This is a genomic window from Mycobacteriales bacterium, assembly GCA_035995165.1.
Classification (GTDB): domain Bacteria; phylum Actinomycetota; class Actinomycetes; order Mycobacteriales; family CADCTP01; genus CADCTP01.
The window spans coordinates 1-111,176 of the sequence record DASYKU010000048.1; the positions used below are offsets into that span (position 1 = coordinate 1).

Genomic DNA, 111,176 nt, shown 5'->3' on the forward strand with positions numbered 1-111,176 from the left:
CTCGGCCACCTCGGCCCGGCCGCGCCCCGCGTACCGCAGCGCCTTCACCGGGCCGCCGCCACGAGCACCTTGACCTGGTCACCGCTCGGCGAGAGCAGCACCTCGAAGCCGCGCTCGACGATGTCGACCATCGGCACCTGCGCGGTGACCACCTTCTCCACCGGCAGCCGGCCGCGCGCGATCAGGTCGACGATCCGGGGCCAGTCGGTGACCGGGTAGCACCAGGTGCCGACCAGCGCGATGTCGCGTTCGGACAGTTTCATCGGCTCGATCGATGCGGCCTTGGTGTGCAGCCCGGTCTGCGAGATCCGGCCGGCCGAGCGGACCGCGTCCAGCGCCGTCTGCAGGGCCCGCTCGTTGCCCGAGCACTCGATGACCGCGTCCGCGCCGACGCCCTCGGTCCGCTCCCGCAGCCAGGCCACCACGTCGACCTGGGTCGGGTCGAGCACGTCGCCGACGTCGAGGCTGCGGGCCAGGGCGCCCCGGACCGGGTTGAGCTCGGAGACGACCACCCGGGCGCCCAGCGACGCCGCGTAGAGCGCGGCCAGCGCGCCGATCGGCCCGGCCCCGGTGACGAGCACGGTGTCGCCGGCGCGGACCCGGGCCACGTCCACCCCGTACGCGGCCACCGCGGCCGGCTCGACCAGCGCGCCCTGCAGGTCGCTCACGCCGTCCGGCAGCGGGGTCACGTGGGTGGCCGGGACGATCGCGCGCTCGGCGATGCCGCCCCAGTCGTAGCTCAGGCCGATGCAGGCCATCGAGAGGCAGAGGTGGTTGAGCCCGCGCCGGCAGTACCAGCAGGTGCCGCAGAACAGCAGTGGCATGACCGAGACCCGCTGTCCGGGCGAGACGGCGCCGACGTCCGGGCCGACCTCCAGCACCTCGGCCGAGAACTCGTGCCCGAGCACCTGCGGCAGCTGGGATCCGTTGAGGCGGTGCGGCTTGTCCGGGATGACGATCGGGCCCATCGCGTACTCGTGCAGGTCGGTGCCGCAGATCCCGCACCAGAGCGGCCGCAGCAGCACCTGGCCGGCGCCGGGCGGACCCGGGTCGGTCACCTCCTCGACGCGGACGTCGTGCTCGCCGTGAAAGACCGCTGCCTTCATCTCATCCCTCCAGGGTCGGGTCGAAGAGAACCTTGCCTTCCAGCTGCCCGCCGGCGAGCCGGTCCAGCTGGCCGGCCAGCGCGCCGAGCGGGTGCACGCCCTCCAGCAGCTCGGCCGCCAGCGGCGTGCGGGTCAGCAGGTCGAGCGCGGGGGCGAGGTCATCGCCGCAGACGTGGGCCAGGGTGGTCCGGATGCCGATCTCCCGGAACACCAGCGTGTGTACGTCGATCGGCTGCGGCGCGGCCGGGATGCCCACCTGCAGCACGGTCCCGCCGGGCCGGGCCAGCCCGATCGCGGCGTCCAGCTGCCCGTCGGCCCCGCTGGCCTCGATCACGATGTCGGCGCCGGATACCCCGTCCGCACCGACCGGGACCACCCGGGTGGCGCCCAGCCGCAGCGCCCGCTCCAGCCGCGATCCCGGGAAGTCGACGACGGTCAGGTCCACGTCGGCCAGGTGCGTCAGGCCGGCCAGCACGAACGTGCCGATCGCGCCGGCGCCGATCAGCACGACCTTGTCGCCGTCGGCGGCGCCGGAGCGCCGGGCCGCGTGCAGGCCGACCGCGAGCGGCTGGGCCAGCCCGGCGGCGTCGAGGCTCAGCCCGGCCGGGACCGGGACGAGCGTGGACTCCGGCACCGCGACGTACTCGGCCATGCCGCCGGCGGTGTTCAGGCCGAGCGTGTAGTACGACCGGCAGAGATTGGTCCGGTGCTGCCGGCAGCGGTCGCACCGTCCACAGGAGACACCGGCCCCGCTGGCGGCGACCGCACCCAGCTCGGTCGTCGCGGCTGCCCCGCGCTCGACGACCTCGCCGACGAACTCGTGGCCGAGGACCATCGGCCCCTGGTGCCCGGTGACCGGGTGCCTGTGCGCCACCGGGAACGTCCGCGGGCCGGCCTTCCACTCGGTCGCGTCGGTGCCGCACATGCCCGAGCGCAGCACCCGCAGCAGCACCTCGCCCGCGCCCGGCCGGGGTCGGGACAGCTCCTCGAGCCGGACGTCCTTCGCGCCGTGGTACACCGCTGCCCGCATCAGCTCAGTGCTCACCACGGCCCGCCGCGGTGTTCAGGTGGGACTGCGCCTCCCGCAGCGTGGACAGCTGGCCGCCGACGCCGTAGTAGCGCTGCCCGGCCACGAGCAGGTCCTCGGCCGGGAACTTGGTCACCACCTCGCAGCCGGTCGCGGTCACCACCAGTTCCTCCTCGATCCGCGCGGCCCCGACCCCGTCGGCCGAGGGCCAGTACGTCTCCAGCGCGAAGAACATGCCCTCCTCCAGCACCTCGGGGTGTTCCAGCGAGACCAGCCGGGAGAAGATCGGCTTCTCCCAGATGGACAGTCCCACGCCGTGGCCGTACTGGAGGCCGAAGGCCGCCTCCTCGTCCGGGAAGCCGAACTCCTGCGCCCGCGGCCACTCCGCCACGATGTCCGCGGTCGTCGCGCCCGGCCGGACCTTCGCGATGGCCCGGTCCATGTACTCCCGGGACCGGACGTACGCGTCGTTCTGGGCCCGGGACGCCGACCCGATCGCGAACGTGCGGTAGTAGCAGGTCCGGTAGCCGTTGTAGCTGTGCAGGATGTCGAAGAAGGCCGGGTCGCCGGGGCGGATGACCCGGTCCGAGTAGACGTGCGGGTGCGGCGAGCAGCGCTCGCCGGAGATCGCGTTGACGCCCTCGACGTACTCGGAGCCGAGGTCGTAGAGGGTCTTGGCGACCAGGCCGACGGCCTCGTTCTCGCGGACGCCCGGGCGCAGGAACTGGTACAGCTCGTCGTACGCGGCGTCGACCATCGAGGCGGCCTGGGTCAGCAGTGAGATCTCGTCCTGGGTCTTCACCCGCCGCGCCTCCATGAAGACCTGCTGACCGTCGGCGACGGTGATCCCGGCCTTCTGCAGTGCGAACAGGATCGGCAGCTCGACCACGTCGACGCCGAGCGGCTCGTCGGCGACGCCGAACTTCTCCAGCTCGCGCTTGATCTTCTGCGCCAGCTCCTCGGCGATCCCGGCGTCGGGATGGAAGGCGCCGCGCAGGGTGGAGATCCCGGCCCGGGCGCCGCTCTCCCGCCGCGGCCGGGTGCCGTTGTGGTGCGGCGCCTCCAGGTCGGCGTCGGCCAGGCTCCCGGTCGTCGAGAGCCACGGGTCGTACAGCTGGTGGTGCTTGGCCGCGGAGCCGAAGTCCCAGACGATCGGGTCGGTCGTCCGGGTCAGCAGCGCGAACCGGATCAGCTTGTCCATCGCCCAGGTGCCGATGTGGGTGGCGGACATGTAGCGGATGTTGGCGAAGTCGAAGGCCAGCACGGCGCCCAGCTCGGAGCGCTCCAGCTGTGCGCGCAGCCGGGCGAGCCGCTCCGCGCGCAGCCGGGCGAACTGGATGCGGTCCTCCCAGTCGACGGCGTTCGTGCCGAACGTGGCTGTGCTGCTGGGCATGGCGGGCCTCTCTCGAGAACGGGTGGGGGCGCTCAGACGTCCAGCGCGGCGTCCGCGGCACGTTGGCGGCGGCGGACCTTGCCCACCGTGTAGAGAATGGCGGCGGCCAGGATGAGGACCCCCTGGAAGTAGTACTGGTAGACGGTCCCGAGGTCGAGGAAGACCGTCGCGTTCAGCGCCTGCTGGAGCAGGACGGCGCCGAGCAGCGGGCCGAGGAAGGTGCCGCGGCCGCCGAGCAGGCTGGTGCCGCCGAGCACGACCGCGGTGATGCTGGACAGCGTGTACGTGGAGCCCTGGGCCGGGTCACCGATGCCGTACTGGCCCATGAGCATGATCGCGCCGAGGAAGACGAACAGGCCGGTCGCGACGTAGCCGCCGATCACCGTACGGCTGACGTTGATGCCGATGCTGCGCGCGGCCGCCTCGTTGGAGCCGACCGCCCGCAGCCGCCAGCCCCAGGCCGTCCGGCGCAGCAGGAACTCCAGCACCAGCGTCACGACGACCAGCACGACGAAGGCCAGCGGCAGCGGCCCGGCGGCCCGGTTGACGAAGTCCTGGAAGCCCTGGGTGATGAAGCCACCCTGCTCCGGGCGCAGCAGCAACGCCAGCCCGCCGAAGCCGATGTAGAGCACCAGCGTCGCGGCGATCGGCGTGAACCGCGCGAACCGGATCAGCGACCCGTTGACCAGCCCGGACAGGGCCGCGACCACGGCCATCAGCACCAGCCCCGCGATCACGATGCCGGCCGACCTGCCGTCGTTGACGAAGAACGAGGCGACCACGACCAGGAACCCGGCCAGTGGGCCGACGGACAGGTCGATCCCGCCGGTGAGCAGCGCGATGTTCTGCCCCAGCGCGATGAAGCCGAGCGCGGTCGCCGCGGTGAGCAGGGTGGCGACGTTGAAGTTGAACAGGTACCTCTCGTTGCGGGCGGCCAGGATCGCCGCCAGCACCACGATCACCAGCGCCACCAGCGCGGAGGGCGCGTAGTCGCCCTGCAGGAACCGGCGGACGCCCTGAGCCTTGGACTGCCGCAGCTCCTTCGGGACGCTCGCGACCTCGGTCCGGGAGCTGACCGCGGCGCCGACGATGCGTTCCTCGGTGACCTCGTCGCCGCGCAGGGTCACCACGACCTGGCCGCGCGACATCACCAGCACCTCGTCACAGAGGCCCTCCAGCTCCTTGGCGTCCGAGGACGCCACCACGACCGGGACGCCGCGGGCCGAGGCGTCCCGCAGGATCCCGTAGATCTCGGCCCGGGCGCCGACGTCGACGCCCTGGGTCGGCTCGTCCGCGAGCAGGACCGCCGGCTCGGACAGCAGCGCCCGGGAGATCACGACCTTCTGCTGGTTGCCGCCGGACAGCGTCGAGATCGGCGCCTCCAGCGACGGGGCCCGGACCGACAGCGCCGACAGCGAGGCGCTGACGTCCTCGCGCTCGCGGTCCCGGCTCACCAGCGCGCCGCGGGTGAACCGCTGCAGCGCCGAGATCGCCGCGTTCTCCCGTACGGACAGGCTCATCATGAGGCCCTCGCCGTGCCGGTCCGAGGGCATGAACGCGGCCCGGTGCCGCAGGTCCCGCGCGGTCAGCTCGCGGCCGCCGACGGTCACGGTGCCGGTGAACGGGTCGAGCCCGGCCAGCGCGCGCAGCAGGCTGCTCTGGCCGTTGCCGACCACGCCGGCCAGGCCGACGATCTGCCCCCGCTGCGCCGACGCGGAGACGCCGGTGAAGCCGGGACCGGCCAGGTCCGCGATCCGCAGGCTGGTCTCCCCGTCGCCGTCGTACTTGGGCGGGAACGTCGAGTCGAGCTGCCGGCCGAGGATCAGCGCCAGGAGCTCCTGGTCCGAGACCTCGCTGACCCGGGCGGTGCCGCGGACCCGGCCGTCGCGCAGCACGGTGACCCGGTCGGCGAGCTCGCGGACCTCGGCCATCCGGTGGGTGATGTAGATGACCGACGTGCCCGCGGCGACCTGCTCACGCAGCAGGCGGAAGAACAGCTCGACCGCCGCACCGGAGAGCGGTGCGGTCGGCTCGTCCAGGATCAGCAGCGTCGGCGAGACCGCGAACGCCTTCGCGATCTCCAGCATGTGCCGCTGGGCCACGGTCAGCGTGTCGACCCGGTCGTGCGGGTCGACGGTCAGCTCGACCCGCTTCAGCAGCCGGTCGACGACCTCCGCGCGGGAGCCGGACCGGAACACCGCGGCCGGCAGGGCGACCTCCAGGTTCTCCCGGACCGTCATGTCCGGCAGCACGGCCGGGTGCTGGTGCACGATCGCGATCCCGCGGGCGGTGGCCTCGCTCGGCGTCAGCGAGGTGACCGTCTCGCCGCCGACGGAGATCGTGCCGGCGTCGGGCACCAGCGTGCCGGAGGCGATGTTCATCAGCGTGGACTTGCCCGCGCCGTTCTCGCCGAGGACGGCGTGCACCTCGCCGGACAGCACGCTGACCGAGACGTCGGTCAGCGCGGCGACACCCGCGAAGTGCTTGGAGATCCCGGTCATCTCCAGGGTGGCCGGCCGCGTCGCCGTCATCGTCGATCCGCTCATCGCGTGCTCCGTTCATTGGTTCGCTCCCGGCCCGGCGCCTCCGGCGGCGTCTTCCCTCCGCACCCACCTGCGGACGCCGGCGGGCGCTCCGGTCCAGACGCCGCCGCGCCGGCCCGTCCGCTCACCGTGTTCAGGGTTCGCAGCCGGCCCGGCGCCGTCGGCGGCGCCGGGCCGTTCGCTCACTTGCCGAGCTGCGCCTGCTGGTCGCCGGGCATCTGCGCGGACAGGTACACGTCACCGGGCAGGTCCGAGCGGCAGGTCACCGGGTGCGGCTGGCCGCTGACGGAGTCCTCGAAGACGGGACCCTGGAAGCTCGTCGCGGTCGGCAGCTTTCCGCCGGTCGCCTTGGCCACCGCGTAGTCCACCGCCAGCCGGACGTTGTCGTTGCCGGTGGTGACCGTGACCATCTTGAACGGGTGGGTCTTCTGCTGCGCCTGCCAGAAGCAGCTCAGCGAGTTGCCGTCGGAGGTGGCCAGCGCCGGGATCGGCCGGCCGCTGTCCGGGAACAGGTGCAGCGAGCTCACCAGCGTCGGCCCGAAGTCGGAGACGATGATGTCGATCTTCCGGTACTTCGCGATGGCCGCCGACAGCAGCGTCTGGGTCTTGGTGGGGTCCCAGTCCGTCGGCACGAACGGCGTCTGCCCGATGAACGTGTACGAGGAGTCCAGGTTCTCCTTCAGCGCGTTGTACTCGGCGATGCTCTGGCTGTTGCCGGCCGGGCCGCCCATGAACAGGATGTTGCCGCCGCCGGGGACGTTCTTCTTGATCCAGGTCGCCCAGTTCACGCCGTCGTGCGCGAAGTCGTCGCCGATCCAGGCGTCGTAGTTCTCGTCGGCCTTGCCGCCCGGGTCGACCCGGTAGGGCACGGTCACCACGCCGGCCTTGTACGCGGCGGTCAGCGCCGGCAGCACGGCCTTGCCGGCGTCGGGGAACACGACCATCGCGTCCACGCCGCTGGAGGCCAGGCCCTTGATGTCGGAGCTGGCCTTCTGGGTGTTGCCCTGGCCGTCGGCGTACTTGAAGTCGGTGACGCTGGGGCACTTGGCCGCCTCGTCCTTGCCGGACGCCGTGGTGACCAGCCGCCAGCTGTTGCCGCCGAAGCCGTCGAGCAACGCGAAGGTGATCTTCTTCGTGCCGCACCAGTCGGGCGCTCCGGCGACGTGCGTGACCGCGCCGTCGCTGCTGCCACCACCGCCACCGGTGCCCGAGCCGTTGCCGCACGCGGACACCGTCAGCACGACGACGCCGGCCGCGGCCAGGCCGGGGAGAACTCTGCGGAGCTTCATCGGGGAACGTTCCTTCCTGTGAGCACGACAGAGCTGTCGCGCCGTCGGGGACAGCGGGAGTGCGGGCGGACCGGTCAGGCGGGGGCGGGCGTGCCTCGCAGGCCGGGCCGCCGGGACCGCAGGGCCTTCCAGTTGACGGTGTAGAGGGAGACGCCGATGGCGAGGGCGACCGCCTGGACGATGGTCTGGACGGCCGTGGAGACGCCCAGCGCGACGACGAACTGCACGAGCTGCTCGAGGAAGATCGCGGCCACGACCGTCGCGAGTGGATAGCCGCGGCCGCCGAGCAGTGAGGTCCCGCCGAGCACGACGACGGCGACCGAGATGAGCAGGAAGCTGTCGCCCTCGAAGGCGCTCGGCTGGGCCGTGATGCCGGCCAGCATGACGCCGGCCAGGCAGTAGAGAACCTGTGCGTACAGGTACGCCGAGGCCTGGTGGCCGCGCACCCGCAGGCCGGCGACCCGGGCCGCACGGGGGTTGGCCCCGATCGCCTCGAACCGCCGCCCGGCCACCGTCCTGCGGACCAGCACGGAGACCACGACCAGGGCGCCGAGGGCGAACCAGACCGCGTGCGGGATCCCCGCGCTGGTGCCGCCGGTGACCGAGGCGAGCAGCTTCGTGGTGATCCGCGGCCGGCCGCCGGAGATGCTCAGATCCGCCCCGTACAGCAGGGCGTTGGTGCCGAGCGTGGCGATGATCGCGTTCAGCTGCAGGACGCCGACGAGGAACCCGTTGAGCACGCCCGCGCCGAGTGCGAACAGCAGCGCGACCAGGACCGCCGGCACCAGCTTGCCGTTGTTCCCGTCCGGGATGTGGGTGACCACGACGACCGCCATCGACATGGCGCCGGCCACCGACAGGTCGATGCCGCCCTGCTGGATGACCAGCATCTGGCCGAGCCCGGCGACCGCGAGCACCGCGGCGATCTGCAGCATGCTGCGCAACGAGGTCGGCGAGACGCTGGAGTGCGCCGCCAGCGCGCTGACGACGAACAGCAGGACCGTCGCGCTCCCGATCGTCATCAGACCCTTGGAGACCGCCAGCCGCGGTCCTGGGGAGAGAGCCGGGCGGGCCGTGTCCGTGTCGGACATCGTCACCTCACATGTGCCGTCGCCACATCCGTGTGGCCGGGGTCACTGTTGAGCGTGACTGTACAAGGCGTCGTGAACAGCTGACAAGGCGCTGAACAGCATTGCCGTAACGAATCGGCAACGCGCTCCGGCCGGGCGGTCAGTGCGACGCGTGTCCGCTGCCGTGCACGAACCAGAGGCCCTGGAAGTCGGTGTCGCCGATGTTGCGCAGGATGTGCGGGATCGTCGAGTCGAACCCGAGCGACTCCCCCTCGTGCAGCACGAAGACCTCGTTGCCGACGGTGACCTCGACCATGCCCGCGAGCACGTAGCCGTATTCGTAGCCGTCGTGGGCGATCAGCGTGCCGTCGGCGTTGCCGGCGGCGCCCGGCGCGTACGTGATCTTCATGAAGTTCACGTCCCGCTCCGGGGTGGCGGCCAGCCGCTCCCAGTCCACGCCCTCGGCCATCCGCAGGTGGGCCCGGTGGGAGGGGTGCACGACCGAGATGCGGGTCGCGTACTCCGAGGGGTGCCAGGCGTTCGCGGGATCGTGCACGCCGCTCGGGGCCTCGGCCGCCGGGACCTTGGCCGCCGCCTCGTCGGTGTCGAACAGCTCGTCCACGCTGACGTTGAGCAGCTGGGCGAAGCTGTAGAGGGTCGAGACCGACGGGCGGGACTTGCCGTTCTCGATCTGGGAGACCAGCGACGGCGACACCTCGGCCTGGCGCGCGAGCTCCCGCAGGCTGAGGCCGGCGTTCTTGCGGAGGCCCTTGAGGCGCTCGCCGAGATGGTCCATGGGTACCAGTGTGGCGACGGAGCCGGACACCGTGGCACGAGGGGCCGCAACGGGTACGGCGCCCGTGCCGTCGTCCGCGATCGCCTGGCTCATGGCTCCCCCTCGCTCGTCCGGGGACGCGTCCCCGGACACCCGGCGGTCCGGGCCTCCCGGCGCCGTCGGATCGGGCGACGGACGCGGAACCCGCCACCGGCTGTTCAGCTTTACTGTACAGAGAGATGACGGAGGCGGACAAGCTACGGTCAGCGGGCCGGGTAGCCGCCGTCCACGCCGAGGACGGTGCCGGTGATCGCGGCGGAGTCCGGCGCGGCCAGGAAGACGATCGCGCGGGCGATCTCGTCCGCGGTCGAGATCCGGCCGATCGGGTGGTTGGCCAGCGACCGGGCCCGGCTGGCCTCCGGGTCGGGGTCCGCGGCCCGCACTCGACATTGTCCGATGCCCGATTGTACGACGAGCTTACGGGGAGAGGACAACGTCCGCCGGCCTGCCGCCCGACCGCCGGGTCGTCGGACAATGTCTGTTTCCGTACGCCGTGTTCCTTCCCGGTTTCGCCGTGTTCCCAGGCGAATTCCGGATCGGCGCGGCGAGTGCGAACGCCGCGCGCTGGGTACATCCTGGCAGGCAAGAGCGTTGCCCACGCCGGCGGTGGAGCCCCCCGCAGCCGGTGTCGGGGTTCGCACGGGTCACCTGAAGGGGGCATCGAGGACATGCTGGAGCATCGCGTCCCGCACCGGTCGGCGGCGCCAGATCCCGGTATGACAGGGACATCGGGGAGCACCGTGCGGCTGCTGATCGTGGACGACCACGTGGTCATCCGGCAGGGTCTGGTGCAGCTGTTCGACACCATCCCCGATGTCGAGGTGATCGGCACGGCCGAGGACGGCGAGCAGGCGGTCGAGCTGGCCCTCGCGCTGGCGCCGGACGTCGTGCTGATGGACATCGGCATGCCCAAGCTCGACGGCATCGCCGCGACCCGGCACCTGATGGCCCTGCATCCCGGTCTCAAGATCGTCATTCTCACGGCGTACGGCAGCGGGCACCGGGTCCAGCTCGCCCTGGACGCCGGCGCGCTCGGCTACGTGCCCAAGCACAGTCCGCCCGAGGCCGTCGTCCGGGCCGTGCACGCCGCCCACGCCGGCGGCCCCCTCACCTGATCCGGCTCAGACCGGGGACCGAGTGCGGATGCGGCCGCAGAGGTCGATGGTCTCGGGCGCCGGGGTCAGGTCGAGCTCGCGGTGCAGGTCTTCCCGGCAGAAGTCGAGGGCGAGCGCCCGGTCTTGCCGGAGCCGGGGACACGGTCGCGGTCATGTCCCGACCGTAACCGCGTCGATTTCCGGTGAAAGCACTTCCTGACGACCAGAAACCCGGCCCCGGCGGCGACGGGTACGCCCCCTGTCAGCGAGCTTCCGGCGCCGCGACGGTGGGACCGCGGCCCCGCCGGGGTCGTCCTCGGCCGGTGCCGGGGTGCAGGCCCGACCAGGGGGTCCCATGTCCTCGTTCCTCCCACCCACCGCGAGGCGGGTCGTCGTCGCCGTGCTGGCGGCCGGGCTCGGCGCCGCCGTGCTCGCCCCGGCCGCCGCCGAGGCGGCGCCCACCCAGCGGATCGCCTGGGCGCCCTGCGGCGAGCGAGTGGAGTGCGCGTCCGTACCGGTCCCGCTGGACTGGGCCCGTCCGCACGGCGCCACCATCCGGCTGGCCGTCGCCCGGCACCTGGCCGGCGACCCCGCACACCGGATCGGCTCGCTGCTGGTGAACCCGGGCGGGCCCGGCGACTCCGGCGTGGACGAGGTGACCAACCGCGGTGCCGAGCTCGACGCCCGGACCGAGGGCCGGTTCGACATCGTCGGCTGGGACCCGCGCGGCAGCGGCCGCAGCGCGCCGGTGAGCTGCTTCGCCGGCCCGGCCGAGCGGGCCGCCTTCTGGGGCGACCTGGTCGTGCCGACGACCCGCGCCGACGAGCGCCGCTACCTGGCCCGGACGGTCGCGCTGGCGGCCCGCTGCGGGCAGCGCAACGGCGCCCTGCTCGAGCACATCTCGATGGCCGACCAGGTCCGCGACCTCGACCACCTGCGGGCGCTCGTCGGCGACCGCCGGCTGACGTTCTTCGGCGAGTCCAACGGCACGCTGATGGGCCAGACGTACGCGAACATCTTCCCGGACCGGGTCCGGGCGATGCTGCTGGACGGCGTCGTCGACCCGATCCCGTACAACCGGGGGACGGCGGCGGCGCTGGCCAACGGGCTCACCGACACCGACCTGGTCTGGGACACGTTCGTGGCTGCCTGCGAGGCGGCCGGTCCGCAGCGGTGCGCGATGGCCGGGCAGGGCCCGGTGGGGCCGCGCATCGACGCGTTCCTGGCCCGGCTGAAGCGCGCGCCGATGGCCACCACGGCCGGCCCGCTGACGTACGGCGAGGCGATCACGCTGGCGAAGTTCGTCATCCCGGCGTTCCCGCGGGACTGGCCGGACGCGAGCGTGCCGCTGGAGCTGGCGATCGAGGGTGACGGGTCGGTGCTCAAGCAGCTCGGCGCCGACATCACCTCCGACGCCTTCCGGCTCGCGTTCGAGCAGAACGTGGCGTTGACCTGCGCCGACGCGCCGTCCCGGCAGACCGCCGCGCAGTGGCCGGGCGTGGTGCGGCGGCTCACCGCGATCAGCCGGATCGGCGGCACCGCGTTCGGCTGGGTCAACGGCGCGCCCTGTGCGTCCTGGCCGGCCCGCAGCGCCGTCCGCTACTCCGGGCCCTGGGGCGCGGTCACCCGCACTCCGATCCTGCTGGTCAGCCTGCGGTTCGAGCCGAACACGCCGCTGGTGAGCGCACAGATCGCGCAGCGCCGGCTGGGCAACGCCGTGCTGCTGGTCCAGGACGGGCCCGGGCACCTGACCGCGAACAACCCGAGCGCCTGCGTGAACGCGGCGATGACCGACTACCTGGTCCGGCTCCGTACGCCGGCCCGCGGCACGGTCTGCGCGTCGGACCACGTGCCCTTCGACCCGGCGTTCGGGACGTGACGCCCTAGCGCGACGCGAGGCGGGTGAGCAGCGGGGCGATGTCGTCGACCGGCAGCACGTGGTCGACGGCGTCGTCCCGCCCGATCGTCTCCCCCGGCATCCCGAAATGGGCCGAGCTGGCCTCGTCCGCGGCGATCACGGTCCCGCCGAACCGGTGCACCGCGCTCGCCCCGGTCGCGCCGTCCCGCCCGGTGCCGGACAGCACGACCGCGACCGCTCGCGGCCCGACGGCCAGCGCGAGCGTGGTCAGCAGCAGGTCGCCGGACGGACGCGGCGGCGGCACCGGCCCGGCCGGGATCAGCACGATCCGCTCGTCCCGGTCGATCAGCGCGTGCCGGCCGGGCGGGACGACCAGGACCATGCCCCGCCGGAGCGGCGCACCGTCGATGGCGACCTCGACCGGCAGCCGCGTACGCCGCCGCAGCAGCGACGCGAGCAGGTCGCGGTCCGCGTGCGGCGGCTGGTGCTGCACGATCACGACGCAGCCGGTGAAGTCGGCCGGCAGCGGCGCGAGCGCCCGCCGCAACGCCTCCAGCCCACCGGCCGAGCACACCAGAGCCACCACGAGCACGCCGATCACCCGGACGCGGAGCCGAAATGAGCGAGCGCGGCGCGGGCCACGACCTCGCCTTGCTCCTGGATGAAGTGGCCGGCCTCCGGTAGCACCAGCACGTCCGGCGCGCCCCGTACGGTCCGGCGCAGCGTCCGCATCGCCGGCACGCCGAGGGTCGGGTCCTGGGCGCCGGCGGCGAGGAGGCTCGGTCCGTCCCAGCCGGCCCAGAATCCCTCGGCCGCCCGGGAGACCTCGACCCCGGGCATGTCCGGCGCGGTCATCACCAGCTTCGGGAACGCCCGCACCCCGGCCTTGTACGTGACGTCCGGGAACGGCGCGTCGTACGCCGCCACCTCGCCGTCGGACAGCTCCGGGACGGCTCGCCGGAGCAGGCCGCCGACCGGGAGGTCCGGGTGGGTCGCGGCGTAGTTCCGCCACTCCTGGAAGCCCGGGCCCGGCGACGTCCCCACGGCGAGGCCGGTGTTCATCGCCAGCAGCCGCCGCAGCCGCGGGGCGAACCCGGCGTCCATCGGCAGCGTCAGCCCGAGCAGCCCGCCCCAGTCCTGCACGACCAGCGTGATGCCGGTCAGGTCGAGGCGTTCGACGAACCGGAGCAGGAAGTCGCGGTGGAAGTCGAACGTGTAGACGGACTCCTCGACCGGCTTGTCCGACCGGCCGAAGCCGAGGAAGTCCGGCGCGACCACCCGCCCGCCGGCGTCGAGGAAGATCGGGATCATCTTGCGGTAGAGGTACGCCCAGGTCGGCTCGCCGTGCAGGAGCAGGTAGGTGTGCTCGGCGTCGCGCGGCCCGAGATCGACGTAGTGGGCCCGCAGACCCTCGTAGCCCGGCAGGTCCTCCGCGTACGAGGGCGGGTGGTCCCAGCCGGCGAGGTCACGGAAGCGGTCCTCCGGGGTGCGCAGCGCGTCGATCACAGCGGCGAGCATCCCAGGTTCAGGCCGTGGTCGCTCATCCCCGTCGCTGCTGTCGTCGCGCTGGCGACCGCCGTACCGCTCACCGTCGCCGCGTCCGCGGCGTCCGCCTCCGGCGGCGGGTCGACGGTCTGCATCCGCAGTGCCGTGGAGCACCGCGACGTTCCCGCTGCGGCGCGGGACCAGCCCCGGCCGCACCGTTTACTACATCCAGCTGGACAGCTCCGGGGCCACCTGGTCCCGGGCGCCCTCGCACCCAGGAGAGCCCGATGCCGGACTACCCCCGGATGATCGCGTCGACCGACCAGATCGAGCCGGCCCCCCGGCGGGTACGGGCGACCCTGGCCAACCGCACGGTCCTGGACACACCCGCGCGCTCTACGTCTGGGAGTGGCCGAACTACCCGCAGTACTACGTCCCGCTGGCCGACGTCGACGCCTCGGTCCTCGTCGACGAGCAGCATCCCCAGCGGCTCAGGCGCGGCACCGCGCACCTGTACGGGCTCCGGGTCGGCGATCTCACCCGACCCGGAGCCGCCCGCGTCTACCGGGACGACGCCCTCGCCGGTCTCGCCGGCACGGTCCGGTTCGACTGGGCCGCGCTCGACGCCTGGTACGAGGAGGACGAGCAAGTCTTCGTCCACCCCCGCAACCCGTACGTCCGGGTGGACGCGATCCGCTCCAGCCGGCTCGTCCGCGTCGAGCTCGACGGCGTCGTGCTCGCCGAGACGGCCTCGCCGGTGTTCGTGTTCGAGACCGGGTTGCCCACCCGCTACTACGTCCCGCGCACCGACGTCCGCTTCGAGCACCTGCTGCCCAGCGACACCGTCACCGAATGTCCCTACAAGGGAAGGACGACCGGCTACTGGTCCGTCCACATCGGAGGGACCGCGCACGCCGACCTGGCCTGGACGTACGACTTCCCGACCCGGCAGCTGCTGCCCGTCGCCGGCATGATCGCCTTCTACAACGAGAGGATCGACCACGTCCTCGACGGCGAGCGGCTCGAACGCCCGACGACCCACTTCTTCCGCTGAGGGCGCAGCGACCCGCAGCTCCCGGCTATCCGGCCGCGGGTATCCGGTCCGAACCGCGGAGCAGCCCCAGCTGGCGGGCCTTGACCACAGCCTCGAGCTGGGAGTGGCTGTCGAGCTTGGCGAGCGCGTTCTTCACGTAGCCGCGGCACGTGTTCAGGCTGATCGAGAGCTCGCGGGCGATCGTGCGGGCGTCCTTCCCGCGACCGAGGAGTTCCACGACGTCGAGCTCGCGAGGGGTCAGCATCGGCCCGGGCGGCGACCCGTCCGCCGGCCGCCGGTCGGGCCGGCCGAGCATCGCCAGGAAGACCGGATCCACGATCATGGAGCCCGTCCGGGCCGACCGGATCGTGTTCAGGACCTGCACCAGCGAACCGGACTTCATCACGAAGCCGGCGGCACCGACGGCGGCGGCCCGGGTGATCAGGTCGGCGTCCTGGGCGGCGGTCAGCATCACCACCCGGGTGCCCGGGTGGTCGCGGGCGAGAACGGCGGCGACCGCCAGGCCGTCCCGGTCCGGCAGGACGAAGTCGAGCAGGACCACATCGGGACGGGTGCGCTCGACCAGCCGCTGCCCCTCCGCCGCGGTCGTCGCCGTCCCGACGACCGCGAGGTCGTCCTCCGCCTCGATCGCGAAACTCAGCAGATCAAGGAGCGTCTGATGATCGTCGATCAAGGCGACCGACGTCGTCTTCCCCATCTGATCCCCCAGATTGAGATGCTCTCCCACCGCCGGACCGACGCCCCGGCCCGGCTCCCCTGCACCAGTAAGTCACTGTCGGCTGTCCCCGATAAGCCCCGATTGGGTGAATATTTGCATCGGACACCTATCGGTGCCTGTCCGGACAGTTCCACGCCCTTCCAGGACGCCCGGAGCGCCGCGCGATCGACCGGGCCGGGCGCGATGATGGGCGCATGCCCGGACGTCCGGCACCGGCGACCGGACCGGAGTCGCAGCCCGCGAGGGTGCTCCCGGCGAGCGTCACGACCCGGGCGGCGGCGTACGCCATGATGACCTCATGTCCGAACGTCCGGCACCGGCGCCGGCGGCCATCACCCCACGCGACGACGTCGTCGACGCGCTGCTGTCGGCCAGCCGGGTCATGGTCAGCCTCGCCGCCCGCTCGCTCGCCGACCTGGACTCGGACGTGACACTGCCGCAGTACCGGGCGCTGGTCGTGCTGGCCTCCCGCGGGCCGCAGCGGGTCGTCGACATCTCGGCCGAGCTGAACGTCAACCCCTCCACCGGCACCCGGATGTGCGACCGCCTCGTCCGCAAGGGGCTCATCCGCCGCAGCCGCTCCGACTCCGACCGGCGCGAGGTCACGCTGACGCTGACGTCGTCCGGCGAGCATCTGGTCGACGAGATCACCCGCCGCCGGCGGACCGAGCTCGCCCGCATCGTCGACACGATGCCGGTGGTCTGGCACGCGCCGGTCACCGCGGCCCTGCGCTCCCTGGCGCACACCGCGGGCGAGCCACCCGACAGCGAATGGTGGCTCGGCTGGCACCAGGGCGACGGCAGCAAGCCGGGCGACTGACACCGGCGGGGCCGAGGCGTGGTCCTCGTGCGCGAGGTTGTGGCAGTGGGCCACCTGCGGGCCGACGAGGTCGCGGAAGCCTTCCTACCTCGCCGAGCCGGGGTCAGCGGGTGAACTTCTGCTTGGCGTCGGGGTGATCGGGGTGAAGAGGTTGACGAGGTTGCCGTCCGGGTCGCGGATCAGGAGCGACCGGTTGCCCCAGGGCATCGTGGTCGGCGCCATGACAGGCCGTCGAGCTGTCCGGTCAGGTCGGCGTACAGCCGGTCGACGTCGTCGACCACGAACTCGATGATCACGCTGCGGCCGGCTCGGCCGCGCCCGGGCCGAACGCCGAGATGGTCGCCGCGGGCGAGGACCCGGACCAGCGCTTCCCCGGCAGCGCCGTGCACCTGCACGCCTGCTCGCCCTGCGGCGAGGACTACGCCGGCCTGCTCGCCCTCGTCCGGGGCGACGGGCCGCTGTAACGCCGCGCGGGTTCGCGACACTGAGCCGGCATGATGACCGACCTCGATCTCTACCGCCGCGGGACCGACACGATGCTCGCCGCCTGGGGGGAGTACGCCCGGGCCGCGAAGTCGGCCGCGCTGGAACGGCTCCCCGGCGTCGCCGTGGCGGTCTTCCCGTCCGGGCCGGAGCGCGAGTTCTACAACAACGCGCTGCTCTCCCCCGGCGCGCCGGCCGCGGCCGTGGACGCGATGGAAGCCGTCTACGCGGAGGCCGGCGTGACCGCCTTCGCCGCCTGGACGCACGAGAGCGACCCGGTCGTCCGGGCCGAGCTGGAGCGCCGCGGGTACGTCCTGGACACCACGACCCGGGCCATGGGCCTCGCGCTCGACGAGATCCGGGTGCCCCGGCCGGAGCTCCCGTTCGGACCGGCGTCCTGGGCGGACTACCTGGCGTACGAGGGGCTGGACCCGGATTTCCTCCGCGACGGCGACCACGCGGCGCTGCACGTCCTGGCTGCCCGGGAGCAGGGCGCGATCCTGTCGGCCGCGCTGGCCTACGACGCCGCGGGCGACTGCGGGATCTACAACGTCGGGACCGTCGAGGCGGCCCGGCGGCGCGGTCTCGGCACCGCGATCACGGCCGCGCAGGTCCACCAGGCCCGCGACCGCGGCTGCACGACAGCGAGCCTGCAGTCGACCCCGATGGCCGAGCGGGTCTACGCCGCGGTCGGCTTCCGCGACCTCGGCCGCATCCTCGAGTACGTCCGGCGCTAGGGCGTGTCTCTCAACTGCCTGGCAGCGCCGGTGGCGTCATCCACCGCCACCGGCGCCGGTGGCGTCATCCACCGCCAGTTGAGAGACACACACCCTAGATGTTGGAGGCGTCGGCCGGGAGTCCGGGCGGCGGGGCGCAGGTGCCGTCAGGGGCGCCCGGGGCCGGGCAGGTCAGGCCGAGCGTGTAGGCCGTCATCGACAGCGACCCGTACTGGTAGCCGTCGATGAGGACGTCGGTGTCCGGCGCCGCCGTCGTCCCGGCCAGCCCGGCCAGGTAGAGCGCGGGGATGAAGTGGTCCGGGGTCGGGACCGCGTGCCGGAAGTCGCGGTGCGCGTCCAGCGTCGCGAACTCGGTCGGATCGGTGAGCATCCGGGCCTTGGCGTCCTCGTCGAAGCGGCGGGCCCAGTCGTACCCGTCCTCGGCGAGGTCCCAGTCCATCCCGCGCAGGTTGTGCACGACGTTGCCGCTGGCGATCACGAGCACGCCGCGCTCCCGCAGCGGCGCCAGCGTCGCCCCGAGCTCCAGGTGGTAGTCCAGCGGCTTGTCGGCGTTGATGCTCAGCTGCACGACCGGGATCGACGCGTCCGGGAACGCGTGCACCAGGACCGACCAGGTGCCGTGGTCGATCCCCCAGCTGTCGACGTCCGCGCCGACCCAGGTCGGGTGCACGACGTCGCTGATCTCGGCGGCCAGGTCCGGCAGGCCGGGCGCCGGGTACTGCACGTCGAACAGCTCCGGCGGGAAGCCGTAGAAGTCGTGGATGGTGCGCGGACGCGGCATCGCGGTCACCGCGGTGGCGTTGATGTACCAGTGGGCGCTGATCACGAGGATCGCCCGCGGTCGCGGCACGGCCTGGCCGAACGCCTTCCAGGCCGAGGTGTAGCGGTTGACCTCCAGCGCGTTCATCGGGTTGCCGTGCCCGAGGAAGGCCGCCGGCATCGTCCCCGCGGGGCTCGCCGTCATCGTGCGCCCTTCGCCGTCGATCCCTGACGCGGTCGGTCCTACCCGGGTCGCGACCGGCTCAGCTCTCCCCGCCGAACCCGGCTCGGTCTCCCCGCCGAACCCGGCTCAGTCTCCCCGCCGAGCCCGGCTCAGGCGATCCGCGCCGGGTCGAGCAGCCCCAGCTGCCGGGCCCGGTCGACCGCGTCCGGCCCGGTGCTCACGCCGAGCTTGCCGCGGATGGAACGGAGGTGGCTGAGGGCGGTGACCGGCGAGATGGTCAGGATCCGGGCGATCTCCGCGGCGCCGGCGCCGCGGCTCAGCAGCTCCAGGACGTGCGACTCGCGGGCGGTGAGCCGGCCCGGGTACCAGTCCGTCACCCCCGCGCGGGCGGCCGGCAGCAGGGACGGCGCGATCGACATCGCCCCCGGGCGGGCCGAGCGCAGCACCGACAGCAGCTCCTCGGTCGCGCCCTTCTTCGGCGCGAACCCGTTGGCGCCGGCGACCGTCGCGGCCATCAGCTTGCCCAGGTCGGGCGAGGTCGAGGTGACGACCAGCGCGAGGTGCCCGTGTTCGGTCCGCAGCCGCCGGATCAGCGCCAGCCCGGTGCGCCCGCGCAGCATCATGTCGATCACGACGACGTCCGGGGCGGTCCGCTCCACCACCGGGTACGCCTGGGCCGCGGTGCACGCGGCGCCGACGCACTCCAGGTCGGCCACGCCGGTCAGGGCGAGCCGGAGCCGGCTGGCGAACGCGGCATTGTGGTCGACGATCAGCACACGTCGCGGGCGGTGGCCGGCACCGTCTGCGTTGATCATGTGCCCCTCCACCCAAGCGGTGGCAAGGATGCTCCGGGACGGGCCGGGCGGCCGTCTACTGTCCATTCGGACATGTACGAACATCACCCGGGCAGAGGTACCGACCCGCCCGGCGATCTGCTTGCGCGGGCGCTGGGCGAGTTCCGGGCCGCCCTCTCCGGTGCGGAGTCCCCCGGCGGCTCCGGCGCCGGTGTCCGGTCCGTCCGGACGGCGGCCGGGGATCCGGCCTACCTGAAGACCACCACGGCCGGGCCCGGGCTCGCGGCGGGCCGCCGGGAGCTGCGGTTCTACCGGGAGCTCGCGCCGACCACGCCGGTACGGACGCCGCCGCTGCTCGGGTTCCTCGACGACGCGGAAGGCGTCGCGATCCTGCTCGGCGCGGCCGGCCGGCCGGTCGAGGCCGGCTCGTGGTCACCGGGCCTGTGGGCGCGGCTCGGCCGGGACCTGGCCGCCCTGCACGACGCCCCGCTCCCGGCCGACCCGTACTGGGCCGCCCGGGACCCGGCCGCTCTGCGCCGCGGCTCAGGGGACCCGGCCGTCGCCCGCCGCTGGTCGGGGGACCCGGGTGGGACCCGGAGGGACTCGGCCGCTCCGCGCCGTGGGTCGGGGGGCGGGGGGCCATCCACGGCGGACACCGGGTTCTGGGCCGGGCGGCTTCCGGGGTTGGACGATCTCGTCGCGGACGGGGCGCGGCTGCGGGCGGCGACGACCGCGCTGCCGCCGGTCCGCACCCACGGCGACTGCCACGCGGCCAACCTGCTGCACGACGGCGGGTCGCTGACCTTCTGCGACTGGCAGTCGACCGGCGTCGGCCGGCCCTCGGCCGACCTCGCCTTCCTCAGCGTCCGGGCCACGCCCTCCGGGTCGGTCGTCCCGCCGGACCTGCTCGACGCGTACGCGACCGCGCGCGGGTGCGATCGGGCCGTGCTCGGGCGGGCGGTCCTGGCCGAGGAGCTCACGGTGTTCCTCGCCGAGTGGCCCGCGTACGCCCGGTTCCAGCATCCGGACGGTCTCGACCGAGTGGTCCGGCGGACCCGCCTGCTCGCCCGGCGCTGGCTCGCCGGCTGACCCGCGACCGGTCAGTCGAGGCGGTGGAGGAGGGCCTTGGGGGCCCGCTGCCGGTAGCTGTCCAGGAGCAGCTCGGCGACCTCGTCCCAGTCCGGGTGCAGGTCGAGGCGGATGCCCACGTCCCCGCGGTTCCAGAGCGGGCCGAAGGACGCCGGCCCGGCCAGCACGGCCGCGAGCTCGGCCGGGTCCGGCCGCAGCGTCACGAGGGTGGCCGGTCCGCGGGTGCCCGCGGCCGCCGAGAACGCCGCCGGGTATCCGTCGACGATCTCGACCAGGTGCGCGAACGTGCGCCGGCGCACCATCCACCGCGTCCCGGCCCAGGCCTCCTCCTCGTACGCGTCGGGCAGCGCCAGACAGACCTGCCGGGCCCAGACCAGCCCGGTCGCGAAGACGTCCACGGCCCGGATCCTGCCCGCCCCCTCCGACAGTTCCGGCCGTCAGAGCGGGCGGCCGAGCAGGGATCCGAGTCGGCGTCGGTCGGCCGCGCCGAGGCGGGCGGTCAGCGGGGCGACGAGGCGGCCCGCCTGGAAGGACACCGGCAGCGACCAGCGGATCGTCCTCACCCCCTGATCCAGACGTCGTACGGGTGGCGCCCGGCCCGGAAGCCCTGCGCCTCGACCATCGCGGCCGCGTCCGCGAGCCCGTCGGCGAGGGCGAGCGGCTCGTGGGCGTCGCTGCCGAAGGCGACCGCGTCGCCGCCCTCCTCCCGCCACCACCGCACGATCTGCGGGTGCAGCGGCACCCGGGTGTTGACCTCGAGCGCCCGGCCGGTGCCGGCCAGGACCGACAGCGCGTACCGGAACTCGTCCTCGAACGCGGCCGGCTCGAACGGCCCGGCCGTCGCCGGCCAGTACCGGACCGGGTAGTCGATGTGGGCCAGCACCGCGAACACGTCGGAGCCGGTGATCAGCCGGACGATCTCGGCCAGGTAGTCGCGCATCGCCTCGGCCGCGGGCTGGTGCCGGAACATCTCCGGCGGCTCGGCGTACCGCTCGCCGATCGCCAGGCAGTGCAGCGAGCCGAGCACCCGGTCGAACCGCCCGGCGGCGAGCAGGCTCGCGACCGCCGCACCGTGCCAGTGCGGCTCGCCCACCTCCATGCCGCTCAGCACGACCAGGTCCGGGAACCGGTCCCGGCAGCGTTGCACGCACTCCAGGTAGCCGGCGGCGTCCAGCCGCGGCGGCGTCAGCTCGCCGGAAGGTCCGACCCACCGCAGCAGGTGCTCGTGCCCGCCGACGTCCTCCGGCCGGACCGTCCAGGCGGTGTGGTCGGCGTGCTCGGTGAACGCGACCGCGGGCAGCCCCAGCTCGACGGCGCGCGCGCAGGTCCGCTCCATCGAGCCGAGCGGCGCGTCCCAGGACCACTCGCTGTGCACATGGCCGTCCGCGGGCATCGCCATGCCCGACCCCTACCCGGAGCGGGACGCGCGGCACCCCCGGCGCCAGCGCGCCGGGGGTGCGGGTGGCGAAGGTCAGCGGCGGGCGAAGACCGGCCGCAGCAGGGCGTACAGGCCGAAGGCGAGGGCGATGCCGACCTCGAAGGTGAGGTCGCCGAGGCCCGGGTGGGAGCGGGCCAGCAGGCCGACGTACGCGGTCTGGTTGCAGAACAGCGCGATCGAGACGACCCCGGCGACGACCATCGAGATCGGGCCGGCCCAGTTGCGGTGACCGCGGTCGGTCAGCGTGGCCAGCACGTCGCCCTGCGGCTTGTTCAGCAGCCGGTCGGCGAGCACGACGCCCAGCCACGGCCCGATCCAGTACGCGGTGACCAGCAGGAAGTCCCCGAACGACGAGGTGTCCTTCAGCACCGCCAGCGCCAGGGCCAGCGCCACGAACCCGATGACCAGCGCGATGATCGCCCGGGCGAACCGGGTCGGCAGGCTGATGCCCATCGCGGCGAAGGACAGCGCGCTGGAGTAGAGGTTCAGCGAGTTCGCCGACAGGGCGCCGAGGAAGACCGCGGCCAGGGTCAGCTGCCCGAGCCAGCCCGGCAGCAGCGAGGCGTACGAGGAGACCGGGTCGGAGCTGTCGAAGCTGCTCACGCCGACCGCGGTGACGGCCGCGGCGCCGGCGATCTGCAGGACCGTGGAGGAGGTGAAGTTGCCCAGCCCGGCGAAGAACCCGGCCTTGCGGGCCTGGTCGGGACGCAGGTAGCGGGCGTAGTCCGCGGCATTGACCATCCAGCCGCCGGTGTAGCCGAAGGACGCGCCGAACACGATCCAGAAGGCGCCCGGCGTCGCGTGGTGCGCGGCCGACGGGTTCGTCTTCAGCATCACCAGCACGACGCCGACCGCGAAGACCACGGTGAGCACCGGGAACGCGAACCGCTCCAGCGCCTGCACCGCGTCGTGACCGAAGAACGCGATCGTCAGCGTGATCGACATCGCGATGACCAGGCACAGGTACGGGTTCCAGTGGGCCAATGTGGACAGTGCCAGCGCGCCGCTGACGCTGTTGACCGCGAGCCACCCCATCCCGCCGAGGATCGAGTTGAACCCGGCCGGCAGCAGGTTGCCCCAGAAGCCGAACGCCTTGCGCCCCAGCGCCATCTGCCCGAGCCCGGTCTGCGGGCCCCAGGTCGCGAGCAGGCCGTGGAACAGTGCGCCGAGGGCGTTGCCGAGCACGATCGCGGCGACCGCGGTCCAGAAGCTCAGCCCGAACACCAGCACCCCGAGGGCGCCGACGAACACGGTCGCGAACTCCATGTTCGGGGAGGTCCACATGAGGGCCTGCTGGAACGGCCGGCCGTGCCGCGCCGACAGCGCGATCGGCTCGGCGCCGCCGGCCTCGACGCTGACGGCCTTGCGGCCCCGGCGACGGCCCGGGGTGGCGGACCCGGCGGTGGTGGGCCCTGCGGTGGTGGGCCCGGCGGTGGTGGGCCCGGCGGTGGTGGGTACGGGGGTATGGGGGTCGGCCGTCCCGGCCGGGGTGTGGTCCGGGACTGCGGTGACGGTGGTCATGCGGCGCTCCTGGGTGGGATGTCCGGTGTCGATGGACGCAGCGTCCGTCGACCCGCTTCAATCCCGGTTCAACGCCGGTTGAGCGGATCCGAGGGTCCGCTCAGGCGGGGTCGAGCTGCAGGACCGTGTCCAGGCCGGTGATCCTCAGCAGGGACCGCACCCGCTCGGACGGGTTGCACAGGCACAGCGTGCTCCCCTGGGCCCGGGCCCGCTGGTGCGCCGAGACGAGGACCGACAACCCGGACGAGTCCAGGTACGTCACCGCCGCGAGGTCGATCACGACCGAGGCGGCGCCCGTCCCGACCGCGGCGGCGAGCGCGCTGCGCAGCTGCGGGGCCGTCTCGATGTCGACCTCGCCCGCGACGACGACGTACTCGCCGTCGGGCGCTGATGTCCGTCCGACCGTCAGTCCCATGGCGGCCTCACAGGTTCGATCCCGGCCTACCTAGCTGCCCAGAGCTACCACAGGTCACCGTTCATGCGCCAGAGATCGCGCCGACGACCGCGTCCGGCCACCCCGTCAGCGGCGGCGCAGAGACTTCTCGAGCATCGCGGGCGGATCGGCCCGGTACATGTCGATCGGGTTGAGCTCGGTGCCCGGCGCCACGATCTCGTCGATCCGGTCGAGCACGTCCCCAGTGAGCCGGACGTCGGCGCCCGCGAGCGTGTCCTCCAGGTGCGCCATCGTGCGCGGCCCGATGATCACCGAGGTCACCGCCGGGTGCGCGACCGGGAACGCGGTGGCCAGGTGGGCGAGGCTCAGCCCGGCCTCGCCGGCCACCTTCTCCAGCGCCCGTACGGCCTCCAGCTTGGCCCGGTTGGCCGGATCGGCCTGATCGAAGACGTGCGGAGCGGACCCGGTCCGGAACCCCGAGGTCGGGTCGGCCCGCCCGGACAGCCAGCCGCTGTTGAGCGGGCCGTAGGTGAGCACGCCCATCCCGTACTTCTGGGTGGTGGGCAGGACGGCCCGCTCGATGGTCCGGTTGAAGACCGAGTACCGCGGCTGCTCGGTGCGGAACCGGTGGTGCCCGCGCTCGGCCGCCACCCACTGGGCCTCGACGATCCGCTCCGCCGGGTACGTCGAGTGGCCGATCGCGCGGACCTTGCCCTGGGCGAGGAGGTCGCTCAGGGCGGCCAGGGTCTCGTCCAGATCGGTGTCGTAGTCGGGCCGGTGCATCTGGTAGAGGTCGACGTGGTCGGTGCCGAGCCGGCGCAGCGAGTCCTCCAGCGCGCGCACGATGTGCCGCCGGGAGCCGCCCGCGTCGTTGGCGTCCGCGCCCACCGGCATCGCGAACTTCGTGGCCAGCACGACCTCGTCCCGCCGGCCGGCGAGGGCCTTGCCGACGATCTCCTCCGACTCCCCGCCGGAGTAGAGGTTCGCGGTGTCCACGAGATTGATCCCGCCGTCCAGCGCCCGCCGGATGATCCGGATCGAGTCGTCGTGGTCGGGGTTGCCGAAGGACCCGAACATCATCGTGCCGAGCGCGAACGTGCTCACCGAGATGCCGGTCGCGCCGAGCGTACGTCGTTCCATGCCGCCTTCTTCCGTGGTCGCTCTGGTGCCGGCCTAAACGGAGGATCGTCCGGTTGGCATTCCGGATGGGCCGAATTTGGTCCGGGTGGTTGCAGGGAGACACCGCCGTTCGGCCAGACGGGTGGGGCCGGTTGCCCCATGGTCTGAAGGTCTGTTAGTACGAGGTTGGGTTACCGCTCACTTCTGTCGAACCGGTGCTGTCTGCGCGGTTCGACCGATCCGTCCTGCCCGTGATCCGGGCGATGAGGAGGAGCAGTGCGCAGAGCTGGGGGGTGGGCGACGCGAACACGCGTCGGCTCCGCCGTGATCGGGGTGGCGGTGGTCGTGCTCGGCGCGGCCACCGGGAACGGGGTCGCGTCCGCGGCGCCGGCCGGGACGGCGGCGGCGGGCGACCCGCTCGTCGCGACGAACCTGGCCGGGCCGGGCGACGTCGACCACCGGACCGGGTCGATGGCACCGACCACCGGACAGGCGGCCGCGGCCGCCCGGATGGCGGCGAAGGTCAGCTGGAACCGGTTCGGCACCCCGGCCGCACTCGGCCCGGGCACGCTCGCGACCGGCCTGTCGACCGACGCCGTGACCGCGGCGAAGCAATATCTCACCCGCAACACCGCCCTGTTCGGCCTGGACGCCAAGGCCGTCGACGGCCTGACCACGCTGGCGGTCAGCCCGCTCGGCGCCGGCTCGGTCGTGCTGCTGCAGCAGAGGTTCGGCACCCTGCCGGCCGGACGGGACGGCCTCGTCGCCATCGCCGTGACCGGCGGCAAGGTCGTCCGGGTGACCAGCACGCTGTCCCGCTCGACCGCGGCGCCCGCACCGGCCACGCTGACCGCGGCCCAGGCGAGGACGGCCGCGCTGGCCGACGTCAAGATCCCGGCCGGCAAGGCCACCAGCACCGTGCGCGCAGTCGCCGTGCCGACCCCGCAGGGCCCGCGGGCCGCGTACGAGGTGGACCTCGTCGCGCCCGACCCGGACCGGCCGCAGGCGTACCAGACGTACGTGGACGGGGTCACCGGCGCGGTGCTCGTCCGGGAGGATCAGGTCGACTTCGACTCCGACAACCCGAAGTGGGCGGTGTTCCCGGCCAGCCCGCCGCCGGCGAACACGGCGTCCGGTGTGGACAGTCGGGTGACCTGGTGCCTGACGCCGACCGCCGGCTGCGCGAAGGCGGTCAGCGACCCGGTGACGGGCGGGGCCTGGGACCTCAACGTGGCCACCGGCCAGCCGACTTTCACCACCCAGGGCAACTCGTCCAACGACGTGCTCAGCCTGGGCAACGGCACCCCGCAGACCAACGCGACGCCGCGGCCGGACCGCAACTACAACCAGTACCCGTTCACCGACCAGTGGCACGTGGCCCGCTGCAACCCGGCCACGTTCACCTCGCCGCAGCGCAACGACGCCGACGCCGCGACCGCGAACCTGTTCGCGATGCACAACCGGATGCACGACTTCGCCGCGCAGCTCGGCTTCACCGAGGCGGCCTGGAACCTGCAGCAGGTCAACGTGAGCGGCGACGGTCTCGGCGTGGACGCCGAGCAGGGCCGGGCCCAGTCCAACGCGCTGGGCGGCAGCCGCAACAACGCCAACCAGGGCACCCCGCGCGACGGGCTGCCGCCGACCACGAACATGTTCCTCTGGCAGCCGCAGGCCGGGGCGGCGTACCCGCCCTGCGTCGACGGCGACTACGACATGACCGTGATCGGGCACGAGTACACGCACGCGATCACCAACCGGATGATCGCCGGCCCGGACGCCGGCATCTCCGGCTTCCAGGGCGGCTCGATGGGCGAGTCCTGGGGCGACCTGGACGCGACCGAGTACCTGTTGGAGAACGGGTTCCGGGCGCCGGGCAACACCGCCTTCGTCGAGGGCGGGTACGTCACCGGCAACCTCGACCGCGGCATCCGCGACTACGACATCTCCAAGAACCCGCTGAACTACTCGGACCTCGGCTTCGACCTCGTCGGCCCCGAGGTGCACGCGGACGGCGAGATCTGGTCGGCCACGAACTTCAAGGTCCGCCAGGCGTTCGTGAACCGGTACGGCAGCGGCACCCCGTCGCTGCAGCTGTCCTGCGCCGAGGGCCGTACGAACGTCGCGTCCTGCCCGGGCAACCGGCGCTGGATCCAGCTGATGTTCGACTCGTTCCTGCTCCAGTCGGCCAGCTCGGTGTCCATGTTGGACATGCGCGACAACATGCTCGCGGCCGACCTGGTCCGCTTCGGCGGCGCCAACCAGGACATCATCTGGAACGCGTTCTCCGCGGCCGGCATGGGCCAGGACGCCAGCACGAACACGGCCAACGACACCGACGCGACGCCGAGCTTCGCCTCGCCGTTCGCGAACAACGCGACCGTGACGCTGCTGCCGACCGGCGACTCGGCCGGCGCGGCGATCCGGCTCTACGTCGGCGACTACGAGGCCCGCTCGGTCCCGATCGCCGACACCGACCCGGAGACCGCGATCCCGGACACGTTCCAGATCGTGCCGGGGCAGCAGTTCACGTTCGTGGCGGCCGGGCCGGGCTTCGGCGCCCGCCGGTTCACCACGCAGTTCATCGGCGGCCGGACGTCGACGCTGCCGCTGAACCTGCCGCGCAACCTCGCCTCCACGGCGTCGGGCGCGACGGTCACCGGTGACGGCGTGAACCTCAGCGCGATCGCCGACGACACCGAGGCGACCGACTGGGCGTCCCTGGACGGGGTCGCCGGCAAGCAGGTCACGATCGACCTGGCCGGCACCGCGGCGCAGACGGTCAGCTCGCTCAACGTGTCCGCGCTGCTCCGGCCGGACATCGGCGACGCGGCCGACCCGGGCACGCAGAACAGGTTCAGCGCGCTGCGCTCGTTCCAGATCCTGGCCTGCAACGCGGCCGTGGCGGACTGCTCGACGGACGCCGGCTTCACCCCGGTGTTCACCAGCCCGGCCAACGCGTTCCCGGCCGAGGCGTTCCGCCCGGTGGCGCCGGACCTGAACCTGCGCCAGTTCAGCATCCCGCCGACCAAGGCCACCGCGCTGCGGCTGCGGGTGTTGAACAGCCAGTGCACCGGCAACCCGCTGTACGCCGGTGAGCAGGACGCCGACCCGGCGGCGGCCACGGACTGCTCCGCCAACAGCACGTTCCGGACCCAGGTCCGGGTGGCGGAGTTCCAGGCCTTCAGCCGGTAGTCAGCCGGCGGCGGCTCGGCCGGGCCGCCGCCACAGCCCGTCGCGCACCGGCGGCGGCCCTCCAGGGGGTCGCCGCCGGTGCGCGTCAGACGGCGGCCCTCAGGGGTCGCCGCCGGTGCGCGTCAGACGACTCGGTGCCGACGATCGTCGCGCCGGCGGCGGCGAGCTCGGCCGCCTTCGCGCGGATCAGCGTCTCCCGCTCGGCCAGGTCCCACGGCGGTTCCCCGGCGACCCGGATGTCGATGTGCATCCGGGTTCTTCGCCGTCTTGCCCTCGGGGACCCGCAGGAAGCTGATCGCGGGCCCGGTGCCGTCCGGGTCGACGAGCGAGGCACCGTCCGGTTCGTCGTACCCGGGCTCGGGCACGTAGCCGAGGGCCTCGGCCCAGAAGGCCGCGATCCGGTGCGGGTCGTCGGCATCGCGGCCGAGCGTCCAGAGCGTCGCCATGCGGGTGTCCCTACCACGGCCGTCGGGTTGAATGCGGTGGTGACCGAGCTCGCTGAGGATTTCCTGGACCTGGACGGACTGCTTTCCGCCGACGAGCGGGCCTGGCGGGCGCGGGTGCGCGGGTTCGTCGACGAGCGGGTCCGCCCGCACATCGCCGGCTGGTACGAGGCCGCGTACTTCCCGCGCGAGCTCACCACCGAGCTCGGCGCGCTCGGCCTGCTCGGCATGCAGCTGACCGGCTACGGCTGCGCCGGCCGCAGCGCCGTCGACTACGGCCTGGCCGCGCTGGAGCTGGAGGCCGGCGACTCCGGGCTGCGCACGTTCGTCAGCGTCCAGGGCTCGCTGACCATGACCGCGATCCACGCATTCGGCTCGGAGGAGCAGAAGCAGCGCTGGCTGCCGGGGATGGCGGCCGGGGAGCTGATCGGCTGCTTCGGGCTGACCGAGCCCGACTCCGGCAGCGACCCCGGCTCGATGACGACCCGGGCCCGCCGGGACGGGGCGGACTGGGTGCTCGACGGGGCCAAGCGCTGGATCGGGCTCGCGTCCATCGCAGACATCGCGGTGATCTGGGCCCGGACCGAGGACGGCATCCGCGGGTTCGTGGTGCCGGCCGACTCCCCCGGCTTCGCCGCCACCCCGATCGAGCCCAAGCTCGGGATGCGCGCGTCCATCCAGTGCGACGTGACGCTGACCGGCGTCCGGCTGCCCGCCGACGCGGTGCTGCCCGGCGTCACCGGCCTGCGCGGCCCCTTCACCTGCCTCAACGAGGCCCGGTACGGGATCATGTGGGGCGCGCTGGGAGCGGCCCGGGACGCGTACCGGACCGCGCTGGCGTACGCGCTGGAGCGGCGGCAGTTCGACGTCCCGATCGCGGCGTTCCAGCTGACCCAGCAGAAGCTGGTCGAGATGGTGCTGGAGATCCAGCGCGGGCAGCTGGTCGCCCTGCACACCGGGCGGCTGAAGGACGCCGGCACCCTGCGGCCGGAGCAGATCAGCTTCGGCAAGCTCGCCAACGTCCGGGCCGCGATCGAGGTCTGCCGGCAGGCCCGGACGGTCCTCGGCGGCAACGGGATCACCCTCGACCACTCGCCGCTGCGGCACGCGAACAACCTCGAGGCGGTCCGCACGTACGAGGGGACCGACGAGATCCACACGCTCATCATGGGCCGGGCGATCACCGGCATCCCGGCCTTCGGCTGAGGACCGGCGTATCGCCGGCTCACGTTCGGCACGGAGGTGCGACATGGTGTTCTTCGGAATCCTGGGTGTGCTCGCCGCCCCGCTGGTCTGCATGGCCGTGATCGACCTGCGGGCCAAGCGCCGCGGGACGCGCTACTCCGGCGTCGACACGACCAACGCGCGCGCCGACCGGCGGCGCAGCGAGACCGAGCTGCGCACCCGGACGATCGGCATCGAGCGGATCCAGGGCCCGGGCAGCCAGTGCTGACCGTTCGCCGGCTAGGCCGGGCTGGTCGGCCGGGCGAGGCGGAGACCGACCGCGACCAGCAGGGCCAGCCAGGCGCCGGCGAGCAACCAGCTGCCGAGCACGTCGCTGACCCAGTGCACGCCGAGGTACACCCGGCTCAGCCCGACCAGGACGGCCCAGCTCCCGAGCGCGGCCGCGATCACGACCCGGGCCGGGCGACCCGGGAGCAGCAGGCTCAGCAGCCAGGCCAGCGTGCCGGCCACGAGCGCGCTGGTCGCCGCGTGCCCGGACGGGAAGCTGAACCCGCTGACGGCGACCAGCCGGTCCGCCGACGGCGGCCGGGCGTCGCCGACCAGCGTGGCCAGTCCGAGCCGGCTGAGCACGCCGACCACCACGACCGCCAGCGCCGCCAGCCCCGGCGCCCACCGCTCGGTCCGCAGGTAGACCAGCACGCCCGCGGCCGCGACGAGCGGGAACAGCACCGGGCTGGTCCCGCTGTCGGTGACCGCGACCGCCAGCGACGTCAGCCCGCCGCTGCGGTGCGCCAGCATCCAGTTCAGCACGACGGAGTCGGGGCCGCGCATGACGACATCGGCCGCCTCCAGCCCGATCAGCACGACCAGCGCCGCGACCAGTCCGATCCCGGCCGCGGCCGGCCGGGACGGCCGCCACCGCGCTGTCGGCAGCCCCGCGGTAGTCGCCATGCCCGGGTCAACGCGCGCGGCCACCGGTGAGTGCCGTCAGCCCGCCAGCACGGCCCAGCCGCCGGGACGCACCCGGGCGCCCGCGTCCGGCGTGCCCGGTGCGGTGACCTCCGCGTCGCCCGCGAGGACCGCCGCCCCGCCCGGGACCGGCACCGTGGCCGCCTCGGCGGCCGTGGACAGGACAACGACCAGCCGCCGCCCGGCCCCGCTCGACGCGTACGAGATGGTCTCGTTGGCCAGGTCGAGCACCTCGGTCCGGGCCGCGTGCAGCCAGGCGTGGTCCCGGCGCAGCCCGAGCAGCTGCTGGTGCAGGTGGAACGTCGGCAGCCCGGCCGGCGACAGCTCCTGCGGAGTGGCCGGGAACCGCGGCCGGACCGCGTCGTCGCCGCCCTCTCGTTCCTCCTTGACGCCGCGGAAGGCGTGCTCGTCGCCGGCGTAGATCGACGGCGTGCCGCCGACGGTGGTGAGCACGACCAGCGCGTGCTCCAGGTACGCCGGCTCGGTCAGCCGGCTCGCGATCCGGGTCACGTCGTGGTTGCCCAGGAACGTGTACGGCACGAAGTGCGCCAGGTAGCCGTCGTGCCGCCGCAGCGCGTGTGCCAGCTCCCAGAAGTTGCGGTCGTTCAGCGAGCTCCAGACCGCCTTCCAGAGCTCGTACTGGGTGACCGAGTCCAGCCCGCTCGCGGCCACGAAGGCGGGGTAGTCACCCTGGATGACCTCCCCCATCAGGTACGCCCCGGGGTGCCGGGCCCGGACCCGGCCGGTCACCTCGGCCCAGAAGGCGGGCGGCACCGCGTACGCGGCGTCCAGCCGCCAGCCGGACACGCCCCGGTCCAGCCAGTGCGTCATCACGTCGGTGACGTAGCCGGCGACCGCGGGGCTGGAGTGGTCCAGCGCGACCAGGTCGTGATGCCCCTCGAAGTCGTCGTAGTCCGGCTCGGCGCCCGGCTCCGGCCAGCGCAGCCGGAACCAGCCCGCCGTCGGCGCGGACGGGCCCTGCTCCAGCACCGCCCGGAACGCCGGATGGTCGCGTCCGACGTGGTTGAACACCCCGTCCAGCAGCACTCGCAGCCCGCGCTCGGCCGCCGCGGCCAGGAACGCGTCGAAGTCGGCGTCGTCGCCGAGCCGCGGGTCGATCCGGTAGTGGTCCTCGGTGTCGTAACCGTGGGTGCCGGACGCGAACACCGGCCCGAGCGCGATCCCGGACGCGCCCAGCCGCAGCACGTGGTCCAGCCAGGCTTGCAGGTGCCCGAGCCGGTGCGCGACCGGCGCGGCCGGGTCCCGCCGCGGCTCGGCGCCGGTGAAGCCGAGCGGGTAGACGTGCCACCAGATCGCGTGCGCGACCCAGCCGGTCGGTCCGGTCATCGTGCCGTTCTACCGGATCGGCGCGCTCAGGCGGAGATGCGCGCCGCGGCCGGCGCGCTCAGGCGGAGATGCGCGTCGCGGCCGGCGCGCTCAGGCGGCGACCGGCGTCGGGGCCGGCGCGGCGGCCACGGGTTCGGTCGCCGTGGTGAGGCGGGCGGCGAGGTCGTTCGGGAGCGAGAGGCGGATGACCTTCCACCAGGCCGAGGCGACCTGCTTGGGCAGCGGGCCGGTCGTGTAGCGCAGGCCGTACCGGTCGAAGAGGTCGCGGATCTGCGGGGCGATCTCCTGGTACCGGTTGCTGGGCAGGTCCGGGAACAGGTGGTGCTCGATCTGGAAGGACAGGTTGCCCGTCATCAGGTGCAGGAACGGGCTGCCGGTGATGTTGGCCGCGCCGAGCATCTGGCGCAGGTACCAGTCGCCGCGGGTCTCGCCGTCGATCGAGGACTTCGTGAACGTCTCGACGCCGGAGGGGAAGTGCCCGCACATGATGACGGAGTGCGTCCAGAGGTTGCGGACGACGTTCGCGGTGACGTTCGCGCCGAGGGTCGCCAGCGCCGACGGACCGGACAGCAGCGGGTGCACGACGTAGTCCCGGGCGACGTGCTTGCCGATCTTGCGCAGTGCCATCTTCGCGTGCTTGCGGAAGACGGTCTTGTCCGACCGTCCTTTGAGGACCTTCCCGATCTCCAGGTCGTACGCCGCGATGCCGTACTCGAAGACGAGCGCGTTCACGGCGTTGAAGACCGGCTGCAGCAGCAGGACCGGGCTCCAGCGCTGGTCCTCGTCCACGCGCATGATGCCGTAGCCGAGGTCGTTGTCCTTGCCCAGCACGTTCGTGTACGTGTGGTGCAGCTCGTTGTGGCTGTGCTTCCAGAGCGCGGCCGGCGAGACGTTGTCCCACTCCCAGGTGGTCGAGTGGATCTTCGGGTCCCGCATCCAGTCCCACTGACCGTGCATGACGTTGTGGCCGATCTCCATGTTCTCCAGGATCTTCGACACCGACAGCCCGATCGTCCCGGCCAGCCAGGCCGGCGGGAACAGCGATGCCAGCAGCACGATCCGGCTGGACATCTCCAGCGACCGCTGGACCTGGATGATCCGCCGGATGTACGCGGCGTCCGTCTCCCCGCGGCTGCCGAGCACCTGCTGCCGGATCGCGTCCAGCTCCCGGCCGAGGGTCTCGATGTCGGCGCGGCTCAGGTGCGCCGTCGGGTTGTCGGCCTTGTGCTGCAGGGCGGTCAACGAATCTCCTTGGATCTGTACGGACAGGTTCGGCGGTCGAGGGCTCAGCGGTCGAGGGCGCAGTCGCCGGCCGCGGCGGACACGCAGGTCTGGACCATCACGTCGTCGCCGGGCGCGGCCGTGGTGAGCTCACCGGTACGCAGGTCGCGGACGGCACCGGCCCGCAGCGGCGTCACGCAGCCGAAGCAGATCCCCATCCGGCAGCCGGACGGCATCAGCACGCCGGCGTCCTCCCCCACGTCCAGCAGCGGCACGTCGCCGGCCGCGGCGGCCGTGGCCCCGGTGGTGGTGAAGGTGACCGTGCCGCCGTCGCCGGCGACCACGACCGCGGGCCGGAACCGCTCGGTGTGCAGCCGGTCGCCGACGCCGAGGTCGGCCCACTGCTTCTCGACGGCGTCGAGCAGGCCGGTCGGCCCGCAGGCCCAGGTCTCCCGCTCGGCCAGGTCCGGTACGGCGGCGGCCAGCGCGGCCGCGGTGAGGAACCCGGCCGAGGCGCTGTGCCACTCGACCAGCCGCAGCCGACCGTCGCGGGCCAGCGCGCGCAGCTCGGCGCCGAAGATCATGTCGGCCGCGCTCGGCGCGCTGTGGACGAGCACCACGTCGGCGAGGTCGGCCGCGTGCCGCAGCATGCTCATCACCGGGGTGATCCCGCTGCCGGCGGTGACGAACAGGACCTTGGCCGGCCGTACGGCGGGCAGCACGAAGTCGCCGGTCGCCTGGTCCAGCTGCAGGACCAGGCCCGGCCGGGCCCGGCGCAGCAGGTGGTTGCTCACCAGTCCGTCCGGCATCGCCTTGACCGTGATCGCGATCTGCCCGTCCGGGTGCGGCGGCGAGGTCACCGAGTACGCCCGCCAGCGCCGGACGCCGTCCACGTCGACGCCGATCCGGACGTACTGGCCGGGGACGTGGCCCGTCCAGCCGCGGCCCGGCCGCAGCACCAGCGTGACCGCGTCCCGGGTCTCCGGCCGGACCTCGACCACCCGGGCCCGCAGCTGCACCGACGAGCGCAGCGGGGCGACCAGGTCGACGTAGTCGGCCGGCAGCAGCGGGGTGACGACCAGGCCGGCGATCCGCGCCGCGGTGCGGCGGGCCGCGTCCCGGCGCTGTGCGGCGCCCCGGCGCGCGGCGTCCCGGCGCCGTGCGGCGCCCCGGCGCCTGCTCGCGGTGTCGACCATGCGCTCCAGCATGCTGTCCCGAACGACCAAATGCTTACCTGCGTAGAGTGGACTTACGGCATCGCGTTGTTCGGAGGGAACAGTGGAGCGTCTGGCGCTGGACCCGGTCGTCGCGACCGCGCTGCGGGACCGGCTGACCGACGTCTCGGACCGGACCGTCGCGACGGTCACCGCGGAGGTCGGCGACTACGCCGACCCGCTGTCCGGCGAGCTCGGGATCACGATCACCCGCGCGGTCGAGCTGGCGCTGGCCACGTTCCTGCGGCTGGCCGAGGAGCCGGCCGACTCCGAGAGCCGGCTGCAGCCCGCCCTGGAGGCCGCGTACGGGCTGGGCCGGGGCGAGGCCCGCAACGGGCGCACGATGGACCCGCTGCTGGCGGCGTACCGGGTCGGGGCCCGGGTGGCGTGGGAGGAGTGGGGCGCGGCCGCGCTGGCGGCCGGACTGCCGCCGCCGGATCTGGTGCCGTTCGCGGCGCTGGTCTTCGCGTACATCGACCAGCTGTCGGCGGCAAGCGTGAGCGGGCACACCGACGAGCTCGCCACCAGTGGCCGGGTCCGCGAGCAGTACCTGGAGCGGCTCGCGCTGGCGCTGCTGTCCGGCGCGCCGGCCGAGGAGCTGGAGCGGCGGGCCGAGCGGGCAGACTGGCCGCCGCCGCGGACGCTCACCTGCGTGCTCGGGCGCCCCGGCAGCCCGACGCTGTGGGAGCGGGCCACGCTCGTCGTCGCCGGGGATGCCGTGGATCCCAGCCTGCCCGGGGACCTGACGGTGAGCCTGGTCCCGGACGTCGGCGCCCGCCGGCCGGCGTTGCTGCGCACGCCGGGCGCCCGGGTGGTCGGGCCGGAGCGGCCGTGGGCGGAGGCGGCCGCGTCGTACCGGCGGGCCCGGCGGGCGCTGGACCGGCAGACCGGGCCGGTGCTCGACACGGAGGAGCACCTGGCCGACCTGGTGCTGACCGCCGACCCGGAGGCGCTGGCCGACCTGCGGGCCCAGGTGCTGGCTCCGCTCGCCGGCCTCAAGCCGGACGTGGCCGCCCGGCTGGCCGAGACGCTGCGGTCCTGGCTGCTGCACCAGGGCCGGCGCGACGACGTCGCCGCCGACCTGCACGTGCACGCGCAGACCGTGCGCTACCGGATGACCCAGGTCCGGGCGTCGTACGGCGACCGCCTGCAGGACCCCGCCGTCGTCCGGGACCTGATCCTCGCCCTCACCGCAAGTCCGGCGGCTGCTTCCTAGGCGAGCAGGGCGGCGGAGCCGAGGACGCGGGTGACGGTGATCTCCAGCGCGACCCGGGCCGGGTTCACCCGCGGCTGCCGGTAGCGCTCGGCGTACCGGCGGACGGCGTCGGCGACCGCAGCCGCGTCGTCCGCCACCGCCGCGGTCCCCTCCAGCGTCAGCCAGCGGGCGCCATCGAGCTGGCACAGCACGACCCGGCCGTCCCGGCGGACGTTGCGGACCTTCTGCGACGCCCCGGACGTGATCACCCGGGCCAGCCCGGCGGCCGGGTCCCAGCTGAAGCCGACCGGCACCACGTGCGCGTCCCCGCCGGCCCGGAACGAGGTCAGCGTCGCGAGGTGCCGCTCGGCCAGGAAGCCCAGCGCTGCCGCGGTCAGCTCGCCGGGTCCGGTCGCCACCGCGGCAGTCTGCCGTACGCGGCGCCTCAGCCGGACGCGAACGAGCCGAGGCCGACCTCGCCGGCCGGCTCGTACGTGCCGATCAGCACGCCGGTGGTCGAGATCCGGCTGTCGGCCAGCCGCAGCCCGGCCGGCCCGGTGCCCTCGGCGAACAGCCGCTTGCCGGAACCGAGCACGACCGGGAACACCCAGACCCGCAGCCGGTCGACCAGGTCGTGCCGCAGCAGCGTCTGGATCAGGTCGCCGCTGCCGTGCACCTGCAGCTCCGGCCCGTCGGTCTGCTTGAGCGCGGCGATCGCGTCGGCGTCCGGGACGTGCACCGAGGTGGCCCAGTCGAGCGTCGGCCGGCCGCGGGAGACGACGTACTTGGTCGCCTTGTTCAGCGGCTCCGCTCCCGGGTCGGTCGAGTGCGGCCAGAAGCCGCGGAAGATGTCGTACGTCCGGCGGCCCAGCAGGAGGTCGAACGGCCGGCTCATCGCCTCACCCATGACCTCGCCCATCATGTCGTCCCAGTAGTTCACCGACCACCCGCCGTAGGCGAAGTCGTCGCTCGGGTCCTCCTCCGGTCCGCCCGGCGCCTGCATGACCCCGTCGAGGGTCAGGAACGTCGTCACCAGCAGCGATCGCATCGCGGTCTCCTCCCGCCCGGGGGCGCCCTGCGCGGCCCCGCACCCAGACCACGAACGGCCCCGTCCCCGATCGACACATCCGCGGTGGGATCGTGCGCGGATGACCGAGCCGGCCTGGGTGACCGCGACCCGCACCTCGTACGACGCGATGGCGGCCTACGACCCCACGATCAGCACCACCGACCACTTCGACGGCCGCGCGCTGGACCGGGCGCTGCTGGCCACGTTCGCCGCCTGCGTCGTCGAGGCCGGCGGCGGGCCGGTGCTCGACGTCGGTTGCGGACCGGGGAACGTCACCCGGGTGCTGGCCGGACTCGGCCTGGACGCCGCCGGGGTCGACCTCTGCCCCGTCCGGAACCCGGGCGGTCCGACCCCCCGGCTGACGTAGATGACCTTGTTGCGCTCGGTGACACCGCGCAGGATCGGCCCGAAGTCGGCCGGCCCGCCGAACATGAACCTGTCCTTGTTGTCCAGGACGAGCCTGTTGGCGCACCCGGTGGTCTGGGTCTGGTCGAAGTGGTCGTTGCAGGTGTCGACCGTGAACGTGTACTTCTTGCCGCCGACCGTGATCCCGCCGGCCTTGTTGACCTCGTCGGCCGCGACCTGGATGCCGTGCACGAAGGACAGGCTGAGGTTGTTGAACCCGCCGCCGCCCTGGTAGACGAAGCCGAGCGGGATCTCGGAGCCGCTGCTCCCGCCTCCGCCACTGTCGCCGTTGGCACAGGCGGTCACGGTCAGGGCGAACGAGAAGGCCAGCGCCAGGCCGAGGTTGCGACGCATGTGCGCGCCTCCCAAGATACGAATCGAGTCGCGAGCTGCGGTCGGGCTGTCATACGAACAGTCAGTCCGACAGGCGCACGCCATCGACCGGCGCGCCGTAGGTCAACCGCACGCGAACCGCGTATGCCCTCGTCCTACATCTGGTCCGGTCGGTCCGGTACGCCGTTCCCGCAGGTCACGGCGCGACGAGCTCGACCTCGAATCCGTCGCCGTCGGCGAGGTAACCGGCGTAGTGCTCGGGCCCTCCCGCGTACGGGTGGCGATCGGCGAACAGCAGGGTCCAGCCGTGCTGTGGGGCGGCCGCGACGAGCGCGTCGACCTGGTCCCGGCCGGCGGCGTGGAAGGCCAGGTGGTTGAGGCCGGGACGGGTGCGTTCGTGCGTCCCGGCGACCAGGTCCGGGGACCGCTCGAAGACCAGGTACGTCGGCCCGAGCCGGTAGCTCACCCCGCCCGGCCAGTCCTGGAACCGGCGGTAGCCGAACTTGCCCAGCAGCCAGCCCCAGGAGGCCACGGCCCGGTCGAGGTCCGGGACCCAGAGCTCGACGTGGTGGAGTGTCCCGGCGGGCGGAGTCGCGGTCATCCGGGGCATTCTCTCCCGTCCACTGTGGACGGCTCCGGTGCGGTCGCGGGGGTCAGCGGCGGGGTCAGCGGCGGCCGAAGAGCCAGTAGAGCAGGGAGTTGCCGGGGTTGAGGGCGATCAGCACCCGCCAGAACCGCTTGCTGCCGCGGACCTGCTCGGGCGTACGCCGATTGAGGTCACGCCAGGCGAGGGTTCCGGCGACGGTGCCGGCCAGGGCGATGGGCACGGCGACCTTCGTCGGCGGTCTACGCTTCATGGGCTACGTCATACACCCCTCTGATCGGCGTAGTGTCACTAGCTGAACCCGGCGCCTCCTCCGGAGGTCTCCGGTCGGCGAAGGGCCATCATGACCGCTACGCGACCGGACGCCGTGGACCTGCCCGCGCTGCTGGTGGACCTGCTCGCGGCCCGGGCCGCGGTCGCCCACGACCTGACCCCGACGAGCAACCGGCGTCCGATCGAGGAGCGCAAGCGGCTGCTCGCCTGCATGGAGGCGTACGTCGCCGGGCTGACGTCGCGGCAGCTGCCGATCCCGCCGCGGTTGCGCGACGAGCTCCGCCTGCACCGCGCACTCCTCGTCCCCGACGACCACCGCCGCTAGAACCCCACACCGACCCGCTGCCCCGGCCGCCCGGCCCGCCCCGCGCCGCCCGCATCGGGCGGCGGGCTCACGCCGCAGGGCGGGCCGACCCAGCACTTCTCCTGGCCGGCGGGCTTCATCGGGGTGGACAGCCCGGCTGACCCGGGAGTTGACGGGCTGGGAGCCGACGGGCGGGCTGCCATCATGGCGGTCATGGGCTCCCCGCTCGACGCCGTGAGCTGGCCGGTCCGGACGGAGCGGCTCGCGCTGCGGCCGGCGACCGCCTCGGACGTGGGGCCGACCTGGTCCTACCGCCGGCTGGAGGACGTCAGCCGCTGGCTGACCAGCGCACCGGCGACGGTGGCGGAGTTCCGCGCGCGGTTCGCGGACCCGGCGACGCTGGCCAAGACGCTCGTGATCGAGCGGGACGGGAAGATCGTCGGCGACCTCATGCTCACCCTCGAGGACGGCTGGGCCCAGGCCGAGGTGACCGACCAGGCCCGCGGCGTGCACGCCGAGCTGGGCTGGGTGCTGGACCCGGCCGCAGCCGGCCGCGGGTACGCGACCGAGGCCGTCCGGGAGCTGATCCGGATCTGCTTCGAGGACCTCGGCCTGCGCCGGGTCGCCGCCAACTGCTTCGCCGACAACGAACCCTCCTGGCGGCTGATGGAGCGGGTCGGGATGCGCCGCGAGACCTACTCGCTCCGCGACTCCCTGCACCGCTCCGGCCACTGGCTCGACGGCATGTCGTACGCCCTGCTCGCCGACGAATGGAAACCTTCATGACGGCAGTCGAGAGCAGCAGCGGGACCCGGCGTACGCGGCGGGGCCGGCTCGCCGACGCGGTGGTGGACCGGCTGGTCCGACCCGGACTGGGCGTCCCGCCGGGATCCCGGCGACCCGTTCTGGAGCCGGATGCAGCTCGGCGCCGCCCTGGACCGGGCCACGGTGCCGATCCACGTCATCGGGGGCTGGCAGGACCTGTTCCTCCCCCAGACGCTGGACCAGTACGCCCGGCTGCACGGGCGCGGGCAGGACGTCGCCCTGACCGTGGGGCCGCGGACCCACGTCGGGACCCTCCGCGACGGTGCCGGGCTGATCGCCCGGGAGACCCTCGACTGGCTGGCCGAGCACCTGGCCGGCACCGGCACCCGCCGCCGTCCCGAGCCGGGGTGTTCGTGACCGGGGCCGAGGAGTGGCGCGACCTGCCGACCTGGCCGCCTGCCGACCACGCCCGGAGCCGTCACAGGGCCGCCGGCACCCGCGGCGGTGCGGTGAGGCGGTAGCCCGCCAGCAGCCAGGACACGCCGAACGCCCACACCGCGACGACCTCGCCCACGTAGAGCGGGGTCAGCGGCCCCAGGTCGGCGTGCAGCGCGCCACCGACGACGGCCCACGCTCCCGCGGCCAGGATGACGGCGGCGCAGCTCCGGTGGATCCAGAACAGCCTGGTGCTGCGCAGGACGAGCCCGCGGGCGCTGAGGCTGCGGGCCGATCCGGCCTGCACCTCGCTGGCGGCGAACAGGAAGCTCATCGCCGCCATGCCGAGGATGAACACGGCCGCGCACACGGCGTGGATCACCGCCGTGTGCGACTCGCCGAGCTCGTACTCGACGAACGAGCACCCGGGCAGTGACCGCGCCTCCTCGCAGTGCAGCGCGTTCGGAGCGAGACCCGAGCGCGAGGTCGGGAAGAACACGACCCCGAGGACGGCCAGGCCGGCCAGGAGACTGGCCCAGAAGTCCCACGTACGCCGCTCTCCGGCGAGGTAGGTGGCGAGCAGGAACCCGATGACGCAGAGGCCGCCGACGAAGATGTCCTGCATCGACGTGTGGTAGTACGCGCTCAGCGATCCCCGGACGTGGACTCCCCCGCGGAGATAACGCGCCTCGCCGACGATGAACACGAGCGGCAGCGCGATCCCGAGGAATCCGACGACGAGCCGGATGGTCCGGTACGACTCCGTGTACGCCGTGTTCCGCTCGCTCTCCGGATAACGGCTGTGCGTCGCCATGCCGGTCTTCCCACTGCTGACCCGACTCACCGTGGCCATCGCAGTCCCTCCCCCGCCGACGGGCCGTACGCCGGCGGCGAGAGGTCCCCGTCACCCGTCGGCCCACCCTCAGGAGGCACGACCGCCCGGAACGGATACCAGCGTCGTCGCAGTGGGGACGGGCGGTCAGTGCGGGGTGAGGAGGCAGCCCTGGGGGGACCCGCCGCCGGCGGGGAAGGCGGCGGTCAGGGCTTGGGCGGTGCGGCGGGCCCGCTGCCGGTAGCCGGCGCTGGTGAAGTGGATGCCGTCGGAGCCGAACCAGGAGTCCTGCACCTGCGCGGCCCAGTCGTACACGCGCATGTTCGGGTACGTCCGGCAGGCCGCGAGGAGCGCGGCGTTCCACTTGCTCATCTGCGTCTCCGACCACGGGCCGGACGGTCGCAGCGTGCGCACGGTCAGCCAGAGCGCGGGCCGCCCGCCGATCTCCTTCATGAGCCGGTCGATCCGCTCGGCGGACCCGACGTTGCTGCCGGCGTACTGGTTGGCCGTGTCGTTGGTGCCCATCGCGAAGACCCAGCAGCCGGCGTACCCGGCGTCGACGCGCTTCGCGGTCGCCTCCTGGGCGTTGGGCTGGCCCTTGTAGCGCTCGACGATCGAGCGGGCCCCGAGGATGTCGGTCTGCACGGACCGGACGCCGACGGCCCGGTACCGGGCGTCGATCCGGTCGCTCGGGTTCGGCAGGTACGCCGGGTCCATCAGCCCGAGGGACGTGGAGTCGCCGACGTGCACGACGGACGTGCACGAGGTGCGGCCGCGGGTCTTCGCGGCGGGTGCGGAGGCGCTGGCCCGGGCCGGGGTCGGGACGGCCGCCGCGCTCGTCGCCGGAAGCGGCGGGGGGGCCGCGACCGAGGAGACCAGCTGCCGGTCCCGCCCGGAGACGAGCGTGACCGGCGAGAGCGTCGTCACCGCGACGGCCACGACCATCGCGGCCCCGATGGCGACCGGGGCCCGCGTACGGAAACCGGGCGACGGATGCAGCACGGTCCGCCGCGCGATGCTGACGAACCCGTGCCGCCGTACCGGGTCCTCGATGAGGAACCACGACAGCGCCGCCAGCATCAGCGTCAGCGCGACCTGCACGGCGGTGAGCCAGAACCACGGCTCGCCGGCGCGGCGTTCCGGCGTCCAGACCGCGACGGGCATGTGCCAGAGGTAGATCCCGTACGAGCGTTCGCCGATCCAGCGCAGCGGCGCGATCCCGAGCGCCCGGCCGAGCAGGCTGCCGGGGTAGGAGACGGCGACCAGGACCAGCGCGGTCAGCAGCGACATCAGCAGCAGCCCGCCGCGGTAGAGCGAGAGCGAGTACGCCGTGGTGGTCAGGATCAGCACCGCCACCCCGCCCAGCGCGGCGATGCCGACGGCGTCGACGGCCATCCGCGCCTCGCGCGGCGGCCGGTCCCGGATCCGCCCCGGCCGGTAGACCAGCGCCAGCGCCGCCCCGGCCAGCAGCTCCCCGGCCCGGGTGTCGGTCCCCTCGTACGCGCGGGTGTGGTCGAAGCCGGGATGGGCCAGGACGGCGAGCAGGACGAACGACACCACGGCGAGGGCGGCCGCGATCCCGGCCGCGCGGTGCCGCCGCCGGCCGGTCACCCGCAGCAGGACCAGCAGCAGGATCGGCCAGAGCAGGTAGAACTGCTCCTCGACGGCCAGCGACCAGAGGTGCTCCAGCGGCGCCGGCCCGGCGACGGCGTCGAAGTAGGAGGAGCCGCGGGCGATGTCGGCCCAGTTGCTCACGTACAGGGCGGCGGCGACGGTCTCGCCCCAGCGCGCCGGGAGCGAACCGCGGTCCACGACCGCCGTGATCGACAGGACCGCGACGAGCACGACGGCCAGCGCCGGCAGCAGCCGCCGGGAGCGCGCCAGCCAGAATGCGCGGAGGTCGATCCGGCCGGTCCGGTCCCAGCCGGAGAGCAGGACGCCGGTGATGAGGAACCCGCTCAGCGTGAAGAACATGCTCACGCCGAGCAGCCCGCCGCCCAGGCCCGGCACGTCGAAGTGGTAGCCCAGCACCGCGACGACGGCGACCGCGCGGAGTCCGTCCAGACCCGGCAGGTAGGTCGTACTGGCACCGACGGGACGAGGCACACCATCCCCTCTCGGGCGGGTGGACTCGGGCGGGTGGACTCGGGCGAAAGTAACACCGCAGTGCCATCGCGGGACGTCACCGCCCCTCCGGGCGTGTCCCGGCCCATTCCGGGAGCGGCGGCCGCTGGACCTCCGGCGGGCGCCGTACGGAACCCAGGGTCAGGAGATGGCCTGGATCCCGGTCGTCACGCAGGTGGCGTCGATGTCACCGGACGGCGCGCCGCTGACGCCGATGCCGGCCACGACCGTGCCGCCGCCCTGGATCGGCAGGCCGCCCGGGAGGATGACGAAGCCCGGCACGGTCCGTCCCTTCGCGACGGCCCGGCGTCGCCGACCGTACGGCGGAAGGACCGCCCGGCCGGCGCGGAGCCGGAGTTCACCAGAAGTAAATCGATCTATCCGGATCGGGCCGGGACAAGGCCCCGATCAGGCCGACCAGATCGGACGGCGGGGCCAGGTGACGTGGCCGTCCTCGAGGCGGAGCTCGGCGTCGAGCTCCGCCGCGGCCTCGGCGTCGTGGGTGGCCATGACGACCACCGCGCCGGCGGCGGCCTCGGCCCGCAGCGCGTCGATGACCCGCTGCCGGTTGGTGCCGTCGAGGTCGCTGGTCGGCTCGTCGGCCAGGATCACGGCCGGCGTGCCCGCGAACGTCCGGGCCAGCGCGACCCGCTGCTGCTGACCGCCGGAGAGCTCGTCGACCAGGTGGGTCGCGGACTGCTCCAGGTCCAGCAGCGCGAGCGCGGCCCGGGTCCGCGCGGGGGCGTCGGCGACGCCGGCGGCCAGCAGCGGCATCAGGACGTTCTCCTCGGCGGTGAGGAACGACGGGAGCCCGTTGCCCTGCGGGGTCAGCGCGATGCCGAGCGCGGCGGCCGCGGCCCGGTCGCCGACCGGGACGCCGCCGACCTCGACCGTGCCCGCGTACGGGACGGCGCCGGCCAGCGCCCACAGCAGGGAGGACTTGCCGGCGCCGGACGGGCCGGTGACGGCGAGCATCCCGCCCGGCGGGACCTCGAACGTGGCGTCGTGGACGGCGACCACGGCGCCGTACCGGACCTCGACGTGGTTCGCCCGCACGGGGCCCGGCGCCCTCATCGGTCGTCCCCGACCGGGGCGCCGCCCCCGGCCGGCGGACCCTCCCCGGCGGAGGTGCCGGGAGAACCGTCTTCGATGACGAGCAGAAACCCTTCCGGGGCCGACCGGAAGCGGACGAGAGTGCCGGGCGGCAGGGTCGGCAGCGCGTGCGCCGGCAGCGGCAGGAACCCGTCCGCGGTGACCACCGCGTACTCCTCCCCCAGCCGCCCCTCGCCGCCGATCTTCCCGTCCCGGATGGTGATCGTGCGCGGCAGCCGCTGCGCGACGGCCGGGTCGTGGGTGACCAGCAGGACCGTCGTGCCGAGCTCGCGGTTCGCCCGCGCGACCGCCTGCAGCACGGTGTCCCGGGCGGCGTGGTCGAGCTGGCTGGTCGGCTCGTCGGCCAGCAGCAGCCCCGGCCGGGATGCGAGCGCGACGGCGACCGCGACGAGCTGCAGCTGACCGGCGGTCAGCTCGGTGAGCGGGACGTGCGCCTGGTCGCCCAGCCCGACCGAGGCCAGGACCTCCTGCGGGGACGGGAGATCCGGGCTGCGGGACCAGCGCTGGGCGAAGGCGACGTTCTGCTCCGGATCCCGGTACGGCACGAGGTTGCGGGCCGCGCCCTGCAGCATGATCGAGATCCGGGTGGCCCGCAGCTCGTCCAGCTCGCGCTCGGACAGCGCCGACAGCTCGGCGTCGCCGAGCAGGATCCGGCCCGCGCTGGGCCGGATCATCCCGCCGAGCAGGCTCAGCAGCGTCGACTTGCCCGCGCCGGACGGGCCGAGCAGCCCGACCAGCTCGCCGCCGCGCACGTCGATATCCACACCGGACAGTGCGGCCACGTCGTGGCCCTCGGTGTGGTAGACGTGCACGAGCCGTTCCGTGCGCACCGGCAACCCGATCACAGCGCCTCCCGGACGCGGGCCAGCCGGGACCCGGCCCGGGCCACGGCCCGCCCGCAGAGCCAGGCGACCAGTCCGAGCACGACCAGCGCCGCCGCCAGCGCCAGGAGCACGGCGCCCACCGGCGCGGCCAGATCCAGCTCCGCCGCCGGCCGCGGCTGCGCGAACAACGGCACAGTCGGCAACGCGAAGACCGCGCCGAGCAGCCCGCAGCCGCCGCCGGCCAGCACCGCGAGCAGCACGACCGGCAGCTGCTCGCCGACCGCGACCCGGCCGAGACCGCGGCGCGGCACGCCGCTCATCCCGAGGCAGGCGAGGTCCCGCGACCGGCGCCGCCACGTGCTGGCGACGAGCAGGACGAGGACGAGCGCGGCCAGCAGCAGCCCGGCGACCGCGGCGAGGATCCCCAGCTGCAGGCTCCAGGCCGGGACGGACGCGGCGTACCCGGCCCGGACCTCGCTGAGCCGCCGTACGCCGGAGATCTCGATGCCCGCGCGGTCCAGCGCCCCCCGGACCCGGGCCAGCGCGGCCGGGTCCTCGGTGTCGAACCAGACCTGGATCCGGGTCGCCTTCCCGGCCCGGGATCCCCAGTGCTGCAGCAGGTCCAGGTCGACCACCGCGGCCGGACCGGCCAGTCCCGGCGCCCGCGGCAGCTCGCTGACGGCGGCCATCGTGCGGTTGGAGCCGGTGAACCCGCTGCCGAGGACGGTGTCGGCGCCACCGGCGTCCACGACGAGGGCCGGCAACGCCGCCGGGAACCAGCGCGAGGCCAGCAGCGGCGTGGACCGCCCGTCGCTGTCGACCCGCAGCGAGAGGCCGGGACCGGCGGCCGAGATCCGGTCGAGCTGGTCGACGCCCGGCTGCCAGTCGGCGGCCGTGCCCGGCAGGTCGGTCGAGCCGCCGCCGGCCCGGACCTCGCTGATCCCGAGCTGCCCGTGGTGCCGCGTGCCGTAGTCGACCGAGATGGCCAGTCCGATCACCGTGCACCCGGTCGCGCACGGTACGGCCGCGCTCAGCGTCCGCGGCCCGGTCGTCGGCAGCGGCCCGAACTCGACCGCCTTCTGGTCCCCGGCCGGGTCCAGGAACTCCAGCCGCAGGGCCGCCGGCGCGCCGCCGTCGACGTCGAACCCGGACGGCGTGGCCAGGAACGAGAGCGTCCGGCCGGTGAGCCCCAACCGGCGCCCGGTCGGCACCCGCAGGCTCGACCACGGGACGGCCGCGGGGTCGGCGCCCGGGAACAGCGCGATGCGGCGGAACGCGTCCGGCTCGACCGCGAGCGTGGTCCGGAACGCCTTGTCGTTCGGCGCCACCCGGACGACCGGGGTCGCGTGGCCGTCGGCGACGGTCGCCAGCGCGGTCCGGACCCGGGCGACGTCGGTCCCGGTCAGCTCGGCCACCATCGGCGCGCCGGTGTCCCGCTGCGCCGCGAGCTGCCGGTTGCGCGCCCCCACGCTCACCGCGTACGTCGAGAACACCAGCAGCGCGGAGGCGACCGTCACCACGGTGACGACCCGGCGGGTGGCCGGGCGGCGGGCGATGGCCAGCAGCGCCAGCGCGGCCGCGTACGCACCCCGGGCGGTCAGGCGGCGGCCGGCCCAGGTCGCCACCGGCACGATCAGGTGGGCCAGCAGGAGACCGGCGATCAACGCCAGCAGGGCCGGCGCGGCCAGGGCCAGCGGGCCGCGCAGGTCGCCGGTGACGAACAGCAGCACCGCGGTGCCGGACGCGGCGATCAGCACCGCGTCGGTCACCCCGAGCCGCCAGCCCGGGGCGCGCATCGGCACGCTGCGCAGCAGTTGCGCGATCCGGTCCCGGGTGCCGGCCGCGGCGGCCGCCCAGGTGACCGCGGCCAGCAGCACCGCCGCGACCGCGATCGCCAGCCAGAACCCGCGGCCCAGCTCGAACGGCGCGGCCGACTGCAGCACGGTGTGCCGGGCGACGGTCGCGAGGCCGAGCGCGACGGCGACCCCGACGGGGACGCCGGCCAGCACGACCGGCAACAGCTCCGCCAGCACCAGCCGGCGGGCGCCGACCCGGCCCGCGCCGCGCAGCCGGGCCACGGCGACCTCCGGGCGGCGCTGCTCGACCGCGGCCCCGAGCGTCAGCCCGAGCACGAACAACGCCAGCAACCCGAGCTGGATCATCAGCAGCGGCACGGTCACCAGCGCCTGCCGCCGCCCCCGGTCGATCGTCCCGCTGATCCCCGGCAGGCCCGACTGCACCTCGGCCAGCACCGCGTCGGCCCCGTTGAGCGGCCCCCCGAGGTCGTCGACCTGCGGCCGTCCGACGTCGGCCATCCGGGTCGCGATCGCACCGGCCCGCACGACCCGGTCGACCCCGGCCGCGGGCCGGTCCAGATCGAACGTGACGCTGGTGGTGGGGTCGAGCCAGCGCACCCCGGAGAACGTCGCCGCGGTCGTCAGCCAGGTGTCGTGCATCGGCCGGTACGGCGGCTGCGTCCCGATGAACCCGGACAGCCCGGTCAGCAGCTGGTCGTTCCAGTACGGCCCCCGCACCTGCCGGTAGACACCGGTCACCCGCAGCGGGACGACCGGCAGCTTCCCGTCCTGGTCCACCGCGGTCTGCTCGACGACGTCCACCCTCGAGCCCACGCCGAGCCGGTAGTTCGTCACGTCGGCCGCGCTGACCGCGACCTCCCCGCGCCCGGTGGGGCACCCGCCGGCGAGGAGGTCGACGTGCTCGCAGGCGCCGTCCCGCCACTGCAGCGCGCCGACCGGCGAGGCCGAGGTCTGGTCGGAGCGGGTGACGAGCAGGGAGCCGCCGTCGATCCGGCGGTCGAACCAGGGCCGGGCCTCCGCCGGCAGCAGCGAGGCCAGCCGGTCCTGGGTGGCCGGCACGTAGCCGGAACCGGCCAGGCCGAAGGTGAACCGCGAGACCGACCGGACCTCGATCGCGGTCGCGCTGCTGGACGCGCCGTCCACGGTCAGGCGGGTCAGCGCCTGCTGCATGGCCCGGTCGTACAGCGGGGCCAGGACCGCGCAGGCGGTGATCAGGGCGGCCAGGACGAGCAGCACCAGCCCCTGGCCGAGCCTGTACCGGATCGCCAACCACACGAGGACCCACTCCCCCGAACGCTGATCGTCGCGACCCTAGCGCCCCGGGCGATCAGGCCGGAGCGGCCACGACCAGCGCGCCCGCCGGCCGACCATCCAGACGGCTCAGCCCGACCGCGACCAGCGGCAGCACCAGCAGGATCGCCGCCGCCACCGCGATCCCCACCGACATCCGCACGCCGGTTTCCTACCCACTTCGGAGCTCATCGGAATAGCTGCGCGGGCTGGGTGGCTGGGTCGGCCAGGACTGGCCGAGAAGGAGGACGCCGGATGCGCGCGCTGCAGTTCAGGTCGTACGGGGGCCCGGAAGTGCTGGAGTGGGCCGAGGCGCCGGAGCCGCACGCCGGCCCCGGGCAGGTCCGGGTCGCGGTCCGGGCGGCGAGCGTGAACCCGGCCGACTGGAAGATGTTCAGCGGCGCCTTCGCCGGCGGCAAGCCGTTGGAGGGCGTGGGCTACCTCGGGTACGACGCGGCCGGCGTGGTCGACGAGGTCGGCGAGGGCGTGACCGGGGTCGAGGTCGGCGCCGAGGTGTTCGGCAACGGCCGCAACACCGAGGCGCAGTACGCGGTGCTGGACTCCTGGGCGCTCAAGCCGGCCTCGGTGGACTGGGCCGTGGCGGCCGCGGCCGGCGTCGCCGGGGAGACCAGCGAGCGCGGGTTGCGGCTGCTCGGGGTCAAGGACGGCAGCACGGTCTTCATCGACGGCGGCGCGGGCGGCGTCGGCGCGGTCGCGGTGCAGATGGCCGTCGCCCGCGGCGCCCGGGTGATCGCCTCCGCCGGCGAGGCCAACCACGACTACCTGCGCGAGATCGGCGCGACCCCGGTCCGGTACGGCGAGGGTGTCGCCGACCGGGTCCGCGCCGCCGCCGGCGGACCGGTCGACGCGGTCTTCGACGTCGCCGGCCGTACGCCGATCGAGGAGCTGATCAGCCTCGTCGCCGAGCCGGCGGACGTGCTGAGCATCGCCAACTTCGCGGCCGGCGAGGCCGGCGCCCGGGTCACCGGCGGCGGCTCCGACAGCCAGGCCCCGCAGGCCCTGGCCGAGGTCGCCGGCCTGCTCGAGCAGAGCAAGATCGTGATCAAGGTGCAGACGTTCCCGTTCGAGCGGGCGGTCGAGGCGAACCGGATCAGCCTGGCCGGCCACCTCCGCGGCAAGCTCGTCCTCGTCCCCTGACGTCCCGCCCCCCGTGAGTCGGGTACGGCTGCCAGCAGGGGACGGCCGGCCCGACTCAAGGGGGTGCCGCCCGGTACGGGGCGGGTCGGCACCATCGGGGCATGCCGTCCCCGCCTTCGCCGCACCAGTGCCGACGGGTGACCTTCGGCGCGGTGGTACGCGACCGCAGGCGGTCCCTCGGCCTCACCCAGGTGCAGCTGGCCCACCGGGCCGGCTGCAACCGGCAGTCGATCGTGCGGGTCGAGACCGCCGCGCACTCGCCCTCGCTGGACCGGCTGTTCGCCCTCGCCGACGCGCTCGAGATCAGCCTCGACGACCTCTTCCGCGATCTCGACCGGCGTACGGTGCCGCCCTGATCCGGGTCCGGACCGGCCGCGCGGCCCGCCGGTCCGCCGGGGCGGGCCGGCGGATCAGGGGGTGGGGGCCGGGGGCCAGGTCTTGGCGACCATGGTGAGGACGTCGTACGTGGCGACCGGCGTTCCCCCGGTGTTGACGACGACCGCGTCCCAGCGGACCTCGCCGTGGTCGGCGCCCCCGCGCGGGGTGATCTGCTTCGCGGTGAGGGTGACCGTGAGCTCCTCCCCCGGCTTCACCGGGGTCAGGAACCGCAGGTTGTCCACGCCGTAGTTGGCCAGCACCGGGCCCGGGTCCGGGTCCACGAACAGCCCGGCGGCCCAGGACACGATCAGGTACCCGTGCGCGACCCGGCCGCCGAACAACGGGTTCGCGGCCGCCGCCTCCTCGTCCATGTGCGCGTAGAACGTGTCGCCGGTGAACTCGGCGAAATGCTCGATGTCGGCCAGCGTGACCGCCCGCGGCCCGGCCGTCACCGAGTCGCCGATCCGCAGCTCGGCCAGCGACTTGCGGAACGGGTGCACGCCGTCGTCACGGCGCGCCGACCCGGTCACCCACCGCCGGCCGATCGCGGTCAGCATGTCCGGCGACCCCTGGACGGCCGTGCGCTGCATGTGGTGCAGCACGCCCCGGATCCCGCCGAGCTCCTCGCCGCCGCCGGCCCGCCCCGGCCCGCCGTGCACGAGCATCGGCAGCGGCGACCCGTGCCCGGTGTTCTCCCGCGCGTCGTCCCGGTCGAGCACCAGGATCCGCCCGTGCGCGTGCGCCGCCCCGAGCACGAACTCCCGCGCCACCGCCGGGTCGTGCGTCACGATCGAGCCGACCAGGCTGCCCTGACCCCGCACGGCCAGCGCCACCGCGTCGGCGACCCCGTCGTACGGCAACACCGTGCTGACCGGGCCGAACGCCTCCACGTCGTGCGGCTCGGCCGCGGCGGTGTCGTCGCAGCGCAGCAGCAGCGGCGGCAGGAACGCGCCGCGGTCCCGGTCCGCGCCCACCACCTCGAACGAGTCCGGGTCGCCGGACACCAGTGACGCCACCGCGCGCAGCGCCTTGACCGAGCGCAGGACCTCCTCGCGCTGGTCGAGGCTGGCCAGCGCGCCCATCGTGACGCCCTCGGCCCCCGGCGCGCCGACGACGACCTTGGCCAGCCGTTCCGACACCGCGGAGATGACGTCGTCGACGAGCGGGCGGGGCACGAACGCCCGCCGGATCGCGGTGCACTTCTGCCCGGCCTTGACGGTCATCTCGGCGACGAGCTGCTTGACGTAGAGGTCGAACTCCGGGGTGTCCGGGGTGGCGTCGGGGCCGAGGACGGCGCAGTTGAGCGAGTCGGCCTCGGCGTTGAAGCGGACCGAGTTCGCCACCACCGCGGGGTTGGCGCGCAGCTTGCGCGCGGTCGCGGCGGAGCCGGTGAAGTGGACGAGGTCCTGGCCGCCGAGCCCGTCCAGCAGCCCGGCGGCGCTGCCGGCCAGCAGCTGGACCGAGCCCGCCGGCAGCAGCCCGGACTCGATGATCGCCCGGAACACCGCGGCGGTCAGGTACGACGTCTGGCTGGCCGGCTTGACCACGGTCGGCACCCCGGCCAGGAACGCCGGCGCCAGCTTCTCCAGGAAACCCCAGACCGGGAAGTTGAACGCGTTGATCTGTACCGCGACACCCTGCAGCGACGTGTAGACGTGCTGCGCGGCGAACGTGCCGCGCTTGCCCAGCGGCTCGACCGGCCCGTCCAGGACGACGGTGTCGTCGGGCAGCTCCCGCCGCCCCTTCGACGCGTACGACAGCAGCGTGCCGAAGCCCCCGTCGACGTCCACGCCGCTGTCGCGGTCGGTCGCGCCGGTGCGGCGGGAGATCGCGTAGAACTCGTCCTTGCCGGCCATGAGCATGAGGCCGAGCTGCTTGAGCAGGGCGGCCCGCTGGTGGAACGTCAGCTCCCGCAGCGCCGGGCCACCCACGCTCCGCCCGTACGCCAGCATGGTCGGGACATCCAGCCCGGTGCTGCTGATCCGGGCGACGGTCTCGCCGGTCACGGCGTCGGCCAGCGGGGTGCCGCCGTCGGCTGCGGCGTACCAGCGGCCGGCGGCGTAGCTCTCGAGCAGGGGTGCGGTCATCGGGATGCTCCAGATCGGGACGGGGTGCGGATGCCGTCGAAGGTGGTGGCGACCAGCGCGTCGGCCAGCGCGTCGGCGTCCAGCCCGCGGTCGGGCCGATACCACTCGATGAGCGAGTTGACGCCGCCGAACAGCAGCCGGCTGGTGACCGCGGGGTCGATGTCGGGCCGGACGTCCCCCTCGGCGGCGGCCGCGCGGACCAGCCCGGTGACGAACCGGTCGAAGTCCCGGCGCCGCTGCAGCGCGGCCCGCTCGACCGGCGAGTTGCCGCGCACCCGCAGCAGCAGGGTGACGTACGGCAGCTCGGCCGCGAGCACCCGGACGGAGGCGCGCACGACGTACTCCAGCCGATCGATCGCCGGGCCGGTGGTCGCGCCGGGCTCCTCGGTGACCGCGAACAGCCCGTCCAGGGCGCGGTCCAGGGCCAGCCGCAGCAGCTCGACCTTGCTCGGTACATGGTGATAGATAGCCGACTTGGTGACACCGAGCCGCGAGGCCAGCTCGTCCATGCTGGTGGCGTCGTAGCCGCGCTCGTTGAACACCGCCACCGCGGTGTCCAGCAGCGACCCGAGCGAGTGCCCCGGCCGCCCGCGCCGAACCGGAACGCTCATCGTGCTGCCCTTGTCCGCCTCGTCGGTCGTTCCGCTCCTCGGGCCGCCGTCGGGGGCCGGCATCGTCCGGGGGCCCTGCGATGCTCGCTCCCTCGTCGGCTCACGGACGCACCCGCTGGTCGAGCAGGCGCTGCAGCTTGCCCATCGAGCGGGGCAGCGTGTCCGGCTCGACGACCGTGACGTCGACCGACGAGCCGACCGTGTCCTTCACGCCCTTCGCGACCTCGGCCGCGGCCGGGGTGCGCCGTTCCGGCGGGCAGTCCGGCCGGGCCTCGACCTGGACGGTCAGGTGGTCCATCCGGCCGCGGGTGCTGAGGATCAGGTTGAAGTGCGGCGAGAGCCCGGGCGTCCGGAGCACGATCTCCTCGATCTGGGTCGGGAAGAGGTTCACCCCGCGCAGGATGATCATGTCGTCGGTCCGGCCGGTGATCTTCTGCATCCGCCGCATCCCGGGTCGCGCCGTACCGGGCAGCAACCGGGTCAGGTCCCGGGTCCGGTAGCGGATGACCGGCATCGCCTGCTTGGTCAGCGACGTGAAGACCAGCTCGCCCTCCTCCCCGTCCGGCAGCACCGCGCCGGTGACCGGGTCGAGGATCTCGGGGAAGAAGTGGTCCTCCCAGACGTGCAGGCCGTCCTTGGTCTCCGCGCACTCCTGGGCGACGCCCGGGCCCATCACCTCGGACAGCCCGTAGATGTCGACGGCGTCGATGTCGAGCCGCTCCTCCATCTCCGCCCGCATCTGCTCGGTCCAGGGCTCGGCCCCGAAGATGCCGATCTGCAGAGAACTCTTGCGCGGGTCGAGCCCCTGCCGCTCGAACTCGTCGATCAACGCGAGCATGTACGACGGGGTGACCATGATGATCCGCGGCCCGAAGTCGGTGATCAGCTGCACCTGCCGGGGCGTCATGCCGCCGGAGACCGGGACGACCGTGCAGCCGAGCTTCTCGCCGCCGTAGTGGGCGCCGAGGCCGCCGGTGAACAGCCCGTACCCGTACGCGTTGTGCAGGATGTCGCCGGGCCGCCCGCCGGCCGCGCGGATCGAGCGGGCCATCACGGTGGCCCAGATGTCGAGGTCCTGCTCGGTGTAGCCGACCACGACGGGCTTGCCGGTGGTCCCGGAGGAGGCGTGCACCCGCCGGACCTGCTCCCGCGGCACCGCGAACAGGCCGAACGGGTAGTTCTCCCGCAGGTCGGCCTTCGACGTCGTGGGGAACCTCGCCAGGTCGGCCGGCTCCCGGCAGTCGTCGGGATGCACGCCGGCGGCGTCGAACGCGGCCCGGTAGTGGGGCACGTCGTCGTACACGTGCCGGAGGGTGGTGCGTAGCCGGTCGAGCTGCAGGGCGCGCAGCTCGTCGACGCCCATCCGCTCGGCGGGGTCGAGGATCGCCGGGTCGGGCGCGGTGCCCCGCCGTCGCGCCTCGCTGGTCGCAGCCGTCATGGCGCAGCCTCCGCACTCCCGGAACCAATACCGACCGGATGGTCAGTAATCGAATCTTCCCGGCGCGACGCTGTCAAGGTCCGCTTGTCTGGCGGCCGGGGATCGGGCAGACTGATTACCTGACCGTACGGTCAGTAAGTCGGAGGGAGCCGGCGGTGGTCGCGACAGTCCCGGACGAGGTCGTCCTGCAGGAGCAGTTCGACGCGACGATCGCCGCCGACCGCCGGATCGAGCCGCGGGACTGGATGCCCGAGGGCTACCGCAAGACGCTGATCCGGCAGATCGCGCAGCACGCGCACTCCGAGATCATCGGCATGCAGCCCGAGGGCGACTGGCTGCTGGCCGCGCCGAGCCTGCGGCGCAAGGCGATCCTGCTGGCCAAGGTCCAGGACGAGGCCGGCCACGGGATGTACCTCTACTCGGCGGCCGAGACGCTCGGCGCCGACCGGGCCGACCTCACCGACAAGCTCATCGAGCGCAAGCAGAAGTACAGCTCGATCTTCAACTACCCCACGCCGACGTACGCGGACGTCGGCGTCATCGGCTGGTTCGTCGACGGCGCCGCGATCTGCAACCAGGTCCCCCTCTGCCGCAGCTCCTACGGGCCGTACGCGCGGGCGATGATCCGCATCTGCAAGGAGGAGTCCTTCCACCAGCGGCAGGGCTACGAGCTGCTCATGACGATGATGCGCGGCACGGAGGCGCAGCGGGCGATGGTGCAGGACGCGGTCGACCGCTGGTGGTGGCCGTCGCTGATGATGTTCGGCCCGCCCGACGACGACAGCCCCAACAGCGCGCAGTCGATGGCCTGGGGGATCAAGCGGCACAGCAACGACGAGCTGCGCCAGCGGTACGTGGACATGACCGTGCCGCAGGCGGCGTTCCTCGGCGTCACACTGCCCGATCCGGACCTGGAAGCGGACCCGGCGACCGGCAGGCACCGGTTCGGCCCGATCGACTGGGACGAGTTCAAGCAGGTCGTCCGCGGCGACGGGCCCCGCAACGCGGAACGGATCGCCCGCCGGCAGGCCGCCCGCGACGACAACGCCTGGGTCACCGAGGCCGCGACCGCCTACGCGGAGAAGCACCTGTGAGCGGGAGGTCGGGCGCGGCGGCGTCCGGGCCGGAGAACCCCCCGGCCCCGGGACCGCGCCCACCCGAGGGGCGCGGAGGGAAGACGCCGCCGGAGGCGCCCGACCGGGAGCGAACCGAGGCAGCACAGAGCGACCTCACCGCCGAGGGTGGGCACGGGGCCGTGCCGACCGGACCCGAGATCCCGGTCGCCCCCACGAAGAGCCGCCGGGACTGGCCGCTGTACGAGGTGTTCGTCCGCGGCAAGCGCGGCCTGAACCACGTGCACGTCGGCTCCCTGCACGCGCCCGACGACGAGATGGCCGTGTACGCCGCCCGCGACGTCTACACCCGGCGCAACGAGGGCGTGAGCATCTGGGTCGTCCGGGCCGAGATGATCACGGCGTCCAGCCCGGACGAGAAGGACCCGATGTTCGCCCCCAGCGGCGACAAGGTCTACCGGCACCCGACGTTCTACGAGATCCCCGACGACGTCCCCCACATGTGAGCTGAGATGACGCACGAGGAGACCGTCTACGACGCGCTGGACACCGCCCACGGCGGCGAGGGCCAGTGGGCGTTCGGCACCGGCTTCGACGAGCCGCTGGCCGGCGTCGACACCACGGTGCCGGACGGCGTCGACCCGGCCGAGCTGGGGGCGTACTGCCTCATGCTCGGAGACGACGCGCTCGTGCTGGCCCAGCGGCTGACCCAGTGGGTGACCGCGGCGCCGGAGCTGGAGGAGGAGGTCGCGATCGCCAACACGGCCCTCGACCTGCTCGGGCAGGCCCGGCTGCTGCTGGCCCGGGCCGGGTCGGCCGGGGTGCTGGGCCGGTCCCGGGCGCTGGCCACCGACTCGATCCCGGACGAGGACGCGCTGGCGTACTTCCGGGACCCGGACGAGTTCCGCAACACCGGCCTGGTCGAGGCGCCGGGCGGCGACTTCGCCCGCACCGTGGTCCGGCTGCTGGCGGCGACGACCGTCCGGCTGGCGGTCTTCACCCGGCTGCGGGAGTCGCGGGACCCGGTGCTGGCGGCGATCGCGGCCAAGGGCGTGCACGAGCTGGCGTACCAGCGCGACCACGCGGCCCGCTGGGTGCTGCGCCTCGGCGACGGCACGCCCGAGTCGCACCGCCGGGCCCAGGCCGGCGCCGACGCCGTCTGGCCGCTGCTGGCCGAGGTCTTCTCCCCCACCGACGTCGAGCTCCGGCTCACCGCGGCCGGCGTCGCGGTCGACCCCGCGGCCGTACGGGACGAGGTCGTCGCCGTGCTCACCCAGGTACTGGAGCAGGCGACCCTGACCGTGCCGCCGTGGCCGGCGTCCGAGCCGCCCCGGGGTCGCACCGGCACGCACGGGCCGGAGCTGACCGAACTGCTGGCGGATCTGCAGGGCCTGGCCCGCGAGCACCCGGCGGCGACGTGGTGACCGACCCGCGGTCCGCAGCCTCCCGAACCGCCGCCGACCCGCGGGTGGTCGCCGGGACGGTGACCGATCCGGAGCTGCCGATGCTCACGCTGGCCGACCTCGGCGTGCTGCGGGACGTGCGGACCGAGGACGGGACCGTCGTCGTCGAGATCACCCCGACGTACTCGGGGTGTCCGGCGCTGGGGGTCATGCGCGCGGACCTGGTGCACCGGCTGCACGCGGCCGGCTTCCCCGACGTGGACGTCCGGACCACGCTCTCCCCGCCCTGGAGCACCGACCGGATCACCGCCGCGGGCCGGCAGAAGCTCGCCGCGGCCGGCATCGCGCCGCCGGGACCGGCGCCGGTCCGGGCCGCGGGCCCGGTGCCGCTGCAGCTCGGCCCCAGCCGCCGTACGGCGTCCTGCCCGCAGTGCGGCTCGCCCGACACCGTGGAGCAGAGCGAGTTCGGCGCGACCGCCTGCAAGGCGCTGCGCCGCTGCCGCGCCTGCGGCGAGCCGTTCGAGCACGTGAAGGAGATCTGAGTGGCGAGCGCGGAGGCTCCGGCCGACCCGGTGCGGCGACGGCCGGCGTTCCACGCCCTCACCGTCGACCGCGTCGAGCGCCTGACCGACGACGCCGTCGCCGTCACCTTCGCCGTTCCCGCCGAGCTGGCCGAGGAGTACCGCTTCGCGCCGGGCCAGGCGCTGACCCTGCGGCGGGTCGACGGCGACCGCGACGAGCGCCGGTCCTACTCGATCTGCGCCCCGATGGGGGCCGCCCCCCGGGTCGGCGTCCGCGAGGTCCCCGGCGGCTTCTTCTCCTCCTACCTCGTGCACGAGGTGAAGCCGGGCGACGAGATCGAGGTGCTGCCGCCGTCGGGTACGTTCACCGCCGACCTCAGCGTCCCCGGCGACCACGTCTTCGTGGTGGCCGGCTCCGGGATCACCCCGGCGATCTCGCTGGCCGGCACCGTCCTGCGGGACGGCCGCTCCACGGTCACGGTCTTCTACGGCAACCGCCGGACGAACACGGTGATGTTCGCCGACGAGCTCGCCGACCTGAAGGACCGGTACGGCCCGCGGCTGCAGCTGGTGCACGTCCTGTCCCGCGAGCCGCGCGACGCCGAGATCACCACCGGCCGGCTGGACGGCGACCGGCTGCGCGTGCTCGTCGGCAAGCTGGTCGACGCACCGTCCGTGGACCACTGGTGGCTCTGCGGGCCGCACGGGATGGTCGGCGACGCCCGCGCGCTGCTGGGCGAGCTGGCTGTCCCGGCCGAGCGGGTGCACCAGGAGCTGTTCTACGTCGACGACGTGCCGCCGGAGCCCGTCCGCGGCGACGAGTCCACTGTGGACGGTCCGGTCTGTCAGGTCACGGTCGTGCTGGACGGACGGTCGACGACGCTCGCGCTGCCCCGGGACGTACCGGTGCTGGACTCGGCCCAGAAGGTCCGCGCGGACCTGCCGTTCGCCTGCAAGGGCGGCGTCTGCGGCACCTGCCGGGCCCGGGTCACCGAAGGCGAGGTCCGGATGCGCCGCAACTACGCGCTCGAGCCGGCCGAGGTCGAGGCCGGCTACGTGCTGACCTGCCAGTCCCTCCCCCTGACCGGCACCCTCACCGTCGACTACGACGCCTGACGCCTGCCTCGGCCGGCCGGCGGGCAGCGGCCTCCGACCTCGCTCGCCGCAGGCCCGCGAGGGCGACGGCGATCGCCGCTGCGAGGATCGCGAGACAGGCCGCGCCGGCGATCGCCGCGAACGCCTGCTCGAACGCCGAGCGAGTCTGCTGCAGCAGCTCTTCCCCGCGGACTCCGGGCAGCGTGCCGGCGACCGCGGCGGCGTCGCCGAGCGTCCGCCGGGCGTCGGCGGCCGCGTCCGGCGGCAGCCCGGCGGTCGCGCCGCCCGTCGCGGCGCGGTAGACGGCGACGCCGAGCGAGCCGAGCAGGGCGATGCCGAGCGCGCCGCCGAGCTCGGCGCCGGTCTCCGCGACGGCCCCGGCCACGGCTGCCTGCTCCGGCCGGGTCCGCGTCACGATCAGGTCCGTGCACAGCGTGTAGACCGGCGCCAGGCCGACGCCGAAGACGACCGTGCCGGCGACGATCACGCCGAGGCCGCCGGAGACCTGCGTCAGCAGGCCGCACCCGGCCGCCGACACGACCAGCCCGGTGCCGATGACCCGCGTCGGCGGGAACCGGGACACCGCGGCCGGGCCGATCGCCGTCCCGGCCAGGTACGCCAGCACCGACGGGATCGACCAGAGCCCGGCGCGCAGCGGGGACAGGCCGAGGACCCACTGGAGGTACTGGGCGACGGCGACCTGGGTGCCGTACAGGGCGAAGAACGTCAGCGCGTTGGCCAGCAGCGCCACCCGGACCGCCCCGGTACGCAACAGCGCCGGGTCGATCATCGGCCGCGCGGCCCGGCGCTGCCGCCGGCCGAACGCCGCACCGAGAACGACGCCCAGCAGCGCCGCGACGCCCGCCGCCGGGAGGCCGCCGCCGGCCGCGGCCCGCTTGATCCCGTAGACCAGGGTCAGCACCGCGAGCAGGCTCAGTGCCGCGCCGGGCAGGTCGAACCCGGTCGCGTCCGGATCGCGGAACTCCGGCAGCACCGCCGGTCCCACCACGAGCAGCAACAGCGTCACCGGCACCGCGACCAGGAACACCGACCCCCACCAGAACCGGTCCAGCAGCACCCCGCCCAGCACGGGAGCGAGCAGCCCGCCCAGCGAGAAGCCGGCGGTCCAGACCCCGAGCGCGGCCGTACGCTGGCGGCGATCGACGAACAGGCCCCGGATCAGCGCCAGCGTCGAGGGCATCAGCGACGCCCCGGCCAACCCCATCAGCACCCGGGCCGCGATGAGCAGGGCCGGCGTGCTCGCGAACGCCGCGGCCAGCGACGCGGCGCCGAACAGCGTCGCCCCGACGAGCAGCAGCCGGCGCCGGCCGATGCGGTCGCCGAGCGCGCCCATCGCCAGCAGCGCACCGGCGACGACGAAGACGTACCCATCGACGATCCAGAGCAGCTGGGCGTTGCCCGGATGGAGGTCGGCCACGATCTTCGGCACGGCGAGGTTCAGCACCTCGCCGTCCATCGAGACCAGGAAGCAGGGCAGCACGAGCACGGCGAGCCCGAGCCAGTCGCGGCGGGTCGCTCGGCCCTCGTAACGTGTATCCATTGCTCATCACGTTACCCGCCGGCAACGCGTTGATGCCTTCTATTGCGTTACGATGACGAGGTGACCGTCCGGGTACGTCCGCTGGCGCTTCCGGAGCTCGTCGCGCTGGTCAACGGCTGGGGCACCCGGCCGAGGGAGGTCGGTCACCGGGACGCGCCGGCCGACGGCGCCGACGCGACCGCCGTCGCGGACCGGCTGCACGCCGTCTTCGTCGCCGGCTCCCCGGACCGGGCCCGGCTCGTGACCGAGATGCTGACCGAGACCGGCGTACGGCCCGCGATCACGCTGGACGACGGTGCGCCGGCCGAGGCCTGGTCGGTGGCATCCCCCGACGGCGCCCTGCTCGCGTCGGCCGCGCTGGCCCTGCGCGCGCACCTGGCCGCACACCCGGACCGGCTGGGAGTCTGCGCCGACCACCAGTGCGCGGACGTCTACGTGGACGCCTCCCCGGCCGGCCACCGCCGCTTCTGCTCGCTCACCTGCCAGAACCGCACCCGCGTCGCCACCTTCCGCGCCCGCCGCCGCGCCGACACGTGAGCGGGCGACAACGACGGCGGCGACAACCAGGACGTCGACGGCCCCAGCGGGCCGCTGGCCGGCGGGCGGATCTGCGACTACGAGCAGTGGCCGTACTCGGGGCGGCGGCCGTCGCCGTTCGTGCTCACCGTGCCGGCCGCGGCGTACGGGACCGACCTGCCGGACCTGCTCGACGGGGCCGACCCGGAGGCGACGCCGGAGCAGGACCGGGTGGTGCTGGCGGCGCTGCTCGTGCCCGCGGGACAGGGCCGGGCCGTCTTTCCCTAGCCCCGCCCTCTGGTCACTGACTGGTCCTCCAGGCCCGACCGGGGCGACGGCCCCAGCAGGAAGACCAGCGCCAGCACCACCGTCACGAGGACCGCCGCCAGCGGCGAGACGAACGCGACCAGCGTCGCGACGACGTACGCGGCCAGCCCGATCGCGTACCGGATGTCGACGTCGCGGACGAACGCCCGGGAGACGCCCTCCACGAGCAGGTTCGCCCGCACGGCCCGGCGCCAGACGAGGTTGAACGCGACCGCGTTGGCCGCGAGCGTGCCGCCGTAGAGGAGCACCGCGGTCCGGGCGTCGCCGCCCTCGGTGTGCTCGGCCACCAGCCGGGTCGGCAACGGCAGGAACGACACGCAGGCGAGCAGGGCCAGATTGAACAGCAGCAGGAGCTGGTCGACCCGGTCGATCATCCGGAACAACGCATGGTGGTTGGACCACATGATCCCGATCTGCAGGAAGCTCGCCCCGTACGCGCCGATCTCCGGCAGCGCGTGGTGCAGCGCCGCGGCCAGGCTCTCCTCCGGCCCCTGATCAACCCGTACGTCGAGGATCAGCAACGTGATCGCGATGGCGAACACCCCGTCGCTGAACGCCTCCAGCCGCCCGGTGTCGCCGCGCTCCGCCACCCCCCACCACCGACCGACCCCGCGCACCATCCACCCTCCACTCCCGACCGACCGCTCCGCAGACCGGCACAGTAACCACCACGGCCGGCACCTTCAGTCGCCGTAGGCGTCGTGCCATCGCCACCACGCGTACGGCGGTTCCTGGGGATAGCCGTCGGGTGAGTCCTCCCACTCCTCCTGGCGGCCGAGGGCGGTGATGTCGAGGTAGCTCCAGGTGCCGCCCATCACCTCGTCGCCGCGGCCGTTGACGAAGTACGTGCGGAAGACGCGGTCGCCGTCGCGGATGAACGCGTTGGTCCCGTGCCATTCGTCCACGCCGAAATCACGGTCGAACTCGTCGGTCAGCGTGTACCAGGGCATGGTCCAGCCCATCCGGGCGGTCATCCGGGCGATGTCCGGCTGCGGTGCGCGGGAGGCGAACACCAAAGTGGTGTCCCGGGCGTTGAGGTGGGCGACGTGCGCGACCTGGTCGGCGACCAGGGAGCAGCCGGGGCAGGCGTGCTCGGGCCAGCCGTAGACGCCGGGCTCGAAGAACGCGCGGTAGACGATCAGCTGCCGCCGCCCGGCGAAGAGGTCGAGCACGGTCGCCGGTCCCTCGGGGCCGTCGAAGCGGTAGGCCGCCGTCACCTCGGTCCAGGGCAGCCGCCGGCGCTGCGCCGCCATCGCGTCCCGGGCCCTGGTGAGCTCCTTCTCCTTGACCAGCAGACGCTGCCGCGCCACCTCCCACTCGTCCGCCGACACGATCGCCGGGCCGTTCATCCTGTCTCCTCTCGAACGTTGAGGTGCTCGGTCAGGGCGTCGAGCCGGCCGTCCCAGTCGCGGGCCAGCGCGGCCAGGAACTGCTGCGCCACCTGCATCGGCGCCGACCGCAACCGGTAGCGGACCCGCCGCCGCTCCCCCGGCTCGGCCGTCACCAGGCCGGCGTCGGCCAGCAGGCCGAGGTGCTTGGCGATCGCCTGCCGCGTGATCGGCAGCCGACCGGCCAGGTCCGTCGCCGTCGCCGGGCCGCCCGAGGCCAGCGCGGCCAGGATGGCCCGCCGGCTCGGGTCGGCCAGCGCGACGAACACCTGCTCCGCGACGGCCTCCGGACCTGGCGCGTCCGGGCCGGACGCGGCCGGGTCCGACGCCGGCGCCGGCGGGTCCAGCGAGGTCCGGCCGGCGCCCGTCGGGTCAGGCGGCATCGAGGTAGGCGACCAGCTCGCCCAGCTCGCTCGCCCACCCCTTGGTGTTGCCGTCGTACGCCGTGCCGAACGCGTCGTCCGGAAGCTGCGCGAACCCGGTCTCGACCACCGTCAGCCGGGTGCCGGCGCCACTCGGCTCGAGCGTGAACTCCACGTACGTCCGGCGCGGGTCGTCCTCGGGCAGGCCGTAGATGTGCCAGGTGAAGCCGAACACCGACGGCTCCTCGACCCGCTCGACGCGCATGTTCGCGACGTCGCCGCCGTCCCACGACATCCGCGCGGAACCGCCCGGGCGCAGGTCGATCGTCGCCTCCTGGCCGAACCAGGCGGCCAGACCCTCGGCCGTGGTCAGCGCCGTCCAGACCTTCGCCGGCGGGTGCGCGACCTCGACGACCCGCTCGATCCGATCCGGGAACCCCATGACTGCCTCCTCGAAGTAGCAACTGAACGGTTGCCACCCTATAGCAACCGTTCGATTGCGTCAACGGGGCGTGCGAGACATCGGGCGGGATCGACCCCTGCGCGCCGTCGAACACGGCGCGGCTCCTAACGTCGGGTCATGGATCACCCGATCACGCTGATCACCGGCGCCAACAAGGGCCTCGGGTACGAGACGGCCCGCCGCCTGCTCGCCGCCGGCCACACCGTGCTGCTCGGCGCCCGCGACCGCGTCCGGGGCGAGGCGGCGGCGGGCGAGCTCGGCGCCGCCTTCGTGCCGATCGACGTCACCGACGAGGCCGGCGTCGGCGCCGCCGCCGACCACGTCCGCGAGCGCCACGGCCGCCTCGACGTGCTGATCAACAACGCCGGCATCGTCGGCCCCCGGGGCCCGCTCGCCGACACGACCGCGGCCGAGGCGCTCGCGACGTTCGACACCAACGTCCTCGGCGTCGTCCGCGTCACCCACGCGTTCCTGCCGCTGCTCCGCGAATCCGAGCACCCGCGGATCGTCAACGTCTCCAGCGGGACCGGGACGATCAGCCGGATGGAGGAGATCGGCTGGAACCAGGAGGTGGCGCCGGCGATCTACTCGACCAGCAAGGCCGCGCTGAGCATGCTCACCCTGCACTACGCGCACGCGCTGCCCGGCATCCTGGTCAACGCCGTCGACCCGGGCTACACCGCGACCGCGCTCAACGACTTCCAGGGCACCCAGACCATCGCCCAGGGCACCGACCTGATCGTCGAGCTGGCGACCCTCCCACCCGGCGGCCCCACCGCCACCGTCCGCCGGCACTGGACGACCCCGGCGTAGCATCCGCAGCGCACGATCGACCCGAGGAGGTGAGACCCATTTCCGCACAGTCCGGCTGGGTGCTCCCGACCTCCAGGCTCGCCTGACGGGAGTGCCGGCAGAAGGCATCCCGAAAGGCGAACTCCATGTACTTCACCGCGACGGCGACCGCCGACGGCGTCACCGAACGCCTCTTCACGCTCGACGACGTCCCCGGCGTCCTCTGGACCCCGGCCGACGCCGGCCGTCCGCCGGGCGCCGCCGGCGGTCCGCTGATCCTGCTCGGCCACGGCGGCGGCCAGCACAAGAGGGCGCCGGGCCTGCTCGCCCGGGCCCGCCGCTTCGTGGCCGCGGGCTTCACGGTCGCCGCCGTCGACGCCCCCGGCCACGGCGACCGGCCGACCGCCGCCCGCGAGCAGCGGTACGCGGAACTGGCCCGGCGGGTCGCCGCCGGCGAACCGCTGGCCGACCTGATGACCCGGGAGAACGCCGAGCTGGCCGCGGTCGCGGTCCCGGAGTGGCGCGTCACCCTCGACGCCCTGCTCGACGGCGGCCACGCGCACGGCCCGGTCGGCTACTGGGGCGTCTCGATGGGCGCCGGCCTCGGCCTCCCGTTCGTCGCCGCCGACGCCCGGATCGGGGCCGCGGTGCTCGGCCTCGCCGCCGGCGCCGGGCTGGTCGAGGCGGCGGCCCGGATCACCGTCCCGGTCGAGTTCCTGCTGCAGTGGGACGACGACGTGGTGCCGCGCGCGGGCGGCCTGGCCCTCTTCGACGCGTTCGCCTCAGCGGAGAAGACCCTGCACGCCAACCCGGGCGGCCACACCGCCGTCCCCGCCTTCGAACTGGACAGCGCCGAGCGCTTCTTCCGCCGCCACCTCAGCCGCGCAGACCCGCGATGAGCAGGTCGATCAGGCGGGTCGGGTCGTAGTTGTCGTCGGCGCCGATGCAGAGCTGGCCGACGCCGCGCAGCAGCTCGAGGGGTGGACCGCCCGGGAGCACCACCTCGGCCGGTACGTGACCGAGCAGCCGCCGTACTCGATCCTGCAGCGCGGCATCGAGACGCACGTCCTGCCGGTGACCGAGGAGTACGGCATGGGCGTGCTCGCCTGGAGCCCGCTGGCCTCGGGCTGGCTGTCCGGCGCGGTCCGGGCCGGCCAGGAGGTCACCGGCAACCGCGCGACCGCGGTCCCGCAGCGCTTCGACCTCACCGTCCCGGCCAATCAGGCCAAGCTGGACGCGGTCGAGCAACTGGCCAAGGTCGCGGCCGAGGCCGGCCTGACGATGATCCAGCTCGCGCTGGGGCTCGTCACCGCGCACCCGGCCGTGACCAGCGCGATCATCGGTCCCCGTACGGTCGAGCACCTGCGCTCGCAGATCGCCGCCGCCGACACCGTGCTGCCCGCCGACATGCTCGACGCGATCGTCGCCCCCGGCACCGACCTGGCCCCGGAGGAGAAGTTCGACGCCCCGCCGGCGCTGCTCGACCCGTCCCTGCGCCGCCGCTGACGAGCCGAGCTCGTCATGACGGCGGGCCGGGGGCGCGCGATGATGGGCGGATGGACCGGGACGTTCTCGAGGGCGGCGGGCCGCCGCGGGCCGGGTCGCCCCGGCGGCTCCCCCGGTTCCGGCCGCCCCGGCTGGGCCCGCGCGGCCGGTGGGTCGCCGGGATCGGCGCCGGGCTGACCGCGGTCCTCGCGATCACGCTGCTGCAGCGCACCGCGCCCGAGCCGGTGCCGGTGGCCGCGCCGAGCCCGTCGGCCCCGATCGCCGCGCCGGAGCCGGCGCCGGCCCTGGCGCCGCCGCTGCCGGCGACCGGATCCAGCATCGGGCCGGGATTCCTGGACCCGGTGGCGAAGTGGGAGCTGTTCGCCCGTACCGACACCGAGGTCGACCGGATCCAGCCGCTGCTGGCCCGGGTGACCCGGACCGCGGTGCCTCGGCTGCTGAGCACCGGGCCGGTCTCGTTCCTGGTGACCGCGGACCGGGCGCTGGTCCGGCCGCTGGACGTCGTACCCGGGTACGAGGTGCCCGACGGACGGCCGGCACGGGAGATGCCGACCGCGCTGAGCCCGCACGGGCCGGTCTTCCCCGGGCCCGATCCCGGGCACATCTGGGTGCCGTCGGGCAGCTCGCTGGTGCTGCGGGCGCTGGACGGCGGTCCGGACGTGGCCCGGATCGTGCTGCCGGAGGACGAGCCGTACCAGCTCGTGGTCGTGGACGGGGGCGGCACCCTGCTCGTCCCCGGCACCAGCGGGGTGTACGAGGCCCGGCCGGACGGGCTGCGCAAGCTCAGCACCGGCGCGCTGCTCGCCGTCGGGCCGCGCAACTGGCTGGTGGCCGAGTGCACCGACCGGCACCGCTGCTACAGCGACCTCCTCGACCGCGCCACCGGCGCCCGGCGCGAGATCGGGCCGCCGGTGTCGGTCGGCCCGACGGTGGGCGCGATCTCACCGGACGGGCGGACCGCGGCCATCTACCGGACCGAGGACGGCGGCCACGTCGACCTCGACCTGGTCGACCTCGCCAGCGGCGAGATCCGGACCGCCGACGTGGAGCTGGAGCAGTCCGTCGAGCCGGGCATGCTCGCCTGGTCGCCGGACGGCCGGCTGTTCGTGATCGCCGCCGGCGGCGCGATCCGGATGATCGACCGCGACTCCGGGCGCGCCGGGCCGATCGGCCCGCCACTCCCCCCGGTCCGCCAGCTCGCCGTCCGGACCACCGGGTGATCCACCGCCGCCGGACGATCCACCGTCGCCGGGCGCCCAGGATGATCCACCGGATCGGGTGAGCCCGTGGACGGGACTCGCGCCGGGGACGGAGACTGCGGGGGCGGAACGAGTCCGGGAGGCAACGATGCCCAGCGAGACCCACCTCGGCGCGCTCGTCGAGTCGGCGTTCGAACGGCGCGGCGACGAGACGACGCTCGTGTACGAGGGCCGGCGCCTGTCCGCGGCCGAACGCCTCGACGCCGTCCGGCGGCTGACCGGCGGCCTGGTCGGTCTCGGTATCAGACCCGGCGAGCGGGTCGTCGTCTGCATGGCCAACGGACCCGAGGTCGAGGTCGCGTACGGGGCGATCTGGCGGGCCGGCGCGGTCGTCACCCCGGTGGTGTTCCTGCTCAGCGAGGCCGAGCTGCGGCACGTGCTGGCCGACTCCGGCGCGGTCGCCGTGATCACCTCACCCGAGCTGCTCGTCCGGGTGGCGCCGGCCGCGGCCGCGGCGCCGGCGGTCCGGCACGTCATCGTGGCCGGGGACGCGCCGGGCACGGTCCCGTACGCGGAGCTGGTCGCGGCCGACCCGCACCCGCTGGTGGACCGGAAGGCCGACGACCTCGGTGCGCTGATGTACACCGGTGGCACGACCGGCCGGGCCAAGGGCGTCATGCTCACCCACGGCAACCTCTGGTGGTGCGGGCGCTGCGCGTACGAGCGGGGCCGGGACACCTACGACGGCAAGTCGAGCCTGACCGCGTTGCCGCTGTCGCACGCGTTCGGGCTGATCGTGACGATCGTCGGGGCGTTCATCGAGGAGCAGCCCGGCCCGTCGGTGCTCATGCGCTGGTTCGAGCCGGCCGGCTGGCTGCGGCTCGCGGCCGAGCACCGGGTCAGCGGCGGCCAGCTGGTGCCCTCGATGCTCGCGCTGCTGCTGCAGCAGCCGCTGGAGGACCACGACCTGTCCGAGCTGCGGTACCTCAGTGTCGGGGCCGCGCCGCTGCCGGCCGCCGTCCGGGCCGAGTGGGAGAAGCGGGTGCCGGGGGCGGAGGTGCTGGAGGGGTACGGCTGCACCGAGTCCGGCGCGGTGATCTCCAGCTCGACGCTGGCGGACCGCCGGGCCGGGTCGGTCGGCCGCCCGCTCCCCCGCTACGAGGTCCGGGTCGTCGACGACGCCGGCCGCGATGTCGCGGCGGGCGCGGACGGCGAGGTCTGGGCCCGCGGCCCGGGCGTGATGACCGGCTACTGGAACGACCCGGAGACCACCGCCGGCACGCTGGCCGAGGGCTGGCTGCACACCGGCGACGTCGGCCACCTCGACGCCGACGGCTTCCTCTGGCTGGTCGACCGCAAGAAGGACCTCATCATCCGCAGCGGTGTGAACGTCTTCCCGCGCGACGTGGAGGAGGTCCTGCTGGAGCACCCGGGCATCGCCGCGGCGGCGGTCGTCGGCCGGCCCGATCCCGTCCGCGGCGAGGAGGTCGTCGCGTTCGTCGCGGCCCGCCCCGGGTCGATCCTGGACGCGGCCGAGGTCGAGGCGTTCGCGGCCGCCCGTCTCTCCGGCATCCACCGCCCGCACGACGTCCGCGTCGTCGACACCATCCCCGTCACCAGCGTCGGCAAGACCGACCGCAAGGCCCTCCGCAGCCGCCTGCTCCAGTGATCGTGGAGCCGCAGCGCCTCGACGAGATCGACCGCCTGCACGGGCGGGACGGCTCCGCCGATCGCGAGCCCGCACGCTCGGGATCACCGGACGGACCGTACGAACCCACCTGTCACAGATCTACACGCGACCGGGCGTCGCCAGCCGCGGCGAGGCGGTCGCGCTCACCCGGCCGTCCGGGGTGGGGTGGGGCGGGGGGACGGGAGGTGGCGGACGCGGTTCCACCAGAGGGAGAGGCCGACCGCGAGGGCGACCAGGAGACCGCCCAGCCCGGCGAACCAGGCGGCGAGGTCGAGGTGCTTGTGGGTGACGGTGATCGCCCGCGGCAGGTCGCCGAGCGCGCTCTGCAGCTGGGTCGCGTCCTGCGCGCTGTAGAAATGACCGCCGGTGGTCGCGGCGACCTGCTTGAGCGAGGCGTAGTCGGCGACCAGCGGACCACCCCGGCCACCGCCGCGACCACCGCCGCCGAACGGGCCGCCGCCGAAGATCCCGCCCGGTCCGTCCCCGATCTGGGAGGCGTCGCAGACCATCGGCGCCGGCGTCGTCGTACCGAAGCCGATCGTGTAGACGCGCAGCTTGCGGGCGGCCGCCTCCTGCGCGGCCGTCTGCGGCTCGACGCCCTGGGTGTTCGCGCCGTCGGTGAGCACGACGATCACGTCGGCCGCGTACGCGGTCCCCTCGGCGCTGCTGCTGACCGCGGCCCCGGTCGGCGGCACCGAGCTGTCCACGTCGGCGATCGCGTCGATCGAGGTGAGGATCGCCTGCCCGATCGCGGTGCCGCGGGAGGTGGTCAGGTTCGGCAGCGCGTCCAGCAGGGCCTTGGTGTCGGTGGTCGGCGGCACGATCACGCCGGCCACCCCGGCGAAGGCGACGAGCCCGATCCGGGCCCCGCCCGGCTGCGCCTTGATGAAGTCGGCGGCGGCCTTCTCGGCCGCGGTGAGCCGGTTCGGTGAGACGTCCGCGGAGCACATCGAGCCGGAGACGTCCAGGGCCAGCAGGATCGTGGTCTGGCTGGACGGGACGGCGACCGAGGCCTGCGGGCGGGCGGCCCCGACCGCGAGCACGGCGAGCCCGGCGACGAGCAGGGCGGTGGGGATGCGGCGGCGCCAGAGCGTCCGGCCCGGCAGCGCGGCGCGGACGAGCGCGGCCGAGGTGACCCGGACCGCGGCCCGCCGGCGGCGGCGCCGGGTCCACCAGGCCACGCCGAGCACGAGCGGGACGACGATCAGCGCCAGCAGGGCCGTGGGCCACGCGAACGACATCAGACCAGCCTCCCCGTACGCAGGACGGTGAGGACCGCTCCGGTCGCCAGCAGCAGGATGGCGAACCCGGTGAACGCACCGGCCAGCGGAAGGTCCTCGCGGTGGGTGGTCAGCCGCAGGTCGATGGTGGAGGCGATGCCGTCGAGCTCGGCGGCGTCCGAGGCGGGGTGGTACGAGCCGCCGGTGGTCTTCGCGATCCCGGCCAGCGTGTCCTCGTCCAGCACGGTGTGGATCTTGAAGCCGTCGACGGTGACCGTCCCGCCGGCCGCGGTGCCGACCCCGACGGTCTCCACGTGCACGCCGGCCTTCTGCGCGGCCGTCGCCGCCGCCGCGGTGGCCTCGTCGCTGCCCCGGTCCTCGCCGTCGGAGAACAGCACGACCGTCGCCGACGGCCAGAACCCGAGGTCGGGCACGGTGCCGTCCTTGCCGATCACGACCTTCTTGCCGGTGATCGCGGACAGGGAGGTGAGCAGCGCGTTCGCCAGCGACGTACCGCCGGCGACGTTGAGGCGGTTGACCGCGTTCGCGGCCGCCTCGTGGTCGGCGCCGGGCCGGTCGGTGGTGAGCCCGCCGTTCTGGAAGGCGACGACGCCGACGTCGACGCTGTCCGGCTGCGCGTCGATGAACGCGGTCGCGGCCTGCTTCGCCGCGGCCATCCGCGTCGGCGCGACGTCGGTGGCGGCCATGCTGTTGGACACGTCCATCGCGACGATCACCGTCCCGGCGGCCCGGGTCACCGGGACCGACGCGGCCGGCCCGGCGATGGCCAGCGCCAGCACCGCGAGCCCGCCGATGCTGAACCAGAGCCCGGCCGCGCGCCGCGACCCGCCGGTGGACAGGCCCGCGGCGGCGAGGGCCGCGGCCCGGCGCCGGGACGCGATCACGGCGCCCGCGACCAGCGCCGCCACGACGAGGACGCCGAGCACGAGCCACCAGGGCGAGGAGAACCTCACGCGCGCCTCCAGCGGGTGCCGGCGACGACCTCGACCAGCGCCTCGACCAGGTCGCGGTCGGTGCCGATCCGGTGCAGCGGTACGCCGGCCCGGCGCATCCGGCCCGCGATGACGGCGTCGCGCTCCGCCACCCCGGCCCGGAACCGGCTGCGGAACAGCGGGTCGCCGGAGTCGACGAACAGCTGCTCGCCGGTCTCGGCGTCCTCGACCACGACCAGGCCCACGTCGGGCAGGTCGTCGTCGGCCGCGTCCAGGACCCGCAGCGCGACCACGTCGTGCCGGTGTACGAGGCGCAGCAGCGGCTTGTCCCAGTCCCCCGTACCGATGAAGTCGGACACGATGATGATCAGCGAACGCCGCTTCGCCAGCGACGACACCGCGTCGAGCATCACGGCGAAGTCGGTGGTGACGGCGGCCGGCGCCGCGGTCGTCCGGTCGAGCTCGTGCCCGATCCGGAGCGCGTGCGCGCGACCGGTCCCCGCCGGGACGACCCGCATCTCGGCGCCGTCGTGCAGCACCGCGCCGATCCGGTTGCCGCCGCGGCCGAACAGCCGGGCCAGGATCAGCGCGAGCTCGCCCAGCACGTCCTGCTTGCCGCGACCCGGCGTACCGACGGTCATCGAGGCGGACCGGTCCAGCACCAGCCAGACGGTGAGCTCGCGGTCCTCGGTGAACTGCCGGACCTGCGGCTCGTTCAGCCGGGCGGTCGCGTTCCAGTCGATGTGCCGGGCGTCGTCCTCCTCGACGTACTCGCGCAGGCCGGCGAAGTCGAGCCCGGAGCCCCGGTACGGCGTGCGGTACGCGCCCTGGAGCCGCCCGTCGAGACGGCGGATCACCCGCCACTCCAGTCGGAGCAGCAGACGGTCGGGCGCGGTCGCCATGGGTCAGCGGTCCTGCAGCACGACGTCGGGCATGTGCACGGCCCGCAGCACGCCGGCGATGACCGTGTCCGGGTCGACGTCGTCGGCCAGGGCCTCGTACGAGAGCACGACCCGGTGCCGCAGCACGTCCAGCGCGAGCTCCCGGACGTCGTGCGGCAGCGCGTACTCCCGCCCGCGCAGGAACGCCAGCGCCCGAGCGCCCAGCACCAGCGCGATCGACGCGCGCGGACTGGCGCCGTACGTGACGTACCGGTCCAGGTCCCCGAGCCCGACCATCCCGGGCGCCCGGGTCGCGGTCACCAGCCGGACCGCGTAGTCGGTGACGGCCGGGTCGATGTAGACCTGCCGTGCGGCCTGCTGCATCCGGACCAGGTCCTCGGGGGTGAGCATCGCCTGCGTCGAGGCCGGCGGCTCCAGCGCCCGCTCGACGATCGCGTGCTCCTCCGGCGAGGTCGGGTAGTGCACGACGACCTTCATCATGAAGCGGTCGACCTGCGCCTCCGGCAGCGGATAGGTGCCCTCGGACTCGATCGGGTTCTGCGTCGCCATGACCAGGAACGGGTCCGGCATCGGGAACGTCTCCCGCCCGATCGTCACCTGCCGCTCCTGCATGACCTCCAGCAGCGCGCTCTGCACCTTGGCCGGGGCCCGGTTGATCTCGTCGGCCAGCAGCAGGTTGGTGAAGACCGGGCCGAGCGAGGTCTCGAACTCCCCGGTCTGCTGCCGGTAGACCCGGGTCCCGGTCAGGTCGGCCGGCACCAGGTCGGGGGTGAACTGGATGCGCTGGAACCGCCCGCCGATCGCGGCCGCCAGCGACTTCACCGCCAGCGTCTTGGCCAGCCCGGGCACGCCCTCGACCAGCAGGTGGCCACCGGAGAGCAGGCCGATCGCCATCCGCTCCAGCAGGACGTCCTGGCCGACGATCGTGCGCTTGACCTCGAACAGCACCTGCTCGAGCGGATGGGTCATGGGTACTCCTGTCATGTCTGCGGCCCGCCTCCCCCGCCGGGGCCGCCGCCGAGGGCGGTCCCGATCGGGACGGCGAACGCGATCCCGGCGAACGAGTCGTCGTGGCTCGGGTCGGCGATGGACAGCACGATGCCGATGACGTCGCCCTGCGCGTCCAGCAACGGTCCCCCGGAGCTGCCCGGGTTCACCGACGCGTCGAACTGGATCAGCCCGGTGAACTTCCCGGTGTTCGTGTCGGCCGTCCGGCCGATCGCGGAGACGACCCCGGACGAGACGCTGTACGTCAGCCCGAGCGGGTTGCCGATCGCCACCACCTCGCCGCCGACCTCGGCGTCGCCGCCGAGCGTGGCCGGCACGATGGGCTGCGGCAGCGTCGCCGGGGTCAGCGTCGCGATGTCGTGGGCCGGGTCGGCCGAGGCGACCGTGGCGGCCGACCTCGTCCCGTCGGCGAAGATGAGGCTCACCGCGCTGCGGTCGGCGATCACGTGGTTCGCGGTCAGGACGGTGCCGTCGCTGCCGACGATCACGCCGGTGCCGAGCGCGCCCTTCGCGGTCCGGATGACCGCGACCGACGGCCCGACCCGCTGGTAGATGTCCGGCACGGTGACCGTCTTGGTCGGCGTGGGCGTCGGGGTCGGGGCCGCGGCGGCGCTCCCGTCGTCGCCCCGCCCGGTCGCCAGCAGCACCGCCGCCACCAGCAGGAGAACCAGCAGCACGCCGCCGCCGACGAGCATGCCGCGGGCACCGCGCGGGCGCGACACGGCCTGCGGCCCGGATGCCATGACCCCAGGTTAGGGACCGCCCGTGTAGGGCGCCCGTGAAAGGGCGACCCGATCTGTCGCCCTGTCGAACCCTTGCCTATGGGCGACCACGCTGCTCCGATGCGGACCTGGCGGACCCGCACTCCCCCGGCGGGGTTCAGCGGGTGCACCACTGGCGGGTCTGCCAGGCCGGCTGCCAGCGGGCGATGTCGGCGGCCGGCACCCAGGCGACCCGCTGCGGCCGGCCGGGATCGGTCGAGCCGATCAGGACGCCGGCCGCCGGTCCCGTACCCCACAGCTGCGGCACCCGGCACCCGTGCTGCTCGGCGAGCAGCTGGGCGCCGGAGGCCGGCACCGCGCCGGCGGGCTCGGTCGGGCGGCGGCTCTGCTGCCAGACCAGCAGCTCGACCAGCAGCAGCCCGAGTACCAGCACGCCGATCAGCCCGCTCACGGTCCGCCGGCGCGACGGCCCGTCGAGTGTGACGCCGCTCATGCGAGCAGTGTCCACCCGAACGGGCCAGACGCATCAGGCCTGGAGGAAAGAGAGCAAGTCCGCGTTGATCGTGGCGGCCTCGGTGGTCGGCATGCCGTGCGGGAAGCCCGCGTACGTCTTGAGGGTCCCGTGCTGGACGAGCTCCGCCGACAGCGGCCCGGAGTCCGCGTACGGCACGACCTGGTCGTCGTCGCCGTGCATGACCAGCACCGGCACCGAGATCTTCGTCAGGTCCTCGGTGAAGTCGGTCTGGGAGAAGGCGACGATGCCGTCGTAGTGCGCCTTCGCGCCGCCCATCATCCCCTGCCGCCACCGGTTCTGGATGAGCGCCTCCTGGGGCTCGACGCCCGGCCGGTTGAAGCCGTAGAAGGCGGTGGCGGGCAGGTCCCGGTAGAAGTTCGTCCGGTTCGTGGCCACCTGCTCCTGCAGGCCGTCGAACACGCTCTTGGGCAGCCCGCCGGGGTTGGCCTCGGTCCGGACCATCAGCGGCGGCACGGAACTGATCAGCACCGCCTTCGCGACCCGGCTCTCGCCGTGCCGGGCGAGGTAGCGCACGACCTCGCCGCCGCCGGTCGAGTGTCCGATGTGGACGGCGTCGTGCAGGTCCAGGTGCTCGGTCACCGCGGCCAGGTCGTCGGCGTAGTGGTCCATGTCGTGGCCGTCGGCGGTCTGGGTCGAGCGCCCGTGCCCGCGGCGGTCGTGGGCGATCACCCGGTAGCCGTGTTGCAGGAAGAACAGCATCTGGGTGTCCCAGTCGTCGGCCGACAGGGGCCAGCCTCCCGATACCGGCCCATGCCGCGCCGCCACCGGAGCCCGTACAGCGCCGGGCCGGCCCTGACCGGTGTCCGCCCCGCTCGCTGCCCGCCCCGCCGCATCGGCAACCCTTGGGACGGGCCGGCGGTACGGTCCGCTGGGGTGGTGTTCGGCGTGGGAGGCGAGCGGTGGACGGTGTTCCGAGTCCGGTGCGAGTGGTGCTGGATGCGGCGAACGGCGGTGACGTCGAGGCGTTCCTGGATGCCTTCACCGGCGACGCCGTCGTCGACGACTGGGGGCGGGAGTTCGCCGGGCGGGACGCGATCCGCGGGTGGAGCGATGCCGAGTTCATCGGCAAGCAGGTGACGCTCGCGGTGACCGCGGTCGAGACCGACGGCACCCGGACCGTCGTGACCGCCGCCGTCGGCGGCAAGGGCTTCACCGGCCCGAGCCACTTCGCGTTCGACATCGACGGCGGGCGCGTGTCTCGGATGACGATCCGGGCCTGACCGTACGGTTTCGGCATGGACGAGGGCCTGGCGCGGGGGATGATCCGGATCACCGGGCGCGACGACCCGGCTCGCCGTTGTGAAGGCGGGCGGCGAGCTCGGTCCGGCGGCGCAGGCCGAGCTTGCGGTAGATGCGGGTCAGGTGCGCCTCGACCGTCGAGACGCTGACGAACAGCTCGGCGGCGATCTCACGGTTGCTCCGGCCGCCGGCGACGAGCGCGGAGACCTGCACCTCCGTACGGGTGAGGGTGTCCTCGGCCCCGCTCGCACCGGCCCGCCGGAGCAGGTCATCGGCCATCGCGACCCAGCCGGGCGCGCCGGCGGCGGCGAAGATGTCCCGGGCCGCCTGCGCGCTCTCCCGGGCCCGGGTCCGCCGGCCGGACCGCAACCAGGCGCGGGCGAGCGCGAGCCCGGCCCGGCCGGCGTCGAACCGATAGCCGCCGTAGGCCGCGACCGCGGCCTCCAGACAGCCGACCGCGCGGTCGCGATCGGAGTCCAGCAGCGCGAGCTGTCCTTCCGCCGCGACCAGGTGGGCGTTCACCAGAGGCACCGGCAACGCGGCCGCCTGCTCGCGCAGCCGCGCCGTGAGGCGCGCGCAGAGGTCGCGGTCGCCGACCATCGCGGCGGCCTCGATCGCCCGCGGCAGCCCGGGCCGGGCGCCCGGGTGCGCGTACCCCATCGCGTCGAGCCGGTCGGCCATCGCGGTGAAGTGGCGCAGTGCCCGGGCCCAGTCGCCGGCGCCGGCCGCCAGGCTGCCGCGGATCTCGTCGGCCATCGTCCGCCGCGGCGGCTCGTCGTTCGTCTCGCCCCAGTCGACGAGCAGCCCGGCCGCCCACTCGGCCTGCTCGGCGTCGCCCCGCAGCGCCGCCGCGAGCCCGAGCGGGTACGCCAGCCAGATGATCGCGTGCTCGTTGCCGGCGTCCCGGGCGGCCGCGATCCCGTCCTCGGCGTCCCGGGTCGCACCACCGAGCTCGCCCGCGTACGCCGCGAGCAGGGCCAGGTCGCACAGCCGGTACGGCCGCTGGAACTCCGAGCCGAGGGCGACCGCGTCCTTCTGCAGCTGCAGGAACTCGCGCCGGGCCGCGTCCAGGCGCCCGGACCACAGCCAGACGCGGGCCCGGAACACCCGCGGCCAGCGCCCGAGCGGGAAGGGCCGCAGCTCGGTGGCGCGCCGGACCGCGTCGTCGAGCAGCTCGTCGCTCGGCCGGCCGCTCAGGGTGAGCGACGCGGCCAGGGTCGCCCCGGCCACGCAGGTGGTCTCGGCGTCGCCGAGGTCGGCGGCGAGCGCCAGCGCGGAGGTGGAGGCGGCGATGCCGTCGGCGAGGCGGCCGCGGTACAGGCCGAGCTGCCAGCCGAGCAGGTCGAGCGTGCGGGCCCGCGAGGCCGGGTCCTCGCCGACGTCGTCGAGCGCCTGGCGCAGGAACCGCTCGCTGTCGGCGAAGTCGAGGAACACCCGCAGCGTCAGCGCCTCGGCGCGCCGCCGGCCGGACCCGAGCCGGGCCACCAGCCGGTCGGCGAGCGCCATGGCCCGGGCGGTCTCCCCCGCCGCGGCGCGGTACTCGACCTCGCGCAGACCGCGCCGGGCGGCGGCGTCGGCCCGCTCCGGCGGGGTCAGCCGGGCGCTCTGGGCGGCCAGCTCGGCGGCCTCGTCGGACCGGCCGCGGCGCGCGCAGCGCTCGGCGACCTGTTCCAGCCGGTCGGCGACGGCCTCGTCGGGCAGCAGCGTCGCCGCCGCCAGGTGCCGGGCGGCGACCTCGGGCGCCGCGACCACGCCGGCGAGCCGGCCGGAGATCGCGGCCCGGTCGAGCGGGTTGACGCCGCCGCGGACCGCGTTCGCGTACAGGGTGTGGGTGAAGCGGACGGTCAGGTCGTCGGCGACCCGGACCACGCCGGCCTCGACCGCGGCCCGGACGGCCTTGTCGAAGTCGTCCACGTCCGCCGCCGCCGCGAGCACCCCGATCGGCGACGGGCCGGCGACGGCGAGCGCCCGGATCACCGCGGCCACCTCGGGCGGGAGGTCGCGGATCTCCCGGTCCAGGCCGTGGTCGTCGGAGACCGCGGGGGCGCCCTGCCGCTCGCGGGCCCAGGACCGGATGAGCTGCAGCGCCGCGGTCGGGTTGCCGTCGGAGACCGCGTGCGCCCGGACCAGCTCCGGCCGGGTCACGGCCGGCAGCGAGCGGGCGAGGACCTGGCGCAGGACGTCCACCGGCAGCGGGCCGAGCTCGACCTGCCGGGCGTGCCGACCGTCCACGACGACGACCTCGTCGGCCGGCGTGGTCGTGACGACCACCCCGATCCGCTCGTCCGCCAGCCGGTCGACCGCGAACCGCAGCGCGTTCGCGCTCCCGGCGTCGAGCCACTGCTGGTCGTCCACGCCGACCAGTACGGGGGTGTCCGCCGACAGCCGCCGCAGCAGCTCGCGGATCCGGCGCCCCCGGTCGAAGGCCGGTACGGACTCGCGGGCCCCGGCCCGCGGGCCGTCGCCGGGGCCGAACAGGTCCTCCAAGCCGGCCCGCTCCCCCTGCGGCGCCGGGACGGCGCGGACCGAGAAGACCGCGAAGCCGCGGGCGGTCGCCGTGTCCAGCGCGTACCGCCAGAGCGTGCTCTTGCCGATGCCGGCCTCGCCGCGGACGACGAGCGTCGCCGGGCCGAGCGCGGCGGCGGCCAGGAACGCGTCGACACCCGCCCGCTCGCCGGCACGGCCGATCACCGCGGCACACGCCGCCGGGGCGCCCGTCATCCGACACCTCCCGACACGACCCCTGCTCAGGCTGGCACAGCTGGGGCGTGCAGGTGTGGGGTTTTCCCGCTCGCCGCGCCCGACCCCGGCGTGCGGCACTGGACCTCGCCGGCCACCACGGCCGGCGACAACGAGGGGGAAGCACATGACCAGCACGATGGAGCCCGCGATCGCCGCTCCGGTGACGCCTGCGAACACCGTCCTCAGCGACCTGGTGGACGCGATCGAGACGTACCCGACGACGTACCTGACCGTCGAGATCTTCGACGTCGACCCGCCCGGGACCGGTACCGGGATCAACGAGGCCGAGGACATCACCTGCAAGGTGCGCGTCCACAACTCCGGCCCGCTGAACGTCCTGCAGCTGAGGCTGCTCGTCACCGGCGAGGCCGGCTCCGACGGCGTGCGGTTCCACGACGACACGGCCTTCAGCCCCTCGCTGTTCAGCACGCCGATCGAGCTGGTGCCGGCGCACATGCAGGACGGGGACTGGGTGGAGACGCCGGAGCACTACCACTTCAAGGCCGGCGCCGTCAGCGGCGGCAGGGTCGACCTCGTCGGCGTCTCCGTCGACACCTGGAACGCCGACCTCGAGCACCCGCTCACGGCGCACAGCGACCCGGACCCGTCGGTCGGGGACACGCTGTCCAAGTCCGTGCTGAGGGCCTGACGTGACCGTCGCCGAATACGCCCTCGGGCGGACCGCGAGCGAGTACGAACGGCTGCGGGTCCAGGCCCGCATGTGGGAGCCCGCGACCGTACGGCTGCTCGACCGGGTCGGGGTCGGCGCCGGGGCGTCCTGCCTCGACGCCGGCTGCGGTCCCGGCGAGACGATGCGGCTGCTGGCCCACCGGACCGGCGCCGGCGGCACGGTCACCGGCATCGACGTGGACGCCGCGCTCGGGTCGCTGGCCGAGCGCGGCCTGCACGCGGACGGCCTGCCCCAGTGCCGGTTCGTCGCCGCCGACCTCACCGACGACGCGCCGGTCCCGGGCGGCCCGTACGACCTGGTGTTCGCCCGGCTGCTGCTGTTCCACCTGCCGCAGCGGGTGTCCGTGCTGGCCCGGCTGTGGGAGGCGGTGCGGCCCGGCGGGCACCTCGTCGTGCAGGACTACGACCTCGGGCCCGCGGGCGTGGAGCCGCCGGCGGCGAGCGTGGTGGAGACCGTACGGCTGCTGGTCGCGACGTTCGAGGCGCTCGGCTGCGACGTGCGGGCCGGCGTCCGGCTGCCGCTGCTGTTCGCCGCGGCCGGCGTCGGCCATCCGGACGACACCGACGTCGCCGGCCGGCTGGAGCCGTTCGCGACCGGGCAGGCGATGCTGGCGCACACGCTGCGCAGCCTGCTGCCGGCCGCCTGCGCGCACGGGGTCACGTCCGAGGCCCACGTGGAGGAGACGCTGACGGCGCTGCGCCGGGACGCCGCCGACGGCACCGACCGGCCCATGCTCTGGCCGCTGATGGTCGGCGCCTGGCGCCGCAAGCCGGTATGACCGCCGGCCTGGACGACTGGCAGCTGCGGCGGATCCGGTCGCACTTCGCGTTCCCGGCGACCGGGCGGGTGGTGACCAACAACGCGGCGAGCACCCAGCCGCCGTGCGAGCTGCTCGACCTCTACCGCTCGCTCGCGCCCTGGTACGAGAACGTGCACCGCGGCCAGTCCCCGGCCTCGCAGCGGATGACGACGCTGTTCGAGGAGTCGTACGACACGATCGCGCAGTGGCTCAACGCGCCGAGCCGCCGCACGATCGTCCCGTACCGCAACACGACCGAGGCGATCAACGCGGTCATGTACTCGCTGCTGTCGGACTTCCGCGACGGCGACAACGTGGTCAGCACCGAGCTCGAGCACAACTCGAACTTCGTGCCCTGGTACGCGCTGAGCCGGGAGATCCTGCCCCGCTTCGGCCGCCGGGTCGAGTGCCGCGTCGCGCGGTTCGACCCGGCGACCGGGGCCCTCGACCTCGACCACCTGGCGTCGCTGGTGGACCGGCGGACGAAGCTGGTCTGCGTCACCGGCGCGTCCAACTTCCTCGGCACGAAGCCGCCGCTGCCGGTGCTGCGGTCGATCGCGGACGGCAGCGGGTACGGGCAGCCGTCCGGGGAACGCCGGTCGTTGCTGCTCATCGACGCCGCCCAGCTGGTGCCGAGCTCCACTGTGGACGTTCAGGCGCTGGACGTCGACTACCTGGCGTTCTCGTTCCACAAGCTGCTGGCGCCGTTCGGGGTCGGCGTCCTCTACGGGAAGGAACACCTGCTGCGGCAGGCGCTGCCGTTCCTCTACGGCGGCGACATGATCGCCGAGGGCCACGTCGCGCCGGACCTGGTCGAGTACGCCGAGCTGCCGTGGAAGTACGCGGCCGGGACCCCGAACATCCTCGGCCTGATCGTCTCCGCGCAGGCGCTGCGGCTGATCCTCGACCTGGTCCTGGAGGAGTCGGCGCCCTGGTTCCGCACCTCCCGGCCGGTCGGGCCACGGGACGTCGCCGCCGCGATGACGCGGGTCGGGGCCCACCTCGACGCGCTCACGGCCCGGGCCCTGGAGCGGGCCCGCGCCATTCCGGGGATCACCGTGTACGGGCCGCCGCCCGGGGTGCCGCGCGCGCCGTTGCTGGCGTTCACGGTCGCCGGGACCGACCCGCTGCGGCTGGCGCAGCGGCTCGGCGAGCTCGGCGTGGAGGCGCGCGGCGGCTGCCACTGCGCGACGCTCGCGCACCGCGCGCTCGGCCTGACCCCGCCGGCGAGCTGCCGCCTGAGCTTCGCCCTCTACACCGACACGGGCGACGTCGAGCGGGCGCTGGACACCCTCGCCCAGGTCGCGGCGGAGGATCAGGCGGTCCAGCCGGCGAGCAGGGAGCGGCGGTCGGCGGTCGGGGAGCCGGGCTCGGGCTGGTAGCGCGCGGCGCGCTGGAGGGCGAGGGCGCCGGGGGCGATCGCCTCCAGCGCCTCTTCCAGGCCGGCCCGGACGGAGCCGGCCCCGTCGCCGTCGGCCCGCCCCTCGCCGGCCGCCCCCGGGCCGCGGGCGAGGTACTGGTACCAAGGTCCGATTGGTCCTGCGGTACGAGCCCGGCCGTACGACGATCTGCTGATCAGTCCTCGCTGCTGCGGCGGCCGGCCACGTACTCGGCCAGGCGGGGATCGGCGGAGGTGAGCCGGCCGGCCTCCGCTCCCCCGTCGCACTGGCAGAGCGCGATCGTCACGGCGTCCCGCCGCCGGGCCAGCACCCGCCAGACCGCCCCGGCCGCCTCCCAGCGGACCAGCGTCGCGACCGGATCGTCGGGCGCGGTCATGACGCCGGGGTGAGGACGACGCAGCAGCGGCCGGGCGCGGGCGCCAGCGCGACCTGCGGGCAGTGCGGCGTGAGGGTGGCGGCGACGCCGCCGACGAGGGCCTGGTTCATCCGGCAGACCAGGTCGGTCTGGGTCCGGGCCAGCGAGTGGAACGGGCAGTTGGCCAGCACGACCCGGCCCTCCTCGGCCCGCGGCTCGTAGCCGTGCCCGGCCAGCACCGAGGCGGCCAGCTCCAGGGCCGAGCCCGCGGACGCCGGGTGTCCCCCGGCCGAGACCGCCGCCGCGCCCAGAGCGCCGCCGTGGTCGGCGGCGAGCCGGTCCAGCGCGACCATGACCGGCTCGCCGGAGCCGGCCGAGGCGGCGATCGCGTCGGCCATGAGCCGCCCGGCCAGCTCGTACTCGCGGTCGGGCAGGGAGACGGTGATCTCCCGGTCGGCCCGCCGGTAGAGCTTGGAGGTCCGGCCGGCACCGGGTCCGCTGCGGCCGCCGACCCGCGCGTACCCGGTCTCCAGCAGGCCCTCGGCCTCCAGCCGGTCGAGGTGGAACTTGGCCTGGTGGCGGGCGATCCCGGCGCCGGCCGCGGCCTGGTCCCGGCTCACCGGCTCGACCTGGGCGCAGACGTAGAGGTAGAGCCGGCGCCGGACCGGGTCGGCCAGCGCCCCGATCCCGGCCACGTCCCGCTCCCGCACCGGCGCCTCCTCTAAAAGAGATAGGTCTTGACGTTAGAGAGCCGCGCTCTCTAACGTCAACGCTACCTTCTCTTAGATTCGGGAGCCACCCCATGAGCGCCGATCTGCCCGACGACCTGAAGGACCCCGCCTTCCAGGCGTACGCGCTGCTGCGCAGCGTCTTCACGGTCGCGCCGATCCTGTTCGGCCTGGACAAGTTCTTCAACGTCCTCACCGACTGGACCGCCTACCTCGCACCGTGGATCGACCGCCTCGTGCCGGGCGACGCCGCCGACGCGATGCACGTCGTCGGCGTCGTCGAGATAGCGGCCGGCGTCCTGGTCGCGGTCGCGCCGCGCATCGGCGCCTACGTCGTGGCGCTCTGGCTGGCCGGCATCATCCTCGACCTGCTCACCCTCTCCGGCTTCTACGACGTGGCCCTGCGGGACTTCGGCCTGCTGGTCGCCGCGCTCGCCCTCGGCCGGCTGGCCCAGGCCCGCTACGTGCGCGCCGGGCACGGCGTCAAGGCCGGCGTCCGGTGACGAACCTGGAGGTCGCCGCCCGCGCGGCGGAGGAGTTCCTGGAGGCCCTGGGCATCTCGACCGACGGGCCCGGGTTGCGGGACAGCCCGGCCCGGATGGCCCGGGCGTACGCGGAGATGCTCACCCCGCGCAGCTTCGAGCTGACCACCTTCCCCAACGACGAGAAGTACGACGAGCTCGTCGTGGTCAAGGACATCCCGGTCCAGTCCCTGTGCGAGCACCACCTGCTCCCGTTCACCGGCGTCGCGCACGTCGGCTACCTGCCCGGCGACCGGATCCTGGGGCTGTCGAAGCTCGCCCGCGTGGTCGAGCTGTTCGCGCGCCGGCCGCAGGTCCAGGAGCGGCTCACCCAGCAGGTCGCGACCTGGCTCGACGACCACCTCGTGCCGCAGGGCGTCGGCGTCGTGGTCGAGGCCGAGCACAGCTGCATGTCGTTGCGGGGCGTCCGGGCGGCGGGCGCCGTCACCCGGACCTCCGCCCTGACCGGGACGATCCGCAGCAACCCGGCCACCCGGTCGGAGTTCCTCGCCGCGCTCCCCCGGACCGCGGCATGAGCGCCGGCACGGTCGTCGTCGGCGGTGGCCTGGCCGCCGCCCACACGATCTCGACGCTGCGCGACCACGGGTACGCCGACCCGATCACGCTGATCGGCGAGGAGCAGGAGCTGCCGTACGAGCGGCCCGCGCTGTCCAAGGACTACCTGCTCGGCAAGACCGGCGAGCTGCAGGTCCACGACGCCGGCTGGTACGCCGACCACCAGGTCGACGTCCGGACCGGGGTCCGGGCCACCGCCGTCGACCGGGACGCGCACCTGGTCCGGGTCGGCTCCGAGCTGATCCCGTACGAGGACCTGGTGCTCGCGACCGGCGCCCGGCCCCGGCTGCTCCCGATCCCCGGCGCCGACCGGCCCGGCGTGCACACGCTGCGGACCCGGGCCGACAGCGACCGGCTCCGCGAGGCGCTGGACCGCGACGAGCGCTGGGTGATCATCGGCGGCGGCTGGATCGGCCTGGAGGTCGCGGCCGCGGCGATCGCGCACGGTCGCGTGGTGACCGTGCTGGAGCACGCGTCGCTGCCGCTGCAGCGGGTGCTCGGCGACCGGCTCGGCCGCTACTTCCTCGACCTGCATCTCGGCAACGGCGTCGACCTGCGGACCGGCAGCGAGGTCCGGGCGATCGAACGGTCCGGGCCCGGCCTGCGGGTGCACGCGAGCGACGGGTCGATCGACGCCGACACGGTCGTGATGGCGGTCGGGGCCGCGCCGAACACCGAGCTCGCGGCCGGGCTGGCGGTGGACAACGGCATCGTCGTGGACCGGCAGCTGCGCACCGCCGACCCGCACGTGCTCGCCGCCGGCGACGTCGCGACCGCGGACAACACCGCGCTGGGCCGGGCATTGCGGGTGGAGCACTGGGACAACGCGATCCGCCAGGGCCGCCTCGCCGCCCGCACGATCCTCGGCACCGGCGACGAGTACGACTGGCAGCCGTACTTCTTCACCGACCAGTACGACCTCGGCATGGAGTACGTCGGCCACGGCACCCCGGGCGATCAGGTCCTGATCCGCGGCAGCCTGCTCAGCGGCGAGTTCATCGCCTTCTGGGCCGACGGGGAGCGGATCACCGCCGCGATGAACGTCAACCTCTGGGACGTCAACTCCGAGCTGCGCGGGCTGGTCGGGCGCAGCGTCCCGGCCGCCCGCCTCACCGACATCCATGTCCCGCTCACCGACCTCTAGCCGGGCCCGCGGTGTCGGCCACCGGCTTCGCGCTGGCCTTCGGCGGCGGCGTCGTCTCCTTCCTGTCCCCGTGCGTGCTGCCGCTGGTCCCGGCGTACCTGTCGCTGACCTCCGGAGTGCCCGGCCGGGTCGGGGCCGTGCGGGCCGGGGCGCTGTTCTGCGGCGGGTTCGCGGTCGTGTTCGTCCTCCTAGGACTGTCGGCGACGGCGCTGGGGTCGGTGCTGCTGCGCCAGCAGGTCCCGGTCACCCGGCTGGCCGGGGTCGCGGTCGCGGGCCTGGCGGTCGTGCTGGCCCTGCCGGCGGTCTCGGCCCGCCCGGCGGGCCGGTTCGCCGGGCGGGACCTCCGGTTCCGGCCGCGGCTGGCCCGGCTCGGGGCCTGGGGTGCGCCGGTGGCCGGGGCGGCGTTCGGGTTCGGCTGGACCCCGTGCATCGGGCCGGTCCTGGGCTCGGTCCTCGCGGTCGCGGCCGACCAGCGCCGGCTCGGCGCGGGCGTGCTGCTGCTCAGCGCGTACGCGGCCGGGCTGGCGGTGCCGTTCCTGATCGCGGCGCTGGCGCTGGACCGGTCGCTGGTCGCGTTCCGGTTCCTCCGGCGGCACTCGGCCGTGCTGGCGCTGGGATCGGCCGCGGTCCTCGGGACGTACGGGGTGCTGCTGGCCTTCGACCGGCTGGACAGCGTCACCGTGGCGCTCCAGCACGGGATGACCACGCTCGGCCTCGGCCGGCTGGTCGGACTCGGGTGAGCCCGTCGTGATCGACCCCCTCGCACGGACGACGAGCGCGGTCGGCCTGGTCCGGGTGACGCGGCTGTTCGACGGCCTGGCCGCGGTCAGCCAGATCAGCCTGGAGCTCGCCCTCGGCGAGACGGTCTGGCTGCGCGGCTCCAACGGCTCCGGCAAGTCCACGCTGCTGCGGCTGGTCGCGACCGCGATCTCCCCCACGTACGGCGGCGGCACGGTGCTCGGCCACGACCTCACCCGCGGCCGGGCCGCGATCCGCGCCGAGACGGACCTGGTCGGCCACCAGACCCGGCTCTACGACGACCTCACCGCCGCGGAGAACCTGCGCTTCGCCGCCGACCTGCACGGCCTGGATCCCGGCGGGATCCCGGCGGCGCTGGACCGGGTCGGGCTGCAGGAGGTCGCGACGGTCCGGGCGGCCAGCTTCTCCCAGGGCATGCGGCAGCGCCTCGTGCTGGCCCGCTGCCTGCTGCGGGCGCCGCGGCTCATCCTGCTCGACGAGCCGTACGCGGGGCTGGATCCGGACGCCCGCACCGTCGTCGACGACCTGCTCGCCGGCGCCCGCGGAGCCGGCCGCACGATCGTGATCGCCAGCCACGACCCACCCCCACCCCGGTTCGTGGACCGGACCCTGCTGATGGACGGCGGCCGGCTCTCGGGCGGGCCACCGTGACCGCCCGGGTGATCCGCGCGATCGCGGCCAAGGACCTGCGGATCGAGCTCCGCAGCCGGTCGGCGGTGAACGCGGTCCTGCCGTTCGCGGCGACGATCCTGCTCGCGCTCGGGTTCGCGCTCGGGCCCGACCGGCTGCTGCTGCAGCAGACCGCGCCCGGGCTGCTCTGGGTCGCGGCGCTGTTCGCCTCGGTCGAGCTCTGCCATCGGGCGTACCTGACCGAGGCGGCCAACGGCGCCCTGGAGGGCCTGCTGCTCGGGCCCGCCGACAAGGGAGCCGTCTTCCTCGGCAAGGCCGCGGCCGCGTTCGTCCAGCTGCTGGCGCTGTTCGTGGTCACCACCGGCATCGTGATCGTGTTGTTCGGGCTGCCGCTCGGGCCGGACCCGGCGCTGCTCGCGCTGACCGCGGTGCTGGGTGTCGCCGGGCTCAGCGCCATGGGCGCGCTGCTGGGGCTGCTCGCCGTCCAGGGGCGGACCCGGCAGGCGGCGCTGCCGGTCATCGTGCTGCCGCTGGTGACCCCGGTGATCATCGCCGCGACCCGGGCCACGGTCGCGCTCACCCAGGGCCAGTCGGCCGGCGTGGGCGGCTGGCTGGGGCTGCTCGTCGCGTTCGACGCGGCCTTCCTGGCCGCCGGCTACCTGGTCTACGGAAACCTGCTCGAAGACTGACTCCCGGGCCATTGACAACCCGATGGCGACCGGACACGCTCTAACGACCAGATTGACTAGCTTTAGAAAGCAGATCGAGGTGACGTGGCATGGGCCGCTCGAGAAGGATCGGCGTCGCCCTGGCGGTCGCCGTGGCCGGAGCACTCACGGCAACGATGCTGGTGGCGGTGTCGGCCGGGTTGTCCCCGGTCGCGGCCGGGCCCACCGGCGGGACGCAGAGCGTCGGATCGGGTTCGTCCGCGGTCCGGCCCATCGACGCGCTGGTGGCGCAGGGGAAGCAGACCTTCCGGTTCGACACCTTCGGTGACCAGGCGTTCTGGGGCGACACGCTGCACCTGAACCAGGCCATCGCCGGCGCCGCCAACGGCGGGGTCGGGCCCGGGGTCAGCCCGAGGACCGCGCTGTCGGTCGGGCTCAAGGTCGACGTCGACGCGCTGCCCGGCGCGGTCCGGACGGCGATCGTGAACGGTCAGGTGAACCTGGACGACCCGGCGGTCACCCTGACCCTGCTCAAGCTCAACTCCGTGGTCGGCGTCAAGGGGATCTTCGACCGCGCCGGCAAGCTCAACGCGGTCGGCATCGAGTGCGCCCTCTGTCACTCCACAGTGGACAACTCGCTGGCCCCCGGCATCGGGCACCGGCAGGACGGCTGGGCCAACCAGGACCTGAACATCGGCGCGATCATCGGACTGTCGCCGAACCTGCAACCGGTCGCCTCGCTGCTGCACACCGACGTCCCGACCGTGCACAAGGTGCTCGACGCGTGGGGACCGGGCAAGTTCGACGCCGAGCTGTTCCTGGACGGCAAGGCTTTCCAGCCCAACGGCACCTCGGCGGCGACGCTGATCCCGCCGGCGTTCGGGCTGGCCGGCGTGAACCTGCACACCTGGACCGGCTGGGGCTCCATCCCGTACTGGAACGCGTTCGTGGCGATCCTGGAGATGCACGGGCAGGGGACGTTCTTCGACCCGCGGCTGGACAACGCCACGCAGTTCCCGATCGCGGCTGAGAACGGCTTCGGCCACATCACCGCGAAACCGGACCTGGTGAGCCCGAAACTGCCGGGCTTGCAGGCGTACCAGCTCTCGTTGAAGGCGCCGACGCCGCCGAAGGGCTCGTTCGACCCGGTGGCCGCGGCCCGCGGGAAGACGCTGTTCACCGGCCAGGCCGAATGCTCGACCTGCCACGTGGCCCCGACGTTCACCGAACCGGGCGAGAACCTGCACCCCGGCAGCCAGATCGGCATCGACAACTTCGAGGCCGACCGGTCCCCGACCCACATGTACCGGACCAGCCCGCTGGCCGGCCTGTGGACCCATCAGAAGGACGGCTTCTACCACGACGGCCGCTTCCCGGACCTGCTCTCGGTCGTCAAGCACTACGACAGCACGTTCCACCTGAAGCTGTCGGCCCGGCAACAGAGCGATCTCGTGCAGTACCTGCTCTCCCTGTAGTTCGAACCCCTTGGACAGGAGCCACCCATGCGGCGCTTCTACCGCGTGCTCACCGTGCTCGGCAGCCTCCGCGCCCAGCGGATCCTGGGCTGGTCGACCCTGCTGGGTCTGCTCGCGACGACGGCGGTCGCGCTGACCGTCGTCCCCGCGGACGCCAACCAGGGCGACGTGCAACGGCTGATGTACGTGCACGTGCCGGCCGCATGGGTGGCCTTCCTGTCCTTCGGGGTGGTCTTCCTCGGCAGCGTCGCCTACCTCAGGACCGGGCGTATCCACTGGGACCGCATCGCGGTCTCCTCGGCCGAGATCGGCGTGGTGTTCTGCGCGCTGACGATCGTGCTGGGCTCGCTGTGGGGGCGCCCGGTCTGGGGCACCTGGTGGACCTGGGATCCCCGGCTCACCACGACCGCGCTGCTGCTGCTGATCTACACCGGCTACCTCTCGCTGCGGCGGGTGGCCGACAGCCCGGCGCGCCGGGCCCGGTGGTCCGCGGTGGTCGGGGTGATCGGCTTCGTGGACGTGCCGATCGTGCACATGTCCGTGGTGTGGTGGCGGTCGCTGCACCAGGAGGCGACCGTGCTGCGGCCGGGGTCGCCGACGATCGCGGGCAGCATGCTGGCCACGCTGCTGTTCGCGTTCCTGGTCTTCTCGGTCGCGTACGGCTATCTGATGGCGGCCCGGCTGCGGGTCGGGCGGCTGGAGGAGCGGGGCGCCGTCCCGGTCTCCACGCCGCGGGCCCGCCGTCCCGCCCCGGTGGGGGGTGTCACCGGTGCATGACCTGACCTACGTGGTCGCCGGGTACGCCGCGACCGGGGCCGCGCTCGGCGGCTACCGCTGGCGGCTGGCGGTCCGGCTGCGCCGGGCCCGCCGCTACATCGCCACGGTCAGCGGGCGAGAACGGTGACCCAGGAGCCGATCGCCGCGGCGGTGCCGCAGGACACGGCCCCCGCCCGCTGGCTGCACGGAGCCCGGTTGCGGCTGCTGATCGGGCTGGCCGTCATCGTGGGCGCGCTGGTCTGGGTCACCGTGCGCGGGCTGACCGGCAGCTTCGTCTACTACCTCACCCCGACCGACGTCGTCACCCAGCACAAGGCGCATGTCGGCGAGCGGATCCGGCTCGGCGGGTACGTCGTGCCCGGCAGCGTCGGGCACACCACCAGCACGCTGACCTTCACCGTGACCGACGGCACCGACTCGGTGCCGGTCTCCGACCTCGGCTCGGTGCCGGAGCTGTTCAAGCCCGGCCAGGGGGTCGTGCTGGAAGGCGCCCTCGGCACCGACGGGCGCTTCCATTCCGACACGCTGCTGGTCAAGCACAGCGGCGACTACCGGCCGCCGGCGCCGGGCCAGAGACCGCCGAACACCGCCGACCTGGAATCCGGGGGCTGAGCCGTGTCCGTGCTGGGGTCGTACGGGCTGCTGCTCGGGCTGGTGCTGGCCGCCGGCGGGGCCGTGGTCGCCGCCGTGGGCGCGCGGACGCTGCGGCCGGGGCTGGTCGAGGCCGCCCGGCGCATCGCCTTCGCGCTGCTGGCCACGATGGTGCTCGTCGACGGGACGATGGTCGCGGCCCTGCTGGGCAACGACTTCTCGCTGCGGTACGTCGCGGACAACTCCTCCCGCGAGACGCCGGTGCTGTTCAAGGTGCTCGCGCTGTGGGCCTCCGACGACGGCTCGCTGCTGTTCTGGAACCTCATCCTGGCCGGCTACATCGCCGCGGTCGCGATCCGGTTCCGCCACTACCGGCCGCCGACCTTCCCGTACGCGCTGAGCGTGCTGTTCGTGGTCCAGGCCTTCTACCTGGTCCTGGTCGACGGCCCGGCCCGGCCGTTCGGGACGCTGGCGCAGGCCGCGGCCGACGGACGCGGCCCGGCGCCGCTGCTGCAGAACCATCCGCTGATGGCGGTGCACCCGCCGTTCCTCTACCTCGGGTTCATCGGGTTCACGGTGCCGTTCGCGTTCGGGGTCGCGGCGCTGCTGGCCGGCGGCGGCAGCGACCACTGGGTCTCGCTGATCCGGCGCTGGACGCTCGCGGTCTGGTGCTTCCTCACCGTCGGGCTGGTGCTCGGCGCGCTCTGGTCGTACTCGGTGCTGGGCTGGGGCGGCTACTGGGCCTGGGACCCGGTCGAGAACGTGGCGCTGCTGCCCTGGCTGGTCGCGACCGCGTTCCTGCACTCGATCATGCTGCAGGAGCGGCGGGGCATGGCCCGGCTGTGGAACATCGCGCTGGTCATCGGGGCGTTCGCGCTGATGACGTTCGGGACGTTCCTGACCCGGGGCAGCGTGCTGTCCTCGGTGCATGCGTTCGCGCAGTCCGCGGTCGGGCCGGCGTACCTGGTCTTCCTGGGGCTGGTGCTGCTGGGCGGCTTCGGGCTGGTGGCCTGGCGGCTGCCGACCCTGCGGACCCCGGCCCGGCTGGAGTCGACGGTGTCGCGGGAGGCCGCGATCGTCGGCAACAACATGCTGCTGCTCGCCGCGACCGCGATCATCCTGCTGGGTACGGCGTTCCCGCTCGTGCTCGAGGCCGTGACCGGACAGCAGATCACCGTCGGCGGGCCGTACTTCCGCAGCGCGCTGGCGCCGGTCTTCCTGCTCGTCCTGCTGCTGGCCGGGACCGCGCCGCTGCTGCCCTGGCGGGCGGTCAACCGGGAGCGGGCCGTACGGCGGCTGCGGGTGCCGGTCGTCGCCGCCGCGGTGGTCGTGGTCGGCACCGCCGCCGCGGGTCTGCGCGACCTCTACGCGATCGCCGGGTTCGGCCTGGCCACCCTCGTCCTCGTCGCGAACGGGCAGGAGCTGGTCACCGGGCTCGCGGCCGGCCGCCGCGGTGGCCGGGCCGGGATCCTGCGGACGCTCGTCCGCGGCCGCCGCCGGTACGCCGGGCTCACCGTCCACATGGGACTCGCCCTGCTCGCCTTCGGCATCACCGCGTCCAGCAACCTGGCCGAGCAGACCCAGGTGACGCTGCGGACGGGCCAGAGCACCGTGTTCGCCGGGCAGACCCTGCGCTACGAGGGGCTGGAGACCGACCAGCAGGCCCAGCGGATCGTGCTGACCGCGCGGGTGTCGCTGGCCTCGGGCGGCTCGCTGGACCCGCGGATGAACCTCTACCCCGCAGCGGCCGAGCCGATCGGCTCGCCCTCGATCCACCGCGGCGTCGTCCACGACCTGTACGCGTCGGTGATCTCGCTGCAGGACGACGGCGCCTCGGCGACGTTCCGGTTCTACCGCAACCCCGGCGTGAACTGGTTGTGGATCGGCGGGGCGCTGATGGCGCTCGGCGGGGCGGTCGCCGCCTGGCCGGCCCGCCGGCGGCGGGCCGAGGAAGAGGTCGTCGCGGCCGAGCGGCGGCGGCACCCGGCCGGGACGGGAGTGCTCTGATGCGCCGTCGTGTGCTGCTGCTCGCGCTCGTCGCGGCGCTCGTGGCCGGGGTGGTCGCGGTGCTGTCGACCGGTCTCGGCCGGGACCCCGCCGCGACCGCGTCGCCACTGGTCGGCCGGACCGCGCCGGACTTCACCCTGTCCGGACTGGACGGCCCGGCGGTGACGCTCTCGACGTTGCGCGGGCAGGTCGTGATCGTCAACTTCTGGGCGTCCTGGTGCGCCGAGTGCCACGACGAGCAGGACGCGCTCGACCAGACCTGGCAGCGGTACCGGGACGCCGGGGCGGTCGTGCTCGGGGTGGACTTCCAGGACACCACCGACGGTGCCCGCGACTACGTCCACCAGTCCGGGCTCACCTACCCGGTGGTCGAGGACAAGGACTCCCGGACGGCGCTGGCGTACGGGATCCGCGGCATCCCGGAGACGTTCCTGCTCGACCGGTCCGGCCGGATCGTGAACCGGATCATCGGCCGGGTCGACGCCGCCGTGCTGGCCGCGCAGGTCGATCCGCTCGTCCGGACGGCCGCGCCGTGAGCCGGCGCTGGTCGGCCGCCGACCTGCTCGTGGCGCTCGCCGCGCTCGCCGCGGTGGTGACCGTCGGGCTGGTGGCGGCCGGCGGGCACCGGGCGCCGGCGAGCCGGGCCGCGCAGGTCCAGCAGATCGCGTCCGGGCTGCACTGCCCGATCTGCAAGGACCTCTCGGTCGCCGACTCCCCCGCACCGCTGGCGCAGCAGATGCGCCAGCAGATCGAGCAGGACCTGGCCACCGGGCAGTCGGCCGACCAGATCCGGACCGGGTTCGTCGCCGCGTACGGGGACTCGGTGCTGATGTCGCCGCCGCGGCACGGGCTGGCGCGGACCGCGTACTACCTGCCGCTGACCGTCGTCGCGGGCGGCGCGCTGCTCGTGCTGACGTTGCTGCGGCGCTGGCGGCGACTGTCCACTCCGGACGACTCCGAGGCGCCGCCGCCGTTGTCGGCGGCACAGCGGCTGGCGTTGCGGCGGGCGGTCGAGCGACTGCGGGAGGAGGAGGGATGACGGCCGAGTCCGACCGGCAGCGGGCACTGCTGCGGCAACTGCGCGACCTCGACGACGACCGCGCCGCCGGCAAGATCACCGATGACGACCACCGCCGCCTCCGCGCGCCGCTGGAACGCGCCGCCGCCGCAACCCTCCACCCCGCCAAGCCCCCCGCCGCCGCTGACATCCCGACCCGGCGCCCCGGCGCCACCGAGACCCCGACCCGGGGCCCCGGCGCTACCGAGACCCCGACCCGGGGGCGTGGTGCCGCCGAGACCGCGACTCGGGGGCGTGGTGACGCCGAGACCGCCGAGGCGGCCGCGACCCCCCGGCGCGGGCGGGGCCGCGTACCTGAGCGCAGCAGCGCGACGACGCCTGAGGGCGCGGAGAACGCGGCCGGGGCCGGGAAGTCTCCGGCGGCTGCGGATGCGGCGGCGGATGCGGCGGCCGGGGCCGGGGGGTCTCCGGCGGCCGCGGATGGGGCGGTGGGACGGCGGGGGACGGCGGGGGGGCGGCGGAGGCGCCGCGTGGTGACGGTGCTCGCCGCGGCGGCGGCCGTGGCGAGCGTCGCCGTCCTGCTCGCGGGCGCGATCGCGCCGCGCGGCGCGGGCGAGACGGTGTCCGGGGACGCACCGGCGGCGGCAGCGACGGCGTCGCCGGGTGCCCCGGCCGGCGGATCGGCGGCTCAGCCCGCCGATCCGCCGGCAGGCAGTCCCGCCGGCCCCGCGGGGCCCGCCACCGGGCCGACGGGAGCCGGGCCGACGGGAGCGGCGGGAGCCGGGCCGACGGGAGCGGCGGGCGCCGGGCCGACGGACGCGGCGCAGACCGCGACTCCGGAGCAGGCCGCGGCGATCGACACCGCCGCCCTGGACGTCAAGGCGCACCCGAAGGACATCGCGAAGCACATCACGCTCGCCCACGCGTACGCGGACGGCGGCGAGGGCCAGCTGGCCGCGGTCGAGTACCTGGCGATCCTCCGGCTCGACCCCGGCAACGCCGAGGCGAACACGGCCCTGGCCCTGCTCGCGTTCGAGGTCGGCCAACCGCAGCAGGCCAAGGACATGCTCGACGCGGTGCTGGCCGCGGACCCGGCCTACCCGGAGGCGCTCTACGTCCGCGGCCTGGTCCTGCTCTCCGGCCTGCACCAGCCCGCGGCGGCGACCCGGGACCTGCACGCCTACCTCAGCGCGGCGCCGTACGGGTCGCACCGCACCGCCGCGGAGACCCTGCTCGCGCTGGCCGGCAGCACCCCGTGACCGGTCTCGGCTGCGTCTCCGTCGCCGGTTGCCAGGCACCGCTGGCCCTGCTGGAGCGGCTCGCGTACGGACGGGCCGAGCCGGCCGCCCGGCTGCCGGGACTGCGGGCCGCCGCCGGCGCCCGCGGCCTGGTCGTCCTGTCCACCTGCCAGCGGGTGGAGCTCTACGGGAGCTGGGACGCCGACCCCGACCCGGAGGCCCTGCTCACCGCGCTCGCGGCCGACCGCGGCGTGCCGGCGGCGGTCGTCCGGGCGGCCGCGACGACGTACGCGGGCGACGCGGCGGCCCGGCACCTGCTGCGGGTCGCGACCGGTATGGAGTCCTTCGTGCTCGGCGAGACCGAGATCGCCGGCCAGGTCCGGCACGCGGCCGAGGCCGGCCGGGCCGCCGGTGCCGACGCCGCGCTGGAACGCCTGCTGGCCACCGCGGTCAGCGCCGGCCGGCGCGCCCACCGGCACACCGGGATCGCCGCCAGCAGCCGCTCGGTCGCGGCGGTGGCCCTGGACGCCGTCGCGGCCGAGCACGGCGGCACCCTCGCCGGCGAACGGCTGCTCGTGGTCGGCGCGGGCGAGGTCGCAGCCGTCGTGGTGACCCGCGGCGCGGCCCTGGGAGCGCACGTGACGGTCTGCAACCGCACCCGCCGGCACGCCGCCCGCTTCGCCGCCGCCGGAGCCACCGTGGTCGATCTGGCCGCGCTGCCCGACGGCCTGGCCACCGCGGACATCGCGATCACGGCCACCGCGGCGCCGCACCCGCTCGTCGACACCGACCTGCTGCGCCGCTGCCGTCCGCACGGCCGGCCGCTGACGCTGGTGGACCTCGCGCTCCCCCGCAACGTGGCCGCGTCCGTCCGGGACCTGGATTCCGTACGGCTGATCGACCTGGCCGACCTGCGCGCCGACGGGACCACCAGCGCGACCGCCGCCGCCGCGCTCACCGCCGAGATCGCCGCGGTCGAGGCGGTCATCGAGGCCGAGCTCGCCCGCTACCGCCGCTGGGAGGCCGGTCGCGGCGCCGGCCCGGCGCTGCGCCGGATGCGCGCCGACGCCGAGGAGGTCGCCCGGCAGGAGATCGCCCGCGCCGCCGTCCCGCCCGAGGTCCGGCCGGCGCTGGAACGGGCCGTGCTGCGGACCGTGCACCGGCTCGCGCACGCGACGACCCGCGAGCTGCTGGCCGCCGCCCAGGCCGGCGACGACGCCCTCGTCGCCCGGCTGGGTTCCTTGTACGGCCCGTCAGTGCCCGACGACGCGCACGCAGCAGCTGGACTCGGCGATCCGTTCCTCGGCCGGCCGCCCCTCGACCCGCAGCGACCGCAGCTGCGCCCCCTCCAGCAGGCCCCGGACCAACGCGGCGTTCATCCCGCAGACGAGCTCGCGGTGTGACTCCGACACCTCCCGGAAGACGCAGTTGCGCAGCACGAGGTCGCTGCCGCGGGACTGCGGCTCGAAGCCGAGCTGCTCGAGCTGGCGCAGCGCGGCCTCGCGGCGGCCGTTCTTCGTCCGGGCCTGCGCCTTGACCTCGGCACCGAGCAGGTCGCCGACGGTTCCGGCCACCTGCGCCAGCGTGGCCGCGCCGTCCCCGCCGGTGTCCCCGGACAGGGCGGTCGCCATCATCGAGGCGGCCAGCGCGTACCGGGTCTGGGGCAACTCGATGGAGAACGACCGCGCCGAGGCCGTGTAGACCTTCGCCGTCCGCCCGGCCCCGGGCCCGACCCGGCCGGTCAGCCGCCGGTAGTCGACGTCCAGCAGGCCGGCCTGCGCCATCCGGTCCAGGTGGAAGGCGGCCAGCTTGACCGAGATCCCGGCGTCGTTCGCGGCGTCCTCCCGGCCCACCGGCTCGCGGCGGTCCCGGACGTAGCGGTAGAGCCGTTGCCGGACGGGCTCGGCCAGCAACGCGATCGCGGCCAGGTCCTCCGCGCTGTTCATGTGACCGCCCTCGTCCGCCGCGTGCTCTATGGCCCGAGTTTACGGCGTTAGAACGGTCACCCCGCCGCGGGCACCGGCTTCGGGCCGGACAGCAGGCCCAGCCGCCGGGCGGTGACGACGGCCTCGAGCTGGGAGTGGCAGTTGAGCTTGGCCAGCGTGCTCTTCACGTAGCCGCGGCAGGTGTGCACGCTGATGCAGAGCTCGCGGGCGATCGTGCGGGGGTCCTTGCCCTGGCCGAGGCGTTCCAGGACGTCGAGCTCGCGGCGCGTCAGCACCGGGGGCGGCGGCCCGTCGTCGGCCGCGGGCCGCCGACGGGACGACCCGAGGCGGGCCAGGAAGACCGGGTCCACGATCATCGTGCCGATCCGGGCGGCCCGGATCGTGTCGAGCAGCTGGCTGAGCGCGCCGGACTTCATCACGAAGCCGGCGGCCCCGGCGCGGGCGGCCAGGGTGATCAGCTCGGCGTCCTCCGACGCGGTCAGCATCACCACCCGGGTCTCGGGATGGTCGTGCGCCAGCGCGGTCGCGACGGTGACGCCGTCGCCGTCCGGCAGCACGAAGTCGAGCAGGACCACGTCCGGACAGGTGCGCGCGACCAACGCCAGGCCGTCCGCGGCCGTCGTCGCCGTCCCCACCACCACGAGGTCGGACTCGGCGTCGATGGCGAAGCCGAGCAGATCCAGCAGGGTCTGGTGGTCGTCGACGAGAGCGACGGTGGTGGTGGTGCCCATGTGCCTTCCCCCCAACGTGGACGGCTCCCCCCGTCGCCGGTGGAATTCCGGCACTTGTCGCCAGGCTAGTAAGGCACATCAGTCGGTGACCGATAACCCCCTACCGGGTGAATGATGGCCTCAGCGAGATAACGATGTGTCCGGACAGGTCCGGACGGCCGAGGCCACCGTTCGGCCGGTCGGGCGTGTACGGACTCCGGGACCGAAACGGCTCGACCGCGGTGGTAAGCGTCCGGTATGGCTATCGCCGCACCACCTGACACCCGGACCTGGCCGGCCACCGTCGGCGCCGAGCGCGACCTGCTGACACAACTGCTCGACTATCACCGCGAGACGCTGGCCTGGAAGTGCGCCGGCCTGACCGACGAGCAGCTGCGGGCCCGGCCGATCGCCACCACCACTCTCTCGCTGCTCGGGCTCGTCCGGCACCTCACCGAGGTCGACCGCGACCGGTTCTCCGAGTTCTTCGGGGACCCGCCGGTGCCGATCTACTGCACCGACGCGGCACCGGAGGCCGACCTGGAGGAGACCGGCAGCGTGCCGGTCGCCGAGGTCTTCAGCCGCTGGCGGGACGAGGCCGGCCGGATCCGGCAGGGTCTGGCCGCCGTCCCGCTGGACGCGCGGATCACCGACCCGCGCGGCCGGTCGTACTCGCTGCGCTGGAACTACCTGCACGTCATCGAGGAGTACGCGCGCCACAACGGCCACGCCGACCTGCTCCGGGAGGCGATCGACGGCGTCACCGGCGAGTGACCGGCCGTCCACTGTGGACGGCGCAGGCCCATGCCGGTCCGCAGGTCGGCCAGCAGCGGCCGCACATCACCTCCTCCGGCGCCCGCGCCGGCTGCCGCCGCGCCGCCGGCGGCCAGCGGTCTCGACCACCGATCGTCCGGCGTGCCAGGCTCGTCCCGTGATCGTTCACCTGGTCGACGGGACCTACGAGATCTTCCGGCAGCACTACGCGCCGCGACCCGGACATCTCGACAGCGACGGCGTCGAGATCGGCGCGACCCGCGGCGTGGTCCAGTCCGTCTTCACGATGCTGCAGGACGGCGCGACCCACGTCGGGGTCGCGACCGACCACGTCATCGAGTCCTTCCGCAACGACATGTGGCCGACGTACAAGTCCAGCGCCGGCATGGAGCCGGTGCTGCTGGCCCAGTTCGACTGGCTGGAGGACGCGCTGCGGGCGCTCGGCGTCGCGGTCTGGCCGATGGTCGACGTCGAGGCGGACGACGGCCTGGCCAGCGCGGCGGCCGTCGCCAAGTCCGACCGGCGGGTCACGCAGGTGGTCATCTGCTCGCCGGACAAGGACCTGGGGCAGTGCGTCGGCGGCAAGGTCGTCCAGCTCGACCGCCGGCAGGACAAGCAGCTCGACGCCGACGGGGTCATCGCGAAGTTCGGCGTCCCGGCCGGGTCGATCCCCGACTGGCTGGCCCTGGTCGGCGACAGCGCCGACGGTTTCCCGGGGCTGCCCGGGTTCGGCGCGAAGACCACGGCGACGTTGCTCGCCCGGTACAAGCACCTCGAGGCCATCCCGGCCGACGCCGCGGACTGGGACGTCACGGTCCGGGGCGCGGCCAAGCTGGCGGCGACGCTCGTCGCCCAGCGCGCGGACGCCGACACGTTCAAGGACCTGGCCACCCTCCGTACGGACGCCGAGGTCGGGAAGGTCGACGACTGGGAGTGGACCGGGCCGACGAAGGACTTTCCCGCCTGGTGCGAGCGCTTCGGCTGGCCGCGGCTGGCGAAGGACGCGGCCGCCCTGGCCGCCGGCCGCTGATCAGCCCGTCTCGACCAGCAGTCGCTGGGGTCCGCGGAAGCTGATGTTGGGGTGGAACGGGATCTGCTGGGCCGGCATCGACAGGTGCGGGAACCGGGTGGCCAGCCGTTGCACCGCGATCGCCGCCTCCAGCCGGCCCAGTCCGGCGCCCAGACACAGGTGGATGCTGCGGCCGCCGAAGGCGAGGTGGGCCCTGGCGTCGGGCCGGTCCAGCTCGAACCTGTCGGCGTCGGGCCAGACGTCGGTGTCGCGGCCGGCCGCCGCGAGCCAGAGGAACAGCTTCGCGCCGGCCGGGAGCTCGACCCCCGACAGCGTGGTGGGCCGGGTCGTGATCCGGCGCCAGACCGGCACCGACGGGTCGTACCGCAGGGTCTCCTCGACGGCGCCGGGAGCGAGCGCCGGGTCGGCCACGATCCGGGCCCAGCGGGACGGGTCCTCCAGCAGCCGCCGGACGGTGTTGCCGATGAGGTTGTTCGTGGTCTCGTGGCCGGCGAACGACAGCGAGAACAGGATCGAGGCGATCTCGTCCAGGCCGAGCTTGTCCGGGTCCTCGCGGTGGATGACGAGCAGGTCCGAGGTGAAGTCGTCCCCCGGCGTACCGGCCTTGGTGTCCACGAGGTCCCGCAGGTAGCGCCGGTACGCGACCATGTTCGTGGCGATGTCGATCTGCTCCTCCGGCGCGGGCCGGCCCCAGGCCAGCGCCGCCCGCGAACCGCACCAGGCCCGCAGCTGCGGGTAGTCCTCCCGCGGCACGCCCATCAGCGAGAAGATCGTGTCCGCCGGCAGCGGGAAGCACAGCGCCTCGACCAGGTCGAACGCCGGCGCGTCCGCGACCGCGTCGAGCAGTGCGTCGACGCGCGCGGTGATCTCCGGCGCCATCGCCTGCACCCGCGCCGCCGTGAACGCCCGGGTCGCCGGCCGCCGCAGGCGGGTGTGCTCGGGCTGGTCGAGGCTGACCATCGACGGCTGTGGCCGGTGCCCGCCGTCGAGCAGGATCCGGCCCGCCTCCGGCTCCAGCGCCACCAGCGGGAGCTGCGCCGCCGCGGCCGAGTACGTCCCGGTGTCGCGGAAGACCGCGGCGATGTCGGCGTGCCGGGTCACCACGTAGTAGTCCAGCGACGGTGCGTAGAACACCGGCTGCTCCCGTACGGCGGCCAGCACCGCGAACGGGTCGGCCAGGAACTCCGCGCCGAGCGGGTCGAAATCAGGCCGTACGGGACAGGTGCCGGTCACCGGCCCAGTGGACCGCCTTCCCCTACGGGAAGTCCAGGCCCGCGGGTGGACGCCGGGGCGGAGGGGGCGCACCCTGGGCGCAGTCCGGGGAGGCGAGTGGTGTGTGGGCCACGATCGGGGTGATCCTGTTCCTGGGCTTCGGCGTGTACGCGTTCGTGGCGCTCACCGGTGTCCGGACCCGCCTGCTGGACCGGCACACCGAGCGCCGCGCCGAGGACATGTACGACAACTACGACGACCGCAAGCCCGCCAGGCACCGCCCCCGCTAGGTTGACCTCGAGCGTGGTCGAGGTTCTAGCACCGACGCCGCGCGCGCCCGGGAGCTCGCCCGCGGACCGCTGACGTTCCTCGCCACCGTGCCGGGCTACCGCACCAGCTTCGCCCGGATGGGCTTCACCGACGACGAGGTCACCGGCCTCGCCGACCGCCTGGTCGACGCGCTCGTCGCCTGGGGCGACGTCGACGCCGTCGCCGAGCGGATCGACGCCCACCGGGTGGCCGGCGCCGACCACGTCGTCCTCTCGATCCTCAACGAGGACCGCCTGACCGTCGCGCGGCGGCTCGCGAACGGCTGAGGGGCCCGCCGCGGGGTGCGGCGGGCCCCTCAGATCCGCGGGTGTTATCCGTTGGCGACGGTGAACGGTCCGGCGGTGCCGCCGCCGCTGGACTCGATCCAGACCGTTCCCGGGTTGACGTTCAGCGGCGCTCCGGTCGCCCGGGAGCGGGCGTCGTAGTCGCCGATGCCCGGCGGCGCGGCCGCGGTGACCGCCGCCTGCACGAGGACGGTGCCGCTGAGAGATCCTCTGTGGACGGTGATCGTCGTCCCGACGAGCGAGCCCGTGCCGACGACCCGGAAGTCACCGACCTTCCACTTCGACGTCCCGATCGTGACCCGGTCCGGGACCGGGGTGACGAGGACCTCGTCGGTCTTGCTGCCCGCCCCGGTGGTGACGGTGAGCTGGAACCGCAGCGGATTGTTCGTCATGGGGTACACGAACAGCCGCAGCGGGAAGCTCGGGCTCGCCGTGGTGGCTCCGGTGAGGGTGACGAAATCGGGGTCGGTGGTCGGCATCTGGGTGGTGCCGGTCCCCGGGCTGAGCTGCACCCACCGGTACGTCCCGCCGGTGGTCGAGCCGGCCGCGGTCAGAGTGACCGTGGTGGGCGTCGTCCGGCGGTTGATGGTCTGGTCGGGACCGGCATTGGCGACGACGGCACCCTGCGGGGTCAGCGGACCCACCCGGTCCGAGGGGGCGCTGGAGCCGTTGGCATTCGTCGCGACGACGCTGAAGAACAGCGGCTGGTCGCCGGTCAGGCCGGTGATCGTGACCGACCGGGCGGCCGTCTCGGCCGGCGTGGTCACCCGCGGCGCACCGACCGTGGCCCCGGCCGGCGTGAAGGCCTGGACCGTGAACGAGGTGATCGACGGGTCCGGCGCGGTGAGGTTCAGGGTGACCGAGCCGGGACCCACACTGGCACTGGCCACCGTCGGCGAGTCCGGCGTCGGCGTGTTGGTGATGACGTACGTCGCCTCGCCGATGTGGGAGACGTTCCCGGCCGGGTCGAATGCGACGTACTTCAGGTCGGTGTTCACCGTGACCGGGATCGGCGCGGTGTACCGGATCGCGTCCACGTCGAGGATGTCGCCCTCGACCGGGTCGTCGCCGTTGGTCGTGTAGTAGATGTCCGAGCCGTTCTCGTTCGCGCTCAGCGTGACGGTGCGGGCGGTCGAGTACGTGCCACCGCCCGGGGACGCGCTGACCGTGGGCGGCGTGGTGTCGGTGACCGGGATCGCGTGCACCGCGGGGAAGGTCTCCCCGACGCTGCTGGCCGCGACGACATCGATGTCGTACGCCTCACTCGCGGACAGCCCGGTGATCGTGGTGCCGCGGGCTCCGACGCCGGCGATCCGGCGGCCGATCTCGACCCGCTCACCGGCGGCGTTCGTGGTCTGCGCGACGGCGTGGGCCCGGTAGCCGGTGATGGCGGGGGTGCCCGGGACCGCGACGGCCGGAGTCCAGGTCAGCCGGATGCCGCCGGCGACGTTCACGGCGCTGATGTCGGTCGGCCCGGGCGGCCCGGCCTGCAGCGGGCCGTTCGGGCAGCCGCCGAAGCCGGGGCCGCCGAGCTCGCCGAACTCGGCGATGGTCATGCCCTGCCGGTTGCCGTCGGCGTCGGTGAACTCCCACGACAGCAGCCGCTCGCCCAGCTCGGCGTTCGCGGCAATCTGCGCCGCCGCGGGGTCGGTGAAGACGTACGTCGCCCGGAACGTGTCCGGGCCGTCCAGGCCGAACTCCAGGGCCGAGGAGTAGCCGCCCTTGGGAGACGGGGTCAGCGGCCCGGGGACCGCCCGGACGTCGCGGCGCGCGACGTTGGTGCCGACCAGGGCGGGGTCGACGATCCGCTGCTCGGTGTTGGCCGGGTCGACGCCGGGGCCGACGTGGCCCCGCACGACGACCGTGGAGCCGCTGAGGCTGGCGTCCTCGGTGGCGAACCCGTCCTGCACGCGGGTGTCGCCGGCGGTCGCCCCGCCGAAGCTGATCGACGCGACGTCCCCGGGCAGGATGTCCGGGGTGACCTTGAGGTTCGTGCCGGCGCCCCAGCAGATCCCGCCCGGGTGGTTGACCTCGAAGGCCACCTCGTCGCCGGAGACCCGGCCCTGGGCCGACCCGACCACCTGGCCGCCGATGGAGGGACGGGTCACGGTGATCGTGGCGGTCTCGCCCGCGTGGTCCTCGTAACCCTCGACCGTGATGAAGTCGCGGTTGGGGAAGACCAGGATGTTGTCGGGGGCGGTGGGGATCACCGCGGCGTGTGCCCGCTCGGCGCTGGCGACGGCCACCAAGGACACCCCCGCCAGCAGTACGCCGACGAGTGCGGCGCGCAGAACTCGACTGGGCGGCCGCCTCAGTGCTGTGGTCGATGCGTCCATCGGTACCCGCTCCCCCCGTGTGGTGGCCATGTCCGGGAGGAGCACATGGCTATGCGCTCCCTTTAGGCGGACTTGGCTAAAAAGCACCGTGGTGGAGGCAGACTTGAGCCGCCAGACCTAGATTGGGGGGTCTAAACCACCCAAATTTCGGGGTACCCATGAGTGCGTGTTGACGCGAACGGGTGAATCTCAGCCGCCCGCCCACAGGGCTCACCAAAAAGCCTTCGAGTGCGCAATCCGGCATAACGGGTGTCGGGCTGAGCCGCGTAACCGCTGGGCGCCCGCACGCCGCCGCGATCATGCTGCGCCGCGTGGCGTACGGGCGTCCGCTCGCCCGCGCACGCAACGGCGTCGGCCAGAGCGGGAAGAGGCCATTCCCTTGACGACGAGACCGGATCCCGAGGGCCGGCACGACGAACGGAACTGACCACCGGCAGGGCCGTCGTCCAGCCCGGCCGCAGCCGCTGGGCCCGGGCCAGCAGACCCCGCGACCGGATCAGCAGGAGCCCGATCCCGGCAGCAGCAGCCTGGGCCCGTCCCCGCCGCACTCCACCTCGATCACGGGCCCCACTGGTTCCACCTACCTGGTCTCCCCGCCACACGTCCACATCACCTGCGCGGACGTCACGTACGCAATCCGCGCACTGGAGCTGGCCTCTTCCCAGGTGGTGGACAAGCGCCGGCAACGCCGGGCCGACGCGTACTACTTGGAGTGGTACCTACCACTCCGAGTAGTACGCGTCCCGACGAACCACGTCACTGGGCCGGCCGAGGGTGAGTGGTGCGGAAGGATCGGGGCGTGCCGGAGGCGACGCTGTCGGACCTGGTCGGGGCCGCGCAGGTGCTGAGTCTTTGTCCGCTGCCGTAGTCGCGACTCCGGTCCGGACGGGGTGGCTGGGTCAGCTGTAGAGGCGGGTGTCGGCGACGGACCACCAGCTGTCGGAGGTGCCGGTGGAGACGACGCGGAGGTAGCGGGCTCGGGTTCGGGGGACGTCGATGGTGGTGAGCTGGCCGGTGCCCGTTGCGCTGGCGAGGGTCCGCCAGTGGGTCGCGTCGTCGCCGGCCTGCAGCGTGAAGGAGCGGGCGAAGTCGCCGGTGCTGGCGCCGGTGTCGAGGACGACCCGGCGGAAGGTCTCCCGCCGGCCGAGGTCGAGCTGGATCTGCTGCCCCGGGACCTGGGCGGTGCCGGTGGTCCACCGGGTCGAGGCGTCGTCGTCGACCGCGTTCTGGGCCGGCTCCCCCGCCGGCGTCGCCGTCGCGGTCGTTCCGGTCGCCGGGAGCAGGTGGTCGCCCGGAGCGCCGCCGCGCGGCCAGGTGAACGTCGCGAGCGCACCACCGGGCAGCGTGTAGTCGAACGACCGGCCGCCGACGGCGACCGCGAACGTCCGCGGGTCGTCGTTCTCGTTGTGTACGACCAGCGCGGTCGAGCCGTCCGGGTTGCGGAACGCGACGTCCATGATCTGGCCGTTCCAGCCGGTCGTCCCGAAGGACGTGCTGGCGATCCGCACCGCGCCCGGCTTCACGAACTTGGAGAGGTGGCCGATCGTGTAGTACTCCGCGTTGGTGGTGACGGAGCCGTCGGCCTGCAGCGTCAACACCCCGGTGCAGGTGTCGCAGCCGCCGTTGTGCGGACCGCCGGTCGAGTCGAGCGCGATGTTCCAGGCGATCGCGGTCTTGGCCCAGTTGCGGGTCGTGCCGATGGTGATGTTGCGGGCGTGGAAGGTCAGCGTGTCCCGGAAGAACTGGGCCGGCGGGTCGTCCGGGCCGTGCGAACCGGAGCACTCGGTGAACCAGATCCCCTTGTCCGGATGGGCATCGTGCAGCGCGGTCTGCGCGCTCGGGTCGCCGGAGTAGCAGTGGTACGCGGTGCCGGCCACCCAGCGCGCGGCCGGGCTGTCGAGCACCTCGTACGGATAGTCGGTCTCGGGGCTCTCGCCCGGCGGCGTGTTGGCGATGTCGTCGGGGTGGGTCGACCAGTTGTGGTCGTAGGCCAGGATCTTCGTCCGCAGACCGGCCGCCCGCAGCGCCGGCCCGACCGCCTCGATGAGCGCGACCTCCTGCCGCACCGGCATGTCGGTGCCCGGGTACGCGTTCGGCTTCCGGTTCTGCGGCTCGTTCTGCAGGGTCAGGTAGTCGACCGGGACGCCGGCGGCGCGATAGGCCTGGACGTACTTCACGAAGTACCGCGCGTACGCCGCGTAGACCCGGGGATCGTCCTTCAGCCGCCCGCCGATGAGCGAGTCGGTGGTCTTCATCCAGGCCGGCGGGCTCCACGGGGTGGCGATCACGGTCAGCCGCGGGTTCAGTGCCCTGGCCCGGCGCAGCAGCGGCAGGATCTGGGCCTGGTCGTGGGCGACGCTGAAGTGCCGCAGCGCGAAGTCGGTCTGCCCCGCGGGCACGTCGTCGTACGTGTAGTGCGGGTCGTCGGTGAAGTCGGAGGACCCGATCGGCTGGCGGAGCGCGCTGATGCCGATCCCCCGGTCCGGATCGAACAGGCTGCGCATCGCCTGGTCCCGCGCGGCCGGGGCGAGCCGGTAGAGCACGGCCGCGGACGAGTCGGTGATCGACGCCCCGAACCCGTCCACGGTCTGGTATGTCCGGCTGGGATCGACCGTGATCGTCAGCTCGTCGCTCGGCCCGGTCGTGAACGGGACCGTGCCGCGGTCGTGCAGCAGTTCGGCCTGGTCGGGCGTGGTGACCCAGACCCGTGCGGCCGGAGCACCGCCGTGGTCGGCGTTCGCGGAGACGGCCGGGGCGACCGCCACGACGAGCGCGGCGACGGCAGCCGGGACGAGGACGAAGCGACGTTGCTTCATGAACAGCCCTTCGGTCAAGAAAGGGGCACGAGACACCCGGCTCTTACCCAGCCGGGCTGCCGACCACCCCCGGTCGGCGACCACCTCCGTCGCCGACCACCCGCCGGGTGCCCGTTCGGAAGCCGGACACTGCCCGTCCGCGACGACGTCGGCCACAGCGGCTCGCTCACCTCGAACGCGACCTGGGAGCGGTTCAAGATCGGTCCGGCGGGGTGTCGTCCCCGCCGGGCCGCGTGCCGTATACGGTTTTTGAGTGCCTATCGCCTGGACCGCCGACCAGGTGCTGGCGCTCGCGCCGGACGCCGGGTCGATCGCGGCCGGCCGGAAGCTGTCCGGGCCGGGACCGTGGTCCGGGACCGGGACGCGGGAGGACGCCGCGGTCTGGGGCGAATGCGCGGGCAGTGGCAAGCACCCGTACCGGACCGTGGTCGACCTGGGCGGGCCGGCGTACCGGTGCTCGTGCCCGTCGCGGAAGTTTCCCTGCAAGCACGCGCTGGGGCTGCTGCTGCTCTGGTCGGCCGGGCAGGTCCGGCCGGGGACGCCGCCGGAGTGGGCCGGGACGTGGTTGGCCGAGCGGGCCACCCGGCCGCCGGCCGCCGCCCAGTCCGGCGTCTCCGACCCCGCGGCCGCGCGGAAGCGGGTCGAGCGCCGGGGCGAGCGGGTCGCGGCCGGGGTGGACGAGCTGGACCGGTGGCTGCTGGACCAGGTCCGCGGCGGTCTGGCCGCGCTGCAGCAGGGCGGCTACTCCTACGTCGAGCCGATGGCGGCCCGGATGGTCGACGCGCAGGCGCCGGGGCTGGCGAGCGCGCTGCGGCGGCTGCCCGGGGCCGGCGCCGGGCAGCCCGACCGCAGCGGGCCCTTGCTCGAGGGGCTCGCGCTGCTCCGGCTCGCCGTGACCGCGCACCGTGGGCTCGACCGGCTGCCGCCGTCGCTCGCGGCGTGCGTCCGGCGCGAGGTCGGCTACCCGATCGCCAAGGACGACGTGCTCGCCGGACCGCCCGTCGCCGACCGCTGGCAGGTGGTCGGGCGCCGGGACGACGAGCAGGAACGGCTGACCGTGCGGCGGGTCTGGCTGCGCGGGGAGCGGACCGGCCGGCCGGCGCTGGTGCTCTCCTTCGCCGGGGCCGGCCAGCAGCTGGACGCGTCGTTGGCGGCCGGCCTGACCGTGGACGCCGACCTGCACTTCTACCCCGGTACGGCGCCGCTGCGGGCGCTCGTCGGGACCCGCCGGGGTGCTCCGGAGCCGATCGGGACATTGCGCGGCGGGAGCCTGCAGGACGCGGCGGCGGCGTACGCGGCGGCCGTGGCGGCGGACCCGTGGACGTACTCGTGGCCGGTCGTGGTGGGTGGGCTCACGCCGGTGCCCGGTCCGGTCTGGCAGGCGTACGACGGCGGCGGGCGGCGGGTGCGGCTGCTCGGCGGGGACGAGCTCTACCGGCTGCTGGCGGTCTCCGGCGGGCACCCGGTCACGGTCGCCGCCGACTACACGCCCGGTGGGCTGCGGCCGGTGTCGGTGCTGGACGCCGACCCCGGGCGTGCGGCCGGTCAGCTGGTGCTGCTGTGACCAGCTGGGCCGATCTCAGCGCGGCCGCGCTCCTCGGCACCGCTCGCCGCGACGTCGACGTCACCGCCCTTCCCGGCCCCCTCGGCACCGCCGCCGCGCGCCTCACGCCGGTGAACGCCGACGATGCCGCGGTCCCGTCCCCGGGCGGCGCGGGACCGTCTGCGGACGGTACGGCCGGGGCGGGTGGCGGGGTGGTCCGGAGCGCGGCCGGGGATCCGGCGGCGCGGTTGCTGGATGCGGCGGCGTTGGCTACGCCGTATCGGCGGGCGGGGATGCGACCGGGGGTGGCTCCGGTCGAGAGTGGGCCGGCGGCCGGGCCGGAGACGGCGCGGCTGGTGCGGCCGGCCGGGGCTGCGCACCTCGGGCGGGTGCTCGGGGGCAACCAGGACCTGCTGGTGGAGTGGGCCGGCGCCGCGGCCGCCGGTCGCTGGCGACCGCCGGCCGACCTGCTGCCCGCGCTGCTGGACGCGGCCGCCCGCGACGGGGCGGCCGCGGCGGCGGTGGTTCCGGTCCTCGGCGTCCGCGGGCGCTGGCTGGCCGCCGCCCGCCCCGACTGGGCGCAGGCGATCACCATCGCCGACCCCTCGACCCTCGCCACCCCGAACGCGACTCCACCGACGGCCCCGAGCCCTACCGCGACCCCGAACCCGGGCGCGATTCCGGGGCCGGGCCCGACCCCAGGCCCGGGCGCGATTCCGGGGCCGGCTCCGGGGCCGGGGGCGACTCCAGGCCCGGCGACGGCTCCTGCGGGATCGGGGCCGGCGGAGGTCGATGAGGTGTGGGAGCACGGGGAGCGGGCGGAACGGCGCGACCGGTACGACGTGCTGCGAGCGGCCGACCCCGCGCGCGCCCGCGCGCTGCTGACCGCGACCTGGGCGAAGGAGACCGGCGAGGACCGGGAGTGGTTCCTCGACCAGATCGGCGTCCGGCCGCAGGACGCGGACGAACCCCTGCTGGAGACCGCCCTGCGGGACCGGCGCAAGGGCGTCCGGGACCGCGCCGCGGCCACGCTCGGCGTACTCCCCCGCTCCGCCTACGCGGCCCGCATGTCCGAGCGGGCCCGGGCCGCGGTCTCCGTCGAGCGCCGCCGGCTGCGGACCCGGCTGGTCGTCGCGCCCCCGGAGACCTGCGACGACGCGATGGCCGGCGACGCGATCAGCCGTACGCCGCCGGCGGGCATCGGCGCACAGGGCTGGTGGCTGCGGGAGATCGTGTCCGCGACCCCGCTGCCGGTCTGGTCCGCGCTCGGACCCCCTGCCCAGCTGCTGGGCTGGGCCGGTGACACCGACTGGCGGGACGTGCTGGTCGGCGGCTGGCAGGACGCCGCGATCCGGCAGCAGGACGCCGGCTGGGCCGCCGCCCTGCTGGACCGCCGCCCGCCGCAGCGGGACTGGCCGGCGCTCGTCGGCGCGCTGCCGCCGGACCGCCGCGGCCTCGCCGTGGCCCGCCTGCTGGCCGGCAAGGACACCACACCGTGGCTGCTGTCCGCGGTGCTCACCGTCTGCCCGCCGCCGTGGCCGGACGAGCTCGGCCGGGCCGTGCTGGCCCGGCTGGTCCGGACCGACGTCGGGCCCCGCGACACCGGCATCCGGGACGCGCTGACCCTGCTGGCCCACCGGCTGCCGCCGCACCGGGCCGCCGCCGTACGCGACCGGGCCGGGAAGGCCGGCTCGGACTGGGGACCGGCGCTGACCCGCGTCGCCGAGACACTCGAATTCCGTTACGCCATGCTCGAGGAGCTCCGTTGACATCGATGACCGCCGACACCGGGCTGCTGCGGCCGCACGCCGAGCAGGCCTTCGCCGCCGAGCTGACCGCGCTGGCCGTCGCCGACGACCGGCCCCGCCCGCCCGGCTGGCGCATGTCCCCGTCGGCCGTGGTCACCTACCTGCTCGGCGGGAAGGCCGGCGGCACCGAGATCACACCGAAGTACGTCGGACCGCGCCGCCTGATCGAGGTGGCCGTGGCCACCCTGGCGACCGACCGCGCCCTGCTGCTGCTCGGCGTACCCGGGACCGCGAAGACCTGGGTCAGCGAGCACCTCACCGCGGCCGTCAGCGGCGACTCGACGCTGCTGGTGCAGGGCACCTCCGGCACCCCCGAGGAGGCCATCCGGTACGGCTGGAACTACGCCCGGCTGCTCGCCGAGGGCCCGACGCCGGCCGCGCTGGTGCCCTCCCCCGTGATGACCGCGATGCGGGAGGGCCGGATCGCCCGGGTCGAGGAGCTGACCCGGATCCCGAGCGACGTGCAGGACGCGCTGATCACCGTGCTCAGCGAGAAGACGCTGCCGGTGCCGGAGCTCGGCACCGAGGTGCAGGCCATCAAGGGCTTCACCGTCATCGCCACCGCCAACGACCGGGACCGCGGCGTCAACGAGCTGTCCAGCGCGCTGCGGCGGCGGTTCAACACGGTGGTGCTGCCGCTGCCGGCCTCGTTCGAGGACGAGGTCGACATCGTCACCCGCCGGGTCGAGCAGCTCGGCCGGTCGCTGGAGCTGCCGGACACGCCGGCCGCGCTGGACGAGATCCGCCGGGTGGTCAGCGTGTTCCGGGAGCTGCGCTCCGGCGCGACCGCGGACGGGCGGACGAAGCTGAAGTCGCCGTCCGGGACGCTGTCCACCGCGGAGGCGATCTCGGTGGTGACGGCCGGGCGGGCGCTGGCCGCGCACTTCGGCGACGGGGTGCTGCGGCCGGCCGACATCGCCGCCGGCCTCGTCGGCGCGGTGGTCCGGGACCCGGTCGCGGACGCGGTGGTCTGGACCGAGTACCTGGAGGTCGTGGTCCGGGAGCGGCGCGGCTGGGGCGAGTTCTACCGCGCCTGCCGCGAGGTCAGCGGGTGACCGTGACGGCTGGGGCGCCCGCGGTCCGGGTGCTCGGCATCCGGCACCACGGGCCCGGCTCGGCCCGGTCGGTGCGGGCCGAGCTCGAGGCGTACCGGCCGGACGTCCTGCTGGTGGAGGGACCGGCGGACGCCGACCCGCTGGTGCCGTTGGTCGCGGAGGCCGGGATGGAGCCGCCGGTGGCGCTGCTGGCGTACGCGAACGACGCGCCGCAGGTGGCGGCGTTCTGGCCGTTCGCGGTGTTCTCGCCGGAGTGGCAGGCGATCGACTGGGCGGTCCGGGCCGGCGTCCCGGTCCGCTTCTGCGACCTCCCGGCGGCCGCCAACCTCGCCGACGACCGCCGGCACAGACTGTCCGAAGTGGACCCCCAAGCTCCAGAGCAGTCCGAAGTGGACCCTGAAGGTCCAGAACAGTCCGGAGTGGACCCCGATGCCCCGGACCAGGATGGACAGTCCGCTGTGGACGGCGAGGAACCGGCAGGCGTACGAGAGGACCCGCTCGCCCTGCTCGCCGCCGCGGCCGGGTACGACGACCCGGAGCGCTGGTGGGAGGACCTGGTCGAGTCCCGCCAGGACGGCCGCGGCCCGTTCGACGCGATCACCGAGGCGATGGCCGAGCTGCGCGACGCCGCCCCGCCCCAGGCGCCGGGCGAGCAGGCGCGGGAGGACCGGCGCGAGGCCTACATGCGCACGGTCCTGCGGGCCGCGATCAAGACCGGCGCGCAGCGGGTCGCGATCGTCTGCGGCGCCTGGCACGCGCCCGCGCTCGCCGGTCCGCTCCCGGCCGCCGCGGCCGACGCCCGCGTGCTGACCGGCCTGCCGAAGCGGAAGGTGTCGCTGACCTGGGTGCCGTGGACGCACGGCCGGCTCGCGATGGCCTCCGGGTACGGCGCGGGCGTCACCAGCCCGGGCTGGTACCACCACCTCTTCACCGCCCCCGACCGCCCGGTCACCCGCTGGCTCACCCTGGTCGCCGGCGTCCTGCGCACCGAGGACCTGCCGGTCTCCAGCGCGCACGTCATCGAGGCGGTCCGGCTGGCCGACACGCTGGCCGTCCTGCGCGGCCGCCCGCTGGCCGGGCTGGCCGAGGTGACCGAGGCGACCCGGGCCGTGCTGGTGGACGGCGACGAGGTCGCGCTGGACCTGGTCACCCGCCGGCTGGTGGTCGGCGAGGCGCTCGGCTCCGTGCCCGGGTCCGCGCCGACGGTCCCGCTCGCGACCGACCTGCGGGCGCAGGCCCGGCGGCTGCGGCTCAAGCTGGACGCGGCCGAGAAGGCGTACGAGCTGGACCTGCGCAAGCCCGTGGACCTGGACCGCAGCCGGCTGCTGCACCGGCTGCGGCTGCTCGGCATCGGCTGGGGCACCCCGGCCCGGGCGGCGGCCCGCAACCTCGGCACGTTCCGGGAGACGTGGTCGCTGCGCTGGCAGCCGGAGCTGGAGATCGACCTGGTCGAGGCGTCGGTCTGGGGCACCACGGTGGCCGCCGCGGCCGCGGCGAGGACGGTCGCGACGGCCGGCACCGGCACGCTGGTCGAGCTCACCGCCGCGGTCGAGGCGGCGCTGCTGGCCGACCTGCCCGACGCGCTGCCGGCCCTGCTGACCGCGCTGGACGCCCGGGCCGCGCTCGACACCGACGTCGCGCACCTGATGGAGGCGCTCCCGCCGCTGGTCCGCTCCCGCCGGTACGGCGACGTGCGCGACACCGACACCGCCGCCCTCGACCGGGTCGCGGGCGCGCTGCTGGAGCGGATCCGGGCCGGCCTGCCGGCCGCGCTGACCGCCCTGGACGACGACGCCGCGGCGCTGCTGCGGGACCGGATCACCGGCGTGCACGCGGCGCTGGCGCTGCGCGAGGACCCGGCCGCGCGGGACCGCTGGCTGGACACCCTGGCCGGGCTGGCCGACCGGGACGACGTGCACGGGCTGGTCGTCGGCCAGCTGGTCCGGCTGCTGCGGGACGCGGGCCGGATCGACGGCCCCGGCTCCGGCGTACGGCTGTCGAGGGCGCTGTCGGTCGGCTCGCCGGCGAACGCGAAAGCGGCCTGGGTGGAGGGGTTCCTGGCCGGCGGCGGGATGCTGCTGGTGCACGACACCGACCTGCTCGGCGTGCTCGACGGCTGGGTCGGCGAGCTCGACCCGCAGGCGTTCGTGGACGTGCTGCCGCTGCTGCGCCGGACGTTCGGGTCGTTCGCGGCGCCGGAGCGGCGCGCGCTCGGCGACCGGTTCCGCCGGCTGTCCACCGTGGACGGCGCGAAAGAGTCCACAGTGGACGACATCGACGAGGAGCTGGCGGTGCCGGTGCTGGCCACTGTCGAGCTGCTGCTGGGGCTGCAGCCATGACCGAGCCGGAGGAGACCGAACGGGTACGCCGCTGGCGGCTGCTGCTCGGGGCGGCGTCCGGCCTGGACGATCCCGGCAAGGGCAGCGCCGACGCCGCCATGGACGGCGCGCTGGCCGCGCTCTACGACGAGGCCGAGGACGGGCCGCGCGAGGGCGGCCTCGGCGGCTCGGCCCCGCGGGTCTCCCGCTGGCTCGGCGACATCCGGACGTACTTCCCCAGCACGGTCGTGCAGGTCATGCAGCGCGACGCGGTCGACCGGCTCGACCTCAACCGGTTGCTGCTGGAACCGGAGCTGCTGGAGTCGGTGGTGCCGGACGTGCACCTGGTCGGCACGCTGCTCAGCCTCAACCGGGTCATGCCGGCCAGCTCGAAGGCCTCGGCCCGCGCGGTCGTCGCCCAGGTGGTCGCGGAGATCGAGCGGCGGGTGGCCGAGCGGACCCGGGCGGCGGTGTCCGGCGCGCTCAACCGGGCCGCCCGGACGCAGCGGCCGAAGCTGCGCGACATCGACTGGAACCACACGATCGCCGCCAACCTCAAGCACTACCTGCCCGAGCACCGCACCGTGGTGCCGGAGCGGCTGGTCGGCTACGGCCGCCGGCAGCAGATCGTCGCCCGCGACGTGGTGGTCGCGATCGACCAGTCCGGCTCGATGGCCGCCTCGGTCGTGTACGCCAGCGTCTTCGGGTCCGTACTCGCCTCGATGCGCACGCTGCGGACCTCGGTCGTCGTCTTCGACACCGAGGTCGTGGACCTCACCGAGCACCTGGACGACCCGGTCGACGTCCTGTTCGGCACCCAGCTCGGCGGCGGCACCGACATCAACCGGGCCATCGCGTACAGCCAGCAGCTCATCACCCGGCCCGCGGACTCGCTGTTCATCCTGATCAGCGACCTGTACGAGGGTGGCGTACGGGAGGAGATGCTGCGCCGGATCGGGTCGATGAAGACCTCCGGCGTGCAGG

Annotated in this window: 114 protein-coding genes and 4 pseudogenes (1 of these 118 running past the window's edge); 56 read left to right on the forward strand and 62 right to left on the reverse strand. The window is 74.3% G+C overall.

Annotation, left to right across the window (positions count from 1 at the left end; genetic code table 11):
- Nucleotides 1–44: 44 nt before the first annotated feature.
- The 8 genes from VGP36_07525 to VGP36_07560 form a co-directional block, all read right to left on the reverse strand.
- Nucleotides 45–1,106, reverse strand: coding sequence for a 2,3-butanediol dehydrogenase (locus VGP36_07525; protein HEV7654573.1), 1,062 nt, complete (start codon nt 1,104–1,106; stop codon nt 45–47).
- Nucleotide 1,107: 1 nt separating this feature from the next.
- Nucleotides 1,108–2,136, reverse strand: coding sequence for an alcohol dehydrogenase catalytic domain-containing protein (locus VGP36_07530; protein HEV7654574.1), 1,029 nt, complete (start codon nt 2,134–2,136; stop codon nt 1,108–1,110).
- A 4-nt stretch (nt 2,137–2,140) separates the two neighbouring features.
- Nucleotides 2,141–3,526, reverse strand: coding sequence for a Xaa-Pro peptidase family protein (locus VGP36_07535; protein HEV7654575.1), 1,386 nt, complete (start codon nt 3,524–3,526; stop codon nt 2,141–2,143).
- Between the two features lie 32 nt (nt 3,527–3,558).
- The gene (locus tag VGP36_07540; protein HEV7654576.1) at nt 3,559–6,072 is read right to left on the reverse strand and encodes an ATP-binding cassette domain-containing protein; all 2,514 of its coding nucleotides are present in this window, start codon (nt 6,070–6,072) and stop codon (nt 3,559–3,561) included.
- 179 nt (nt 6,073–6,251) lie between these two features.
- Nucleotides 6,252–7,358 (reverse strand): substrate-binding domain-containing protein, encoded by a 1,107-nt coding sequence (locus VGP36_07545; GenBank protein ID HEV7654577.1) that lies wholly within the window; start codon nt 7,356–7,358, stop codon nt 6,252–6,254.
- 74 nt (nt 7,359–7,432) lie between these two features.
- A complete protein-coding gene (locus tag VGP36_07550; GenBank protein ID HEV7654578.1) occupies nt 7,433–8,449 on the reverse strand; it encodes an ABC transporter permease in 1,017 nt (338 codons plus the stop codon).
- A 139-nt stretch (nt 8,450–8,588) separates the two neighbouring features.
- Nucleotides 8,589–9,224: an XRE family transcriptional regulator gene (locus VGP36_07555; protein ID HEV7654579.1), complete on the reverse strand. Its 636-nt coding sequence runs from the start codon at nt 9,222–9,224 to the stop codon at nt 8,589–8,591.
- A 242-nt stretch (nt 9,225–9,466) separates the two neighbouring features.
- Nucleotides 9,467–9,646, reverse strand: coding sequence for an SDR family oxidoreductase (locus VGP36_07560; GenBank protein ID HEV7654580.1), 180 nt, complete (start codon nt 9,644–9,646; stop codon nt 9,467–9,469).
- A 357-nt stretch (nt 9,647–10,003) separates the two neighbouring features.
- Between VGP36_07560 and VGP36_07565 the strand changes: the two genes are divergently transcribed.
- On the forward strand, nt 10,004–10,378 hold the full coding sequence (locus VGP36_07565) for a response regulator transcription factor (protein ID HEV7654581.1): 375 nt from the start codon (nt 10,004–10,006) through the stop codon (nt 10,376–10,378).
- Nucleotides 10,379–10,712: 334 nt separating this feature from the next.
- Nucleotides 10,713–12,236, forward strand: a complete 1,524-nt coding sequence (locus VGP36_07570; GenBank protein HEV7654582.1) for an alpha/beta hydrolase — start codon at nt 10,713–10,715, stop codon at nt 12,234–12,236.
- Nucleotides 12,237–12,240: 4 nt separating this feature from the next.
- Here VGP36_07570 and VGP36_07575 read toward each other — a convergent pair whose 3' ends face one another.
- From VGP36_07575 to VGP36_07585, 3 genes are read right to left on the reverse strand one after another with little or no spacing between them, the layout of a single operon-like run.
- Nucleotides 12,241–12,807, reverse strand: coding sequence for a chemotaxis protein CheB (locus tag VGP36_07575; protein ID HEV7654583.1), 567 nt, complete (start codon nt 12,805–12,807; stop codon nt 12,241–12,243).
- A 5-nt stretch (nt 12,808–12,812) separates the two neighbouring features.
- A complete protein-coding gene (locus VGP36_07580; GenBank protein HEV7654584.1) occupies nt 12,813–13,721 on the reverse strand; it encodes a haloalkane dehalogenase in 909 nt (302 codons plus the stop codon).
- Nucleotides 13,718–13,855: a hypothetical protein gene (locus VGP36_07585; GenBank protein HEV7654585.1), complete on the reverse strand. Its 138-nt coding sequence runs from the start codon at nt 13,853–13,855 to the stop codon at nt 13,718–13,720. Before VGP36_07585 ends, VGP36_07580 begins: the two co-directional genes overlap by 4 nt.
- A gap of 132 nt (nt 13,856–13,987) precedes the next feature.
- Between VGP36_07585 and VGP36_07590 the strand changes: the two are divergent.
- Nucleotides 13,988–14,754 (forward strand): annotated as a pseudogene (locus tag VGP36_07590) (DUF427 domain-containing protein).
- 25 nt (nt 14,755–14,779) lie between these two features.
- On the opposite strand, the gene VGP36_07595 reads toward VGP36_07590, so the two are convergent.
- Nucleotides 14,780–15,451, reverse strand: a complete 672-nt coding sequence (locus VGP36_07595) for a response regulator transcription factor (protein HEV7654586.1) — start codon at nt 15,449–15,451, stop codon at nt 14,780–14,782.
- A gap of 319 nt (nt 15,452–15,770) precedes the next feature.
- On the opposite strand from VGP36_07595, the gene VGP36_07600 reads away from it, so the two are divergent.
- Complete coding sequence (locus VGP36_07600; protein HEV7654587.1) at nt 15,771–16,292, forward strand: MarR family transcriptional regulator; 522 nt, start codon at nt 15,771–15,773, stop codon at nt 16,290–16,292.
- An 84-nt stretch (nt 16,293–16,376) separates the two neighbouring features.
- Here VGP36_07600 and VGP36_07605 read toward each other — a convergent pair.
- Nucleotides 16,377–16,600: pseudogene (locus VGP36_07605) on the reverse strand (VOC family protein).
- Nucleotides 16,601–16,627: 27 nt separating this feature from the next.
- Here VGP36_07605 and VGP36_07610 point away from each other — a divergent pair.
- A complete protein-coding gene (locus VGP36_07610; GenBank protein ID HEV7654588.1) occupies nt 16,628–16,756 on the forward strand; it encodes a hypothetical protein in 129 nt (42 codons plus the stop codon).
- A gap of 30 nt (nt 16,757–16,786) precedes the next feature.
- The gene (locus tag VGP36_07615) at nt 16,787–17,512 is read left to right on the forward strand and encodes a GNAT family N-acetyltransferase (GenBank protein HEV7654589.1); all 726 of its coding nucleotides are present in this window, start codon (nt 16,787–16,789) and stop codon (nt 17,510–17,512) included.
- A 94-nt stretch (nt 17,513–17,606) separates the two neighbouring features.
- Here VGP36_07615 and ygiD read toward each other — a convergent pair whose 3' ends face one another.
- Together ygiD and VGP36_07625 are read right to left on the reverse strand one after the other, a co-directional pair.
- On the reverse strand, nt 17,607–18,452 hold the full coding sequence (ygiD, locus tag VGP36_07620) for a 4,5-DOPA dioxygenase extradiol (protein ID HEV7654590.1): 846 nt from the start codon (nt 18,450–18,452) through the stop codon (nt 17,607–17,609).
- A 152-nt stretch (nt 18,453–18,604) separates the two neighbouring features.
- A complete protein-coding gene (locus VGP36_07625; GenBank protein HEV7654591.1) occupies nt 18,605–19,270 on the reverse strand; it encodes a response regulator transcription factor in 666 nt (221 codons plus the stop codon).
- Nucleotides 19,271–19,342: 72 nt separating this feature from the next.
- Between VGP36_07625 and VGP36_07630 the strand changes: the two genes are divergently transcribed.
- Nucleotides 19,343–20,338, forward strand: coding sequence for a phosphotransferase (locus tag VGP36_07630; GenBank protein ID HEV7654592.1), 996 nt, complete (start codon nt 19,343–19,345; stop codon nt 20,336–20,338).
- 11 nt (nt 20,339–20,349) lie between these two features.
- Here VGP36_07630 and VGP36_07635 read toward each other — a convergent pair whose 3' ends face one another.
- From VGP36_07635 to VGP36_07660, 6 genes are all read right to left on the reverse strand, one after another.
- A complete protein-coding gene (locus tag VGP36_07635) occupies nt 20,350–20,736 on the reverse strand; it encodes an MmcQ/YjbR family DNA-binding protein (protein ID HEV7654593.1) in 387 nt (128 codons plus the stop codon).
- 39 nt (nt 20,737–20,775) lie between these two features.
- A complete protein-coding gene (locus VGP36_07640; protein HEV7654594.1) occupies nt 20,776–20,901 on the reverse strand; it encodes a hypothetical protein in 126 nt (41 codons plus the stop codon).
- Nucleotides 20,898–21,737 carry a PHP domain-containing protein gene (locus VGP36_07645; GenBank protein ID HEV7654595.1) on the reverse strand — a complete coding sequence of 280 codons (840 nt, stop codon included), beginning with the start codon at nt 21,735–21,737 and terminating at the stop codon, nt 20,898–20,900. Before VGP36_07645 ends, VGP36_07640 begins: the two co-directional genes overlap by 4 nt.
- 72 nt (nt 21,738–21,809) lie before the next feature.
- Nucleotides 21,810–23,297 carry a cytosine permease gene (locus VGP36_07650; protein HEV7654596.1) on the reverse strand — a complete coding sequence of 496 codons (1,488 nt, stop codon included), beginning with the start codon at nt 23,295–23,297 and terminating at the stop codon, nt 21,810–21,812.
- A gap of 100 nt (nt 23,298–23,397) precedes the next feature.
- Complete coding sequence (locus VGP36_07655; GenBank protein ID HEV7654597.1) at nt 23,398–23,712, reverse strand: STAS domain-containing protein; 315 nt, start codon at nt 23,710–23,712, stop codon at nt 23,398–23,400.
- Nucleotides 23,713–23,817: 105 nt separating this feature from the next.
- Nucleotides 23,818–24,831: an aldo/keto reductase gene (locus VGP36_07660; GenBank protein HEV7654598.1), complete on the reverse strand. Its 1,014-nt coding sequence runs from the start codon at nt 24,829–24,831 to the stop codon at nt 23,818–23,820.
- 255 nt (nt 24,832–25,086) lie between these two features.
- Here VGP36_07660 and VGP36_07665 point away from each other — a divergent pair, with 255 nt between their 5' ends.
- Nucleotides 25,087–28,002, forward strand: coding sequence for a M36 family metallopeptidase (locus tag VGP36_07665; GenBank protein HEV7654599.1), 2,916 nt, complete (start codon nt 25,087–25,089; stop codon nt 28,000–28,002).
- Nucleotides 28,003–28,087: 85 nt separating this feature from the next.
- Here the strand turns inward: VGP36_07665 and VGP36_07670 are convergent, their stop codons facing one another.
- Both VGP36_07670 and VGP36_07675 read right to left on the reverse strand, forming a co-directional pair.
- Nucleotides 28,088–28,252 carry a hypothetical protein gene (locus VGP36_07670; GenBank protein ID HEV7654600.1) on the reverse strand — a complete coding sequence of 55 codons (165 nt, stop codon included), beginning with the start codon at nt 28,250–28,252 and terminating at the stop codon, nt 28,088–28,090.
- Nucleotides 28,253–28,304: 52 nt separating this feature from the next.
- Nucleotides 28,305–28,448, reverse strand: a pseudogene (locus VGP36_07675) (VOC family protein).
- A gap of 39 nt (nt 28,449–28,487) precedes the next feature.
- Between VGP36_07675 and VGP36_07680 the strand changes: the two are divergent.
- Both VGP36_07680 and VGP36_07685 read left to right on the forward strand, forming a co-directional pair.
- Nucleotides 28,488–29,651, forward strand: a complete 1,164-nt coding sequence (locus tag VGP36_07680) for an acyl-CoA dehydrogenase family protein (protein HEV7654601.1) — start codon at nt 28,488–28,490, stop codon at nt 29,649–29,651.
- Between the two features lie 43 nt (nt 29,652–29,694).
- Nucleotides 29,695–29,898 (forward strand): hypothetical protein, encoded by a 204-nt coding sequence (locus tag VGP36_07685; GenBank protein ID HEV7654602.1) that lies wholly within the window; start codon nt 29,695–29,697, stop codon nt 29,896–29,898.
- 11 nt (nt 29,899–29,909) lie between these two features.
- On the opposite strand, the gene VGP36_07690 is transcribed toward VGP36_07685, so the two are convergent.
- From VGP36_07690 to VGP36_07705, 4 genes are all read right to left on the reverse strand, one after another.
- Entirely contained in the window at nt 29,910–30,581 is a 672-nt protein-coding gene (locus VGP36_07690) for a phosphatase PAP2 family protein (GenBank protein HEV7654603.1), read from the reverse strand.
- Between the two features lie 36 nt (nt 30,582–30,617).
- Nucleotides 30,618–31,946 carry an alpha-amylase family protein gene (locus VGP36_07695; protein ID HEV7654604.1) on the reverse strand — a complete coding sequence of 443 codons (1,329 nt, stop codon included), beginning with the start codon at nt 31,944–31,946 and terminating at the stop codon, nt 30,618–30,620.
- A gap of 90 nt (nt 31,947–32,036) precedes the next feature.
- Nucleotides 32,037–33,188, reverse strand: coding sequence for an acyl-CoA desaturase (locus VGP36_07700; protein ID HEV7654605.1), 1,152 nt, complete (start codon nt 33,186–33,188; stop codon nt 32,037–32,039).
- A gap of 44 nt (nt 33,189–33,232) precedes the next feature.
- Nucleotides 33,233–34,363: a ferredoxin reductase gene (locus tag VGP36_07705; GenBank protein ID HEV7654606.1), complete on the reverse strand. Its 1,131-nt coding sequence runs from the start codon at nt 34,361–34,363 to the stop codon at nt 33,233–33,235.
- Nucleotides 34,364–34,445: 82 nt separating this feature from the next.
- Here VGP36_07705 and VGP36_07710 point away from each other — a divergent pair, with 82 nt between their 5' ends.
- Complete coding sequence (locus tag VGP36_07710) at nt 34,446–35,597, forward strand: helix-turn-helix domain-containing protein (protein ID HEV7654607.1); 1,152 nt, start codon at nt 34,446–34,448, stop codon at nt 35,595–35,597.
- Here the strand turns inward: VGP36_07710 and VGP36_07715 are convergent.
- The 5 genes from VGP36_07715 to VGP36_07735 all read right to left on the reverse strand — a co-directional run bounded on the left by VGP36_07715 (nt 35,594) and on the right by VGP36_07735 (nt 38,240).
- Nucleotides 35,594–35,995 carry a TIGR03618 family F420-dependent PPOX class oxidoreductase gene (locus VGP36_07715; protein HEV7654608.1) on the reverse strand — a complete coding sequence of 134 codons (402 nt, stop codon included), beginning with the start codon at nt 35,993–35,995 and terminating at the stop codon, nt 35,594–35,596. The genes VGP36_07710 and VGP36_07715 overlap by 4 nt on opposite strands.
- 26 nt (nt 35,996–36,021) lie before the next feature.
- Nucleotides 36,022–36,624: a dihydrofolate reductase family protein gene (locus VGP36_07720; protein HEV7654609.1), complete on the reverse strand. Its 603-nt coding sequence runs from the start codon at nt 36,622–36,624 to the stop codon at nt 36,022–36,024.
- Nucleotides 36,625–36,780: 156 nt separating this feature from the next.
- Nucleotides 36,781–37,404 (reverse strand): ABC transporter substrate-binding protein, encoded by a 624-nt coding sequence (locus VGP36_07725; protein HEV7654610.1) that lies wholly within the window; start codon nt 37,402–37,404, stop codon nt 36,781–36,783.
- 175 nt (nt 37,405–37,579) lie between these two features.
- Nucleotides 37,580–37,984 carry a VOC family protein gene (locus VGP36_07730; GenBank protein HEV7654611.1) on the reverse strand — a complete coding sequence of 135 codons (405 nt, stop codon included), beginning with the start codon at nt 37,982–37,984 and terminating at the stop codon, nt 37,580–37,582.
- Nucleotides 37,985–38,048: 64 nt separating this feature from the next.
- Nucleotides 38,049–38,240 (reverse strand): hypothetical protein, encoded by a 192-nt coding sequence (locus tag VGP36_07735; protein HEV7654612.1) that lies wholly within the window; start codon nt 38,238–38,240, stop codon nt 38,049–38,051.
- A 90-nt stretch (nt 38,241–38,330) separates the two neighbouring features.
- Between VGP36_07735 and VGP36_07740 the strand changes: the two genes are divergently transcribed.
- The 3 genes from VGP36_07740 to VGP36_07750 all read left to right on the forward strand — a co-directional run bounded on the left by VGP36_07740 (nt 38,331) and on the right by VGP36_07750 (nt 39,746).
- Nucleotides 38,331–38,585: a hypothetical protein gene (locus VGP36_07740; protein HEV7654613.1), complete on the forward strand. Its 255-nt coding sequence runs from the start codon at nt 38,331–38,333 to the stop codon at nt 38,583–38,585.
- A 192-nt stretch (nt 38,586–38,777) separates the two neighbouring features.
- Nucleotides 38,778–39,350, forward strand: a complete 573-nt coding sequence (locus tag VGP36_07745) for a GNAT family protein (GenBank protein HEV7654614.1) — start codon at nt 38,778–38,780, stop codon at nt 39,348–39,350.
- 129 nt (nt 39,351–39,479) lie between these two features.
- Nucleotides 39,480–39,746 carry a CocE/NonD family hydrolase gene (locus VGP36_07750; protein ID HEV7654615.1) on the forward strand — a complete coding sequence of 89 codons (267 nt, stop codon included), beginning with the start codon at nt 39,480–39,482 and terminating at the stop codon, nt 39,744–39,746.
- Between the two features lie 61 nt (nt 39,747–39,807).
- Here the strand turns inward: VGP36_07750 and VGP36_07755 are convergent, their stop codons facing one another.
- The 7 genes from VGP36_07755 to VGP36_07785 form a co-directional block, all read right to left on the reverse strand.
- Entirely contained in the window at nt 39,808–40,617 is an 810-nt protein-coding gene (locus VGP36_07755; GenBank protein HEV7654616.1) for a hypothetical protein, read from the reverse strand.
- Nucleotides 40,618–40,743: 126 nt separating this feature from the next.
- A complete protein-coding gene (locus tag VGP36_07760) occupies nt 40,744–42,702 on the reverse strand; it encodes an acyltransferase family protein (GenBank protein HEV7654617.1) in 1,959 nt (652 codons plus the stop codon).
- A gap of 159 nt (nt 42,703–42,861) precedes the next feature.
- Nucleotides 42,862–43,002, reverse strand: a complete 141-nt coding sequence (locus VGP36_07765) for a heme-binding protein (protein ID HEV7654618.1) — start codon at nt 43,000–43,002, stop codon at nt 42,862–42,864.
- Nucleotides 43,003–43,128: 126 nt separating this feature from the next.
- The gene (locus VGP36_07770; GenBank protein ID HEV7654619.1) at nt 43,129–43,794 is read right to left on the reverse strand and encodes an ATP-binding cassette domain-containing protein; all 666 of its coding nucleotides are present in this window, start codon (nt 43,792–43,794) and stop codon (nt 43,129–43,131) included.
- Nucleotides 43,791–44,678: an ATP-binding cassette domain-containing protein gene (locus tag VGP36_07775; protein HEV7654620.1), complete on the reverse strand. Its 888-nt coding sequence runs from the start codon at nt 44,676–44,678 to the stop codon at nt 43,791–43,793. The genes VGP36_07770 and VGP36_07775 overlap by 4 nt, the downstream gene beginning before the upstream one ends.
- Nucleotides 44,675–47,749 carry an FtsX-like permease family protein gene (locus tag VGP36_07780; protein ID HEV7654621.1) on the reverse strand — a complete coding sequence of 1,025 codons (3,075 nt, stop codon included), beginning with the start codon at nt 47,747–47,749 and terminating at the stop codon, nt 44,675–44,677. Before VGP36_07780 ends, VGP36_07775 begins: the two co-directional genes overlap by 4 nt.
- Nucleotides 47,750–47,801: 52 nt before the next feature.
- Nucleotides 47,802–47,927, reverse strand: a complete 126-nt coding sequence (locus VGP36_07785; protein ID HEV7654622.1) for a hypothetical protein — start codon at nt 47,925–47,927, stop codon at nt 47,802–47,804.
- A gap of 92 nt (nt 47,928–48,019) precedes the next feature.
- Here VGP36_07785 and VGP36_07790 point away from each other — a divergent pair, with 92 nt between their 5' ends.
- The gene (locus tag VGP36_07790; protein ID HEV7654623.1) at nt 48,020–48,922 is read left to right on the forward strand and encodes an NADP-dependent oxidoreductase; all 903 of its coding nucleotides are present in this window, start codon (nt 48,020–48,022) and stop codon (nt 48,920–48,922) included.
- A gap of 101 nt (nt 48,923–49,023) precedes the next feature.
- Nucleotides 49,024–49,278: a helix-turn-helix transcriptional regulator gene (locus VGP36_07795; GenBank protein HEV7654624.1), complete on the forward strand. Its 255-nt coding sequence runs from the start codon at nt 49,024–49,026 to the stop codon at nt 49,276–49,278.
- A gap of 54 nt (nt 49,279–49,332) precedes the next feature.
- On the opposite strand, the gene paaZ is transcribed toward VGP36_07795, so the two are convergent.
- The 3 genes from paaZ to paaK form a co-directional block, all read right to left on the reverse strand.
- Nucleotides 49,333–51,387 (reverse strand): phenylacetic acid degradation bifunctional protein PaaZ, encoded by a 2,055-nt coding sequence (paaZ, locus tag VGP36_07800; protein HEV7654625.1) that lies wholly within the window; start codon nt 51,385–51,387, stop codon nt 49,333–49,335.
- Nucleotides 51,384–51,998 (reverse strand): TetR/AcrR family transcriptional regulator, encoded by a 615-nt coding sequence (locus VGP36_07805; protein ID HEV7654626.1) that lies wholly within the window; start codon nt 51,996–51,998, stop codon nt 51,384–51,386. Before VGP36_07805 ends, paaZ begins: the two co-directional genes overlap by 4 nt.
- A gap of 100 nt (nt 51,999–52,098) precedes the next feature.
- Nucleotides 52,099–53,361: a phenylacetate--CoA ligase PaaK gene (gene paaK, locus VGP36_07810; protein ID HEV7654627.1), complete on the reverse strand. Its 1,263-nt coding sequence runs from the start codon at nt 53,359–53,361 to the stop codon at nt 52,099–52,101.
- 230 nt (nt 53,362–53,591) lie between these two features.
- Here paaK and paaA point away from each other — a divergent pair, with 230 nt between their 5' ends.
- From paaA to paaE, 5 genes are all read left to right on the forward strand, one after another.
- Nucleotides 53,592–54,530, forward strand: a complete 939-nt coding sequence (gene paaA / locus VGP36_07815) for a 1,2-phenylacetyl-CoA epoxidase subunit PaaA (GenBank protein HEV7654628.1) — start codon at nt 53,592–53,594, stop codon at nt 54,528–54,530.
- 161 nt (nt 54,531–54,691) lie between these two features.
- Nucleotides 54,692–55,015 (forward strand): 1,2-phenylacetyl-CoA epoxidase subunit PaaB, encoded by a 324-nt coding sequence (paaB, locus tag VGP36_07820; protein HEV7654629.1) that lies wholly within the window; start codon nt 54,692–54,694, stop codon nt 55,013–55,015.
- 6 nt (nt 55,016–55,021) lie between these two features.
- A complete protein-coding gene (paaC, locus tag VGP36_07825; GenBank protein HEV7654630.1) occupies nt 55,022–55,933 on the forward strand; it encodes a 1,2-phenylacetyl-CoA epoxidase subunit PaaC in 912 nt (303 codons plus the stop codon).
- Entirely contained in the window at nt 55,930–56,454 is a 525-nt protein-coding gene (paaD, locus tag VGP36_07830) for a 1,2-phenylacetyl-CoA epoxidase subunit PaaD (protein ID HEV7654631.1), read from the forward strand. Before paaC ends, paaD begins: the two co-directional genes overlap by 4 nt.
- A complete protein-coding gene (paaE, locus tag VGP36_07835; protein ID HEV7654632.1) occupies nt 56,455–57,549 on the forward strand; it encodes a 1,2-phenylacetyl-CoA epoxidase subunit PaaE in 1,095 nt (364 codons plus the stop codon). It abuts the gene before it with no gap.
- Here the strand turns inward: paaE and VGP36_07840 are convergent.
- Nucleotides 57,527–59,089, reverse strand: a complete 1,563-nt coding sequence (locus VGP36_07840) for an MFS transporter (protein ID HEV7654633.1) — start codon at nt 59,087–59,089, stop codon at nt 57,527–57,529. The genes paaE and VGP36_07840 overlap by 23 nt on opposite strands.
- 60 nt (nt 59,090–59,149) lie before the next feature.
- Between VGP36_07840 and VGP36_07845 the strand changes: the two genes are divergently transcribed.
- Both VGP36_07845 and VGP36_07850 read left to right on the forward strand, forming a co-directional pair.
- Complete coding sequence (locus VGP36_07845) at nt 59,150–59,626, forward strand: CGNR zinc finger domain-containing protein (GenBank protein HEV7654634.1); 477 nt, start codon at nt 59,150–59,152, stop codon at nt 59,624–59,626.
- Nucleotides 59,627–59,746: 120 nt separating this feature from the next.
- Complete coding sequence (locus VGP36_07850; protein ID HEV7654635.1) at nt 59,747–59,893, forward strand: hypothetical protein; 147 nt, start codon at nt 59,747–59,749, stop codon at nt 59,891–59,893.
- Here the strand turns inward: VGP36_07850 and VGP36_07855 are convergent.
- The 4 genes from VGP36_07855 to VGP36_07870 form a co-directional block, all read right to left on the reverse strand.
- The gene (locus tag VGP36_07855) at nt 59,890–60,552 is read right to left on the reverse strand and encodes a TMEM175 family protein (GenBank protein ID HEV7654636.1); all 663 of its coding nucleotides are present in this window, start codon (nt 60,550–60,552) and stop codon (nt 59,890–59,892) included. The genes VGP36_07850 and VGP36_07855 overlap by 4 nt on opposite strands.
- Before the next feature lie 63 nt (nt 60,553–60,615).
- Nucleotides 60,616–61,281, reverse strand: coding sequence for a DUF899 domain-containing protein (locus VGP36_07860; protein ID HEV7654637.1), 666 nt, complete (start codon nt 61,279–61,281; stop codon nt 60,616–60,618).
- A complete protein-coding gene (locus VGP36_07865; GenBank protein ID HEV7654638.1) occupies nt 61,278–61,703 on the reverse strand; it encodes a metalloregulator ArsR/SmtB family transcription factor in 426 nt (141 codons plus the stop codon). The genes VGP36_07860 and VGP36_07865 overlap by 4 nt, the downstream gene beginning before the upstream one ends.
- On the reverse strand, nt 61,693–62,124 hold the full coding sequence (locus VGP36_07870) for an SRPBCC domain-containing protein (GenBank protein HEV7654639.1): 432 nt from the start codon (nt 62,122–62,124) through the stop codon (nt 61,693–61,695). Before VGP36_07870 ends, VGP36_07865 begins: the two co-directional genes overlap by 11 nt.
- 138 nt (nt 62,125–62,262) lie before the next feature.
- On the opposite strand from VGP36_07870, the gene VGP36_07875 reads away from it, so the two are divergent.
- A complete protein-coding gene (locus VGP36_07875) occupies nt 62,263–62,958 on the forward strand; it encodes an SDR family NAD(P)-dependent oxidoreductase (GenBank protein HEV7654640.1) in 696 nt (231 codons plus the stop codon).
- Between the two features lie 125 nt (nt 62,959–63,083).
- On the forward strand, nt 63,084–63,836 hold the full coding sequence (locus VGP36_07880) for an alpha/beta hydrolase (GenBank protein HEV7654641.1): 753 nt from the start codon (nt 63,084–63,086) through the stop codon (nt 63,834–63,836).
- Here the strand turns inward: VGP36_07880 and VGP36_07885 are convergent.
- Entirely contained in the window at nt 63,814–63,939 is a 126-nt protein-coding gene (locus tag VGP36_07885; GenBank protein HEV7654642.1) for a hypothetical protein, read from the reverse strand. The genes VGP36_07880 and VGP36_07885 overlap by 23 nt on opposite strands.
- 12 nt (nt 63,940–63,951) lie before the next feature.
- Between VGP36_07885 and VGP36_07890 the strand changes: the two genes are divergently transcribed.
- The 3 genes from VGP36_07890 (at nt 63,952) to VGP36_07900 (ending at nt 67,311) form a co-directional block, all read left to right on the forward strand.
- Entirely contained in the window at nt 63,952–64,443 is a 492-nt protein-coding gene (locus VGP36_07890) for an aldo/keto reductase (protein ID HEV7654643.1), read from the forward strand.
- A 50-nt stretch (nt 64,444–64,493) separates the two neighbouring features.
- On the forward strand, nt 64,494–65,663 hold the full coding sequence (locus VGP36_07895; protein ID HEV7654644.1) for a hypothetical protein: 1,170 nt from the start codon (nt 64,494–64,496) through the stop codon (nt 65,661–65,663).
- A 127-nt stretch (nt 65,664–65,790) separates the two neighbouring features.
- Nucleotides 65,791–67,311: an AMP-binding protein gene (locus VGP36_07900; protein ID HEV7654645.1), complete on the forward strand. Its 1,521-nt coding sequence runs from the start codon at nt 65,791–65,793 to the stop codon at nt 67,309–67,311.
- A gap of 164 nt (nt 67,312–67,475) precedes the next feature.
- Here VGP36_07900 and VGP36_07905 read toward each other — a convergent pair whose 3' ends face one another.
- The 7 genes and pseudogenes from VGP36_07905 to VGP36_07935 all read right to left on the reverse strand — a co-directional run bounded on the left by VGP36_07905 (nt 67,476) and on the right by VGP36_07935 (nt 73,407).
- Nucleotides 67,476–68,573: a VWA domain-containing protein gene (locus tag VGP36_07905; GenBank protein ID HEV7654646.1), complete on the reverse strand. Its 1,098-nt coding sequence runs from the start codon at nt 68,571–68,573 to the stop codon at nt 67,476–67,478.
- Nucleotides 68,573–69,526, reverse strand: coding sequence for a VWA domain-containing protein (locus VGP36_07910; protein ID HEV7654647.1), 954 nt, complete (start codon nt 69,524–69,526; stop codon nt 68,573–68,575). The genes VGP36_07905 and VGP36_07910 overlap by 1 nt, the downstream gene beginning before the upstream one ends.
- Entirely contained in the window at nt 69,523–70,407 is an 885-nt protein-coding gene (locus VGP36_07915) for a DUF58 domain-containing protein (GenBank protein ID HEV7654648.1), read from the reverse strand. Before VGP36_07915 ends, VGP36_07910 begins: the two co-directional genes overlap by 4 nt.
- Nucleotides 70,408–70,410: 3 nt before the next feature.
- Entirely contained in the window at nt 70,411–71,376 is a 966-nt protein-coding gene (locus tag VGP36_07920; protein ID HEV7654649.1) for a MoxR family ATPase, read from the reverse strand.
- A gap of 11 nt (nt 71,377–71,387) precedes the next feature.
- The gene (locus VGP36_07925) at nt 71,388–72,158 is read right to left on the reverse strand and encodes a trypsin-like peptidase domain-containing protein (protein HEV7654650.1); all 771 of its coding nucleotides are present in this window, start codon (nt 72,156–72,158) and stop codon (nt 71,388–71,390) included.
- 136 nt (nt 72,159–72,294) lie between these two features.
- Nucleotides 72,295–72,630, reverse strand: a complete 336-nt coding sequence (locus tag VGP36_07930; protein HEV7654651.1) for a hypothetical protein — start codon at nt 72,628–72,630, stop codon at nt 72,295–72,297.
- 33 nt (nt 72,631–72,663) lie between these two features.
- A pseudogene (locus VGP36_07935) lies at nt 72,664–73,407 on the reverse strand (alpha/beta hydrolase).
- Nucleotides 73,408–73,592: 185 nt separating this feature from the next.
- On the opposite strand from VGP36_07935, the gene VGP36_07940 reads away from it, so the two are divergent.
- On the forward strand, nt 73,593–73,892 hold the full coding sequence (locus VGP36_07940) for a nuclear transport factor 2 family protein (protein ID HEV7654652.1): 300 nt from the start codon (nt 73,593–73,595) through the stop codon (nt 73,890–73,892).
- A gap of 49 nt (nt 73,893–73,941) precedes the next feature.
- Here the strand turns inward: VGP36_07940 and VGP36_07945 are convergent, their stop codons facing one another.
- Complete coding sequence (locus VGP36_07945; protein ID HEV7654653.1) at nt 73,942–76,632, reverse strand: LuxR C-terminal-related transcriptional regulator; 2,691 nt, start codon at nt 76,630–76,632, stop codon at nt 73,942–73,944.
- Nucleotides 76,633–76,777: 145 nt separating this feature from the next.
- On the opposite strand from VGP36_07945, the gene VGP36_07950 reads away from it, so the two are divergent.
- Genes VGP36_07950 through VGP36_07960 form a run of 3 tightly spaced genes read left to right on the forward strand, consistent with a single transcriptional unit; the run spans nt 76,778 to nt 79,525 of the window.
- The gene (locus VGP36_07950; protein HEV7654654.1) at nt 76,778–77,302 is read left to right on the forward strand and encodes a hypothetical protein; all 525 of its coding nucleotides are present in this window, start codon (nt 76,778–76,780) and stop codon (nt 77,300–77,302) included.
- Between the two features lies 1 nt (nt 77,303).
- Entirely contained in the window at nt 77,304–78,122 is an 819-nt protein-coding gene (locus VGP36_07955; protein ID HEV7654655.1) for a methyltransferase domain-containing protein, read from the forward strand.
- Nucleotides 78,119–79,525, forward strand: a complete 1,407-nt coding sequence (locus tag VGP36_07960) for an aminotransferase class V-fold PLP-dependent enzyme (GenBank protein HEV7654656.1) — start codon at nt 78,119–78,121, stop codon at nt 79,523–79,525. The genes VGP36_07955 and VGP36_07960 overlap by 4 nt, the downstream gene beginning before the upstream one ends.
- 193 nt (nt 79,526–79,718) lie before the next feature.
- Here VGP36_07960 and VGP36_07965 read toward each other — a convergent pair whose 3' ends face one another.
- Both VGP36_07965 and VGP36_07970 read right to left on the reverse strand, forming a co-directional pair.
- Nucleotides 79,719–79,919 carry a hypothetical protein gene (locus tag VGP36_07965; GenBank protein ID HEV7654657.1) on the reverse strand — a complete coding sequence of 67 codons (201 nt, stop codon included), beginning with the start codon at nt 79,917–79,919 and terminating at the stop codon, nt 79,719–79,721.
- Nucleotides 79,916–80,608, reverse strand: coding sequence for a helix-turn-helix domain-containing protein (locus VGP36_07970; GenBank protein ID HEV7654658.1), 693 nt, complete (start codon nt 80,606–80,608; stop codon nt 79,916–79,918). Before VGP36_07970 ends, VGP36_07965 begins: the two co-directional genes overlap by 4 nt.
- 92 nt (nt 80,609–80,700) lie before the next feature.
- On the opposite strand from VGP36_07970, the gene VGP36_07975 reads away from it, so the two are divergent.
- From VGP36_07975 to hemA, 15 genes are all read left to right on the forward strand, one after another.
- Nucleotides 80,701–81,129: a hypothetical protein gene (locus tag VGP36_07975; protein HEV7654659.1), complete on the forward strand. Its 429-nt coding sequence runs from the start codon at nt 80,701–80,703 to the stop codon at nt 81,127–81,129.
- Nucleotides 81,126–81,683 carry a GTP cyclohydrolase I FolE gene (folE, locus tag VGP36_07980; protein ID HEV7654660.1) on the forward strand — a complete coding sequence of 186 codons (558 nt, stop codon included), beginning with the start codon at nt 81,126–81,128 and terminating at the stop codon, nt 81,681–81,683. Before VGP36_07975 ends, folE begins: the two co-directional genes overlap by 4 nt.
- On the forward strand, nt 81,680–82,867 hold the full coding sequence (locus VGP36_07985) for an FAD-dependent oxidoreductase (protein ID HEV7654661.1): 1,188 nt from the start codon (nt 81,680–81,682) through the stop codon (nt 82,865–82,867). Before folE ends, VGP36_07985 begins: the two co-directional genes overlap by 4 nt.
- Nucleotides 82,868–82,878: 11 nt before the next feature.
- Nucleotides 82,879–83,607, forward strand: coding sequence for a cytochrome c biogenesis protein CcdA (locus tag VGP36_07990; GenBank protein HEV7654662.1), 729 nt, complete (start codon nt 82,879–82,881; stop codon nt 83,605–83,607).
- 7 nt (nt 83,608–83,614) lie between these two features.
- A complete protein-coding gene (locus tag VGP36_07995) occupies nt 83,615–84,277 on the forward strand; it encodes an ABC transporter ATP-binding protein (protein HEV7654663.1) in 663 nt (220 codons plus the stop codon).
- A complete protein-coding gene (locus tag VGP36_08000) occupies nt 84,274–84,945 on the forward strand; it encodes a heme exporter protein CcmB (protein HEV7654664.1) in 672 nt (223 codons plus the stop codon). Before VGP36_07995 ends, VGP36_08000 begins: the two co-directional genes overlap by 4 nt.
- A gap of 89 nt (nt 84,946–85,034) precedes the next feature.
- The gene (locus VGP36_08005) at nt 85,035–86,399 is read left to right on the forward strand and encodes a hypothetical protein (protein ID HEV7654665.1); all 1,365 of its coding nucleotides are present in this window, start codon (nt 85,035–85,037) and stop codon (nt 86,397–86,399) included.
- 27 nt (nt 86,400–86,426) lie between these two features.
- The gene (gene ccsA, locus VGP36_08010; protein HEV7654666.1) at nt 86,427–87,176 is read left to right on the forward strand and encodes a cytochrome c biogenesis protein CcsA; all 750 of its coding nucleotides are present in this window, start codon (nt 86,427–86,429) and stop codon (nt 87,174–87,176) included.
- On the forward strand, nt 87,169–87,303 hold the full coding sequence (locus VGP36_08015) for a hypothetical protein (protein HEV7654667.1): 135 nt from the start codon (nt 87,169–87,171) through the stop codon (nt 87,301–87,303). Before ccsA ends, VGP36_08015 begins: the two co-directional genes overlap by 8 nt.
- Nucleotides 87,300–87,788: a cytochrome c maturation protein CcmE gene (locus VGP36_08020; GenBank protein HEV7654668.1), complete on the forward strand. Its 489-nt coding sequence runs from the start codon at nt 87,300–87,302 to the stop codon at nt 87,786–87,788. Before VGP36_08015 ends, VGP36_08020 begins: the two co-directional genes overlap by 4 nt.
- Nucleotides 87,789–87,791: 3 nt before the next feature.
- The gene (locus VGP36_08025; GenBank protein ID HEV7654669.1) at nt 87,792–89,774 is read left to right on the forward strand and encodes a heme lyase CcmF/NrfE family subunit; all 1,983 of its coding nucleotides are present in this window, start codon (nt 87,792–87,794) and stop codon (nt 89,772–89,774) included.
- The gene (locus VGP36_08030; protein HEV7654670.1) at nt 89,774–90,310 is read left to right on the forward strand and encodes a TlpA disulfide reductase family protein; all 537 of its coding nucleotides are present in this window, start codon (nt 89,774–89,776) and stop codon (nt 90,308–90,310) included. Before VGP36_08025 ends, VGP36_08030 begins: the two co-directional genes overlap by 1 nt.
- Nucleotides 90,307–90,813, forward strand: coding sequence for a cytochrome c-type biogenesis protein CcmH (locus VGP36_08035; protein HEV7654671.1), 507 nt, complete (start codon nt 90,307–90,309; stop codon nt 90,811–90,813). Before VGP36_08030 ends, VGP36_08035 begins: the two co-directional genes overlap by 4 nt.
- A gap of 509 nt (nt 90,814–91,322) precedes the next feature.
- A complete protein-coding gene (locus tag VGP36_08040) occupies nt 91,323–92,051 on the forward strand; it encodes a tetratricopeptide repeat protein (GenBank protein HEV7654672.1) in 729 nt (242 codons plus the stop codon).
- Nucleotides 92,048–93,433, forward strand: a complete 1,386-nt coding sequence (hemA, locus tag VGP36_08045; protein HEV7654673.1) for a glutamyl-tRNA reductase — start codon at nt 92,048–92,050, stop codon at nt 93,431–93,433. Before VGP36_08040 ends, hemA begins: the two co-directional genes overlap by 4 nt.
- 599 nt (nt 93,434–94,032) lie before the next feature.
- Here the strand turns inward: hemA and VGP36_08050 are convergent.
- Complete coding sequence (locus VGP36_08050) at nt 94,033–94,707, reverse strand: response regulator transcription factor (protein ID HEV7654674.1); 675 nt, start codon at nt 94,705–94,707, stop codon at nt 94,033–94,035.
- Nucleotides 94,708–94,944: 237 nt separating this feature from the next.
- On the opposite strand from VGP36_08050, the gene VGP36_08055 reads away from it, so the two are divergent.
- Together VGP36_08055 and VGP36_08060 are read left to right on the forward strand one after the other, a co-directional pair.
- Nucleotides 94,945–95,460, forward strand: coding sequence for a DinB family protein (locus tag VGP36_08055; GenBank protein ID HEV7654675.1), 516 nt, complete (start codon nt 94,945–94,947; stop codon nt 95,458–95,460).
- 157 nt (nt 95,461–95,617) lie between these two features.
- The gene (locus tag VGP36_08060) at nt 95,618–96,490 is read left to right on the forward strand and encodes a 5'-3' exonuclease H3TH domain-containing protein (protein ID HEV7654676.1); all 873 of its coding nucleotides are present in this window, start codon (nt 95,618–95,620) and stop codon (nt 96,488–96,490) included.
- Here the strand turns inward: VGP36_08060 and VGP36_08065 are convergent, their stop codons facing one another.
- Nucleotides 96,491–97,723, reverse strand: coding sequence for a cytochrome P450 (locus VGP36_08065; protein ID HEV7654677.1), 1,233 nt, complete (start codon nt 97,721–97,723; stop codon nt 96,491–96,493). It lies immediately after the preceding gene.
- 101 nt (nt 97,724–97,824) lie between these two features.
- Between VGP36_08065 and VGP36_08070 the strand changes: the two genes are divergently transcribed.
- Both VGP36_08070 and VGP36_08075 read left to right on the forward strand, forming a co-directional pair.
- Nucleotides 97,825–97,992 (forward strand): hypothetical protein, encoded by a 168-nt coding sequence (locus VGP36_08070; GenBank protein HEV7654678.1) that lies wholly within the window; start codon nt 97,825–97,827, stop codon nt 97,990–97,992.
- A gap of 87 nt (nt 97,993–98,079) precedes the next feature.
- Entirely contained in the window at nt 98,080–98,298 is a 219-nt protein-coding gene (locus tag VGP36_08075; protein ID HEV7654679.1) for a hypothetical protein, read from the forward strand.
- Between the two features lie 44 nt (nt 98,299–98,342).
- On the opposite strand, the gene VGP36_08080 is transcribed toward VGP36_08075, so the two are convergent.
- Nucleotides 98,343–100,562: a chitobiase/beta-hexosaminidase C-terminal domain-containing protein gene (locus tag VGP36_08080; protein ID HEV7654680.1), complete on the reverse strand. Its 2,220-nt coding sequence runs from the start codon at nt 100,560–100,562 to the stop codon at nt 98,343–98,345.
- A 989-nt stretch (nt 100,563–101,551) separates the two neighbouring features.
- Nucleotides 101,552–103,468, reverse strand: a complete 1,917-nt coding sequence (locus tag VGP36_08085) for a discoidin domain-containing protein (GenBank protein ID HEV7654681.1) — start codon at nt 103,466–103,468, stop codon at nt 101,552–101,554.
- A 253-nt stretch (nt 103,469–103,721) separates the two neighbouring features.
- Between VGP36_08085 and VGP36_08090 the strand changes: the two genes are divergently transcribed.
- The 5 genes in view from VGP36_08090 to VGP36_08110 are tightly spaced (at most 5 nt apart) and all read left to right on the forward strand, a layout consistent with a single transcriptional unit that may run on beyond the window.
- Nucleotides 103,722–105,032: an SWIM zinc finger family protein gene (locus tag VGP36_08090; GenBank protein ID HEV7654682.1), complete on the forward strand. Its 1,311-nt coding sequence runs from the start codon at nt 103,722–103,724 to the stop codon at nt 105,030–105,032.
- Nucleotides 105,029–106,780 carry a DUF5691 domain-containing protein gene (locus VGP36_08095; protein HEV7654683.1) on the forward strand — a complete coding sequence of 584 codons (1,752 nt, stop codon included), beginning with the start codon at nt 105,029–105,031 and terminating at the stop codon, nt 106,778–106,780. Before VGP36_08090 ends, VGP36_08095 begins: the two co-directional genes overlap by 4 nt.
- 5 nt (nt 106,781–106,785) lie before the next feature.
- Entirely contained in the window at nt 106,786–107,874 is a 1,089-nt protein-coding gene (locus VGP36_08100; GenBank protein HEV7654684.1) for an AAA family ATPase, read from the forward strand.
- Complete coding sequence (locus VGP36_08105) at nt 107,871–110,213, forward strand: DUF5682 family protein (protein ID HEV7654685.1); 2,343 nt, start codon at nt 107,871–107,873, stop codon at nt 110,211–110,213. The genes VGP36_08100 and VGP36_08105 overlap by 4 nt, the downstream gene beginning before the upstream one ends.
- A protein-coding gene (locus VGP36_08110) for a VWA domain-containing protein (GenBank protein HEV7654686.1) crosses the window boundary here: on the forward strand, nt 110,210–111,176 show its 5' portion. The gene runs 182 nt beyond the window's last position; the window shows 967 of its 1,149 coding nt (coding positions 1–967); the start codon lies at nt 110,210–110,212; its stop codon lies beyond the right edge, outside the window. The genes VGP36_08105 and VGP36_08110 overlap by 4 nt, the downstream gene beginning before the upstream one ends.

What these genes read in the sequence shown, in the direction of transcription:
- VGP36_07525 (HEV7654573.1), bottom strand. Translation starts at nt 1,106, where the DNA reads ATGAAGGCAGCGGTCTTTCACGGCGAGCACGACGTCCGCGTCGAGGAG.
- VGP36_07705 (HEV7654606.1), bottom strand. Translation starts at nt 34,363, where the DNA reads ATGGTCGACACCGCGAGCAGGCGCCGGGGCGCCGCACGGCGCCGGGAC.
- VGP36_07625 (HEV7654591.1), bottom strand. Translation starts at nt 19,270, where the DNA reads ATGATCAACGCAGACGGTGCCGGCCACCGCCCGCGACGTGTGCTGATC.
- VGP36_07840 (HEV7654633.1), bottom strand. Translation starts at nt 59,089, where the DNA reads ATGGATACACGTTACGAGGGCCGAGCGACCCGCCGCGACTGGCTCGGG.
- VGP36_07745 (HEV7654614.1), top strand. Translation starts at nt 38,778, where the DNA reads ATGGGCTCCCCGCTCGACGCCGTGAGCTGGCCGGTCCGGACGGAGCGG.
- VGP36_07770 (HEV7654619.1), bottom strand. Translation starts at nt 43,794, where the DNA reads ATGAGGGCGCCGGGCCCCGTGCGGGCGAACCACGTCGAGGTCCGGTAC.
- VGP36_07855 (HEV7654636.1), bottom strand. Translation starts at nt 60,552, where the DNA reads ATGGTGCGCGGGGTCGGTCGGTGGTGGGGGGTGGCGGAGCGCGGCGAC.
- VGP36_07695 (HEV7654604.1), bottom strand. Translation starts at nt 31,946, where the DNA reads ATGACCGGACCGACCGGCTGGGTCGCGCACGCGATCTGGTGGCACGTC.
- VGP36_07725 (HEV7654610.1), bottom strand. Translation starts at nt 37,404, where the DNA reads ATGCGTCGCAACCTCGGCCTGGCGCTGGCCTTCTCGTTCGCCCTGACC.
- VGP36_07615 (HEV7654589.1), top strand. Translation starts at nt 16,787, where the DNA reads ATGATGACCGACCTCGATCTCTACCGCCGCGGGACCGACACGATGCTC.
- VGP36_07595 (HEV7654586.1), bottom strand. Translation starts at nt 15,451, where the DNA reads ATGGGGAAGACGACGTCGGTCGCCTTGATCGACGATCATCAGACGCTC.
- VGP36_08030 (HEV7654670.1), top strand. Translation starts at nt 89,774, where the DNA reads ATGCGCCGTCGTGTGCTGCTGCTCGCGCTCGTCGCGGCGCTCGTGGCC.
- VGP36_07865 (HEV7654638.1), bottom strand. Translation starts at nt 61,703, where the DNA reads ATGCCGCCTGACCCGACGGGCGCCGGCCGGACCTCGCTGGACCCGCCG.
- VGP36_07950 (HEV7654654.1), top strand. Translation starts at nt 76,778, where the DNA reads ATGACCAGCACGATGGAGCCCGCGATCGCCGCTCCGGTGACGCCTGCG.
- VGP36_07585 (HEV7654585.1), bottom strand. Translation starts at nt 13,855, where the DNA reads ATGCAGACCGTCGACCCGCCGCCGGAGGCGGACGCCGCGGACGCGGCG.
- VGP36_07750 (HEV7654615.1), top strand. Translation starts at nt 39,480, where the DNA reads ATGCAGCTCGGCGCCGCCCTGGACCGGGCCACGGTGCCGATCCACGTC.
- VGP36_07655 (HEV7654597.1), bottom strand. Translation starts at nt 23,712, where the DNA reads ATGGGACTGACGGTCGGACGGACATCAGCGCCCGACGGCGAGTACGTC.
- VGP36_07875 (HEV7654640.1), top strand. Translation starts at nt 62,263, where the DNA reads ATGGATCACCCGATCACGCTGATCACCGGCGCCAACAAGGGCCTCGGG.
- VGP36_08050 (HEV7654674.1), bottom strand. Translation starts at nt 94,707, where the DNA reads ATGGGCACCACCACCACCGTCGCTCTCGTCGACGACCACCAGACCCTG.
- VGP36_07735 (HEV7654612.1), bottom strand. Translation starts at nt 38,240, where the DNA reads ATGAAGCGTAGACCGCCGACGAAGGTCGCCGTGCCCATCGCCCTGGCC.
- VGP36_07965 (HEV7654657.1), bottom strand. Translation starts at nt 79,919, where the DNA reads ATGACCGCGCCCGACGATCCGGTCGCGACGCTGGTCCGCTGGGAGGCG.
- VGP36_07930 (HEV7654651.1), bottom strand. Translation starts at nt 72,630, where the DNA reads ATGAGCGGCGTCACACTCGACGGGCCGTCGCGCCGGCGGACCGTGAGC.
- VGP36_07795 (HEV7654624.1), top strand. Translation starts at nt 49,024, where the DNA reads ATGCCGTCCCCGCCTTCGCCGCACCAGTGCCGACGGGTGACCTTCGGC.
- VGP36_07730 (HEV7654611.1), bottom strand. Translation starts at nt 37,984, where the DNA reads ATGACCGCGACTCCGCCCGCCGGGACACTCCACCACGTCGAGCTCTGG.
- VGP36_07975 (HEV7654659.1), top strand. Translation starts at nt 80,701, where the DNA reads ATGAGCGCCGATCTGCCCGACGACCTGAAGGACCCCGCCTTCCAGGCG.
- VGP36_08085 (HEV7654681.1), bottom strand. Translation starts at nt 103,468, where the DNA reads ATGAAGCAACGTCGCTTCGTCCTCGTCCCGGCTGCCGTCGCCGCGCTC.
- VGP36_07610 (HEV7654588.1), top strand. Translation starts at nt 16,628, where the DNA reads ATGGTCGCCGCGGGCGAGGACCCGGACCAGCGCTTCCCCGGCAGCGCC.
- VGP36_07915 (HEV7654648.1), bottom strand. Translation starts at nt 70,407, where the DNA reads ATGGCGACCGCGCCCGACCGTCTGCTGCTCCGACTGGAGTGGCGGGTG.
- VGP36_07570 (HEV7654582.1), top strand. Translation starts at nt 10,713, where the DNA reads ATGTCCTCGTTCCTCCCACCCACCGCGAGGCGGGTCGTCGTCGCCGTG.
- VGP36_07805 (HEV7654626.1), bottom strand. Translation starts at nt 51,998, where the DNA reads ATGAGCGTTCCGGTTCGGCGCGGGCGGCCGGGGCACTCGCTCGGGTCG.
- VGP36_07925 (HEV7654650.1), bottom strand. Translation starts at nt 72,158, where the DNA reads ATGGCATCCGGGCCGCAGGCCGTGTCGCGCCCGCGCGGTGCCCGCGGC.
- VGP36_07530 (HEV7654574.1), bottom strand. Translation starts at nt 2,136, where the DNA reads ATGCGGGCAGCGGTGTACCACGGCGCGAAGGACGTCCGGCTCGAGGAG.
- ygiD (HEV7654590.1), bottom strand. Translation starts at nt 18,452, where the DNA reads ATGCCGGCGGCCTTCCTCGGGCACGGCAACCCGATGAACGCGCTGGAG.
- paaC (HEV7654630.1), top strand. Translation starts at nt 55,022, where the DNA reads ATGACGCACGAGGAGACCGTCTACGACGCGCTGGACACCGCCCACGGC.
- paaK (HEV7654627.1), bottom strand. Translation starts at nt 53,361, where the DNA reads ATGGGCGTCGACGAGCTGCGCGCCCTGCAGCTCGACCGGCTACGCACC.
- VGP36_07555 (HEV7654579.1), bottom strand. Translation starts at nt 9,224, where the DNA reads ATGGACCATCTCGGCGAGCGCCTCAAGGGCCTCCGCAAGAACGCCGGC.
- VGP36_08055 (HEV7654675.1), top strand. Translation starts at nt 94,945, where the DNA reads ATGGCTATCGCCGCACCACCTGACACCCGGACCTGGCCGGCCACCGTC.
- VGP36_07630 (HEV7654592.1), top strand. Translation starts at nt 19,343, where the DNA reads ATGTACGAACATCACCCGGGCAGAGGTACCGACCCGCCCGGCGATCTG.
- VGP36_07790 (HEV7654623.1), top strand. Translation starts at nt 48,020, where the DNA reads ATGCGCGCGCTGCAGTTCAGGTCGTACGGGGGCCCGGAAGTGCTGGAG.
- VGP36_07920 (HEV7654649.1), bottom strand. Translation starts at nt 71,376, where the DNA reads ATGACCCATCCGCTCGAGCAGGTGCTGTTCGAGGTCAAGCGCACGATC.
- VGP36_07740 (HEV7654613.1), top strand. Translation starts at nt 38,331, where the DNA reads ATGACCGCTACGCGACCGGACGCCGTGGACCTGCCCGCGCTGCTGGTG.
- VGP36_07900 (HEV7654645.1), top strand. Translation starts at nt 65,791, where the DNA reads ATGCCCAGCGAGACCCACCTCGGCGCGCTCGTCGAGTCGGCGTTCGAA.
- VGP36_07960 (HEV7654656.1), top strand. Translation starts at nt 78,119, where the DNA reads ATGACCGCCGGCCTGGACGACTGGCAGCTGCGGCGGATCCGGTCGCAC.
- VGP36_07650 (HEV7654596.1), bottom strand. Translation starts at nt 23,297, where the DNA reads ATGACCACCGTCACCGCAGTCCCGGACCACACCCCGGCCGGGACGGCC.
- VGP36_07755 (HEV7654616.1), bottom strand. Translation starts at nt 40,617, where the DNA reads ATGGCCACGGTGAGTCGGGTCAGCAGTGGGAAGACCGGCATGGCGACG.
- VGP36_07540 (HEV7654576.1), bottom strand. Translation starts at nt 6,072, where the DNA reads ATGAGCGGATCGACGATGACGGCGACGCGGCCGGCCACCCTGGAGATG.
- VGP36_07535 (HEV7654575.1), bottom strand. Translation starts at nt 3,526, where the DNA reads ATGCCCAGCAGCACAGCCACGTTCGGCACGAACGCCGTCGACTGGGAG.
- VGP36_07720 (HEV7654609.1), bottom strand. Translation starts at nt 36,624, where the DNA reads ATGCGATCGCTGCTGGTGACGACGTTCCTGACCCTCGACGGGGTCATG.
- VGP36_07895 (HEV7654644.1), top strand. Translation starts at nt 64,494, where the DNA reads ATGGACCGGGACGTTCTCGAGGGCGGCGGGCCGCCGCGGGCCGGGTCG.
- VGP36_07945 (HEV7654653.1), bottom strand. Translation starts at nt 76,632, where the DNA reads ATGACGGGCGCCCCGGCGGCGTGTGCCGCGGTGATCGGCCGTGCCGGC.
- VGP36_07645 (HEV7654595.1), bottom strand. Translation starts at nt 21,737, where the DNA reads ATGGCGATGCCCGCGGACGGCCATGTGCACAGCGAGTGGTCCTGGGAC.
- VGP36_07670 (HEV7654600.1), bottom strand. Translation starts at nt 28,252, where the DNA reads ATGCACATCGACATCCGGGTCGCCGGGGAACCGCCGTGGGACCTGGCC.
- VGP36_07685 (HEV7654602.1), top strand. Translation starts at nt 29,695, where the DNA reads ATGGTGTTCTTCGGAATCCTGGGTGTGCTCGCCGCCCCGCTGGTCTGC.
- VGP36_07905 (HEV7654646.1), bottom strand. Translation starts at nt 68,573, where the DNA reads ATGTCGTTCGCGTGGCCCACGGCCCTGCTGGCGCTGATCGTCGTCCCG.
- ccsA (HEV7654666.1), top strand. Translation starts at nt 86,427, where the DNA reads ATGCGGCGCTTCTACCGCGTGCTCACCGTGCTCGGCAGCCTCCGCGCC.
- VGP36_08005 (HEV7654665.1), top strand. Translation starts at nt 85,035, where the DNA reads ATGGGCCGCTCGAGAAGGATCGGCGTCGCCCTGGCGGTCGCCGTGGCC.
- VGP36_07550 (HEV7654578.1), bottom strand. Translation starts at nt 8,449, where the DNA reads ATGTCCGACACGGACACGGCCCGCCCGGCTCTCTCCCCAGGACCGCGG.
- VGP36_07660 (HEV7654598.1), bottom strand. Translation starts at nt 24,831, where the DNA reads ATGGAACGACGTACGCTCGGCGCGACCGGCATCTCGGTGAGCACGTTC.
- VGP36_07600 (HEV7654587.1), top strand. Translation starts at nt 15,771, where the DNA reads ATGTCCGAACGTCCGGCACCGGCGCCGGCGGCCATCACCCCACGCGAC.
- VGP36_07860 (HEV7654637.1), bottom strand. Translation starts at nt 61,281, where the DNA reads ATGAACGGCCCGGCGATCGTGTCGGCGGACGAGTGGGAGGTGGCGCGG.
- paaZ (HEV7654625.1), bottom strand. Translation starts at nt 51,387, where the DNA reads ATGACCGCACCCCTGCTCGAGAGCTACGCCGCCGGCCGCTGGTACGCC.
- VGP36_07880 (HEV7654641.1), top strand. Translation starts at nt 63,084, where the DNA reads ATGTACTTCACCGCGACGGCGACCGCCGACGGCGTCACCGAACGCCTC.
- VGP36_07545 (HEV7654577.1), bottom strand. Translation starts at nt 7,358, where the DNA reads ATGAAGCTCCGCAGAGTTCTCCCCGGCCTGGCCGCGGCCGGCGTCGTC.
- VGP36_08100 (HEV7654684.1), top strand. Translation starts at nt 106,786, where the DNA reads ATGACCGCCGACACCGGGCTGCTGCGGCCGCACGCCGAGCAGGCCTTC.
- VGP36_07690 (HEV7654603.1), bottom strand. Translation starts at nt 30,581, where the DNA reads ATGGCGACTACCGCGGGGCTGCCGACAGCGCGGTGGCGGCCGTCCCGG.
- VGP36_07985 (HEV7654661.1), top strand. Translation starts at nt 81,680, where the DNA reads ATGAGCGCCGGCACGGTCGTCGTCGGCGGTGGCCTGGCCGCCGCCCAC.
- VGP36_07870 (HEV7654639.1), bottom strand. Translation starts at nt 62,124, where the DNA reads ATGGGGTTCCCGGATCGGATCGAGCGGGTCGTCGAGGTCGCGCACCCG.